The 110358-nt window shown below is 60.4% G+C and carries 119 protein-coding genes, 1 tRNA gene and 8 pseudogenes (2 of these 128 cut by a window edge); 48 read left to right on the top strand and 80 right to left on the bottom strand.

All coding sequences use genetic code 11. The features are described from left to right. The 15 genes from HJC00_RS13675 to HJC00_RS13605 all read right to left on the bottom strand — a co-directional run. A protein-coding gene (locus tag HJC00_RS13675) for a phosphoribosyltransferase (RefSeq protein WP_221164187.1) crosses the window boundary here: on the bottom strand, window positions 1–641 show its 5' portion. The gene continues 205 nt to the left of window position 1, outside the view; the window shows 641 of its 846 coding nt (coding positions 1–641); its start codon is at window positions 639–641; its stop codon lies off the left edge, out of view. A gap of 78 nt (window positions 642–719) precedes the next feature. Next, complete coding sequence (locus tag HJC00_RS13670) at window positions 720–3215, bottom strand: FAD-dependent oxidoreductase (protein ID WP_221164186.1); 2496 nt, start codon at window positions 3213–3215, stop codon at window positions 720–722. Between the two features lie 85 nt (window positions 3216–3300). After that, window positions 3301–3564 carry a hypothetical protein gene (locus HJC00_RS13665; RefSeq protein WP_221164185.1) on the bottom strand — a complete coding sequence of 88 codons (264 nt, stop codon included), beginning with the start codon at window positions 3562–3564 and terminating at the stop codon, window positions 3301–3303. A gap of 28 nt (window positions 3565–3592) precedes the next feature. Next, window positions 3593–3901: a hypothetical protein gene (locus HJC00_RS13660; RefSeq protein WP_221153240.1), complete on the bottom strand. Its 309-nt coding sequence runs from the start codon at window positions 3899–3901 to the stop codon at window positions 3593–3595. Then, window positions 3898–4113: an anaerobic dehydrogenase gene (locus HJC00_RS32525; protein ID WP_311044179.1), complete on the bottom strand. Its 216-nt coding sequence runs from the start codon at window positions 4111–4113 to the stop codon at window positions 3898–3900. Before HJC00_RS32525 ends, HJC00_RS13660 begins: the two co-directional genes overlap by 4 nt. A 7-nt stretch (window positions 4114–4120) precedes the next feature. Further along, window positions 4121–4492, bottom strand: a complete 372-nt coding sequence (locus tag HJC00_RS13650; protein WP_221164183.1) for a hypothetical protein — start codon at window positions 4490–4492, stop codon at window positions 4121–4123. After that, window positions 4489–5085 (bottom strand): lysozyme, encoded by a 597-nt coding sequence (locus HJC00_RS13645; RefSeq protein ID WP_221164182.1) that lies wholly within the window; start codon window positions 5083–5085, stop codon window positions 4489–4491. Before HJC00_RS13645 ends, HJC00_RS13650 begins: the two co-directional genes overlap by 4 nt. Continuing rightward, on the bottom strand, window positions 5072–5323 hold the full coding sequence (locus HJC00_RS13640; protein WP_221164181.1) for a hypothetical protein: 252 nt from the start codon (window positions 5321–5323) through the stop codon (window positions 5072–5074). The genes HJC00_RS13645 and HJC00_RS13640 overlap by 14 nt, the downstream gene beginning before the upstream one ends. A gap of 26 nt (window positions 5324–5349) precedes the next feature. Beyond that, window positions 5350–5853: a hypothetical protein gene (locus tag HJC00_RS13635; protein WP_221158304.1), complete on the bottom strand. Its 504-nt coding sequence runs from the start codon at window positions 5851–5853 to the stop codon at window positions 5350–5352. Continuing rightward, a complete protein-coding gene (locus HJC00_RS13630) occupies window positions 5850–6206 on the bottom strand; it encodes a hypothetical protein (protein ID WP_221164180.1) in 357 nt (118 codons plus the stop codon). Before HJC00_RS13630 ends, HJC00_RS13635 begins: the two co-directional genes overlap by 4 nt. Then, window positions 6206–7291 carry a hypothetical protein gene (locus HJC00_RS13625; RefSeq protein ID WP_311044178.1) on the bottom strand — a complete coding sequence of 362 codons (1086 nt, stop codon included), beginning with the start codon at window positions 7289–7291 and terminating at the stop codon, window positions 6206–6208. Before HJC00_RS13625 ends, HJC00_RS13630 begins: the two co-directional genes overlap by 1 nt. A gap of 53 nt (window positions 7292–7344) precedes the next feature. Next, on the bottom strand, window positions 7345–10608 hold the full coding sequence (locus HJC00_RS13620) for a host specificity factor TipJ family phage tail protein (protein ID WP_311044177.1): 3264 nt from the start codon (window positions 10606–10608) through the stop codon (window positions 7345–7347). A 390-nt stretch (window positions 10609–10998) separates the two neighbouring features. Beyond that, entirely contained in the window at window positions 10999–11388 is a 390-nt protein-coding gene (locus tag HJC00_RS13615) for a C40 family peptidase (RefSeq protein WP_221123878.1), read from the bottom strand. Next, complete coding sequence (locus HJC00_RS13610) at window positions 11388–11891, bottom strand: DUF1833 family protein (protein ID WP_221123877.1); 504 nt, start codon at window positions 11889–11891, stop codon at window positions 11388–11390. Before HJC00_RS13610 ends, HJC00_RS13615 begins: the two co-directional genes overlap by 1 nt. Window positions 11892–12256: 365 nt before the next feature. Beyond that, a complete protein-coding gene (locus HJC00_RS13605; RefSeq protein WP_221164178.1) occupies window positions 12257–15469 on the bottom strand; it encodes a phage tail length tape measure family protein in 3213 nt (1070 codons plus the stop codon). A 58-nt stretch (window positions 15470–15527) separates the two neighbouring features. Between HJC00_RS13605 and HJC00_RS13600 the strand changes: the two genes are divergently transcribed. Beyond that, window positions 15528–15767 carry a hypothetical protein gene (locus HJC00_RS13600; protein WP_207241985.1) on the top strand — a complete coding sequence of 80 codons (240 nt, stop codon included), beginning with the start codon at window positions 15528–15530 and terminating at the stop codon, window positions 15765–15767. Here HJC00_RS13600 and HJC00_RS13595 read toward each other — a convergent pair. From HJC00_RS13595 to HJC00_RS13485, 23 genes are all read right to left on the bottom strand, one after another. Further along, the gene (locus HJC00_RS13595; RefSeq protein WP_221102526.1) at window positions 15764–15970 is read right to left on the bottom strand and encodes a phage tail assembly chaperone; all 207 of its coding nucleotides are present in this window, start codon (window positions 15968–15970) and stop codon (window positions 15764–15766) included. The two genes, HJC00_RS13600 and HJC00_RS13595, sit on opposite strands and share 4 nt — an antisense overlap. A 20-nt stretch (window positions 15971–15990) precedes the next feature. After that, entirely contained in the window at window positions 15991–16341 is a 351-nt protein-coding gene (locus HJC00_RS13590; protein WP_221164177.1) for a hypothetical protein, read from the bottom strand. A gap of 23 nt (window positions 16342–16364) precedes the next feature. After that, entirely contained in the window at window positions 16365–16802 is a 438-nt protein-coding gene (locus HJC00_RS13585; protein WP_097541837.1) for a phage tail tube protein, read from the bottom strand. A gap of 59 nt (window positions 16803–16861) precedes the next feature. Then, window positions 16862–17272 carry a DUF3168 domain-containing protein gene (locus tag HJC00_RS13580; RefSeq protein WP_221102498.1) on the bottom strand — a complete coding sequence of 137 codons (411 nt, stop codon included), beginning with the start codon at window positions 17270–17272 and terminating at the stop codon, window positions 16862–16864. 19 nt (window positions 17273–17291) lie between these two features. Continuing rightward, window positions 17292–17744 (bottom strand): HK97 gp10 family phage protein, encoded by a 453-nt coding sequence (locus HJC00_RS13575; protein ID WP_259672254.1) that lies wholly within the window; start codon window positions 17742–17744, stop codon window positions 17292–17294. A gap of 38 nt (window positions 17745–17782) precedes the next feature. Next, complete coding sequence (locus HJC00_RS13570; RefSeq protein WP_221164175.1) at window positions 17783–18139, bottom strand: head-tail adaptor protein; 357 nt, start codon at window positions 18137–18139, stop codon at window positions 17783–17785. A gap of 172 nt (window positions 18140–18311) precedes the next feature. Beyond that, entirely contained in the window at window positions 18312–18716 is a 405-nt protein-coding gene (locus HJC00_RS13565) for a hypothetical protein (protein WP_097541833.1), read from the bottom strand. 21 nt (window positions 18717–18737) lie between these two features. After that, window positions 18738–19301, bottom strand: a complete 564-nt coding sequence (locus HJC00_RS13560) for a head-tail connector protein (RefSeq protein ID WP_221158297.1) — start codon at window positions 19299–19301, stop codon at window positions 18738–18740. Between the two features lies 1 nt (window position 19302). After that, window positions 19303–19515, bottom strand: a complete 213-nt coding sequence (locus HJC00_RS13555) for a hypothetical protein (protein ID WP_221158296.1) — start codon at window positions 19513–19515, stop codon at window positions 19303–19305. Beyond that, a complete protein-coding gene (locus HJC00_RS13550) occupies window positions 19515–19925 on the bottom strand; it encodes a hypothetical protein (RefSeq protein ID WP_221164174.1) in 411 nt (136 codons plus the stop codon). The genes HJC00_RS13555 and HJC00_RS13550 overlap by 1 nt, the downstream gene beginning before the upstream one ends. A 56-nt stretch (window positions 19926–19981) precedes the next feature. After that, window positions 19982–21271 carry a phage major capsid protein gene (locus tag HJC00_RS13545; protein WP_221164173.1) on the bottom strand — a complete coding sequence of 430 codons (1290 nt, stop codon included), beginning with the start codon at window positions 21269–21271 and terminating at the stop codon, window positions 19982–19984. A 46-nt stretch (window positions 21272–21317) separates the two neighbouring features. Beyond that, the gene (locus HJC00_RS13540) at window positions 21318–22058 is read right to left on the bottom strand and encodes an HK97 family phage prohead protease (RefSeq protein ID WP_221164172.1); all 741 of its coding nucleotides are present in this window, start codon (window positions 22056–22058) and stop codon (window positions 21318–21320) included. Beyond that, a complete protein-coding gene (locus HJC00_RS13535; RefSeq protein WP_221164171.1) occupies window positions 22055–23296 on the bottom strand; it encodes a phage portal protein in 1242 nt (413 codons plus the stop codon). The genes HJC00_RS13540 and HJC00_RS13535 overlap by 4 nt, the downstream gene beginning before the upstream one ends. 15 nt (window positions 23297–23311) lie before the next feature. Further along, on the bottom strand, window positions 23312–24880 hold the full coding sequence (locus HJC00_RS13530; protein ID WP_221164170.1) for a terminase TerL endonuclease subunit: 1569 nt from the start codon (window positions 24878–24880) through the stop codon (window positions 23312–23314). Between the two features lie 29 nt (window positions 24881–24909). Continuing rightward, window positions 24910–25380: a phage terminase small subunit P27 family gene (locus HJC00_RS13525; protein WP_221164169.1), complete on the bottom strand. Its 471-nt coding sequence runs from the start codon at window positions 25378–25380 to the stop codon at window positions 24910–24912. A 109-nt stretch (window positions 25381–25489) separates the two neighbouring features. Next, window positions 25490–25711 (bottom strand): HNH endonuclease, encoded by a 222-nt coding sequence (locus HJC00_RS13520; protein ID WP_259672253.1) that lies wholly within the window; start codon window positions 25709–25711, stop codon window positions 25490–25492. 65 nt (window positions 25712–25776) lie between these two features. Continuing rightward, window positions 25777–25853, bottom strand: a tRNA-Ile gene (locus tag HJC00_RS13515). Window positions 25854–26217: 364 nt separating this feature from the next. Further along, window positions 26218–27216, bottom strand: a complete 999-nt coding sequence (locus HJC00_RS13510) for a hypothetical protein (RefSeq protein WP_221164168.1) — start codon at window positions 27214–27216, stop codon at window positions 26218–26220. 11 nt (window positions 27217–27227) lie between these two features. Then, window positions 27228–27686 (bottom strand): hypothetical protein, encoded by a 459-nt coding sequence (locus HJC00_RS13505; RefSeq protein WP_221164167.1) that lies wholly within the window; start codon window positions 27684–27686, stop codon window positions 27228–27230. Between the two features lie 189 nt (window positions 27687–27875). Beyond that, window positions 27876–29990 (bottom strand): bifunctional DNA primase/polymerase, encoded by a 2115-nt coding sequence (locus tag HJC00_RS13500; RefSeq protein WP_221164166.1) that lies wholly within the window; start codon window positions 29988–29990, stop codon window positions 27876–27878. Beyond that, entirely contained in the window at window positions 29962–30228 is a 267-nt protein-coding gene (locus HJC00_RS13495) for a hypothetical protein (protein WP_221102484.1), read from the bottom strand. The genes HJC00_RS13500 and HJC00_RS13495 overlap by 29 nt, the downstream gene beginning before the upstream one ends. 17 nt (window positions 30229–30245) lie before the next feature. Then, complete coding sequence (locus tag HJC00_RS13490) at window positions 30246–30614, bottom strand: hypothetical protein (protein WP_221102483.1); 369 nt, start codon at window positions 30612–30614, stop codon at window positions 30246–30248. Between the two features lie 471 nt (window positions 30615–31085). Next, window positions 31086–32159 (bottom strand): site-specific integrase, encoded by a 1074-nt coding sequence (locus HJC00_RS13485; protein WP_221102482.1) that lies wholly within the window; start codon window positions 32157–32159, stop codon window positions 31086–31088. A 114-nt stretch (window positions 32160–32273) separates the two neighbouring features. Here HJC00_RS13485 and dusA point away from each other — a divergent pair, with 114 nt between their 5' ends. Continuing rightward, the gene (gene dusA, locus HJC00_RS13480) at window positions 32274–33296 is read left to right on the top strand and encodes a tRNA dihydrouridine(20/20a) synthase DusA (protein WP_221102481.1); all 1023 of its coding nucleotides are present in this window, start codon (window positions 32274–32276) and stop codon (window positions 33294–33296) included. Window positions 33297–33431: 135 nt separating this feature from the next. Here the strand turns inward: dusA and HJC00_RS13475 are convergent, their stop codons facing one another. After that, complete coding sequence (locus HJC00_RS13475; RefSeq protein WP_221145344.1) at window positions 33432–34388, bottom strand: S1C family serine protease; 957 nt, start codon at window positions 34386–34388, stop codon at window positions 33432–33434. A gap of 544 nt (window positions 34389–34932) precedes the next feature. Between HJC00_RS13475 and HJC00_RS13470 the strand changes: the two genes are divergently transcribed. The 3 genes from HJC00_RS13470 to HJC00_RS13465 all read left to right on the top strand — a co-directional run bounded on the left by HJC00_RS13470 (window position 34933) and on the right by HJC00_RS13465 (window position 36455). After that, on the top strand, window positions 34933–35769 hold the full coding sequence (locus HJC00_RS13470; protein WP_210630914.1) for an alpha/beta fold hydrolase: 837 nt from the start codon (window positions 34933–34935) through the stop codon (window positions 35767–35769). Window positions 35770–35816: 47 nt separating this feature from the next. Next, the gene (locus HJC00_RS33125; RefSeq protein WP_405047651.1) at window positions 35817–36050 is read left to right on the top strand and encodes a hypothetical protein; all 234 of its coding nucleotides are present in this window, start codon (window positions 35817–35819) and stop codon (window positions 36048–36050) included. A gap of 189 nt (window positions 36051–36239) precedes the next feature. Further along, window positions 36240–36455, top strand: a complete 216-nt coding sequence (locus tag HJC00_RS13465; protein WP_210630913.1) for a hypothetical protein — start codon at window positions 36240–36242, stop codon at window positions 36453–36455. Window positions 36456–36598: 143 nt separating this feature from the next. Here the strand turns inward: HJC00_RS13465 and HJC00_RS13460 are convergent, their stop codons facing one another. Continuing rightward, on the bottom strand, window positions 36599–37573 hold the full coding sequence (locus HJC00_RS13460; protein WP_221164165.1) for a hypothetical protein: 975 nt from the start codon (window positions 37571–37573) through the stop codon (window positions 36599–36601). 386 nt (window positions 37574–37959) lie between these two features. On the opposite strand from HJC00_RS13460, the gene HJC00_RS13455 reads away from it, so the two are divergent. Together HJC00_RS13455 and HJC00_RS13450 are read left to right on the top strand one after the other, a co-directional pair. Beyond that, window positions 37960–38448, top strand: a complete 489-nt coding sequence (locus tag HJC00_RS13455; protein WP_221164164.1) for a BA14K family protein — start codon at window positions 37960–37962, stop codon at window positions 38446–38448. A 139-nt stretch (window positions 38449–38587) separates the two neighbouring features. Beyond that, a pseudogene (locus HJC00_RS13450) lies at window positions 38588–38875 on the top strand (GNAT family N-acetyltransferase); the annotation flags it as partial. Window positions 38876–38888: 13 nt separating this feature from the next. Here HJC00_RS13450 and HJC00_RS13445 read toward each other — a convergent pair. After that, a complete protein-coding gene (locus HJC00_RS13445) occupies window positions 38889–39410 on the bottom strand; it encodes a helix-turn-helix domain-containing protein (RefSeq protein ID WP_210630910.1) in 522 nt (173 codons plus the stop codon). A gap of 89 nt (window positions 39411–39499) precedes the next feature. Here HJC00_RS13445 and HJC00_RS13440 point away from each other — a divergent pair, with 89 nt between their 5' ends. Further along, a complete protein-coding gene (locus tag HJC00_RS13440) occupies window positions 39500–40141 on the top strand; it encodes a dihydrofolate reductase family protein (RefSeq protein WP_221164162.1) in 642 nt (213 codons plus the stop codon). 116 nt (window positions 40142–40257) lie between these two features. Here HJC00_RS13440 and HJC00_RS13435 read toward each other — a convergent pair whose 3' ends face one another. The 3 genes from HJC00_RS13435 to HJC00_RS13425 form a co-directional block, all read right to left on the bottom strand. Further along, on the bottom strand, window positions 40258–40617 hold the full coding sequence (locus HJC00_RS13435; protein WP_259672252.1) for a hypothetical protein: 360 nt from the start codon (window positions 40615–40617) through the stop codon (window positions 40258–40260). Between the two features lie 17 nt (window positions 40618–40634). Further along, entirely contained in the window at window positions 40635–42080 is a 1446-nt protein-coding gene (locus tag HJC00_RS13430; protein WP_221164161.1) for an adenylate/guanylate cyclase domain-containing protein, read from the bottom strand. Window positions 42081–42595: 515 nt separating this feature from the next. Beyond that, window positions 42596–43234, bottom strand: coding sequence for a TetR family transcriptional regulator (locus HJC00_RS13425; protein WP_221145349.1), 639 nt, complete (start codon window positions 43232–43234; stop codon window positions 42596–42598). Between the two features lie 91 nt (window positions 43235–43325). Here HJC00_RS13425 and HJC00_RS13420 point away from each other — a divergent pair, with 91 nt between their 5' ends. Continuing rightward, window positions 43326–43979 carry an O-methyltransferase gene (locus HJC00_RS13420; RefSeq protein ID WP_210630907.1) on the top strand — a complete coding sequence of 218 codons (654 nt, stop codon included), beginning with the start codon at window positions 43326–43328 and terminating at the stop codon, window positions 43977–43979. 130 nt (window positions 43980–44109) lie between these two features. On the opposite strand, the gene HJC00_RS13415 is transcribed toward HJC00_RS13420, so the two are convergent. Continuing rightward, entirely contained in the window at window positions 44110–44985 is an 876-nt protein-coding gene (locus tag HJC00_RS13415) for a bifunctional helix-turn-helix transcriptional regulator/GNAT family N-acetyltransferase (protein WP_210630906.1), read from the bottom strand. 154 nt (window positions 44986–45139) lie between these two features. On the opposite strand from HJC00_RS13415, the gene HJC00_RS13410 reads away from it, so the two are divergent. From HJC00_RS13410 to HJC00_RS33015, 6 genes and pseudogenes are all read left to right on the top strand, one after another. Beyond that, on the top strand, window positions 45140–45952 hold the full coding sequence (locus tag HJC00_RS13410; RefSeq protein WP_210630905.1) for a hypothetical protein: 813 nt from the start codon (window positions 45140–45142) through the stop codon (window positions 45950–45952). Between the two features lie 171 nt (window positions 45953–46123). After that, the gene (locus tag HJC00_RS13405) at window positions 46124–47122 is read left to right on the top strand and encodes a DUF808 domain-containing protein (protein ID WP_210630904.1); all 999 of its coding nucleotides are present in this window, start codon (window positions 46124–46126) and stop codon (window positions 47120–47122) included. Window positions 47123–47636: 514 nt separating this feature from the next. After that, window positions 47637–47810, top strand: a complete 174-nt coding sequence (locus tag HJC00_RS13400; protein ID WP_210630903.1) for a hypothetical protein — start codon at window positions 47637–47639, stop codon at window positions 47808–47810. Between the two features lie 367 nt (window positions 47811–48177). Further along, window positions 48178–48398 (top strand): annotated as a pseudogene (locus HJC00_RS32520) (4-hydroxybenzoate octaprenyltransferase); the annotation flags it as partial. Between the two features lie 22 nt (window positions 48399–48420). Beyond that, a complete protein-coding gene (locus HJC00_RS13395; RefSeq protein WP_221122697.1) occupies window positions 48421–49197 on the top strand; it encodes a phosphodiester glycosidase family protein in 777 nt (258 codons plus the stop codon). A 6-nt stretch (window positions 49198–49203) separates the two neighbouring features. Continuing rightward, window positions 49204–49287 (top strand): annotated as a pseudogene (locus HJC00_RS33015) (GFA family protein); the annotation flags it as partial. 39 nt (window positions 49288–49326) lie between these two features. Here HJC00_RS33015 and HJC00_RS13390 read toward each other — a convergent pair. Further along, window positions 49327–49800: a VOC family protein gene (locus HJC00_RS13390; protein ID WP_210630901.1), complete on the bottom strand. Its 474-nt coding sequence runs from the start codon at window positions 49798–49800 to the stop codon at window positions 49327–49329. 306 nt (window positions 49801–50106) lie between these two features. On the opposite strand from HJC00_RS13390, the gene HJC00_RS13385 reads away from it, so the two are divergent. Continuing rightward, window positions 50107–50322, top strand: coding sequence for a hypothetical protein (locus HJC00_RS13385; RefSeq protein WP_210630900.1), 216 nt, complete (start codon window positions 50107–50109; stop codon window positions 50320–50322). A gap of 144 nt (window positions 50323–50466) precedes the next feature. Continuing rightward, the gene (dapB, locus tag HJC00_RS13380) at window positions 50467–51270 is read left to right on the top strand and encodes a 4-hydroxy-tetrahydrodipicolinate reductase (RefSeq protein ID WP_210630899.1); all 804 of its coding nucleotides are present in this window, start codon (window positions 50467–50469) and stop codon (window positions 51268–51270) included. A gap of 140 nt (window positions 51271–51410) precedes the next feature. Here dapB and HJC00_RS13375 read toward each other — a convergent pair whose 3' ends face one another. The 3 genes from HJC00_RS13375 to HJC00_RS13370 all read right to left on the bottom strand — a co-directional run bounded on the left by HJC00_RS13375 (window position 51411) and on the right by HJC00_RS13370 (window position 53562). Next, window positions 51411–51917, bottom strand: a complete 507-nt coding sequence (locus tag HJC00_RS13375) for a GNAT family N-acetyltransferase (RefSeq protein WP_221153483.1) — start codon at window positions 51915–51917, stop codon at window positions 51411–51413. Between the two features lie 309 nt (window positions 51918–52226). Beyond that, window positions 52227–52556, bottom strand: coding sequence for a hypothetical protein (locus HJC00_RS32515; protein ID WP_311043516.1), 330 nt, complete (start codon window positions 52554–52556; stop codon window positions 52227–52229). Between the two features lie 184 nt (window positions 52557–52740). After that, window positions 52741–53562 carry an AraC family transcriptional regulator gene (locus HJC00_RS13370; RefSeq protein ID WP_221122696.1) on the bottom strand — a complete coding sequence of 274 codons (822 nt, stop codon included), beginning with the start codon at window positions 53560–53562 and terminating at the stop codon, window positions 52741–52743. A gap of 93 nt (window positions 53563–53655) precedes the next feature. Between HJC00_RS13370 and HJC00_RS13365 the strand changes: the two genes are divergently transcribed. The 3 genes from HJC00_RS13365 (at window position 53656) to HJC00_RS13355 (ending at window position 56903) form a co-directional block, all read left to right on the top strand. Next, entirely contained in the window at window positions 53656–54570 is a 915-nt protein-coding gene (locus tag HJC00_RS13365) for a phytanoyl-CoA dioxygenase family protein (protein WP_221164160.1), read from the top strand. 165 nt (window positions 54571–54735) lie between these two features. Then, the gene (locus HJC00_RS13360; protein ID WP_221122695.1) at window positions 54736–56139 is read left to right on the top strand and encodes a pyridoxal-dependent decarboxylase; all 1404 of its coding nucleotides are present in this window, start codon (window positions 54736–54738) and stop codon (window positions 56137–56139) included. A 275-nt stretch (window positions 56140–56414) separates the two neighbouring features. Next, on the top strand, window positions 56415–56903 hold the full coding sequence (locus HJC00_RS13355) for a hypothetical protein (RefSeq protein ID WP_259672251.1): 489 nt from the start codon (window positions 56415–56417) through the stop codon (window positions 56901–56903). Window positions 56904–57139: 236 nt separating this feature from the next. On the opposite strand, the gene HJC00_RS13350 is transcribed toward HJC00_RS13355, so the two are convergent. Continuing rightward, window positions 57140–57562, bottom strand: a complete 423-nt coding sequence (locus HJC00_RS13350) for a TIGR02594 family protein (protein ID WP_210630895.1) — start codon at window positions 57560–57562, stop codon at window positions 57140–57142. 133 nt (window positions 57563–57695) lie between these two features. Between HJC00_RS13350 and HJC00_RS13345 the strand changes: the two genes are divergently transcribed. Next, window positions 57696–57869 carry a hypothetical protein gene (locus tag HJC00_RS13345; protein ID WP_221122693.1) on the top strand — a complete coding sequence of 58 codons (174 nt, stop codon included), beginning with the start codon at window positions 57696–57698 and terminating at the stop codon, window positions 57867–57869. A 326-nt stretch (window positions 57870–58195) separates the two neighbouring features. Here HJC00_RS13345 and HJC00_RS13340 read toward each other — a convergent pair whose 3' ends face one another. Continuing rightward, window positions 58196–59779 carry a Na+/H+ antiporter gene (locus HJC00_RS13340; RefSeq protein ID WP_221153481.1) on the bottom strand — a complete coding sequence of 528 codons (1584 nt, stop codon included), beginning with the start codon at window positions 59777–59779 and terminating at the stop codon, window positions 58196–58198. Window positions 59780–59992: 213 nt separating this feature from the next. Between HJC00_RS13340 and HJC00_RS13335 the strand changes: the two genes are divergently transcribed. The 3 genes and pseudogenes from HJC00_RS13335 to HJC00_RS32510 all read left to right on the top strand — a co-directional run bounded on the left by HJC00_RS13335 (window position 59993) and on the right by HJC00_RS32510 (window position 63186). Then, the gene (locus tag HJC00_RS13335) at window positions 59993–61894 is read left to right on the top strand and encodes a potassium transporter Kup (RefSeq protein WP_221164159.1); all 1902 of its coding nucleotides are present in this window, start codon (window positions 59993–59995) and stop codon (window positions 61892–61894) included. Between the two features lie 122 nt (window positions 61895–62016). Next, window positions 62017–62792 (top strand): annotated as a pseudogene (locus HJC00_RS13330) (protocatechuate 3,4-dioxygenase). Window positions 62793–62836: 44 nt separating this feature from the next. Beyond that, window positions 62837–63186: pseudogene (locus HJC00_RS32510) on the top strand (nodulation protein). Between the two features lie 51 nt (window positions 63187–63237). Here HJC00_RS32510 and HJC00_RS13325 read toward each other — a convergent pair. From HJC00_RS13325 to HJC00_RS13240, 18 genes and pseudogenes are all read right to left on the bottom strand, one after another. Further along, window positions 63238–64707 (bottom strand): right-handed parallel beta-helix repeat-containing protein, encoded by a 1470-nt coding sequence (locus HJC00_RS13325; RefSeq protein WP_210630891.1) that lies wholly within the window; start codon window positions 64705–64707, stop codon window positions 63238–63240. 386 nt (window positions 64708–65093) lie between these two features. Then, window positions 65094–66584, bottom strand: a complete 1491-nt coding sequence (locus HJC00_RS13320; RefSeq protein ID WP_221164158.1) for a right-handed parallel beta-helix repeat-containing protein — start codon at window positions 66582–66584, stop codon at window positions 65094–65096. Between the two features lie 385 nt (window positions 66585–66969). Then, a complete protein-coding gene (locus HJC00_RS13315; protein ID WP_221153479.1) occupies window positions 66970–68190 on the bottom strand; it encodes an ABC transporter permease in 1221 nt (406 codons plus the stop codon). 4 nt (window positions 68191–68194) lie between these two features. After that, a complete protein-coding gene (locus HJC00_RS13310; protein ID WP_221145371.1) occupies window positions 68195–69334 on the bottom strand; it encodes an ABC transporter permease in 1140 nt (379 codons plus the stop codon). Beyond that, complete coding sequence (locus HJC00_RS13305; protein ID WP_210630887.1) at window positions 69331–70035, bottom strand: ABC transporter ATP-binding protein; 705 nt, start codon at window positions 70033–70035, stop codon at window positions 69331–69333. The genes HJC00_RS13310 and HJC00_RS13305 overlap by 4 nt, the downstream gene beginning before the upstream one ends. A gap of 56 nt (window positions 70036–70091) precedes the next feature. After that, window positions 70092–71270, bottom strand: coding sequence for an efflux RND transporter periplasmic adaptor subunit (locus tag HJC00_RS13300; protein ID WP_259672249.1), 1179 nt, complete (start codon window positions 71268–71270; stop codon window positions 70092–70094). Between the two features lie 366 nt (window positions 71271–71636). Beyond that, window positions 71637–72644 (bottom strand): AraC family transcriptional regulator, encoded by a 1008-nt coding sequence (locus tag HJC00_RS13295; protein WP_221122688.1) that lies wholly within the window; start codon window positions 72642–72644, stop codon window positions 71637–71639. 143 nt (window positions 72645–72787) lie between these two features. Then, on the bottom strand, window positions 72788–73369 hold the full coding sequence (locus HJC00_RS13290) for a dienelactone hydrolase family protein (RefSeq protein WP_221164157.1): 582 nt from the start codon (window positions 73367–73369) through the stop codon (window positions 72788–72790). Window positions 73370–73479: 110 nt separating this feature from the next. Continuing rightward, window positions 73480–73845, bottom strand: a complete 366-nt coding sequence (locus HJC00_RS13285; RefSeq protein ID WP_210630884.1) for a cytochrome C oxidase subunit IV family protein — start codon at window positions 73843–73845, stop codon at window positions 73480–73482. A gap of 24 nt (window positions 73846–73869) precedes the next feature. Further along, window positions 73870–74589 carry a heme-copper oxidase subunit III family protein gene (locus tag HJC00_RS13280; RefSeq protein ID WP_210630883.1) on the bottom strand — a complete coding sequence of 240 codons (720 nt, stop codon included), beginning with the start codon at window positions 74587–74589 and terminating at the stop codon, window positions 73870–73872. A gap of 23 nt (window positions 74590–74612) precedes the next feature. Then, window positions 74613–75326, bottom strand: coding sequence for a cytochrome c oxidase subunit 3 (locus HJC00_RS13275; RefSeq protein WP_210630882.1), 714 nt, complete (start codon window positions 75324–75326; stop codon window positions 74613–74615). After that, window positions 75323–77101 carry a cytochrome c oxidase subunit I gene (gene ctaD, locus HJC00_RS13270; RefSeq protein WP_210630881.1) on the bottom strand — a complete coding sequence of 593 codons (1779 nt, stop codon included), beginning with the start codon at window positions 77099–77101 and terminating at the stop codon, window positions 75323–75325. The genes HJC00_RS13275 and ctaD overlap by 4 nt, the downstream gene beginning before the upstream one ends. 51 nt (window positions 77102–77152) lie before the next feature. Next, window positions 77153–77971, bottom strand: coding sequence for a cytochrome c oxidase subunit II (locus HJC00_RS13265; protein ID WP_221145375.1), 819 nt, complete (start codon window positions 77969–77971; stop codon window positions 77153–77155). Window positions 77972–78114: 143 nt separating this feature from the next. Then, entirely contained in the window at window positions 78115–78504 is a 390-nt protein-coding gene (locus HJC00_RS13260) for a cytochrome c family protein (protein WP_221153477.1), read from the bottom strand. A 232-nt stretch (window positions 78505–78736) separates the two neighbouring features. After that, window positions 78737–79660, bottom strand: a complete 924-nt coding sequence (locus HJC00_RS13255; RefSeq protein ID WP_221164156.1) for an MYG1 family protein — start codon at window positions 79658–79660, stop codon at window positions 78737–78739. A 155-nt stretch (window positions 79661–79815) separates the two neighbouring features. Further along, window positions 79816–80379 (bottom strand): hypothetical protein, encoded by a 564-nt coding sequence (locus HJC00_RS13250; RefSeq protein ID WP_221145381.1) that lies wholly within the window; start codon window positions 80377–80379, stop codon window positions 79816–79818. Between the two features lie 105 nt (window positions 80380–80484). Continuing rightward, window positions 80485–81765 (bottom strand): bifunctional sulfur transferase/dioxygenase Blh, encoded by a 1281-nt coding sequence (gene blh, locus HJC00_RS13245; RefSeq protein WP_210630876.1) that lies wholly within the window; start codon window positions 81763–81765, stop codon window positions 80485–80487. 114 nt (window positions 81766–81879) lie between these two features. Then, window positions 81880–81996: pseudogene (locus tag HJC00_RS13240) on the bottom strand (peroxiredoxin); the annotation flags it as partial. Window positions 81997–82029: 33 nt separating this feature from the next. Between HJC00_RS13240 and HJC00_RS32505 the strand changes: the two are divergent. After that, on the top strand, window positions 82030–82248 hold the full coding sequence (locus HJC00_RS32505) for a 2'-5' RNA ligase family protein (protein WP_259672248.1): 219 nt from the start codon (window positions 82030–82032) through the stop codon (window positions 82246–82248). A gap of 377 nt (window positions 82249–82625) precedes the next feature. On the opposite strand, the gene HJC00_RS32500 is transcribed toward HJC00_RS32505, so the two are convergent. Continuing rightward, window positions 82626–83021: a hypothetical protein gene (locus HJC00_RS32500; RefSeq protein ID WP_247241721.1), complete on the bottom strand. Its 396-nt coding sequence runs from the start codon at window positions 83019–83021 to the stop codon at window positions 82626–82628. A 318-nt stretch (window positions 83022–83339) separates the two neighbouring features. Here HJC00_RS32500 and ftsZ point away from each other — a divergent pair, with 318 nt between their 5' ends. After that, complete coding sequence (gene ftsZ / locus HJC00_RS13225) at window positions 83340–84362, top strand: cell division protein FtsZ (protein WP_210630874.1); 1023 nt, start codon at window positions 83340–83342, stop codon at window positions 84360–84362. A gap of 188 nt (window positions 84363–84550) precedes the next feature. Further along, complete coding sequence (locus HJC00_RS13220) at window positions 84551–84964, top strand: hypothetical protein (protein WP_259668814.1); 414 nt, start codon at window positions 84551–84553, stop codon at window positions 84962–84964. Between the two features lie 27 nt (window positions 84965–84991). Here the strand turns inward: HJC00_RS13220 and HJC00_RS13215 are convergent, their stop codons facing one another. Continuing rightward, window positions 84992–85816 (bottom strand): helix-turn-helix transcriptional regulator, encoded by an 825-nt coding sequence (locus tag HJC00_RS13215; RefSeq protein ID WP_210630873.1) that lies wholly within the window; start codon window positions 85814–85816, stop codon window positions 84992–84994. Between the two features lie 90 nt (window positions 85817–85906). Between HJC00_RS13215 and HJC00_RS13210 the strand changes: the two genes are divergently transcribed. Beyond that, a complete protein-coding gene (locus HJC00_RS13210; RefSeq protein ID WP_221122686.1) occupies window positions 85907–86797 on the top strand; it encodes an SDR family oxidoreductase in 891 nt (296 codons plus the stop codon). A 281-nt stretch (window positions 86798–87078) separates the two neighbouring features. Here the strand turns inward: HJC00_RS13210 and HJC00_RS13205 are convergent, their stop codons facing one another. Beyond that, entirely contained in the window at window positions 87079–87288 is a 210-nt protein-coding gene (locus HJC00_RS13205; RefSeq protein ID WP_210630871.1) for a hypothetical protein, read from the bottom strand. A 1-nt stretch (window position 87289) separates the two neighbouring features. Beyond that, window positions 87290–87490 carry a hypothetical protein gene (locus tag HJC00_RS13200; protein ID WP_064803441.1) on the bottom strand — a complete coding sequence of 67 codons (201 nt, stop codon included), beginning with the start codon at window positions 87488–87490 and terminating at the stop codon, window positions 87290–87292. Here HJC00_RS13200 and HJC00_RS13195 point away from each other — a divergent pair. The 3 genes and pseudogenes from HJC00_RS13195 to HJC00_RS13185 all read left to right on the top strand — a co-directional run. Next, the gene (locus HJC00_RS13195) at window positions 87483–87827 is read left to right on the top strand and encodes a hypothetical protein (RefSeq protein ID WP_221145387.1); all 345 of its coding nucleotides are present in this window, start codon (window positions 87483–87485) and stop codon (window positions 87825–87827) included. The genes HJC00_RS13200 and HJC00_RS13195 overlap by 8 nt on opposite strands. A 123-nt stretch (window positions 87828–87950) precedes the next feature. After that, a complete protein-coding gene (locus HJC00_RS13190; RefSeq protein WP_097593426.1) occupies window positions 87951–88124 on the top strand; it encodes a hypothetical protein in 174 nt (57 codons plus the stop codon). A gap of 30 nt (window positions 88125–88154) precedes the next feature. After that, window positions 88155–88751: pseudogene (locus HJC00_RS13185) on the top strand (hypothetical protein); the annotation flags it as partial. Here the strand turns inward: HJC00_RS13185 and HJC00_RS13180 are convergent. After that, the gene (locus tag HJC00_RS13180; RefSeq protein WP_221164155.1) at window positions 88748–89713 is read right to left on the bottom strand and encodes an IS481 family transposase; all 966 of its coding nucleotides are present in this window, start codon (window positions 89711–89713) and stop codon (window positions 88748–88750) included. The pseudogene HJC00_RS13185 and the gene HJC00_RS13180 overlap by 4 nt on opposite strands. Before the next feature lie 168 nt (window positions 89714–89881). Between HJC00_RS13180 and HJC00_RS13175 the strand changes: the two genes are divergently transcribed. Further along, window positions 89882–90205, top strand: a complete 324-nt coding sequence (locus HJC00_RS13175; RefSeq protein ID WP_210631601.1) for a hypothetical protein — start codon at window positions 89882–89884, stop codon at window positions 90203–90205. Window positions 90206–90349: 144 nt separating this feature from the next. On the opposite strand, the gene HJC00_RS13170 is transcribed toward HJC00_RS13175, so the two are convergent. The 3 genes from HJC00_RS13170 to HJC00_RS13160 form a co-directional block, all read right to left on the bottom strand. After that, a complete protein-coding gene (locus HJC00_RS13170) occupies window positions 90350–90793 on the bottom strand; it encodes an SRPBCC family protein (protein WP_210630868.1) in 444 nt (147 codons plus the stop codon). 112 nt (window positions 90794–90905) lie between these two features. Next, entirely contained in the window at window positions 90906–91319 is a 414-nt protein-coding gene (locus HJC00_RS13165) for a GFA family protein (RefSeq protein ID WP_210630867.1), read from the bottom strand. A 57-nt stretch (window positions 91320–91376) separates the two neighbouring features. After that, window positions 91377–92069 (bottom strand): type 1 glutamine amidotransferase domain-containing protein, encoded by a 693-nt coding sequence (locus HJC00_RS13160; RefSeq protein WP_210630866.1) that lies wholly within the window; start codon window positions 92067–92069, stop codon window positions 91377–91379. Between the two features lie 268 nt (window positions 92070–92337). Between HJC00_RS13160 and HJC00_RS13155 the strand changes: the two genes are divergently transcribed. From HJC00_RS13155 to HJC00_RS13095, 13 genes are all read left to right on the top strand, one after another. Further along, window positions 92338–93339, top strand: a complete 1002-nt coding sequence (locus HJC00_RS13155) for a LacI family DNA-binding transcriptional regulator (RefSeq protein ID WP_210630865.1) — start codon at window positions 92338–92340, stop codon at window positions 93337–93339. A gap of 169 nt (window positions 93340–93508) precedes the next feature. Continuing rightward, window positions 93509–94543: a sterol desaturase family protein gene (locus HJC00_RS13150; protein WP_210630864.1), complete on the top strand. Its 1035-nt coding sequence runs from the start codon at window positions 93509–93511 to the stop codon at window positions 94541–94543. Beyond that, a complete protein-coding gene (locus tag HJC00_RS13145; protein WP_210630863.1) occupies window positions 94540–94851 on the top strand; it encodes a MocE family 2Fe-2S type ferredoxin in 312 nt (103 codons plus the stop codon). The genes HJC00_RS13150 and HJC00_RS13145 overlap by 4 nt, the downstream gene beginning before the upstream one ends. A 101-nt stretch (window positions 94852–94952) precedes the next feature. After that, complete coding sequence (locus HJC00_RS13140; RefSeq protein ID WP_221122683.1) at window positions 94953–96158, top strand: NAD(P)/FAD-dependent oxidoreductase; 1206 nt, start codon at window positions 94953–94955, stop codon at window positions 96156–96158. Next, entirely contained in the window at window positions 96158–96988 is an 831-nt protein-coding gene (locus tag HJC00_RS13135; protein ID WP_259669828.1) for a sugar phosphate isomerase/epimerase, read from the top strand. Before HJC00_RS13140 ends, HJC00_RS13135 begins: the two co-directional genes overlap by 1 nt. A gap of 238 nt (window positions 96989–97226) precedes the next feature. Next, window positions 97227–98870 (top strand): bifunctional diguanylate cyclase/phosphodiesterase, encoded by a 1644-nt coding sequence (locus tag HJC00_RS13130; protein ID WP_221164154.1) that lies wholly within the window; start codon window positions 97227–97229, stop codon window positions 98868–98870. 72 nt (window positions 98871–98942) lie between these two features. Further along, window positions 98943–99452 (top strand): hypothetical protein, encoded by a 510-nt coding sequence (locus HJC00_RS13125; RefSeq protein WP_221164153.1) that lies wholly within the window; start codon window positions 98943–98945, stop codon window positions 99450–99452. Next, window positions 99449–100621 (top strand): class I SAM-dependent methyltransferase, encoded by a 1173-nt coding sequence (locus HJC00_RS13120; protein WP_210630858.1) that lies wholly within the window; start codon window positions 99449–99451, stop codon window positions 100619–100621. Before HJC00_RS13125 ends, HJC00_RS13120 begins: the two co-directional genes overlap by 4 nt. Further along, window positions 100618–102978, top strand: a complete 2361-nt coding sequence (locus HJC00_RS13115) for a SpoIIE family protein phosphatase (protein WP_221164152.1) — start codon at window positions 100618–100620, stop codon at window positions 102976–102978. The genes HJC00_RS13120 and HJC00_RS13115 overlap by 4 nt, the downstream gene beginning before the upstream one ends. Before the next feature lie 3 nt (window positions 102979–102981). Then, on the top strand, window positions 102982–103542 hold the full coding sequence (locus HJC00_RS13110; RefSeq protein ID WP_210630856.1) for a slr1658 superfamily regulator: 561 nt from the start codon (window positions 102982–102984) through the stop codon (window positions 103540–103542). A gap of 7 nt (window positions 103543–103549) precedes the next feature. Next, window positions 103550–103888 (top strand): slr1659 superfamily regulator, encoded by a 339-nt coding sequence (locus tag HJC00_RS13105; protein WP_210630855.1) that lies wholly within the window; start codon window positions 103550–103552, stop codon window positions 103886–103888. Between the two features lie 423 nt (window positions 103889–104311). Beyond that, window positions 104312–105250: a sialate O-acetylesterase gene (locus HJC00_RS13100; protein WP_221164151.1), complete on the top strand. Its 939-nt coding sequence runs from the start codon at window positions 104312–104314 to the stop codon at window positions 105248–105250. Between the two features lie 173 nt (window positions 105251–105423). Further along, window positions 105424–106068, top strand: coding sequence for a hypothetical protein (locus HJC00_RS13095; RefSeq protein WP_221164150.1), 645 nt, complete (start codon window positions 105424–105426; stop codon window positions 106066–106068). A gap of 330 nt (window positions 106069–106398) precedes the next feature. On the opposite strand, the gene HJC00_RS13090 is transcribed toward HJC00_RS13095, so the two are convergent. Continuing rightward, on the bottom strand, window positions 106399–107367 hold the full coding sequence (locus HJC00_RS13090; RefSeq protein ID WP_221164149.1) for a DMT family transporter: 969 nt from the start codon (window positions 107365–107367) through the stop codon (window positions 106399–106401). A 318-nt stretch (window positions 107368–107685) separates the two neighbouring features. Here HJC00_RS13090 and HJC00_RS13085 point away from each other — a divergent pair, with 318 nt between their 5' ends. After that, window positions 107686–108600: a LysR family transcriptional regulator gene (locus HJC00_RS13085; protein ID WP_221122679.1), complete on the top strand. Its 915-nt coding sequence runs from the start codon at window positions 107686–107688 to the stop codon at window positions 108598–108600. Between the two features lie 95 nt (window positions 108601–108695). On the opposite strand, the gene HJC00_RS13080 is transcribed toward HJC00_RS13085, so the two are convergent. Then, window positions 108696–108917 (bottom strand): DUF2798 domain-containing protein, encoded by a 222-nt coding sequence (locus HJC00_RS13080; protein WP_210630850.1) that lies wholly within the window; start codon window positions 108915–108917, stop codon window positions 108696–108698. A 405-nt stretch (window positions 108918–109322) separates the two neighbouring features. Between HJC00_RS13080 and HJC00_RS13075 the strand changes: the two genes are divergently transcribed. Further along, window positions 109323–109733: an organic hydroperoxide resistance protein gene (locus HJC00_RS13075; protein WP_221164148.1), complete on the top strand. Its 411-nt coding sequence runs from the start codon at window positions 109323–109325 to the stop codon at window positions 109731–109733. A 75-nt stretch (window positions 109734–109808) separates the two neighbouring features. Continuing rightward, a complete protein-coding gene (locus HJC00_RS13070) occupies window positions 109809–110258 on the top strand; it encodes a DUF6130 family protein (RefSeq protein WP_221164147.1) in 450 nt (149 codons plus the stop codon). On the opposite strand, the pseudogene HJC00_RS32495 reads toward HJC00_RS13070, so the two are convergent. Continuing rightward, a pseudogene (locus HJC00_RS32495) lies at window positions 110258–110358 on the bottom strand (dihydrofolate reductase); its annotated part runs 10 nt beyond the window's last position; the annotation flags it as partial. The gene HJC00_RS13070 and the pseudogene HJC00_RS32495 overlap by 1 nt on opposite strands.

Here is a 110358-nt window from a genome sequence, read left to right as displayed (position 1 = left end):
TCCTGATCGGCATTAAGTCGGATTTGAACATCATTTCCCTCCTTGGAGGCAATTGTGCTCATACCAATAACACGCCCACCTTTACCGAGGATGAACGACCTGAGGTCGGCCAATGTTCCACCCAGAGTAATCACGTCATCCACTATGACATAAGGGGTCTTCTTGTCAATTTCCCCGTAGAACGTACTCTGGTGCGCTATTCTGACCCACGCATCGAGTCTGTCTCTGGAGAAGTCTTTCATCTGATAAACGGATTCGTCAACTTCCCAATCCAACTGATGACCAAGCCAGTTGGCGTATCCGACTGCCAAAGCATTATTGGTTTCATCGATTTGGGCTGCGGGAGCAATCAGCTTTGGTTTCGCTCCTGCCTTCAACTCCAGTTCTCTGAGCTTTTTAAGGGTGCCCTCAACCACCAAATCATCCAAGAGATCGAGCGCGGCGTCCACGTCCCGCTGACCTTTTGCCGCGCTATATAAAGCGTGCTCTTTCAAGCAGACGCCCTGGGGGTCCGGTGACTTCCACTTGCAGTTTACAAATACGTCAGGGAAGTCAGCTTCCCACGCCACTCTTTCCATTGCACGAATCGCCGCAACCCAACTGAATCGATATATCACCCGCAGATTGAAATACTCAAGCACTGGTGAGCTTCTACCAATAGAAATCAGAGGACTGCGAAGCGGCCACCGCCTCTCCGGTTAAGGAGAGGCGGCTGGAGTTTAGGTCGTTTGCGCCAGAACAGGTACGGTTTCGTTGGTGAGTGCGAAGGCGTTGGCGAGCAATGCTGCCCGGGCGGCGGGGTAATTCGCCGGGTCCTGGAACGTGCGATTGTTCTTGATCGCCTCAGCGGCAACCTGGCCGAGGCTTTGCCCTGCCTGCCACGCGGTTGGTTCCATGCGGCATGCAGCAAAAGCGATGTGCTTGGTGGAGAAGCCGAAGCCCACAAAGAGGTTAGTGCATTCAGATGCTACAGGGGTAGCGATTTCCAGCGGCATTGGGAACATACCATCAGTACCGCCGAGTGATCCGTCAGGTTCGCCGAACCCGCCTTCACCTGCTACAATCCAATTGCCAGCTGTCTTTTCGTAGGCGATGTACTGGATAGCATGCGAGTCCATGAAGTACGAGATCATGGAGATGGTGTTGGTAGAGATAGTAGGTACACCACCGTCGCCGCGCTTCAGTTCGTCGCCGTCAAGAGTTGCAACGCCGATCAGTCGGCGAGCTTCGCGGACGTAAAGTTGCGGGTTCATGCCGACCGTGTCGTTCTCGTGCGGCGATGGGTAATGGTCGGCGCAGAGGCCCCAGTTCAAGCAGTTCGTCTTGAGGGCGGCGGGAATGCGAGGGTCGGTCCCGTACTGGAGCAGCCAAAGCATGCCCATGATCCAGTTCCAGTGCGCTTTCCACATGACTTCCCGGGTCGAGTAGGGGGCAACCGAATAACCCCAGTTCTTGCCGATGTAATCGGTCGAGGGCGCAGCGGGGCCGGCGCGGTTGTTCACGTCGAACTTGCTTTCACCGTTGACCGTGACAACGGCGTCCGCCTTGAAGTAGTCGGTGAAACTGGTCTTAGTCGGGTTGGCCGCCATGAACCTTAGCAGGATTTCATAATCCGCGATATCGAACCCGGCAGGCGGCGTGCTCGGCAAGGGCCTGCGCCACTTGGGCGAGTTCGTCATGGTCATGCGGAAGTTGTAGGCTTGTTCCTTATCATGCGCCGTACCCGCTGGCGGCAGGGTGTTGAGCGCCGGCGTAAAGGTCGATTTGACCGCCTGAATCATGTTGATCAGGCCGCTGCTCGTATTGCCCGGGGTTTTCCAGGGATCAACCCCTGTGTACTCGTTGTAGGTAGCGCGAATGCCGTTGTACTGCTCGGCGGCGCCCGCCGTGGCAGCTTCGCGTCCGATTCGGTAGGAGCATCCGGCAGCTGCTGTAAGATCCTTTTCATAGGATCCATCGTAGCCGCCCTTAATGTTAAATGTTCTACCATCGACAGTTGTAATAGATGTGACGGCGTTGGTTGTTGGGTTCTTGGTAACGGACAGGACGCCGTTGGTCTGATAGACCTTGATGTCATAGCCGCCGTTTTTCTCGGGCGTCAGCAGCTCGCGCAGAGCCCACTGTACCCACCGCGGCTCGAAATAATACTGCGGCGTCGGCTGGTTGCCGATTGTCTGGACGCGCTTGATTAGCCAGTTTACGAGCCCACCGAAAGCAGCAGTGTTAAGAACGTCACCGAAGCCAAGGCCACCGGAAGTCATACCGCCAAGGTTGAAGCGATCTCGCCAACCACCGACCATTGCCACACTAAGACCATTGCGAGCGGCCTGAAGGCAAGCGAAGACGGTCTGTGCTTCAAAGCCGTAGCCGATGTAATCTACAGTGATGTTGGACGTACCGACGCCGACCTCTTCCATGTAGAAATCACCGTAGCCGGTCGCCTCGATGTATTCTGCGCAGATGGCGTTTAGCTCGATTTCCTGGGCATTGGTCAGGGCGCGACCCACGTACCAGAATGCCAGACGACGGGGCGAGAAGCTCGAGACCGAACCGTTTGCGTTGTGCGCAAGCAGGTAGATCGGGATCGAGGGAAGGGCGACCGAGGCGGCGGCCACCGTGTTCTTGGTGACGCCCAGGTGCGACCCTGTCACGTTCGCCGCATCAATGCGGCTTGCGCCGGTCAAACCCGCGCCATCGGTGTCGCCATCCGCCGAGATGGTGGTAATTGCCGCCGAGGCGAGGCGAATGGTCTGGTTATCGTTAGTCGCACGGCGGGCGCAAATGTTGATGCCTTGAGACGAGGCGTTGATAGCGCCCATGTCGCTGTTGCTGCTGCCGGTAACCGCATTGGTGCAATAGACGTAAGCACCCAGGTCGGTCGGGGCGGTGCCGCCTGCGCCGTTCAAATCGCTGGCTAACAAGCCGGTATTTAGGGCCTGCCCGTTCGCCGTCGCCGTCCAGCCAAAGCCTGTGTTAAAGCCCGGAGTGCTGATCTTCGTACAGGTGCGAGAGGGGTCATTCCACCAGCGCAGGGCAGTCGCTTCATCCGTGCCGACAAGGAAGCCCATCCCCACGGCGTTAGACCAGATTCCCGCCGCCTTGAGACGCTTGATAGCGCGGTTCATCCACCGCTTGCGGTTCGCCGTTGGCGTCGTGATCGCCGCGGCGAGCGCATTGGTTTCGGCTTCGAATGTATATGGCGCTAGAGACGGCAAGCCGCCTCCGCCTCCGCCAGGAATTCGGCCAACAACGCTGTATCGCCCAAAGGGGGAGAGCGGTGAACTTAGAAACGTACTGCTATCAAGCACTGAAGGCACCGCACGTTTCGCCAGCGACGCGGCTGAAGCGGTAAGTGCCTGGCGCGGTGATCGCGATCGCGGGGCGGAAAGGCGTCAGTTCGCCAATATCGGTGTAGCCGCCCGCATCGTCCTTGAGGGTGATACGCACCCGCGCTTGTGAGGTCGTAGTGCCCTTGATGCCGACGAGCACGGTAGAGCCAGATGCTACTACGAGATCAGCGGAGTTGGCCGCGGTGGAGCCCACCGCGAGGAGTTCAGTAGCCATGATGATGTCCAGGAGATTGAGAGAGGAATTAGCCGCGCGTGGTGCGCCGCTGAGGTGGATTCTCGTAGAGGCGATCGAGGCGCTCGTGCACACCGTCTATCCGGTTGCCGACGCCTTCGATGGCGCGCAGTAATTGTGCGGTCTGCTCGGCCTGACTGGTCTTTGTGGCGAATATTTCGGCGCTGTGCAGCCGATGCGCCGCAAGGTCCGCGCCGACCTTGTCGGCCTTATCCTCGGCGATCTTCACCTTGGCCTCGACGCGAGCCCAGACGCGCCAACCTGCGCCGGCCAGCATGACAAAGAAGCCAACAACGGCCATGATTTCTGGTCCGGTCATGGCTTGCGCTCCAACCCTGCGTCGCGATCGGCATAGAAGTCGCGCAGCGCCAGGTGTTTGCGAATACAATACAGGAGCCGCTCGCGATCGGTGATCCAGAGCTTTTCCAGCTGGGCCTGCGTCAGCGCCTTGTCGCCAAGGTCGACCGGGCCGATGCACTTCGCCGTCAGCGCACTGTCCGGCCGCACCAGTTTCGGCGGCGCGGGCGGCACGACCAGTCTATCGGACCTTGTTAGTGCGGCGCACGCCGGGAGCACCGAGAGCAGTGCGGCCAGCATCAGGATCTTCGCCAGCTTCACGCTCGAGCTCCTTAATCTTCAATTCCAGGGATTCGTTTTCGGCTTGCATCTTGGCGATGCGTTCCGCCTCGCGCGCCTTGGCTGCGTTGTTCGCCGCGGCTTGCCGCTCGGTCTCTGCGTTGCGGGCCGTGACGGCCGCGGCATGTTCCGCAGCAATGATGCCCTTGTAATGCGCCTCGGCGCGGGCGTAGCCGCGGTGGTCGACGTAGGCATAGGCGGCCAATAGCAGCGCGAGCGCGGCCAGCGCGCCGCCTACGCGGCGACCGATGGGGCTCAAGAAGAACGCGATCATTGCGACAGCCCCGAAACGCAGATTTCAGCCTCGCCGGCGCGCTGGGCATCACCCATCTCCCGGCGCTTCACCAGGCCCTGCACGACGCGGCCGCCGGCCTTGTTCCACGCGGTCTGTGCCTCGCATGCCTCGCGATAGCGACCCTGCACCGCAAGGCGTGCCGCGGTCGAGTTGACCATGCCGGACACGCCGAAGTTATAAGCGCCAGAGATCATCGCAGCCTGCACGCCGATCGGGAACCGCGTGAAGCCCTTGATCTGCTTCGTCAGCGGCTGGTAGTAGTCGCGCTTGACGCGGGCCTCGAGGATGGCTTCGCACTCGGCGGCCGTGAAGCTCATGCCGGGCTTGACCGGCTTGCCGTCGATCTGCGTTTCGCCGTGACAGATGTCCCATATCTTCGCGAAAGGATCCCAGTGCGACTTGAGCACCAGGCCCTCCCATGGCTTGATCAGCGTTTCGGTGGCGAGGATGACGGCGGCCGGGCGCTCCGGCTCGGCGAAGTACGACTGGCCGCCAGCCAGAACGGCCGCGAAGATGGCAGCAGCGATGGCCGCCTTGCCGCGCTTCGTCGCGGCAATCTTATTGATTGGCAACTGGTGCCTCCTTGTTTTGGATAAGCAGGCGCGCAAACCATGCGCCAAAGAGCAGCGCGAGCGTCAGCCACCACGGCAGGTAATCGGAGACGACCGGCACGACGTTGAGGATGATGTCGGCAAGCGCCGCCAGCTCGATGAGACGAAGCGACCACGCGCGCTTGAGCGTGCCGGCCGCATCGGGAATGAGCACGCGCGCAACAGCGTCACGCGCGCCTGTGAAAAGCGTGCGAAGCAATGGTGGGCTCCGATTTTGGGAGTGGGTTAGGCCCTCTTCAGGCCGATCTGGAAACTGTAGTGGTGGTTCCGACCGTCATAGGCCCGGTTAACCCAGCCGAACCACAGCTTGACGTAGAGGCCGCCAACGAGCGGCTGGTCACGCTTGAAGCAGAAGAAGTGCACGCCGGCGGCTGTCTTCATCAGATAAAGCTGCTGGTTTGGATCCAGGCTGAGCCGCGCTTGCACAATGGTAGACCCGGCAGCGGGCATCCCGAGCAAGGTCGATTGCCAGCCGTGGGCCGGGTTTCGACAGATCCAACATGTGCGCTGCCACCAAAGGCGCCAGCCGTTGAGACCGGGTCTGTATCCACTCACCCGCTGCGTCACGCCGCCATCGAGATCAGCATCGAGCGTCGAGAACCACTGCAGCACGCCAGGCAGGCGTGGGCCGGTCAGAAGCGACAACCCAGCAAGTGCCGGCGCCAACAGATAGGACAGCAGTACGAACGCGAGATTGATCGGGAAATAGGCCAGGTAGCGAAGGATCATAGTTGGGCCGCCGCAACGAAGAAACCGTCGATCTGCTGCGGAGTGAATCCCATGGCAGAAAAGCCCGTTTCCATCATTGGTGAATTACGAACGAAAGTGCCGGAATACTCGTAGGCGATTTGGACGTCCCGCGATTGCTGCGCAACCCAAGCGTCCACAGAATCGAGCAGTCCGGCCGCCAGGAGTTGAAGCTTGAACTGGCGTGCCGACACCGATACCGCCGGCAGGGGCTTGTAGTGATGGGCAATCACCTCAGGATCATCGTTCGCCAGAAATTCCTCAGCGAAGCCTTCCTGAGGTTGCTCAAACAGTCCAGCGATCTCGCCATCGGCACTTCGTGTAACATAAGGCATTATGCGACCCTCTTGCATGGGAAATAGAACCCGTCATTCCAGACCCAAATGGTGCCGGAAGCGCCAGCGACATATCTGACCTGCTTGCTCGTGTTCGTGAAGACGTCTCCTCCCCCGACTGCAAAGCCGCTGGCAACCTGAATAGTGCCAACGCTACCGCCTGAGTCGTTGCCGCCGGCGACGAGGACGCCCTTGGCGGGGTCGTGGACAAGAGCCGAGTTGGTGGTCGCTGCGGAGGAAAACATAAGTCGGAGCTTGGCTTTGACCCTAGCGCCATTTGGCACCGTGATGGCCAAGAGCGCTGATGTAGTCGAGATAGCAATGTTCGTTGCTTCTCTGATGGGCGTCGTAAACGTATACTCGCCGCTGGGCTCCATCGTGAACTCTCGAATATTCGAGCTGGCGTCAGTCAGCGCAACGCCGATCGGCGCAAGGACGTCATAGCCGGTCAGCAGCGACAAGCTTACGCCGCCCACAGTGGCAGAAGTCGAAAGCACCACCTCACCCGTCCCGTCCGACTGCTTGCGCAGCGCGTAGACGAAATAAGTGGCATTGGCAGCTTTGGTGCCAGTGTCCAGGCCGCCACCATTGCCGGCCACCCAAGTGCCGTTGATATTTTTTGTCAGAGTGCCAGCCGAAATCGCCACCTTGCTCAGCGCCTTGACTTTGAAGGCGGCGATATCGAGATGCGTCAGCGGCGTCGAGCCGTTTGGCAAGACAATGCCGCCTTCGACAAAGTCCGGACCGAGCAGCGGCGCGAGAAAGGTGCTCAAGGCGGTGAGGGTCAGGCTCTTCGTGCCGCCCGCCGCGCTATCCCAAATGCCCAGTTTGTCGGCGCCGACGGGAGTTGTCTTTGCCGTCGCTGCATTGATCGATGCGCCGAGACCACTGAAGGTAACGACATTCGTTGCGGTATCGACAGCCAGCAGCAGAATGTCGTCAGCTCCATCGTAGAAATATAGCTGCAACTGCCCTGCTATGGCCGTGGAAACCCATGACGTCCCGGCGACCGCATAAGACGGCCGGGTAGCGCCGGAGTTGCCGCTGAGAAGGGCCTGAAGGCTATCATCCATGCGCGTCGCCATGAGTGTCGGCGAGGCTGGGCCGGTCGTCGGCACACTAAAATCTGTTGGCTGGCTCATTGAACGTATCCATATCCTTTCGCCACGTAGTCAAAGGTTCGCACAACCGGCGCCCCAGATGAATTGCGGAAGATGATCGTGAAACCAGCTGCGGTCTTGCTGGTGATTTGGTAGTAGTCGCCGGTCTGCATGTCTTGCGCGACGATCGCGATGCCGCTCAGCACGTAATAGGCGGGCGAGAAGTTTATCGTGCGCCCAGAGGCTGGCACCAACAAATCGTTTTCGGCGATGACGCGGTCAGGCATATCGACCGTCACACCCAACGAGTGGACAATCGGCGTGACGTCAAACTGGAATGACTGCAGCTTCGCCCTGAAGCGATAAGCTCGCGCAGACACATCGGACGTCACCAATTCAGCCCAGTCCGACCATGCCGGCGCCCCAGTCGGATCGTCATTGGTCAATGAGACCTCAACGCGAACGTTCCACAACGAATCCGATGCTAGGCCGAAGAATTCGGGCACATCAAACCAATCCGGCCGATCGAAGAGATTGAGACTGGAAACAACACCAGACGCGCCGACCGCAGCCGTTAGGCGAGATGTGTAAACCTCGCCGAGATCGATGATGTCGGCGAAATCGTAAATGCCATCCGCCTCATATCCTGTCGTAGACAGGAAGTAGTCGGTGACTGAAAACCAGTCGACGAGATCGAAGACGTTCGACGCGGTATCGAGCATCAACCCGCCGCCAGCGGCGATAACACCGGACTTGTTGCCCAGGAAATCAGGATCTTCCTGCAGCACCTCTGCCGCGTTGAAAGCGGTCAGCGGATTGACAGTGCTGACAACAATGGCCGCATTCAGTGACATCAGGCCGGCATAGTTGACGGCCTTGATCAGATAGGTGCCCACCATAGCGGGAACCTGCGTCTGCGATCCGATGACATTCGTGCGCAATTGCGCTGCCGTTTGCCAGGTGACACCGGTGACGGCCGGAGAGAACCGTATTTCACTATGCGAGAGCGCCTGATCTGCCTGCAGCGTCCACTGCAGCATTGCGATGTCGCCGTTGATGGCGACGCGGAAGTCTTCAATGTCCGCCGGGTTGTTGGCGAAGATCGCGCAAATGAACGACGAAGTGAGAAAGTCCGACAACTCGCCATTGGCAAAAACCGCCCTTATGCGGACGTCATAGACACCCGTCGCGAGATCGACGAGGCGGATTGCCGGCGCGCTAACGCTCGATGTCGTGATCCACTGCGTATCGCCGTTGGCTCGATATTGCACGATGTAAGATGCAGCAGCTCCCGCGTCCGGCGCCTGCCACGCCATATCGATCGCTGACGTAGCCGGCGCAGTCGTCCAGACCGTCTCGACATAAGAGAATCCGCTCGGCGCCGAGGCCCGATAATCCGGAACCGGGGCAATGCCCGTTTCGAACTCAGGGATGTCCCCTTTATCTGCGTCCATGATGGCCGGCGCGTCATCGACGAGTTCCAGACGCGCAGAAAGATCTTGCCTCGCCGTGATGCTCTTGACGCGCAGAACGACGCTTTCAAATCCATTCTCGCCAAACATCGCGAGATCGCCTGGCGCCGGCAAATCACCGGCATCTGAAAACTGGAACGAGTTGAACTCGCCGTCGACGCCTGTAATCGTTCTGATGATAGACGAGCCATCAGCGCCGCGAAAGCGCATCGAATAGGTTTTGCCGGCCTGCATCGTCAGCAGATCGTCAATCACAACGCCATCGGGCGAGGATGTGACTGACCGCACCCGCGCCGCACCCGCGCCCCAGAGCACGACATCATGGTTTACGCGGACACGGTCGCCCCTGGTGCAGACCAGATGTTCAAAGTCTGTGTCGAGCGAATACGTCTCCCGCTGCAACCGAAGCTGGGCCAGGTGATAGCGCCCGTGTTTCCAGATCAGATCCTTGTCCGTAACGCCGGAAAAATCGATCCCTTCAAACTTGGTGGCGTTGTCCTCGTCATATCCGTCGTCATAGACGACCCGCTCATCGTTCAGGTAGCTGTTGTCGCGGTTGATGAACTTGACGCGGAAGCCGTGCGGCAGATCCGTGAAGCCACGCACTGAAGAGAAGTTGGCGGAGTTCCGTGGCGTGAAATGCTGCACGATCGGCGAGTCGGCTATATCCCAGACAACTCCCCACCGCCCGTCGCGGAAAGTGACCGCAGCTCGGCCGGCGGCCGCGATTTCCGTCAGTCGTTCGTAGACAGATTTCTGATCGGTCGCCACAAGATCGAAGGTGAAGCCATTCGTCTCGCAGTATGCATGCCAGTCCTGCAGGCTGACGATGTCGATCGCGCTCCCGTCGACGGGTCGCGCGTTCGCATTGCCCTGCAACACCTGCCGGAAGTGATCGGCTGGGTTGCGAGTTACCTGCCCGGATGACCAGGTAACACCATTCCATGACCGGATTTTCGGGCTGGCGATGCAGTTCAGTGTGTTGACAGTGCCGTTGAGCTGACCGGTCGCCTTGATCCGCATCGCGATCAACGTCAGAGGCTTCGAGAAGCTGACCACCGGCTCGTTGCGCCGGCCCCGCACGGCAGTCCAATAGACGGTCTCGGAAACGGTGTCCTTGCCGCTGTAATCGGAAGACGATTTGCTCAGCCGGACATCATACCTGCCGCGGGTGACCGTCTTCTTCAGCGTCCGGCGCAATGCCTGGGGCGAGTTCGACGTCAGGTCAAAGGTGCCGAAGGAGAGCCATGTGCTACTGGTCGAAAGCTTGTATTGAACTTCGATGGTAACGGTATAGTTGACGCGATTGCCGTTGGATGACTTGTACCGATAGATGCCGCTCGGCGCGCTAACATCCACAGAGATCTCATCAATGTTGTCTGCTGTCGTGCGCTGCACCCAACCCGCCTCGGCATCCAGAACGACAGAGACGTCCTCCTGATAAACCGGCTTCGTGTAAAGCGTTGGCGGCGTAACCGTATGGTCCTCGAGGATCTGGTACTGGACATCCTCGAATTTCGAGATCGCGGTCTCGCCGATCTTCAGGTCTGACACGGCGATCGGACCATAGCCGACCACAAACAGCATACGCAGATACTGATCGTCTCCGACCAGTTCCGTATACGCGCCGGCAGCGTATGGCGGCGAGATCCGGTGCGTGCCGAAGATCTCCGGGATCGCGCCATATTGCGCCGCCTGGTTCTGCGCCCCGCCGATCGAATAAAGCGTGGTCGTGTTCGGCAGAGAGTCCGGCTTCGCGACCGGGAACAAGGCATTGATGATCAGGCTGCCGGCGAGCGAAATGCCCGCACCGATCAGGCCGGTGGCCACACTGGCTGCGGTTGTGCCGGCAGCAAGGCCAAGAACGCTCGTCGCGAGCCATGGTGCAACAACTGCGGCGAAGATGGCAACGACGAGCCCGGCAATCGCGCGGAGGGCGCCCTTCCCAGGAACCTTCACTATCGTAACCGAAGCGCCCGGCTTGACGCGGACGCGGCGCCAGTTCTTTTGCTCGATGGAGTTCCCATTGATCGCAACATAGAGCCTGCTCGGCTCAATATCACAGCGCTCGATGATCTCTTCAATCGAGAGGCCGGCCGGAAGGCTGATGTGCTCTCGTCCCGAGCGCAGCGGAGATCGACGCAGATAAACGTCTACGCTTTCGCCCGGCGCAATGATTTCAACAGGCGCCGTTGTCGGTACAAGCTGCATGGATCTGCCTTATTGGTTGAGGCGGTAGAATCCGGAGATCCGGTTTCGCCAGCGCATATCGCCGATGCGGTCTATGACTGATGGATGCGGCCCCTCGCTGTGGAGCATGAGGCCATGCCCAAGGAACACGCCGACGTGGCTGTCGTGGCGCCCTGCCCGCATCAGCACGCAATCGCCAATCTGCGGGACATCAACGGGATGCCAGTGTTTCTCACGCTCCTCGGCGACCAGTGGGCTGATGGCGCTGCGGTGAAACTCGCGAGCGTCCATTTCCGCCGAGTAGGACGGAACTGATGTCCCGAGCACGTCCCGATAATAAAGAAAAAGGACACCCCAGCAGTCCGCGCCGGTGTAGTCGCGCCCATGGGGCACGTAAGGAATTCCGATGAAGCGTTCCATCAGAACAGCCCCGGGAACGATCCTGGCGTAAATTGGCCGGCAGGATGCGGCTCGTTGACCAGCGCATCCGCCACCAACGTGACCGATATCGCGTGGTCATCCATCGTCGCGTCAGACATCTGCAGCACCGGCATCGTGATCTCGACCACGTCAGGATCTGACGCGAGGATGATCTCCAACTTGACTGCTGGCGGCGTGGTGAAGGTGCGAAGAATAGAGACCAGAGTGCGGTCGATGTTGTCCATCGTCAGTTGGACGCGCGGCGGAGCATCGCTGCGATCATCCGGCAGCGTGAAGTCGAAAGGCAAAAAGATGAACTGCTCGCCCCGGCTTTCCGTGCCATAGACCAGCGGGTCGTCTGACAGACGCGTCGTCGGGTCGCTGGAGATATAGATCGGTTCGTCGAGATCGTCGTGAGTCACGGTCAAGAGGCAGATCGGAACCTCGTCTGTCTCCTGTGAGAAAATCCCAGCAAGAAACCCAGGCGAAAGAATACGGCTCATCTGATATCCAGGCTATTAAGGCAAAACCTCAAGGGAGAATGAAACGACCCAGGAATTGCCGTCGAGTGTTGCCTTGTGGGGTTCTTTCAATCGGACCAGGAGATCCGACCCGCCGAGGCGGTCGGGGAACGTAAAGGCCTTCGCGCCGTCCGAAATGGAATCCCGCACGAATGTAAGGAAGTCTCCATACTCGGCATAAGACATGACCATCTGTCCGCTTTGGCCCCAGACATTCGCCGAGGTGCGCCGCCTAGTCTTCGCTGGACCGATAGATGTTTCGGAGCGCAGAACATTGTCTGCGCCCCCTTCGTCGTATGATGTTGCTGTGAAAAACTTCGGCAGAGTCACCGGCCAAGCTGGAGCAGTCATCGCCTTGCCAATCCTCCCCGCAGACCGAACTGCGATTGCATCGCGCCGCGCGACCTCGATCCAGGTGTCGAGACCTTGTCAGCCACCATTTCATCTACCAAGACGTCGATTTGCGTGCCGCTCGATGTCTGCCGCGATTTTTGCGTGACCTGCGCGTTCGCGTTGTTCGTGATGTTCACCACGACGCCAGAAGCGCCCGCCGACGCCCTGCCGGCAACACGAGAACCGCCGGCGGCACCGACCAATCCACCGCTCGCAAATCTTGCGATGGAGCCGGAATTGATCGCGTCCAGCAACCTTCTATGCCGGCGCGCCGATGCGGCATTCACGACAAACTCGCCGTTGGAAAGCATCGCGGGGATGCTGTCGCTGGTCGGGCCGCCAGGGCCGGACACATGGCCGCCATCAGCATAGGTGCGGGTGTTGAACGCCGAGGAGGCTGCTCCACCCGAACTCACGCCGCCGAACAGGCTAGCGAGCCACCCAAACAAGCCGCCGCCACCACCGGAAGAACCGCCGGCGGTTGCGCCAGATTGAAGGGTATTGCCTAGCTGGCCAAGACCGTTGCCGAACTGGCCGAGGTTCTGGGTCGCAGAGCCAACAGCTGGGTTGAAGTTCCGAAGTCCGCCGGTTGCGGAGTCGGTCGTGCCGGAAAGCCGCGTCAATGCACTATTGAATTTCTCGACATATTGCGTGCCGGTCGTGCCAAGCATATCGGCCGCATTGCCGCCGCCGCCCACCGATCCAGGGCCGCCGAACCAAGCCTGCGCAGCGCCCGAGGCACCGTAACGCCCGGCATAGCCGCCGAAGATCTTTTGAAAGACAGCATCCTGCGCCGACGAGGATGCAAGGTACTGGGACGGCGACAGCGAATAGCCAAGCGCCTGCCGCGTCCACGGGCCGACATTGGCCCCCATTACCTGGTAGGCGCCATATGCTCTGTCGCCAGAAGCAGTCACAGGCCCCATGGCCGAATAGTTGCCGCCGCTTTCGATGGACTTGATTGCGGCCGCGTAGGCCGCGATGTTGCCAAGCGGCGCCCGCGTGACCGGGATAACTGGCGCCCGGCCGAGATTGTCGTTGGCCCCGATCAGCTGGCCGAGTGTCGTGTTCGCCATGAAATTGGCATTGGCGGCGCCAGAGCGGGCTCCAACGCCACCGAGGATCCCGCCACCAGATCCAGCGCCGAGAATGCCATTGATCAACTGATCGATCAGCCTGTCGGCAATCTTCGAGATCTGGTTTAGCGCGGCGTTTTGGATGGCGTCAGCAAATGCCTTGCCGATGTCGCCCCCGTTATTCAGCAGAGCATTTTTGAAGTCGCCGAAGAACGACCTGAGATCGGATCGCGCGTCCTCGATATTCAGAAACTTGCGGATTTGGCCGGCTTCTGGACTGTTCAGATCCTCTGGCAAACCGTACTGGCGAAGAGTCGTGGTGATCTGCTGGTCTTGCTTGGACAGCGAGTTGTATCGCGCATCCATGAGCAAATCCTGCTGCAGCTTTGCCTTCGACAGCGTCTCAGAATACTGCTTGTAGAGCGCGACCTTCTTTTCGATTTCCTTGCGCTGCTGCTCACTTAGCGACCTGCCCTTATCCTCTGACCGCTGGAACAGATCCAGCGCAAAGCGGGCAGCATCAGCATCGACGCCGTATTTGCCGAGGAGGTCTATCTCCTGCTGCAGTTGGCCGATACGGTCATCCGCAATCTTCACCAAGTCGCGATATGCATTCGCCGCTTTGGTGGCGGCAGCCTCGGCCTGTTTGTTTGGCTCCTCGCCAAGTTGGATAGGCTTAGCCGTCGGCGTTGGGACTGGAACAGGCAGGCCGCGGCCAGTGTCGATCGTCGGGTTCCGGTTTTCCTCCTGCTGCTTCTTATAACGCTCGATCTCGTTTGGATCGGTCAGCAGCTTTCCATTGTCTGAGTATATCGGGCCAATGGTGCCAAGCGTCGGAAGCCGGCTCTTATCAACGTTCTCGTTGAACAGCGGCGCGCTTTTTAGCTTGTCCGCCTCGCTTCGTGCGCCAGCAATCGAAGTCGCGAGAACATCAAATGTCTTCGCGAAATCACCAACAGCCTTAATGCCCGTTTCTTGCATGAGAGCAAGAAGGGCGGCCTGCACTGCCTTGGCCTGCTCAGTTGTGGCTGTGCCGTTGGCGATTCCATCGCTGAGTTCTTTATATGCCTTTTGGAGCGCGCCGACCTTCGCAGTGTCGGCCGCTTGATCATTGAAGGTCTGGAGGAACTCGGCGTATTTCGCCTGTGTCAGGCCGATATTCTTGCGGAGTTCAGTCCATTGCTTGTCTGCCTCCGCAAGGGAAGCATCTTTTTGTTCTTTGACGTCGAGAAGTCTCTGACGCTCGTCCGCGTATTTCTTGAGCTCTGGAAGGACACTGCCCCATTTGTCGGCGACGCGCTGGATCAGCTCGTCTTCCTTTTTGAGGGCCTCTTCTGATTTTTTGCCGCCTTCGCCAACCGAGCTGAAATACTGATAAGCTGCGCCACCCGCAGCAATAAGGCCGATCGTCACCAGTGAGACAGGGCTTACCAGGCTTGCGAACGCGGCTCCAAGTCCAGCTATGATCTGTCTACCAGAGCCCATCGTCTGAAAGACTGATGCAAGCTGAGTGCCCTGCTGAAGTGCAATCGTCAGCGGCTTGCTGCCGCCCTGAAGCTGAACCGCAATGTCCTGGAACTGAGCGGCGATGTTTGCTGTCTGGAATGCGCCGGCGCCACCAGCAGCTCGCTGCGCAGGAGTCGCCTCAAGGGCGGCATTGCGACCTTTTATGGCTGCTGTAGATGCAAGCGCAGCCTGGCGCTCCTTGCTGATCGCGAGCGCCATTTCATTCGCGGAGATTGCACCGACGGCGTGCGCCTGCTTGATTTCGGCTACGGCCGCCTTGTATTGCGTGATCGTCGCAAACAGCGGATTGTACTTGGCGCGGAGCCGTTCCAATTCCTTGCCCTGGTCGGCGAGCGCACCGGTCCACTCCTTCGACGCCTTCGTTCCAATGCCGACCATGGCATTGATGCGGTTCTGCATTGTGGAAGAAATGGAGTTGTCGATCGACTTGCCGACAGCCGTGAACTGCTTCTGCACCGATCCCGACAAGCCCGCCAGATCGCGCTCGATGCGCTGGATGCTGCGGCGGAGCGTGGCCTGATCAGTGCTGATTGAAATAATCAGGTCATCGGTATTGTCAGCCATGCGTTGCGCATCCTAAAATGAAAAAGCCCGCGGTGGTTGTGGGCCTTTGGGGGAAATGATGGATGGGTGGCTGAAAGGACTGATTGCCTGCGCCTGCGTCGTCGTGATTGCCGGGGGCGCATACATGGCATACGACATCAATCAGCGGCGATTACAGCGCCTCGCCGCGGCCGAGGAAGAAACGATCCGTGGAGGATGCCGTCAAGCTCTGCTTGACAAAGGCATGCGAGAAATGCGTCTGGTTTGTCGCGACGAAGGCTATATCACCGATGACGAATTTTATCGCGCAGGTCTTTAGCCATACTTCGCCACGAGCGCTTCCAACTCGCGATCGCTTGGCGCATCGGTATTCTGCTCGTCAACGCCCTGCGCTTCATTGTGACCTTCGATCCCATCGAAGAATTCGGTGAGCGTGGCATCCCAAAAATCCGCAGGCCGCCATTTGAGGCCGCCGATGCCGATCCTCATCCATTGGCGCCAAGGAAACGGCCTGTCATCCAGGCCGTCATCCTTTTTTCCGTCTACGCCGCCTCGTCGACGGCTTCCACGTTTCCCTCGTCACCATCGAAGTGATGGGCCAAGATCGCAGAAAAGGCCACGGCGCAGGCCGGAAAGTGCTTAAGTTTCAGCTTAGTGATCGCCTCAATAGCGTTGCCCTTGACGGACAGAAGTTCGATGGCGGCGACAGTGGCGGCCGCCTCGACGCCAGACAACCGCAGGAACAGATCATTCAGCGACTTGCACTGCAGGCGGCTCGACAAGGCAGAAAGGCCGCCCATTGTTGCCGCAACTACGAGCTCGACGCCGTCAATGACGAGACGCGCTTCGCCGCGCGCCTCGTTGACAGGATGCTTGTATTCTTGATCAGCCACAGAATTCTCCTCTTTCTGATCGCTTAGACTTCAGGCGTGAAGGTGAGAGTGTCACCGGCGGTGAAGGTCGCGCTGAATTCCATGTTCGGCTCGACGTCACCAGACGCGGTGAAATCGGTCACAAACCACGAGCCCGAGAAGGTTCCGAGACCGGGCACGATCACCTTCGCGTTGAATGCGGTCGCGTTGATGACATGCGTCATGAATGCCGACATATTGGCGCCGGCGACGTAAGCCCCAGATCCAGTGAACGTGCGATTCGCAATTCCCGGGCGGCTCGTCTTCTGAACGACGTTGCCAGGGTTGGCGCAATCCGGAATGGTCGTGTCGACTTCGCCTGCCGAGAGGTTAAAGCTGCGGGTTTTGAGGCCGCAAAGGTTGGTGAATACTTCCGTCGGGGAGCCGCCGTCACCGATTTGAATGAGCAGGGTACGTCCAAGTACCTGACCGACTGATGCCATAATAGTCTCCTGATGTGGTGATTAGCGCGGTGGGCGCGATGGTTATTATGCCGCCCGCGCTACGCAGTCGGCTTTTCGACGTAGGCAACGAATTCGATGACTGCGTGCGAAGTGAGGCCGTCGGCGTCGCGGAAAACACGCGTCTGACGGTGATTGATCGAAATCAGATGATTGGTGGCCAGCGTAAGTGGTGCGAGGTGCAGGCTTTCGGTAACTGCATCAGCGATCCGCTTAACCTCTGGGAAGCCTACGGCACGCGACCACGCGTGCATCGTCAGATAGACTTGGCCGCCACTCACACACGTGGCGTCGTCACGAAGGAATTGCGCCTCGCCGATGGTGAAATAGGGGAAAGTCGCGCCTTCCGGCGGCTGGTCATAAACACGAGAGCCTATAAGCGCCGAAAGGGTGGCGTCAGCCTTCAATCGCGCCACTATAGAGCCCTGCAGTTCCAGATCTGGGCTTGCCATGAGATATCCTGCCTTCTGGCTATTTGCCCATGGCCTCGCGCACAGCTTTGTTGACGGCCGCGCGAATTCGTTTGCGGATTGCCGGCTTCATCGCGCGATATGTCGGAAAGATGTGAGGCTGCGCCGCGGTGCCTGGGTGCATACCGGCGCCAGATGCTGCGGCAAGCTTCTTACCGAGCACTGTGCCGCCGCCCTTTGCTGTGCTGTGCGGAGCCGTTCCAAACTCTAGGAAACGCCAAATGTATTCCGCGAAGATGCCGGCAGCCGACGGATCTTTGGTGGCGGTTGTGCCGACGGTTTCTTGCTGAGGCCGGCTCGACAGACGATCGCCTTCTATGCTTTCCGCATATTCCAGCGTATCGCCGCGAGGAGCCCTAGCCTGAATAGCATCAGCAACCTCTTTTGCTGCCTCGAGCTTTGCGGTGGCAGTATATTTCTCAACGTTCGGCGCCAGTTGGTTCAGGCGCCGCATGAGTGCCTCGCGCCCCTTTAGCTCCGCTGTGATAGCCACTACGTCGCCACTCCCTGCACCGCCATCATGTCTAGATAGGCGTTCTTCTCGTCGAAATTGGCCACAGATGTGATGTTGAAGATCCGCGATGTATTACGCGCGTCGACCGCACGCCACAATGTCGTGACGCTCCTCGCCTCGATGCAGCTACGAATCTGTATGACGAAAGGCTGCACGCCAGACAGACGAGAGGCTATGACTGGCTCGCTTCCCTTCAAAGGCCTCAGTTCGGCCGCAGTCGTGAAGACTATGATCCAATCACCGGCCTGCTCGTTGCCAAACCCGTCGTCGACGAGTTGGCGCCTTTGGAAGTGCAGCCTCTCTCGAAGCCTACCAGCGCCTTTGGTCTCTGTCATCGTCCACCCGCTTTTGGTGACTTCCGACCAGCTGGCCGGTCAACGACTTCGGCCCGCTCGCCAGCCTCTTCGGCGCAAGCCCTCGTCACAAATTCGATGGTGCCCGCTTTGTACGCGATGGTCACGGCGGGCGTCGCGCGCCAGTCGAAATCAGCGACAAAGCGAACCCACATTAGAGTGTAACCCCTGGATCGATCGGCGAGATTGCAAGGACGGCCGTCGTCTTTGCGATACCGACGAGAACCGGATCCATGCCGGTCGTCAGGTCTGCGCGAGGGCAGATGCCGCCAGGAGTGCCGCTAAGCCAATAGTCCTGGCCGGCAACAAGCGTCGCGCCGATGGTGATGTCGCCAGACTTCTGGATAGCAACCGGCTGACCGGCCGATGCAGCGTTGAGCGCGATGCCGTGAACCTGGCGGGTGCCAGTGCCGTTGTTGTCTGAAAGCATCCAGCGATTGGTTGTGGCGTTCAGATATATCGTCTTGCCGGCTGCGATGGCCTCGCCGGCGATGCCGGAATCGATGCCTGCATTGGTGCCCGGAAGCACGTTTGCTGGCGTAACCGTAATGTCTGCCATGGGAAAGTCTCCTGCGGCCCTTTAAGCGGGCCAGTTCCTGTAGGGCATTAGGAGCGCATCAACCGCCATGGGGATGTCGCTCAGCTTCGCCTCTGTCGCGGCCTCTCGGTTTTCGTACCAATGGCCGATCAAAAGGAGTGCCGCGTGTTTGATTGATGCCGGCAGAGTCGCATATCCGGCCGTGAATTCTATTCGAACCGATTCCGGTTCGCCGTCAGTTTCTGGCCACTCAGCGTTTTTGGCTGGGAGAATGTATCCATTGCCGCCCTCGCCTATCGTTCGGAAAACAGTAATTTCCTGCTCTGAACCTCCATCCGGAGGCGTATAGAAGACCCCACTCACCGACACGAGTGGAGGCTTAGGAATGTCCAGCTTTCCAGACGGGAACTCGCACAGCGTATACTCCCATTCTGATGATGTGGCAGACCTGCCAAGCCAACTGTTTTCACCAAAGAGCCAGTCGCCCGCCGCGGCGATTAGGCCGTCGATGTAAGCGTCATCATCGCTGTGCAGCACACGAAGGTGCGCCTTTGCGTCAGCCGTGCTGATAATCGGCGCGACCGCCGTAATAAGGCGCAAACCCATTTCACTTCACCCTGCGATTTCGAGGTTCTGGCTTTGTCGCAACAGGCTCGTCGGCTTTTCCGGCTTGGTAAGCGACGGCGACTACCTCAACCCATCCTTCGGCAACGAGGCCGTCGGCCATCAAGCCAAAATCACGCTCGTCGCCCACATTCAGGTCAACGAGCGTGAAGCCATTCTCAGAAAATGGGAACGACTTCACGACCCGATGAATCATTAAGCCACCGGCCTATTGCGAGCGTTGCCCTTGATGGCGGTGGCGCCGATGGTGCCGCCGGTCGTGACGCCGGTAGAAACGATGTTCAGGCGAATATAACGCTTGCCGCCTTTGTAGCCGATCTTCTTGGCGACGTTGTCGTCAGTGGCGGCGAAAGTGGCGTTGGCCGCCGTGCCGAGCAGGTCAGCTGCTGCGGTGGCCGAGCCGTCGGAGAGGTTTGCCTGGTCGCCCTCGGTGATTGTCGGCGCATACGAGCCGTCGGTGAGTGTGCCAGACTGAATAACGAACTCGACGGACTCAAAGCCCTGGGTGTCGATGATTGCGCCGTTCGTGGTGGTGTTGCTGGAAATCGCGCCAATGTTGAGCGCGACAGCTACGCCGAGATTATTGTGAAGATCTCTGGAAGCCATCAGGCTATCTCCTTCTTAGTTGGAAATGGGCGGCACTAAGGCCGCCCGCTGTTGGCTTAGACAGAGCAGGTCAGCTTGCGGATAGCTTCAGCCAGGACGACCTGACCACCCAGGCGGCGGCGGAAGATGAAGCGAACGTTGCCGCTCGTCGCCTGGGTGTAAGGATCGCGCAGCATTTCCATCTGGATCCGATCGACCAGCGTATAACCGCGGGCGAAGTCGCCGTAAGCAACCGGCGTCGTGCCGGCGCCTTCGTTCGGCATATCCGGAACTTCGACGTAGGGATCGCCGTCGATCGTGTTCGGGCGTCCAAGAGCGATACCAGGCATCCAGATGTAGTTTTTCTGCCCGTCCTTCAGGCGGCGCACAGAGCCCAGCGTGGTGCGGTTCAGAGCCCACGATGCATTGCGCGTGTAGGCGGTCTTGAGGCCGTACTTCAGCTTGAGCAGGCCGTCCGCCTGGCCGTCAGCATCGGCGATCGTGGTAGCCGAACCTGAGTTGCTGCCAGAAACGCCAGAAGCAACGAGGAGGCCCTCGGGCTTGCCGACGCCATTGCCGGAAACGAAAGCGGCACCTTCTGCGACGGCGAACTGTTCCGTCGCCTCGAAATTGATTTCCGCTTCCATGTTGAATGCGGAATCCTCCAAGTTCTGGTTGGAGATATCGATCAGAGCGTACATCTCATGGGTCGGAATTTCCCACATGCCGTAACGCAGGCCGTCGGTCTCAGACCTCGTGCCCTGCTCAGCAACCCACTGTGCGGCGAATTGGCCGGTGCGCTTCGGTATCTGAATCGCCTTGGACGCAGTTTGGCGAACGCGAGCGAGTGAGCGAACTGGCGAGACGTCGGTCACGCTTTTGATGATCTCGCGGATGTATTCAACCGGCGCAAGGTAGCCACCGGTCGTGTCATTCGAGATGCCGAGGGCCTTGTATTCTGCATCAACATCGGCAAGAGCCTTCTGCTGGTCAGTGTTGATGCTGTGCCGGCCAATGACAGATGCATCGAAGACAGCTCGAGCCCATGTATTCGCCTTGGACTTGATTTCGCCTCGGCGGAAATTGTCATTTGCACCGACCAGCGACAGGCGGTTGAGCTTTTCCTCGAGCTCGTCGACGTGCTTCTTTTCGTCGTCGAGGGCCTTCTTGGTCTCGAGCAGTTCGGCAGTCGCCTTCTTGTTGGCGTCTTCGAACTTGTCCATGGCCGCATTGATGCGGTCAACCTTCTCGGTCAGAACGACGTCGGCGACGCCCTTCTTCTCGATTTCCTTGATGCGATTGTCGTTGGCCGCTTTGAATTCCTCAAAGGCAGACATGACCTGCTCAATAGCAGACTTTTCAGCCATATTTGATCTCCTGATGATGTGGTGCTTGGTTAAGAGCGTGCCGCCGTCAGGCGATCAGCGCCTTGATGCGCTCCGCCAGCTCGGTAAGCTGGGCGTCGCTCTTGATTGCCGCTTCCTCTTCATCACGAAGATCCGTATCCGGCTCTGCTTCATCGCGAAGCAGCATGCTTTTGAAGACCGCAACAGCTTTCACGCTGTCAGCCCGCGACAGGCCTGCATCTCGCAGGCTGTCTTCGATTTCTCGCGGATTAAACTCGGATTTCACGCTCAGAACGCGCGCCTTGCCGTTCATTGGGAACGTCACAAGGCTACATTCCAGCAAATCAACCGCTTTCAGCGTCCGGCGCGGCTCGGTTGGCGTGCTGCGGAGCGTCCATTCCTTGGCTCGGTAGCCGATGGACAGGCCCGAGATAGCCGGCCTCGGCTTCATCTTCAGAAGCTCGTAGACCTCGCGGCCACGCTCGGTATTCGCCAATTTTCCCTCGACATAGAGGCCGATGTCGTCCTCTTTCATCTCGGTCCAGACCCCGATCGGGGTCATTTGGCTGCCGTAAACGCCGTGCTGAGACAGCATTGCTGGCCAAATTCCGGTTGATTTTGCCGATTTGATCGTTTCGGCGAAGGCGCCCTTCAAGATAAGGTCATCGCCAGCATCGACGTTGTTGAACACGGCGCCATAGCCGGAAAACGTCATTTCGCCGTCTGAAGCGGCAATGTCAGCGACTTTTAGCTCGCCAAGACCAAAACTGCGGTGCTCAATGGCACCGGCACCTTTGTTTGTCGTCATGTTTTGGGATCCTGCTTGCCGTCTTTCGGCTTTGGCGGCATTGCGCCAGCAACATTCGTGGGTTTTGGCAATTCGTCGCCGCCTGCGATCGGATTCATGTCCTCAAGCGCGCGAATTTCATTCGGCGTCATCCAGGCGGGCGACCCGCCCGAACCCAGCGCCTTTGAATAGAACTCGCTTCGGTCCTTAGCTGCTCCCTTGAGAAGGCCATTCGCGTTGAATTTCGCGCAAAAACCTTCATCTTCCTCGCCGTCTAGCAGGTTTGCGTCGATCGACTCCTCGATCCTGCGCCACCACGGACCCAAAGTGTGGACCACGTGCGCAAGAAACACCTGCTCTGCGCTGGCAAACGTCATTGCCTGGCCTGCGTGGCCAATCATCTGCGGAAACACGCCAAACGACTGACAAACTTGCTCAGTTTGGAATTTGCGCGTCTCAAGATGCTGGGCGTCGACGCCAGTCATCGTCTGCTGCGTCCATTTGAACCCAGAATCGATGACAAACGGCTTGTGCTTGTTGGCGCCGCCTATTTGTGCGGCGATCCACGCCTGAATTTTTTTGTAATCCTCCGGCGCGATCTTCTGCTCGGTGGAATACGTGCCAGCCGCCTGCAGCCCGTTGGAATGCATCTCGGCTTGCGTGTTTTCGGTGGCGATCGTCAGGCCGATTGCCTCACGAGCCTGCCGAACGGCGTCCAATCCGCGCCAAGTGTCCCATGATGGCCCCTTGACGTGCCAGATCAGGGACTGCGGAAAGTCCATCGTGCGACCATCGAGGCCACTGACGTGGTAGGTCAACGAATAATCGTTGTTGCGGGTGACGGTAACCGACCCTGGGTCAATCGGTATAAGTTCCTTGACCTTCCCGCGAACCATATTCTTGTAGAAGAACGCGTTGCCCGTAAGGGCAACGTGGAAAATCATAGTCTCAAGGAGCTCAAAGGCCGTCATCCACTTGTTTGGACGGCGATTTAGAACCTTGTAAAGTGGGTGATCCAGCGCCGGAGTTCCGCCCTTGCCGTCTGGCAGCTCCTTCATGACCTGCAACGGCACCTGCGCGACGCCATTGGCGATGACCCTGACGCAGGCGAATACGGTCGAAACGTCGAGAGCGCGCTCCCAACTGACCTCTACGCCGGATTTCGACTGACGAGAGCCGAACCAATTGAGCCAAACTGGATCAAACGACACACCCTTCTCCTCGACCTTGCGGCCGAGCAGCCTATCAATGATACCCATCCGGCATTCCTTGTTTCAATATTGCTGGTTGGGATCTAGGACGGCCCAAAAGGATGTAGCCTCGGCAGGCTTTTCGACTTCCCGGTACTTTAGGCCTAGCGCCTGACAGGTCGCGACCGCGCCGTCGATGCGAAAGCGCGTCTTAGTCTTGTCTAGCTTTCGATTGCCGGAAGGATCTGACACCACGATGGCGTTCGAGAAGCAAAAACCCAGCACAGGATTGCCATTGTGCTTGAATTTCCGGTTAATCACGGAAGCCTCAAGTGCATCAACGGCCGGCGCCATATCACGGAAGCCCTGCCCCCACGGAACAAGCCTGATTCCACCGCTCAGTTCATTGTCCTTGCCATCGATGTAAGCATCGACGCCGATGCGGACGAATTCGGCCAGCAGTTGCTCAATACGCCAACGGTCATAAGCGATGCCGACGATTTCGTAATCATCGCGGATCTGTGCGATTCGCTTCGCCACAAACCCGTAATCGACTATTCGGCCAGGCGGCGTCTCTAACCAACCCTCATCAGCCCTCGCCCAAACATCATACGGAGCGCGGTCGCGGTGAGCGTGGTCGTGAACCCATTCCTGTGGCTTCCAGTGCCATGCCCCGATGCGATCTTCAGCAAATTCGGCAGACACACCAACAAGAGCGGTCAAGTCTCCAACGGCCGACAGGTCGAGACCAAGATAGATCTTCTCGCCTGGCCGCAGCGTCTCGCCAGTCTGGCACGCCTTCCACTCTGATCGCGGGATCAGAGGCGAGTTCTGGTCTACACGCTGGTTTAGGTAAAGGTTGCGGAATGATGACTCCAATGTCTTCATTCGCGTGGCCTGAACGGCCAGCGCACGCAAGTCGTCGATAGATCGAAAGTCGCCAAGCGCTGGATTGGCTGCCCGCCATGCCGCCTCATCCATGATGTCGGCGTCATCATTGGCGCAATACAGATGCACCAGAACGGTGTTGTCGTCGGCTACAAGGGCGTCATCCACCAACTTAGAAAGCGGGTGCTCAGGATCTGGAGACTGCGTCGAGATGACAATCCCTAGGGGCTCCTTCCTGGCGCCCTGCGAGGTGTTCATGACCTCGTAAAGCTCCTGATCCTTTGCCTGCGCAAGCTCGTCATAGATCCAAACCGAAGGGTTTAGGCCGTGCTTCGTGCCGGCTTCCGCCGACAATGCGCGATAAAACGATCCGTTGCTCTTGCAGACGAGCGTCTTGGTCGATGGCACGACGGTTATTAGCCCGCCGCTTGCCGCGTCCAGCTCAGGATCCGCCTCAACAATCTGCCGGCAGAACTTGAAAACCTGGCCAGCCTGCTCTCGGTCAGTAGCCGCTGAATAAATCTCGCCGTTTACCTCAGATACCGGACCAACCAGATGAGCAAGCACGATGGCGGCAATTAGCGCGGTTTTTCCGTTTTTTCTGGCCACCGACAAGATAGCTCGACGTACTCGTCGACGGTTAGTTTCCGGGTGTTGTGGCGCGTAAAGGTCAACCACAAACTGCTTTTGCCATGGCCTAAGCCTGATGTATTCGCCCTGTCCTTCGCCGCTCGGCACTCGCAGTAGTTCGATGAAATCAATCACCTGTTGTGCGCGTGCCAGGCCGTCAGTCGTTACGCCGTCTCCGCGCTTCGCCCAATCAGGCCGCTGAACTTCGATGACTTCTTCTCCTCTGGAGGCGAAAGAGCTGCGCGTGACTTGGGGTCAAGTCCCAACCGATCGCCCATGGCCATCATTATGCGCGCCGCTTCATTCTTGATTTTGAACCATGGATTCGGCTGCTTGTTTCCTGTCGATCCATCAACGATGGCTGGTTCAACTGCCAGCGCGGAAACGGCCGACTTGTGATCCGCCCATGCCGCGGCATAGACCGCTATTGACCCGGTGTCAGTGGAAGCAAAATATCCTGGTGGCATGGCCGCCATAATCATTTTAAAGCAGGCCAGAGCGTCTCCTTGCAGATAGTTCGGAATGACTGTCTCGCCGGTCGGCTTGATCGATGGCGCGCGCTTCTTGCGCTTACCAGGATTGCCTTTCAGGGCCTGTATTTCTGGAGTTTCAGGCCGCGGTCCTCTCGCGCCCATTGCTCGCTCCTAGACTGCTCAAAAAATAATCTCAAAACTTGCGGCGTAACGCGTTCTTGTCCCCCGCCGGTCCCCGGAGCCGAAGGCCCTGAACATTGAATGGGGGGTGTCAGTCGACCGGCCATCCGTCCTCGCCGAATGTCTTCGTCGTCTGACCAAGCTCTTCACGTTGCTTCAATCGGCTGTGACATGAGGAGCATAATGGCTGCAGCGCGCCGTGCCAGAAGAGATCAGGATCCCCACGATGTGGAGTGATGTGGTCAGCAGTGTCAGCTACCACGATCTCTTCAACCTCTAGGCACTTAACGCAAAGAGGATGAGCCGCGAACAACTCCTGCCGTCTGCGCTCCCATCTAGCCAGCTTATACCAGCCACGCCATGGGCGCTGGTCGTCAGTGGTCGCAGGGGTCGGACTTGAACCGACGGCCTTCAGGTTATTAGCCTGATGAGCTACCATGCTGCTCTACCCTGCTGAAACGAAAGCGGCCGCTCAACACCGCGTATCGCAGTGGAGCAGCCGCATGATCGCCTATTGCTGCGAGAGGAGGCGCGCAACAGGCAATTGGAATTGATGGGGATGGCAACGAGCACCACGTGGGGCGTTAGCGCTGCCTTGATCCATCCCCGACTGATGCAGGAGTTTCAATTTCCTGCATCGCTGATTAGAGCCCGTTTACGCAGAAGCAGCCACGGTGCACGGCCAGATAGTTACGCCCACGTTCAGCGGCTGCACCCAACTGCAGCATGACGGAGCGGCGGACTTTGCCGCAAACGGTTTGGGGTGCAGCGATGCACCCTCTCAACCGTTGGCGACCTCAATGCGCGTGGCGCGACACCCTATGAGGCTTTGCGGACCGCGCGGTTATCGTTGGCTGCATTCCGGGACGCCAACCGCCTTGCGGCTTCTATCTCCAACAGCCGTTCACGAGCGTCTATTTCTTTCCATGTGACGGTGAGGGATGCGATAGCGGTACCAACCAAAGACTTCCCTACACCCACGGCATATCGCGCAGATGCACCACTGATGAGGCCCACCTCCTCGTAAGTCTTGCCGCCCAGGACAGCGTCCTCAAATGGGTCCACGAGAGGGCCGATTGATCTGCGAAGTTCGGCAAGGATTGGCTTGGCATCTATCTGCGCCACCAGAACTTCGTCAGTCACCTTGATGTGGAGGCTTTCCGATCTGATGCGGCTACCTTCCGCCGCATTATCGTTCGAGGCGACGACGACACGCTTCGAGGGTTCAGCGTGGGCGCCCTTGCTCTTCCTTATCTTCGATGAATATCTGATCTCACCATCAGCGATTACGGACCAGCCGCTAGCCCCCGCCTTATCAACGTCGGCTTCCGGCGTGAGCCGTTTACTGACGCGTACAACCTCGCCGCCATCCGCCCTGCTATAGTCCAGCCCTTTCAGCGGCTCGGCTTCACAGAGCGCGACCAGCAACCGGTATCGTCTAACAAGTTTGATGCCTTCTTCGTTCTTGTCTCGACGCAACGTCTCCAGGAGCGGGAAGTCCTCTGCTCGGCTTTGCACGGTGGCGGGGTCGCCCTTTGACTGCCGTTTAACGATCTTGCTTATTAACTTCGCCATGCGGCGTCTCTCCCCGTTTGCTCTCGCCTGGGCCGCAGCCCTGTTGGCGTTGCGCTCCCGAACCTGCTCTTCCGGTGAGCGCGTTATCAAAGTGGTCGCGGCTGGCTTCTTTGTTAATATTGGCTCCCATTGGCCGTTGACCTTGGCGAAGCGCGTGTTGGTTCGGTACGGGTGAGGCTCTTTGCCCGTGAACACGGTCCGGCCCGTAGCATCCAAAATCTCGTCGGTCTCTTCTGTCGCCATGTCTCCACCTCCTATTTTGTCCACTTAGGTTTCGGATCTTTGATCTTTTCCCGGATTGCCTCACTCCAAGGCGTGGGCTGGCCATCGGGACCTTCCATGAGCTTCGCCGCCTTCTCGCGCGCCAGCTTGAACGCGCCTAGCCTGGCCTCCTCCGCTTCGCGTATTGAGATTGACGTCGGCATGGTGGACTTGAGCCGCGCGTGCTGCGCCCCCAACGCGTCATACTTGGCGGTGAGATCCGCAAGTCGTGCTTCCAGGTGACGACGATCAGCAGCGGCTCGGTCTTGCTCTTCCTGCTGAACGTGCTCGACTATCCTAGCCCGGTAAAACTGGAGCGCCTCACCGATCATTTCTTCACGAGCCCCGGGAAGGTCGGAATCGCAGTTCTCGGTGATCACACGGATAACGAACCTCCGAAGATCCTCGCCTTTACGGATTGGATTGCGCATCATGAATGCTGTTGGGTTCACGGGTGTGGGCTCCTGTTCTCATCTTTGAGATGCGGCATGTCTTTTCCTTTCAGAGCGTGGGAGCGCTGCGGTGGTTTCCACCACCGCGAGGTGCTTCCACCTCGCCGGGGGTTGTAGGGGGAGAGGTGGAAGGGTCGGTGGAACGCGGTGGAAGGGTGGTGGAAGGCCGGTGGAAGGGTCGGTGGAAATTCACTCTTCGTCCCTTTTTCGTGAAAAATAATCATCCGCGGTGACGATTAGCCTCTGTCTTTGTTTCGAGGCCGGGCCTTCCCAAACCAGTTTGATTGCCCCATCCTCCAGGAGCCGCTGCATTGCAGCTTCGAGTGATTTCTTTGAAACGCCGCCGGCGCTTGGATGCTTCGCCATTTTCGCCGGTGCGAAGTTTGTCCCTGGCGACGCGCCGACATGCTGGCCGGTTCTCGAGAAGGTGCGAAGAAGATCGATGAAGGTCCTCTCTGCCTGCCGGTTAAGCAATCCGAGTGCTGGTGAGGACCCGGCCGCCTCGGGGACGAAACATCCGCTTTCCCATCGGAGCCGGATTTCGTTACCGACACTTGCGTAGTTGAGCTTTTTGTTCGTCAGAAACCGAAGATCGGTGTCGGCCTCCTTGTCATCGGACCGACTGAAATAGAGCATGCTGCGCGAGCTGTTTTTCCAGCCAGTGCTACCCGACGACCCTGTGCCCGATCGAATACCTTCTTGCGATGGATGCGCCAGAAGCATGATCGAGCAGTCCAACTCGATGGCCAACTTTCGAAGCATGCCGATAAATTGACGTGCTTGGCCGCGCTTGATCTCGTCGCCACCGAAAAGATCCGCGACAGTGTCGAGAACAATGAACCTGGGCTTGAAGCCGCGAGCGAGATCGGAAAACTGTGACCAGACCTTCGTTGGCTGCAAAACCCCCTTGCCGTCAGGGACGGCCAGCAGGGCATCCAAATCCGCCATTGGCACCAGCCGGAAATCGCTTAGGTCGGAGAGATGTCGCCCGTGTCCGCGGACGATATCGGCAAGCCGTCGATGGAACTCATCCTCTTCGTCCTCAGCGCCGAGATACAGAACCTTGCCAGGCTTGGGCGAAAGGCCTGCGGTATCTACCGCGAGCGCCGACGCGGCGCCGAACTGAAGCGCAAGCAGAGATTTACCCACGCCTCCGTCGCCGGATAGGATTGTCACCTGTCGGTGAGGTATCCAATCGGCGATAAACCATTCGCGAGGCGGCACTTCCTTGTCTTGCCAATCAGCCGGATTGACCACAGGCAATTCGGAAATGGTCGATGCGGGCGGGACGTTGTCATTAGCCGCTTCTAGCTTTTGAGCAGCTGATTTCTCTCTCGCTCGCTCGACCATCCGCGAGTGATCCATCGGGGGTGTGTTGTCAGCAACTTCTCGTTCCGGGATGTGCTTCGGTTTCAGTATGCCCGCGTCTAGCCCGCGCCGGATCTTGGCCCACGTCTCGCGCTCTCCATCCTTCTCAAGGACACCGTTGGCTTGCGCAGCGGCGTAGAGACCGGCCTCGGCTTCGGAGCGGTTCAAGAGATTGGCGCCGACAAACCGGCCAAGATTATAAGCCGAGGCGTTGACCTGGTGGCCACGACCGCCTGGCGCTGTCGACGCGAGGATGCGTAGCTCGTCGTCGACGCCTGCTTCCACGTAGCGATCGGTGGCGCGGGTACGATAGTCGAAGGTGTGACCCGGCGTCGGCGCCGACTGCTGCGGTGTCGCCAGCTTTATCAGCCACTCTGGCGCCTCAGCGATGTCGAAGTCGTTGTCCCAGGCATAGCGTCGGCCGTCGGCCATGACGCTGCCGGCAGCAATGACGTAGCCGCCCTCGCCTCGCAGATCGGCGCCAGGACCGATCGACGCTCGGTTCTTTACGTCGGAGCTATATTTCCAAAAATAGTGCCGGCCGCCGCTGGCCGTTGTGGCCGTGCGCGTGGGAGGAAGCTTACCGTGCATTGCCTCCATCTCGGCGAGCCAAAGGCGGCCGTCGGCATGCCCGGGCGGCACGTCGATGTCGAGAACCCACGCGCCGATCTTCTTTCCTGTGGGGATGCCTATCATGGCATCGGGGAAACGCGCCCACCACCTTCCGATAAGTGGCGCATTGAGGGAAGCGCCGTTTAGCCCGTTGGATATAAGAGGCGTCTTGGCGCCGCGAGTCTCGATCTCACCGGTCAGCGGGTCTGCGACATCTTCGGGAGCGTGGCGGCAGGGAAATACGGGCCACTGGAGACGGTTATATCCGAGCGCGATTTCGAGAGGGGATGGTACTTCAGGCTGCTGCAGTGCTGCTGCGGTCATCGGCTGTTACGAGCTCCAAGTAACTGTTGCGGGCGGCGTCGGTAATTGCTGCAGTCGTTTCCGGCGAGAATGTCACCGACCGGCGACCTCCCAGCGCCGTGGGCGCATAGGTCAGGAGTCGACCATCGGGCGCCATCAGCAGGCGCATTCCGCAGATCCTGATGTCATCGGTGATTTGCAGGTCGAAATTTGCGACGTGCTTCATCGCCCCGCCGCCCGGATCGGCGGCAGGCTTCATGTTGGCGACTATCATGGTCAGCCGACCAGCGCGTTGGTCAGCGGTCCGAAGTCTCTGGCGCCTCGGCCGCGATTCTTGGTTGCGAAGAAGCGGCCCTTGATTTCTCGGGTGTCATCTATGCGCTCCGATACGCCGCAAGCCGCGAGAAAAGCATCGAGCCGCGCTGATCGACGCTTGCCATCGCGATCGGTCAGGAACGTAAACGTTACCTCTTCCCGGTATCCAGCGCCGACAGGTTGGGCGTAGATGGTCAGGCGCACCAGTTCGTCAGCGTCATCGACGACGTCGACGTCGACAATCTGCCAGCCATACCATCCGCGAATTGCCGCCATGCGATCCGAGGCTTGACGCTCGACGATCGCGACGTCTTCGGGCTTCTCGATCATGGTGAATGCGATGACTTCGGTTAGGGACGGACCTTGAATGTCAGAAACGCGCATGTCTCTCCTCCTCGCCGGCGCGCGGCCGGTCGGCAAATTGGTGGTGATGTGGTGGCGGAAGCTATGTCGGCAGAGCTGGCTGAATTGTCCAGAATTGGCCGGCGGCGCTCTCAGGCAACGCGAAGAGCTGCTCGGTTGTTATCGTTATTGAAGTCGTAAACGGCCGTTCGACGCTGCGACGCAAGGAAAGCGTCCAGATCTGATAGAAGATAAATGACAGATCCACCGACCTTCAAATATACGGGTCCCGATCCGTTAAGACGAGATTTGTTCAGCCAGGATGGAGACTTACGGATGTACTTCGCAGCCTCGGCCGTATTCATTTTCTCAGTTGACATGTATTCGACGCACTCCTTCATTGCTGATGCCGATGAAGAAAGCCTGATGTAAACATACAAAAATGTCAAACGCTGTCAGCTACGAGCAGATGCTGTCTAACCATTTCCAATTTTCGAATTTGTCACCCACCTCGCGGAGGTGGCTATACCGCTGCAGGCTGCTCCACGACTTGTGCCCGCTCACGCTGGCCGCCAGCGGAATTGTCCGCCCCGTCTCAAACAAACGCGACACGCCTTCATGGCGGAGATCATGGAATCGCAGGTCGTCGATCTGCAACGTGTGGCAAGCGCGCGTAAAGGCGGCGCTGATAGCATCTGTCCCGTAGGGAAAAATTCGGTCCTTCTTCTTCGGCATTGTTTCGATGATCCGCAAAGCCTCTGGCGGAAGCTCGACCCATACGTCATTTCCCTTTTTCTGTCCGGGATGCTTCATGTCGCGGACGAGGACGCGCCCGTGAGCTTTGTCGAGATCCGCCCAGGCAATACGCGTGATCTCCTCCTGCCGACGAGTTGAGAATATCGCGAATGCGATGATTTTGTGCATTGGTGCAGACTGTGGCGCCCTTGTCTGCCTTTCGACAAAGAACTCCATGAGGAGGTCGAGCTCGGCCAACGTCGGGCGCCTGTCTCGCTTGTCTGACTTCGAAGTCGTTCCCAGATCGCGCAGTACGACTTGAGCGTCGCGCATCGCGGATTGGTCCAACTGCATCCCCCAAGCCGGCTTTGCGATGCGGAAGATCGCGGCCAGGTGCGAAATGTAATTGCCGACCGTTTGTGGTTTGCGACCTCCGCTCAAGAGCTCTTGGGCGAACGCCACGATGTCGCCGCTACGGATGCTGCTGCAATCCATCCCGGCAATGGCGAAATCCTTGATGGTCTCCAGCACTTGGGCCTTCGTGCGCCCGATCTCGCTCTTTTCATTATTATATCGATCAATAGCGTCAGCGAGGGTTGACGTCTTGGCAGTGACCTTGTCCAGCCCACCTGGCCGGTCGAGCTCGGACTCGCGGAAGCGGATCCACGCCTTGGCTTCCCGCTCCCGGTCGAAAGTCTTGGCCTCTCGCCAGACAATCGCCCCGCCTTTCTTTCGCAGGATCTGCGCTGTATAAGCTGTGCTACCGTCTTTACGCTTGCGGGCGTTGATGGTTCCCATCGGGTACGACTTTCTGAGCTATAGGTACGATTTTGTTGTACCAAACACTGAAAAATCGTGCAAGAGATGGAAAACGACTGACAAAACTGGAAAGGTCAAAGCGGGGTTACTCGATTGAATTTCTATGAAAAATCCCGGAAAGTAGGGGCTCCAGTGTTTGCGGTCGCCCCGATGATCGACTGGACGGATCGGCATTGCCGTTATTTCCACCGCCAGATCAGCCGGCAGGCGCTGCTCTATACCGAGATGGTGGTGGCCGACGCCATCATCCATGGTCCGCGCGAGCGGTTGCTCGGCCATGACGCCGCCGAGCATCCGCTGGCGCTGCAGCTTGGCGGCTCGGATCCGCTCAAACTCGCCGAGGCGGTGAAAATCGCCGAACCCTATCGCTATGACGAGATCAACCTCAATGTCGGCTGCCCGTCCGACCGCGTGCAATCGGGCACCTTCGGCGCCTGCCTGATGCTGACGCCGGAGACGGTGGCCGAATGCGTCGCGGCGATGAAGGCGGTCGCCACCGCGCCGGTGACGGTGAAATGCCGGATCGGCGTCGACGAGCAGGCGCCGGAAGAGGCGCTGCCGGAACTCATCACGCGCGTTCTCGATGCCGGCGCCGACGCGATCTGGATCCATGCCCGCAAGGCCTGGCTGAAGGGCCTGAGTCCTAAGGAGAATCGCGAGATCCCGCCGCTCGACTACGAGATCGTCTACCGGATGAAACAGCGCTGGCCCGATGTGTTCATCGGCATCAACGGCGGCATCCGCACGCTCGACGAGGCCGCCGAGCATCTCGCCCATGTCGACGGCGTCATGCTCGGCCGGGCGGCCTACCAGAACGCGACGATCCTCGCCGACGTCGACCGGCGCTTCTTCGGCGCGCCGGCGGCCGAGCCCGACTGGCAGGCGCTGTGCGACCGGATGATGGCTTATGCCGAGCGCCATATCGCCGGCGGCGGCCGGCTGCAGCAGGTGGCCCGCCACATGGTCGGCCTCTTCACCGGCCTGCCCGGGGCACGGCGCTACCGCCAGATCCTCTCTACCGACGCGGCAAAAAGCGGTGCCGGACCGGAGGTCTTGGCGGCGGCTTTCGCGGCAGTGGACTTTTCCGGCATGGAGACGGAGGCGGTCAGCGCCTGACGTGACGGAACGGTGTCTCTCTTTCACCGGCAAGTCATGGCTGGCGCCTGGAGCGCGCCTTCTCAACGAGCCAGTCGCGGTCGCGCGCTCATTTGGTAAGCTGCGGCTGCCGGCAACGTTCCGTGGCAACAGTCATCATGACCGCGGCATTGGCAGCAATGTCTTCTTCTCAATCCGGCCGGCTACCGAGAAAACCAAAATCTCCGTCTCCCTGCCGATCCTGCTGCCATCCATCAACCTGACGATATCGTCGACGCCGCCGACCGGGCTGCTGTCGATGGCGAGGATGTAATCGCCCTCTTGCAGCCCGCCCTTTGCCGCCGGCCCCTCCGGTTCGACCCTGCGGACGCGGACGGATGTCGTTTGAACCATACCCGCCGCGAGTGCGACCCGTCGCGGCAGCACGATCGTGTCGCCTGCTATGCCGATAAAGGCGCGCCTGACCTGGCCATAGCGAAGAAGCTCCGACACCACGAAATTGGCCGTGTTCGATGCGACGGCAAAGGCGATGCTCTGTGCACCCTGGATGACGGCGGTATTGACGCCGATAACCTCGCCGCCGGAAGACACCAGCGGCCCGCCGGAATTGCCGGGATTGAGCGCGGCATCGGTCTGAATGACATCCTCCATCAGCCGGCCGCTGGCCGCCCGCATCGACCGACCGAGCGCCGAGACGATACCGGCAGTGACGGTCCATTCGAAGCCCAGCGGATTGCCGATCGCGATCGCGATATGGCCCCTGCGCAGACGCTGGGAATCGCCGAGTCTCGCCCAGGCGCCGGTGCTGGCATTGGCCCGAATAAGCGCGATATCGGTATCGATATCCCGACCGAGCACCCGGCCTTCGGTGACGAATCCGTCAGGCGTCGTGATGCGAACCACCTTGGCGTCGTCGACGACATGGCTGTTGGTAATGATCAGTCCGTCGGGCGATACGGCAAAGCCCGACCCATGTCCCTGCCGGCCTCCCACCCGCTCGATCCGGCTGACCGCCGGGCCGACCACGTCGACTGCTCCTGCGATCGACTGCGAATAGGCATCGATCAGCGCCCCGTCTTTCTGGGGCACTATATCCTTATCCATGTAACCCATGTGTTGATCCTCAGGCGGCAGACTTCCCGCCGCCGGCAAAGCAATCGCGGATGCGATCGTCGCCATGACGTTGTTGTGAGGGATTAGATGGTTGGGCGTCGATCCCTGTTCAAGTGAGCGTCAGCGCGCTTCATCCGGCACAAGGTAATGGTGGGCGGAACACACCTACCCGAACGTATAGATTGAACGAACCGGAATAACGTGGCTCATTGCGGACATTGCCCGTTAGCTCGGCCGCCTATACTGCGCTGCCGAGCTACCGTGATCAAAGAATGTCGCGGCGCGAAAGCAGTCGGGTAAGGACCGCCCTATTGCGTCGCCGTCACCGGTTAACAGGGCTCTGAGGGTTCTGGCAACTGATCATGCAAACTTCTGTCATATCAATAGAGTAAAACGAGGCATTCAATAAGAACATCATCATATTGTCGCTTCCATCCCCCAGCGCGACTTTCTTATCCTGTCATTGGCGTCACGGCGCTCGTGGCGCTGCCAATCCCGCCTGCAGCAGCCTGTTTAGTCAGATCCAACCACAAGGAGCCATGAGATGAGCACAGTTACAACGAAGGACGGCGTCGAGATTTTCTACAAGGATTGGGGGCCGAAGAGCGCCCAGCCGATCATGTTCCATCACGGCTGGCCGCTGTGCTCCGACGACTGGGACGCGCAGATGCTCTTCTTCCTCGACAAGGGTTACCGCGTCATCGCCCATGATCGGCGTGGCCACGGCCGCTCCACCCAGGTGGCCGACGGCCACGATATGGATCATTACGCTGCCGATGCCGCAGCCGTCGTCGATCATCTCGATCTCAGGAATACCGTCCATGTCGGCCATTCCACCGGCGGCGGCGAAGCGACCCACTATGTCGCCCGCCACGGCCAGCCACAGGGCCGAGTCGCCAAGCTCGTCATTATCGGCGCCGTTCCGCCGATCATGGTAAAAACCGATGCCAATCCCGGCGGCCTGCCGATCGAAGTCTTCGACGACCTGCGCAGACAGCTCGCTGCTAACCGCGCCCAATTCTATCATGACCTTCCCGCCGGCCCGTTCTACAGCTTCAATCGGCCGGGGGCGAAAGTGTCGGAACCGGTCATCAACAATTGGTGGCGCCAGGGCATGATCGGCGGCGCCAAGGCGCATTACGACGGTATCAAGGCCTTCTCGGAAACCGACTTCACCGAAGACCTGAAGATCATCACGGTTCCGACCCTCGTCATGCATGGCGACGACGACCAGATCGTGCCGATCGCCGACTCCGCGTTGCTTTCGTCGAAACTTCTGCAGAATGCGACGCTGAAGGTCTACGAGAAATTCCCGCACGGCATGTGCACGACCCATGCCGATATCATTAATCCCGACATCCTCGCCTTCATCAAAGGCTGATCCGACGTGTCGCCGGGCGCTGGGAAGGCGTCCGCCGGCCGCGCTGCATTTCGGCAAAACGGTTTTATCATGAAACCGTTTTCGTCGATTTGCGTTTAGCCGCCATGACAAGAGAACGTGAACCCTCATCAAAGGCTTACCGTCAGGATCGTTTCGAAAATACCGAGCGAGCCGCAAAGGAAACCATCGAGGCGGAGCAGCGGGCTCGCCGGGAAAAGACCAAACGCCTGAAAGAGTTGCGCCTGTCGCAGCAGGGCGGTAAGGATCCCGCGGCCAAATAGAGATCTTCTCCCCGCCTATTCCATCAGGTCGAGGCGCCGATTGATTTCAACTTGATCCCTTGGCGTCGCGCCTGCCGTGGCTGCCATATTGTTCTGATTTCGGACGTTCGCCCATCTTGCAGAGCAAAGGCTGCGAAATTATCTTTTTGCACAATAGCGATTCACGGCATCCCAAAAGGGCTGATTGCGATGTCAGACAAGCTTTTCAGCACGCGTGACGAACCACTCGCCTCCGCAGATCTGGATATTTGCAGGCGTGTGCATGAAGCCCTGTGTAGCGGGCTCGATATTGACAGATCAGGCGGGGACGCCGATCGTCTCGGAGCTCTGATCATCGAGCTTTATCGGCAGGGTGTGCATGATGAAGACCAGCTTCGACTGCTTGCTGGTGGGAAGCGCGTCTGACCGCGCGCGTCAGTTTCCTCGCGAAACCTCTGCCCATGATCCCCGCTTCAGACGCACAAAGGGCGCGCTAACACTCTGAATCTATGTATCGGCTCGAAAATCTATTCCGATTTCGAGCCGATACGCTAGCCATTTCCGGTGATTTAGAGGCCGGTCGCCTCGGTACTCGTTGCTGTGGCCGAGGTTTCGGTTGAATCGACAGCCGGCGCCGACTCGGTCGTTCCCGATAATTCTTCCGTGCTGCCCGTCTCGGCTTCCGGCGTTTCTGCGGTCGCGCTAGGATCTGTCGTCTCGCTCCCCTCGGCGGTTTCGCCAGTCGGAGTCTCGGTTGCCGGAGTCTCCGTCGTCGGGGTCTCCGCCACCGGTTCTTCCGCGACCGGCGCCGCAGCCGCCAACGCGTCTCTCATCTGATCGATCGTGCCGACAGCCGTGCCGATGCCGAGCGTATCCTTGGCCCAGGCCAAAGCTTCGGGGCTGAGCGTGCCCGTCTTGGTCGCCGAAGCCAGTGCTGCCGTCAGAGCGGCGTCGCCGAGAACAGGATCGTCCGCGGGCGGCTCAACGCCATTAGCCAATTCATATTGCGCATAGGCGGTAGCATAGGCCGAAATCGCTGCCATCTTGGGGTCTGCGGTATTCATCAGCGCGTGGTAATTGCGCTTCAGCGAATTCAGTCCCGCGAGTTCCGCCGTGGGCTTCTTCGCGGGCCGAGTCGCAGGCGCTGCGGCGATAGTCGTCTTCTTGGCCGCGCCTTTCGTGCTGACGGTCTGCTTGGTCGTTTTCGTCTTGCCGGCTTGGACCGACTTGCCCGAAGTTTTCGCACTGCGGCTGCCGGTCGTCTTACCGCTGGAGCTGGCGCTATCCTTTCCGCCGCCGCTCTTGCTGCTGCCGCCACTGTGGCTGCCGCTGCTTCCACCGCCGCCGCCATGGCTGCCGCCGCCACCACCGCTGCCGCCGTTACCACCACCGCCACCACCCCCGCCGTGACCACCACCGCCGTTGCCGCCACCGCCACCACCTTTTGCGAAGGCGGGCGATGTATCGGTAAAGACGATGTTGAGAGGCGCAAGCGCAAGGCTGGTGGATAGACAGAGAAGGCCGATGATTCTGGAAAGCTGCATGGTAGTCTTTCTGACATTAAGGTGACGCGTTACATGTCAGGTATTGAAGCAGCAGCTCCATAAGAACCAGTTTAAGATCTCCTTGCAATTTGAACTTCCTGCGAATTCCGGTCGTCCTGGCCGAGAGTGGGAGGCTTATCCCTTAGCAGATCCCATTTCCCCGCCCACGCCTCGACCCCTGGAAGACCTGATGCGTCCGCTCAAATGAGATAATGTCCGTTGCGCGCTTTCAGAGAGGCGGCCCTACCACCGTAACGATCGCAATAGCACGGCCGCCCAGTCTCATTGCGTTAGCGGATACGCACATAGGTCGCTGTTCAGAATTCCCAAATGAAACTTATTTTCTCAATCCGCGTTGTCCTTCCATGTGTGTCCTGGTGAGTGAGATGAAAAGATTGGCCATCATTGCTCTGTCGATAGGGACGGCATTCTCCGGAATGCCGGCATCCGCAGGCCCAAACTTCGTGCCGAGTCCGGTACAACAGGCGGCGCAGCCGGCACAGGCAACTACCGATGCTCGAATTATGACTGTCGGTTGCAGCAGGTTCTCGATCGTCTGTTCACACTACGGCGACCGCCCCAGATATTATGGCGACCGACGTTACTACCGTGGTCGTCACGACTATCGTGACGACCGCTACGGCTGGGACCACCGTTATCACCGCCACTGGCACCACCACGACAACACCGGCGCCATCATCGGCGGCCTGGCGGCAGGCGCCCTCATCGGCGGCATAATCGCCTCGCAGTCCGGCGCCTACAGTTCACGTGGTTACAGCTCGCATGCTGAATATTGCTACGCCCGCTATCGGTCGTACCGCGCCTCGGACAACACCTACCAGCCTAACTACGGCCCACGCCGCCAGTGCCAGTAAATTCAGTCAGCCGGTACTGAGAGAAGGCCCCGCCCGTTGATGCGGTGCTTTCTGCTGCCACGGAAACGCTTCCCATCAGCGCTCTGTCGTGCTTGTTTCCCCAAGATCTTTCCGAACGGCTGCATCTGCAAGGTGATCTATGACATCAGCAGACGCCATGACGCCGCCCGCCAGCCGCGTCGTCCTGCTTGCGCCCGAACTGGATAACCTCACGGGCTTCGAAGCCGCGCTCGCCGCCGGCTGGTCTTCAGATCCCCGTCGTGCCAGCGATCAAGCCTATATCCGCTGCGAACTCCAGCGGCTGCGCCAGGACCGACCAAAATTCCTCGACGATCTCAATGTCGGCGGCAAACCGCGCATTGTGTCGGGACCGCTGCTGACAGTCCTTCTCTTCTGGATCTGGGACGGCGAATTCTACGGCAACATGCCCTTCGCCTAAATCACGCCACCTCAGCCGCCATCTTCTCCCGCACCTCCAGAAACGCCGCCGTCAATCGCGTCAGCACCGGCGAGGTCACTGTCCCGTTCGCCCCGCCGATCGGATCAACGATGTGGATCTGCCGGAGATCCTCCATGAATTCGTCCCAGAGCGGCTGACCGCCCTCTTCCAGCAACTCGGCGCGGATGCTGAGATCCTCGCTCACCGGCAGGTGACGCCTGCCCCAGGCGCCGATCATGGCGAAGAGGGGAACGAGCTGGATCGCCGGCTCCGTCAGGCTGTAGATTGCTTTCTGGCTGTGGCTCGGATCGTCCCGCTTGCTGATGAAGCCGAGCGAGAGCAGCCGCTTCAGCCGCGCCGCCAGGATATTGGAGGCGATCCCCTCCTCCGAATGATTGAGCAGATCGCGGAAATGCCGGCGGTTGCCGAACATGATGTCGCGGATGATAATCAGACTCCATCGGTCGCCCAGCACCTCCATCGTCAGGTTGATCGGACAGCCGGACCGCAATTCTATATCCACCAAGCATCTCCTGCAGAAACCAGTTGCATTATAGGATTACTTATGCGAGATAACAACTAGTTTCAATTCGCAATCAGATGGAGGAAAGCATGTCCAAGGTGCGCGTCGCGGGTTTTTCCGTTTCCGTGGATGGCTTCGGCGCCGGGCCGGAGCAGGGCCTGAATGATCCGCTCGGAAAGCGCGGATCGGAAATGTTTCAGTGGTTCTTCCACACGCGCACCTTCCGCGCGATGATGGGTAAGGACGACGGTTCCACAGGCATCGACGAGGATTATGCGTCCCGCGCCATGGCCAATTTCGGCGCCTTCATTCTCGGGCGCAACATGTTCGGCCCGATCCGCGGCGAATGGCCCCACGATGCCTGGAAAGGCTGGTGGGGGCCGAACCCGCCCTATCACGCGCCGACCTATATCCTCACCCATTATGCACGCGAACCGCTCGTCATGGAGGGCGGCACCACCTTCCACTTCGTCACCGGCGGCATTCATGAGGCGCTCGATCAGGCGAAGGCGGCGGCCGGCGATAAAGATGTGAAGATCGGCGGCGGAGTGGCGACCGTCCGCCAATATCTGCAGGCGGGTCTGATCGACGAGCTGCATTTCGCTGTGTCGCCCGTCGTGCTCGGCAAGGGCGAAGCAATGTTTGCAGGCATCGATCTTCCTGCGCTGGGCTTCCGCGTCACCGAGCATGTCGCCAGCGAAAAAGCCACGCATCTCGTGCTGGCGAAATAACCGAGCCGCCGGTTCAGTCCGGCGATCTCTCCGGCGCGAGCGCCGCCGGAAACACATTCATCCCGGCGCCTGGACGAGGCGGCTGTGCAAGGCCGTCTCGCCCGGTGTCAACGGCGTCACATTTTGCCCATGCTTTTCAGGGCGTTTTCCATGTGCATCTTGCAGTCGTCCATCTTGTTGGCCGTCATGGAATCCTTGGCCATCATCATCTCCTTGGAGGCCATTTCCTTCTTTTCCTTCATGGCTGGATCGGTCATGGCGTCCATGTCGGACTGCATTTTCATTATCGACGCCTCGTCGCATTTCATCATCGCGTCCTGTGCAAGGACGGGCAGTGCGGATGCGGCGGCGACAACGATGGCTGCAGCTGTGCGTTTCAACATCGTATTCTCCTCCTTCTGGGCAGCATTGCCCGTTGCAAATGGTGAAATGCATGTGCCCAAGAAGGTGCCGCGGCGCGGGATGAAGTCATGCATAAATCAAGGACGTGAGATTAGCCCGGCATCACCCGGTAGACGCATGCCATCCCCTCCACGCCCCGAAGCGGAGCCTCGAAGGCGACCAGCCTGTGGCCGGAGAGCAGCCGGCTGACGTCAGGCGCCGAAAACAGGGCTTCGGATAGACAGATCTCGCCGGCCTCGGCCAATGACTGCACTCGTGCCGCGACATTGACGGTCTGCCCGAAATAATCGAGGTTGTCGTTCAAGGTCACGGCGATCGACGGGCCGCAATGGGCGCCGATCTTCAGGATGATGCTGGGATCGCCATGCTCGCCGTTGAAGCGCTCGATTTCTTCAAGCATATGCAGAGCAGCCGAGATGGCGTCGCTCGGGCGGGAGAAGGCCGCCATCACCGCGTCGCCGATCGTCTTGACGATTGCGCCCGAATGCTCCTGCACCGTGGCGCCGAGCAGGGCGAAATGTTCACGCACCAGTGCATAGGCATTAAGATCGCCGAGCCGCTGGTACATCGCGGTCGAACCCTTGAGATCGGTGAACAGAAGCGTCACCTGGCGGATGCCGAGGCCCTCCCTTTCATCAACGCATTCGGAGCGAAACAGCCGCCGAAATGTCTGGCGCGCAAGCAGCATTCCGCCCGACATGTAAGGATCGAAATCGAGAACAGGCTTGATGGCCTGCGCCAGAATCTCGGGGGGCCAGTTGATGAGAAGCAGCGAGCCACGCACGGCAGCCGAGTTCTCGACTTCGACGATGACCGGACCGGGCCGAACCGCTGAGGACGAGCGGCAAAAATGCCGACCGTCGTACCCGATCCTGAGGAGTGCCGGCGCCGTAACGGGCTCGCCTGCCACCGGTAGCGCAAAGCTCGCCTGGGTCTCTACATTGAGGCCGGCAAGCGCACCTGGGCCGAGTTCAGCCCTGATCGTCGTGACTGAACCCGGCGCCAGGAAGGAAAGGCCGCGTACCAGCCCTTTCAACACGTCGAGAAAGCGGACCTGCTGACCGGGCAGTCGCGCATCGCTGAGAAACCGTGCCTTCCAGTGAAAATCCTCGACCGAGAGCGAGCCGGGATCGTGAAAAGACAGCCGGCGCAGTTGCGGCGACACTGTGAAGGTGACCTCGATGAAATCGTCGAGGTCGGTTTCGCCGGAGACGTCGCACAGGCCGCAGACATAGTGCGTCTTCAGCGTTCTCAAGGCGCCGAAACTGTCGAGCACCATTCCGGATTGGGGACACACGACGTCCCAGCGCATCTCGAACAAACCGCTGCGCGTCGCATGGAGAAAGAGATCGATGCTTTCCGCCTCCGAAATGGCGCCGTCGTGCGCGAAAGCCAGCGGGTTGATGCGGTAGAGGGACAGATCGTCACCGCTGCGGATCAGGCTTTCGAATTTGGCGATGCCCCGCGGACTCCAGGACCGGGCCTGCCGGATCTCGGTCATCTTGCTCTCGAGGAGCCGTTCCTGAACGTCAGTCATCTGACGCCTCGCAAAGTTCGGCCGGTCCATGCGACCGGGATCGCCGCGATTATAACAGACGCTCGTCCGGGCGGATCAAACGGAGCCTGGCCAAGCAGAAGTCTTACGGATTAGCCCGGTAAGGCGACGCCAGGGTTTCAGAAGCTTTTCCCGCTCGACATCGCCCAATCTCGGCATTCGCTGTCTGCGACATCCTACCTGCGTCAGCGGACCAGAACGCTCGGCAGTCCTGTTCTCGACTTGTCGTCAACCAAGCGTGTCCAAATAGCTGTGGCATTGCTGCAGAATGAGCGTAGAGAAAGGACGCCGCGCCATCACCGTTGCCATCGATCTCGTTCAGATGGACATCGCCCAGGACGGGCTTTTTGTCGAACTGTCGAAGCAGTTGGACCATCAGTAGAAAGCAGAAATCGGTCCATCAGGGCTGCCCCCTGCGCCGTGATAGGGTTGCGATAATCCGTGGGCGGCTCGCAGAAAGCCTCTCATTTGCCGTGATGCGGTCCTTTGTTAGGAGTTCACAGTGTCCCGGATTCGAGCTTTTCGAGGTAGGCTGCGAACATCTCGGCCATGGCTTCGGCGTAGGTTTCGATCTCGCTCAAGCTTCGGGGAGCCTCCGAGAACTGCTTGCCCACCGTGGCGAGCGTCGTGACGATCAGGTCACCGGCAAGTGCCCGGCTTGCCTCCGAGACCGATGGCAGCACCTCCTCCATGAACAGCCCGATGATGCGGTCTCCCGACGCCCTCGCCGCCTGCGCCTCCGGCGCATCGCGATAGAGCGGCGCTGCGTCGTGAAGCGCCACTCGCATCGCCGCCTCCTCACACTCGGAGCGAAGAAAGGCGTGAACGAGGCTGCGCAGCCGTTCGAACGGCGGTCGTTGTGCATCGGCAAGAATATCGGCGAGCATGCCGTTCGTCTGCCGCCATTCGTCGCTCTGCAGCCGGAAGAGGATTGCCGCCTTGTTGGGGAAATATTGGTAGAGCGAACCGATACTGACGCCCGCCCTCTCCGCTACCCTCGCCGTGGTGAAGCGATGGGCTCCCTCACGCGCCAAAACCTGAGCAGCAGCATCGAGGATCGCCGCCACGAGCTCCGTCGAGCGGGCCTGCTTAGGCTGCTTTCGTGAAGAAATCCGGGTACTTGGCCGGTCGCTCATGGCGGCGCTCCGCAATGCGATTGGAAAACGCGAGGGAATATTCGTATTTTTCACCCAGCGCAAGAACCTCATCATTCCAAGGAGCCCTCCAATGACGACACTCACCACCGCGCCGCTCGCGCCTCTCCTCCACCGCCTGTTCGAAGAAGCCGCTGCGGCGACGAGCCCCGCCATATCCGAGCTTTCCAGCGAGGAGAGGATGCGCCTGATCAGCAGCAAGACGGAATATCTCGACCTTTACGGGCGCCTGAGGGATCTCTGGCTTCCTGTCTCGCGCGAGGCCGGCACGCTGCTCTACATGCTGGCGCGCAGCTGCCGTGCTCAAACGATCATCGAGTTCGGCACATCCTTCGGCATCTCGACCCTCCACCTTGCTGCAGCACTGCGCGACAATGGCGGCGGCCGGCTGATCACCAGCGAGTTCGAACCGTCGAAACTGAGGCGGGCGCGCGAAAACTTGACGGCTGGCGGCCTCATCGACCTTGTCGAAACCCGTGAGGGAGATGCCCTCCACACCCTCGGCACCGATCTTCCTGATACCATCGACCTCCTGTTTCTCGACGGCGCCAAGGGCCTTTATCGTGACATCCTGGAGCTGGTAGAAGACCGACTTCGACCGGGTGCCCTCATCGTCGCTGACAATGCCGACCTCAGTCCCGAATATCTCGCCCGCGTTCGCTCCGCCGCCGCTGGCTATCTGTCCGTCCCGTTCGAAGAGGACATCGAGCTGTCGATGCGCGTCTGAGGATATTCGCAACTGGCTCCGCGCCCTCACCCTTGGATGTCCCGCAACGCCATCAACGGTGAGGCCGCGCCGCCGCGCACAAGCGTCGCACAGCACCAACGCAGCCATCTCAGGACAAAGCTGGTCCCGCTCAAAGACTTTTTTCGAAGAACGTATCCGGATATGGATCGTCATTGAACCGCTCGATCTCGGTCCAGCCGGTACCGCGATAGAGCTGCTGTGCCTCGGCAAGAACGCTGTTGGTATCCAGACGCAGGAGCCGGATGGACAACTCGCGGGCGATCGTCTCGGCAGCCGACATAAGCCGTTTTGCCATCCCGAGGCCACGCGCGGAAGGGGCGACCCAGAGCCTCTTGATCTCCGCCACCTTGCCGCCATTGCCCTTCAACCCGACACAACCGATCGGCAGGCCGTCGGACATCGCGACCAGGAACGCGCCGCGCGGGCGGATCATGTCCTTGGCGTCAGGATCGCGGGAAAGCGAGACGTCGAAACCCTTGTCGAAACGGCGTGCGAGTTCGCCGTAATATTCGTTCAGGCAATAGCGGGCATCGTCGTGCCGAGGATCTTTCTCCTCCAGCACGATCTGGTCGCGTCCAAGCGAGCAGGCGACCATATCCATGGCGCGCAGGAGTTCGTCCGGGCGGCGATGACGCGCCAGAAACGCTTCGGCCTGGGCATTGGAAAGTGCTTCATAAGCCTGAAACTCGCACTCGCCGGTGCTGGTCAACCTGGTGATGCGGCGACGGGCATCGCGATCGTTCGGGATGGTCTCGATCAGCCCCTCCTCCTCCAGCCCGCGCAGCAGACGGCTCATCAGGCCCGAGTCAAGACCGAGATAATCGCGGATTGCCGCAACATCCGATTGGCCACGACCGATCGAATTGAGGACGCGAGCAGCACCGAGCGGACGACCGCGTCCAAGGAAAGACGTATCCAGAGCGCCGACTTCGGAGGTGACGGCGCGGTTGAAGCGACGGACGCGGGCGACAGGATCGCAAGCCATATTATCTGACTTAAGTCAGATAAATTCCGCTGTCAATTCCGGCTGCCAAAATGGACCCGAAGTGCTCGAAGTGTCAGCCGGGTGCGCCGACCGTCTTGCGCATCCTCACTCCCTCACCTATGGCAATGCAACTTCCCCTCCACAGGGCTGCCCCGTGCTCCGCTTTATCCTCCACGCTCTGATCGTCATCATTCTGACGCTGCTCACCCAGATCGGCGGCCTCGCCTATTTGATAACGCTTGCCGTCGCACGCGCCTTGCGCCTGCGCCGATTTGCGGCCAGCCTCGCGCTCTTTCTGCTTCTCTACGCCGGCGCCACCTTCGTCGCGCACCTCACCGCACCCACATTCGGCCGGGTTCCGCTTTCCTGCTTCGCCGGCACTGCCGATCCGCTGGTCATCCGCTCGCCAATCTACTGCGCGCTCAACCGCAACTACGTGACGCCTGAACTGCGCGATCTGGCAGGGGCACTCGCCGCCCACATGGATAAGCAGTTTCCCGGTACCGTTACCGTCGCGCTGGATGCAAACTTTCCCTTCGTCAACGGTTTTCCGCTGCTGCCGCATCTCTCTCATGCCGACGGCAAGAAGCTCGATTTCGCCTATTATTACAAAGATGCCGACGGCGCCTTCCTGAACGGCGCCACACGCTCCCCGATCGGCTATTTTGCCTTCGAGGAGCCTGCCCCGGGCGACGAACTACCCTGCGCGGGTCGCCACGATTGGCTCACCACGCGTTGGGATTTTGATACCCTGCAGCCTCTCTTCCCTGTCTATGGGATCGAGGAGCAGCACACCGCGGCAGCGATCGCCTGGCTGACGACGGTAGGCGTCGCACGCTTTGACCTGCAGAAGATCTTCATCGAGCCGCATCTGAAGAATGCGCTTGGCATCACCGATGCCCATGTCCGCTTCCAGGGCTGCCGAGCCGCGCGTCATGATGACCATATGCATATCCAGATTGAATGAGCGGCTCGCTTGCACACGGCAGGAAATCCCCTACGCCATGTACTCCGTCCCGCCGGGGTGATGCCTGACCTTTTGATCAGGCACCACCAACCATCGGAAGAGGCGCCCTTCCCGGCTGTCGCCCGATTGGATATTCTTGCCAGCCATTGTCCCTGAATGAGAGGTTTGCTTGTGAGTGTCGGCCTGATTGCCCTCCTTGACGATGTCGCAGTGCTTGCAAAGGCGGCCGCCGCTTCTCTGGACGACGTAGTCGCCCAGGCGGGCAGAGCCGGCGCCAAAGCCGCCGGCGTCGTGATCGACGACGCAGCCGTCACGCCGCGTTACGTGACCGGCCTCTCGGCGGCACGCGAACTGCCGATCATCGCAAAAATCGCCATTGGTTCTCTCAAGAACAAACTGGTGTTCCTCCTGCCGGCCGCACTCGTCCTCAGCCTTCTCATGCCGCAGGCAGTGACGCCGCTGCTCATGCTCGGTGGGCTCTACCTTTGCTACGAAGGCGCCGAAAAGGTCTACGAACTCGTCGTGCCGCACGCGGCCCATGCCCACGAGAACGCCCTCGAGACGATCAGCGTCGACCCCAGAACCTTCGAGGACGAAAGGGTCGCGAGCGCCATCAGAACCGATTTCATCCTCTCGGCCGAGATCATGGCGATCACCCTCGGCTCGCTGTCGGAGTCGGGTCTGGCGATGCAGGCGCTGGTCCTCGCGCTGGTCGGCTCTCTGATCACGGCCGCTGTCTACGGCGTCGTCGCCTTGATCGTGAAGGCGGACGACTTCGGCCTCTGGCTTGCCCAGCGCTCTTCCCGCTCGCGGACAGGCGCGTTCCCGCGCTTGCTCGGGCGCGGCCTTGTGCGGGGCATGCCCTATCTTCTCAAGGTACTGGGTCTCATCGGGACGGCGGCGATGATCTGGGTCGGCGGCGGCATCATTGTGCACGGCGCCGAAGGCTTTGGCTTTGCCTGGCTGAGCCATCTGCTCCACGATGCCGGAGAAGGCGCCGCGCATGCAATGCCGGCCGTTGGCGGCGTGGTTTCCTGGCTGGTCCAAGCTGTCGGCTCAGGTCTCGTCGGCATCCTCCTCGGCCTTGCAGCCATCCCGGCCGTCGGCTACGTCGTTGCGCCTGCATGGCGGTGGTGCGCAGCACGCCTGCGCAGGATGAGGACCGCGTAAGCGAGTGACAGCAGATGTTGCTTGCGACATCACGCGTTGTGCAGAAGGCGCCATGATGGCTCGCAAATCTTCCTTGGCGCGAACCAGCCCTGCGGCGCGGCGCAACCAGATGCTTCGAAGTGCCGGCACCATCAACCAGTGTCCCTTTCATCGTAAGCATGCTGCGCCGCAAAGATTGCGTCCATGTTCTGCTCCGCCCAGTGAGCGGGTGCCGAAACCGCCGCCATCCTCTCCGAAGCGATCAGCAAGCCTGTCGCCTTGCTGCGCCCCGTCAGTTCCATCATTTCAGCGTTTCGGCTCTGCTTCCGGGGGGGGAGCCGTACTCCGGGATTCTCGCTCACGCCCAGGACAGCTAAGGTTCCCATGGAAAGGCTATGCCATTTCAAACGATTTTAAAAATCGCCGACGCAGGGCTAATCGATTTTAATTTTGTGATTAAAACTTTCTTGTTGCGACGCAAAAGAATCTAACCATTACTTCTGCCGATGCTCGGTCTGTTCGTTGGAGAACTCGCATGACGATGACATTTCCGCTAACCGAAAAGCGCAATGCCGATGCGTTGCTGAAACACTTGACGTTGCACAAACTCAGCTATCCCGGAAACTGCGTCGTGTCGCTCAAGACGTACGTCGCATACGTCACGTCGTCTCACACGACAGCACTCGGGACCGCCCGCACCGCCTGGTAGGAATGTCTCGGAATTTCGGGATGTCTGTGCCCTTCGCTTATGCTCAAGGCGCCCGTCGAATACTCTTCACCCTTATCTGCCCGATAGGCGCCTCTCCCCGCCGGAGAGAAAAGGAGTAAGCCGCGCAGCTTTCGTTCTCGCAACGGAGGTCTCACGGAGGGGCGAGACGTTGCCGTACTTGCAAAAATTCCTATTCTGGTCGCCGCCGATGCGATGAAAAGCTGAGGCATTCCAGAGTTTGCGATAGGAATTTCAGGCCACAACATGACGACTCTCGGCCGCCCGGATCTCGGCGACATCCCACCATGGCGACTGGGGGGATCGCCGGTTACCGGCCGCGTGGCGGCCATACACGCGGCTGGCGCAGATTGGCCTGTTCTATGCTCTGGCGGTTGGGGCGTGGTCGCTCGGGGGCTGGCTGTTGGAGATGCCGCCGCCATCTGCGGTCGGGATGCTGGTGATCGCCCATTTTTTCTGGCAGACGCGGCGGTTAGACCTTGCCCGCCCGGATCTGAATTTCGCCTGTTCCTCGCCAATATCCTGACCGGCGTGCTGCTCGCCGGCACCGCGTTGGCGGGCACATGGTGAGCGGTTCGAGGACGAAATACGAATGATCGATCTCAAACAAGGCGTGCTCGCCGCGGCCATGATGCTGGCAGCAACGATGGCGTCCGGACATCAGGCGCATGCCGAGCCATGCGAACCGGAAACCTTCGAAGCGGCAAAATATGTCGTCTGCACGCTGGAAGGAGGAAAGGCCGACCTGCGCCTGTTCTGGAAGGGCGCCGATGGCGCGCCATACCGCACTTTTTCGAGCCTTGCCGAAGCCCTTCGCACCGAGGGGAAAACGCTGGTACTGGCCGTCAATGCCGGAATGTACCGAGCCGATTTTTCGCCGATGGGGCTGTACGTCGAAAACGCCACGGAATTGAAACCCGCCAATACCACAGAGACGGGAGGCGCCCCCGGTCAGGTCCCGAATTTCTACAAGAAACCGAGCGGCGTGTTCTTTCTCGGTGAAGCAGGCGCCGGCATACTTCCGACCGATGAATTTCTGACGCGTGCCCTAAAAGTGCGGTTCGCCACGCAGTCCGGCCCGATGCTCGTCATCGCGGGAAAGCTGAATCCGATCTTCATCTTCGCATCGACAGATCGAACCCGCCGGAGCGGGGTCGGCGTTTGCGCAGACGGCGTGGTTCGCTTCGCAATCAGTGAAGACAGGGTCAATTTCCACGATTTCGCACGGCTCTTCCGGGACCGGCTGCAATGCGCCGACGCCTTGTTCCTCGATGGCGGACGAGGTGTTGGGCTTTACTATCCGGCATTGGGCCGCAACGACTGGTCCTGGCACGGCGGCTACGGCCCCATTTTCGGACTTGTGGAATAAGCTGATCTCCCCATCGATCATTTCGACGGGCTGGACACATTCAAAGACCTTCCCTCCGACGGGCGCTGCGTACGCGATCTCTGGTTCTGACAGGCTGGCACCTGTCGGCCTCGGGCAGGCAATGGCGCCTCAACCGCGCCGAGCCGCCTCGATCGCCGCGACATCGATCTTTCTCATCGTCATCATCGCGTCAAAAGCACGCTTTGCCTGATCACCACCCGCCGAGAGCGCTTCTGAGAGGACGCGGGGGGTGATCTGCCAGGACAGACCCCATTTGTCCTTGCACCAGCCACACTCGCTTTCCTGGCCGCCATTACCGACGATGGCGTTCCAGTAGCGATCGGTTTCTTCCTGATCCTCCGTGGCGATTTGAAACGAGAAGGCTTCACTGTGTTTGAATGCAGGGCCGCCGTTCAGACCGATGCAAGGAATACCCGCGACGGTGAATTCAACAACCAAAACGTCTCCCTGTTTGCCGTCAGGATAATCTCCCGGCGCCCGAGTGACAGCACCCACCGCGCTGTCGGGAAAAGTCGCAGCATAAAAGCGGGCGGCATCCTCGGCGTCTTTGTTGTACCATAGGCAGATCGTGTTTTTTGCCATTATGCGGTCCTTCCCTCTTGGTTTGCAATTCCTGTTCAAATAAGAGGGAAACCGCCTTTCTCCAGCCCATACAGCTTATTTCGGCGAGGGCCTTGTTCGGCTTGATCCACGCACCCGGCGAAGGCGATCGCCGCGCAGGCGATACGCGCAGATCGCGGATGCGTATCGATGCCTGGCTTGACGGCGGCTCCGGCGCCACGACATCCATAAAGATCTGGAACCATCGCTTGCTGTGTCCGGCCGCAAAGCGTGTCAGACTGTGCAGGCTGCGCATCGTCTGCGCGCCGATTGAAAGGTACGAAGCCAATGCACAAGTTCACCGTTACCCTCACCCGCGAGATCGACGCCGATACCGCCGAGGAGGCAGCCTTGCTCCTGTATCAGGAACTTTCGAAGGGACCGGTCCCTGACCGCTACTCGGTCACCGACGAGAAGAAGGCGACCACGGAGATAAATCTCGACCGGAACAAGGCTGATGAATTCGCCAGCATCGATCACACCGCCGATCCCGGCAACTGGTAAGGCCAGGCGTTCACAGGGACGGTGGCAACAAATCCCCTGCTTTGCGCCGGGAGCGCAAGTGCGGTAGGTGCAGAATGCCGTTCCGGCGCGAATGCCGGATGCAAGCGGCCGCTCCATCGGAAATATGCCAGTCAAGGAAAACAAGTGAGCTCACCTGTCAAAATAGCCGTCGCCGGCGCGAACGGCCGCATGGGTCGCACCATACTGCCGCTGCTCGCGGCCGATCCGGCTTTTGCGGTCATCGGCGGTATCGGCCGTCCCGGCTCCGCCGGTGAAGGGCTGATCGACCGTGCGGCCGCAATCGCAGCCGCCGACGTGATCCTGGATTTCACGACGGGAAATGCCGCCGCCGAACTCGCCGGCCTCTGCGCCTCGTCAGGCGGGCCGGCCCTGGTGATCGGAGCGACAGGTTTCGAGCCGAATGAGATCCAACGGATCGCAGCCGCCGCCCGAACGATTCCGATCCTGCGCTCCGGCAACTTCTCCATTGGCGTCAACATGCTGGTCGGCCTCGTCGCCCAGGCTGCGCGCGCTCTTCCCGCGCATGGCTGGGACATCGAAATCCTCGAAGCCCACCACAACAGAAAGATCGATGCACCATCCGGTACGGCGCTGATGCTCGGCGAAGCAGCCGCTGAGGGCCGCGGCGTTTCCCTCGCATCCGTCGAGCGGCGTGGGCGTGACGGCGTCACCGGCCAGCGACCGCCCGGCGAGATCGGCTTTGCCGTCGTGCGCGCCGGCGGGCTCGTCGGAGAACACAGCGTCCTGTTCGCCGCCGCCGATGAAGTCGTGACGCTGTCGCATTCGGCTCTCGATCGCGGCATGTTCGCCCGCGGCGCGCTTGCCGCCGCCCGCTGGATCGCAGGGCGCGCACCCGGCGAATATGGCATGCGGGATGTGCTGGGCCTGACGGCAGAAGGCGCGAATAGACCGAGTGAAGAGGCTTGAGCACCTTCTTGAATCAAAATCTACACCGACACACTCTCCATGAGGATTTTCATCACGGCAACCTCCGATTCAGGCGGCATCCTGCAACCCCAATCCTGCTGGAGGTCAAGAGGCCGGATGGCCCGCCGCGCGGCCCCGGCCTAACCCACCAGCCGCCGCGCCATCATCACGTCGTCGATCTCTCTGCCATCCTCCAGCACGCCGCCGGGGATACGGCCGATCTCGGCAAAACCTTGCCGCTGGTAGAACCGCATCGCCGCCGAGTTTTCGGCGCTGACGAAGAGTTCCAATTGACGGATGCCGATATCGCGCGCGTGATCGGAAATCGTCTCCAGCAGTTTGACGGCAAGGCCCGTTCCGCGAAGCTTGGCGCAGACATAGACCATGACGATCGTGGCGCGGTGGGCCATCTTGCTCGGCCGCTGCCGAAACAGGCCCATGATGCCGACGGGTTCGCCTTCCTGAAAGGCGATGAAAACCGGTTCGCTCAGCCGATCGCGCCACTCCTGCAGAGACAGGATTTCCCAGTCTTCGTAGCGGCTGGCAAAGGAAGACGGATCGGCGCGAAGCGCTTCCAGGCGGATACGCCGAAAAGCCTCCACCTCGTCTCCACCTATGAGCCTGATCGTCACGCCGCCTGCATCCATCGCCACCTCCCGGAATATCGGAGATATGTCATCGCAGCCGGCTGCATTGGATGCAATCGGGAAAGCGGCGGGTTCGGCTTCTGTTGTCCCGTCGCGGCACGCCAAGGCTCGAGAGAACCTCGTCATGAGGGAGGTTGGAGGGCACCGCACCAACGAGGCTGGGAGAACCGGGCGCGAACGCTGCTCCCAATTCCCTCATCCCTGTCCTCGGGTCAGGCCCGGGGACAGGGATGAGGGAGGGGAAGTGGCGTCCGTCAAAGGTGCCCAAAGGACAAGCGTCCCCATGCAACAAACCTAACGACAGCACCATCACTGCGCCGGAGTTCCCACCCTGCCACCCTTGCGAACAGTCGGCTCGCCGGTTGGGCGGAGATCCCATTGATCGGTGCGGACCGATGGTCCTTGGGTTGGTTGCTGGCCGCTCGCCCCCGGTGCCGGTTCGCGGGTCGACCGCACGACCAGATCATCCGGTTCGAAGGCCGTCTGATCCCCAGGCCTCTCCATCTGAAACGATGCAATCTGATGGATGACGACGAGAAGAACTATCCCGACCGCCGAGCACACGAGCGCATAGAGAATGAAATATTTCAGTGCACATCCCTCGCTGATCGACAGAGCGGCCTTGACAGCAGCGCGAATGATATTTCGCACATCATTGATGGATACTTAGAGAGAAGGCAATAGATTTTAGCAATTCCTGGAAAATTTCAAAAATAGACAGCATGAAATAGAACTTTATTGGAGAAAATCGCGCAATGCCTCACGCATTGCTTGATTTCTTCAGCATCCCGGCCAAAGGCGAGGAACCTATGGCTGCAACAGCTCAACCCCGCTTGAACCGCATCCGGAATTCACGGGGGCTGCAGCCCTCGCGCTCTCGAAAGACGCGAGAAAAATAGAACGGGTCTTCGATGCCGACCATGGCTGCGACGGTTTCGATCTTCTCGTCTGACGTGGCGAGCAGTTGCTTGGCCTGGTCCATACGCGCCCGAAGCTGGAAGTCCTTGGGCGGCATGCCCGTTTCGGCGATAAATTTCCGCCGCAGCGTCGCGGGAGATATGCCATGCTCGGCGGCAAACGAGGCAAGGTCGAGCGGCTGCAGCGCCCTGCCCCGCAACGTCTCGACGAGATCGCCAGTCGCGCCCTCGCCTTTGCGACCTGCCGCAGCGCTCGCCTGCCGCGCAGCGGTGATGACGATGCGATGGAGCGCCAATGCCGCCGAGGCCTGTCCGAGATGGCTGTCGTCGATGAGATCAGCATGCAACTGCGCGAAGAGCCGCACCACCTCCTCGATATGGCGCAGAGTCACGAGGGGATGGCGCTCGTCAACCAGCCGCATCCGCACGAAATCGCGCGTGAACGAACCTTCAAACAGCGCCCAGCGCTCATCCCATCCGCCTTCGTCAGGCCCATAGGAGTGCGGGCGGTTCGGAAACAGCCAGAAGAGCGCCGGCCCCTCCACGGGCTGGCGCCCGCCTGCAGCGGTTTCGAGAAACCCCTGCCCGCGCTCCACCAGCACGGCTGCAAAACTCGGCAGCTTCCTGTCCTTGACGGCATGGCGCGCATGTTGCCTGCCGCTGCCGGCCACGGCAAGCCCGCCGGCGGCGGCAAGGGGAGATCGATAGATGGCCTCGGCTTGTGTCATGAGCGAAAAATCCAGCTGCAGCTTTCCTCCATGGCGGCCAGCCCACGCAGCCCGCAGGCTGAAGGCAGGTAAGTCAAAGCGGGGGTGAATGAAATGTCAATTGTCGCGAATGCCGCCGAGATGCAAACGCCCCTCGCCGCCCATGGTAAAACGATCCCCGCTGCAAGGCTCGGCGCACTCGCGCCGACCGATCCCGGAATTGGCACCGAGGCTATCCGCCACGGCTATGAGGAGCATGGTTATGTCTGGCTGAAAGGCCTCCTGCCGCGCGCCGAAGTGATTGATTTCCGTCGTTGGGTCTTCACCCACCTCGCCGAAGCCGGCCTGTTGGCGCCGGGCTATGATCTTGCCCTCGGCGTCGCTGCCGTCGGGGACGTCGACTGGAACCTTGCCAACCGCCGCCTGATGTCGATCGTCCGCTCGGCTGCCTATGAAGGCTTCTGCGCCCAGCCGCGGCTCGTGCACTTCATGGACATCTTTCTCCAGGGCATCTCCTATCTCCATAAACGCAAGCTGATGCGCTATGTCCAACCCGGCACGGCGGTGGCCACGCCCGCCCATTACGACCTCGTCTACCTCCGCGGCGGCACCAGCCGGCTCGTCACCGCCTGGATCCCGATCGGCGACACTCCCGCCGAAATGGGCGGCCTCGTCTACCTCGAAGGCTCGCATGCGCTCGGCCGTAGGATGGAGGCCGAATTCCAGGCAAAGAGCGGTGATCTCTCGCCGGAAGAGCGGATCAGCGCCTATAACAGCCACATGGCCGAGGGCGGCTGGATCTCCAAGGATCTGCCCGACATGGCCCATCGGTTTAACACCCGCTGGCTCGCCGCCGATTACGAGGCTGGCGACGTCGTGCTGCACTCCCCCTACATGATTCACGCCGCCACCACCAACGAGGGCCGCGCCCGGCGGCTCCGCCTCTCTACCGATATCCGCTACCAGAATGTCGACGACGAAATCGACGTCCGCTGGGACAACCATTGGAGCCTGGGGGATATGCTGTAAGGCTTTGCTCCGCGCCGCAATGCTTCAGCCGAACCCAAACCCGCCTGGGATCGATCCTTTGCGAACCAAGACAGCCACGGCGATATCGGCTAGACTTGCCGGCACCGACAGCTTGCTTGGAGGCGGTCCCCAGGAGCGGCGGGCGTCGGCGCAGGGGGAACCCGCATGTCGGCAATCGCATCTTTGTTTCAGGAAGCCGCCCGGCTTGCAGCCGGCTTTCGTGAGCGCGCGCCGGCACGCCATGTGCCCCGGCACGATTACGCCGCCTCGCTCGCCGCCTTCGACGAGCCGCTGCCGGCCGCTGGCGCCGAGATGGGCGATGTCATCAGACAGCTCGCAGCGGACGCCGAGCCCGGCCTGCATTTCACCACCGGCCCGCGCTTCTTTGGCTGGGTCATCGGCGGCTCTCATCCGGTCGGCGTCGCGGCCGATTTCCTCACCAGCGCCTGGGGCCAGAATGCCGGAAACCACGTCGCCGCCCCGGCCGCGGCCGCCGTCGAAACCATCGCGGCGAGATGGCTTCTCGACATCCTGAAGCTGCCGGCCGAAAGCTCCGTCGGCTTCGTCACGGGAGCCACGGTCGCCAACTTCACCTGCCTTGCCGCCGCCCGCGGCGAGGTGCTGCGCAAGGCCGGCTGGGATGCGGATGCCAAAGGCCTGTTCGGCGCGCCCGAGATCACCGTGCTGATCGGCGACGACGCCCACACGACGGTCTTCTCGGCGCTTCAATTCCTCGGTCTCGGCCATGACCGCGTGCTGCGTCTGCCGACCGACCCGATGGGACGGATCGATCCGGCCGCACTCGGCGACGCGCTTGCCCCGGTCAGCGGCCCCTGCATCGCCATTCTCCAGGCCGGGCAGATCAATACAGGCGGCTTCGACGAGTTCATCCGCTTGATCCCGGCCCTTCGGGAAAAAGGCGCCTGGGTGCATGTCGACGGCGCCTTCGGCCTGTGGGCGCAGGCTTCGGAGAAATTCAGCCGTCTCAGCCGTGGCGTCGAGGCGGCCGACAGCTGGGCAACCGACGGCCACAAATGGCTGCAGACGCCCTATGACTGCGGCTATGCCATCGTGCGCCACGAGCTCGCCCACCGCCGCGCCATGACGATCGCCGCAAGCTACCTGCCGCTCGCCGCCGAGGGCGAGCGCGATCCTTCCCATTACGTGCCGGAGCTTTCCCGGCGCGCCCGCGGCTTCGCCACCTGGGCGATGCTGAAACATCTCGGCCGCGATGGCATCGCCGCCCTCATCGACCAATGTTGCGCGTCCGCCCGCCTGCTGGCCGAGCACCTCCAGCGCGAACCAGGCATTACCATCTTGAACGAGATCACGCTGAACCAGCTCATCCTCCGCTTCGCCGCCGACCGCCCGGACGATGAAAGCGACGCCATCACCCGCAAGACCATCGCAAAGATCCGCGACGACGCCACCCTCTTTGCCGGCGGCGCCAAATGGCGCCGCCGCGACGTCCTGCGCCTCTCCGTCACCAATTTCCAGACGACCGCGGACGAAGCCCGGCTGGCCGCCGACAGCATCATCGCTGCCTTCCGGAGCGTCAGCTGCGGCTGACGCCAGTGCTAATTAACATTGCGTCAGAGTCGCCATTGCATATTGCGTGCGCTGCCAAGTGCCCAGCCACCCGCCCCCTCCTTCGAGGTTCCGGCCTCTGGCCTGCGCACCGCAACAACACGGGACGAGGGCGTCCACGCGCCGGCGCTGCCGAAGTTCCGCACACCGTAGCGGATCGGCTATTGACTCATCTCCGAGCAAAGCTACCGTCCTCTGTGCAGGACTAAGGATTCAGCCAGCACCCCTCCCTCGCCACATGTTCTCAACGGCCTCCCATGTCTCAATATCTCCCTGCGATTGCCGCTCTTCTCGCTCTGGTGCCGGCCGCCTCCCATGCCAGCGAGGCACGTGGCAAATCCACGCCTCCTCCGGCGAAGGACTGCGTGGAGGTCAGCGGAACTGCTCTGTCGGGAACAGCCGAGGGTTCGGCCTATGCGGCAGCCGAGCTCAAATGCGGCGCAAAGCTGTCGCTGGTGCTTCAACGCCAGACCGGCAGGAATGGAACCCTTCCCGTCTGGACCGTGATCGACCAGGTGACGATCTCAAAGCCGTCGCCCCGCCACGAGCTTCTGCAGCCGGCCTATTGCTCATCCAGCCGGTTTCCCGACGTCGCCGTCTTTGCGCTCGGCAGGATGGTGGAGCAACCGGATGGCTCCTATCGATCCGAGAATGTGGTCAGAGCCTGGTGGTTCGACGTCAAGCGCGAAAGGCTGGCGGCCATTCCCGCCGACGACGTGATATGTGTGTTGGACGGGGTTGATTGACGGTCTGTGTGGTGAGTCCGATGATAAGCCGCCCCTCATCGTTTGAGGCTCAAGCCTCCGCACCTCAGGACGGGGGCTGACCGTCGGGCCAAGCGCCGCCGAGGCTGACAACGAACCAAGGCCGCCCTCTCTCCGCCCTCCTCCTGAGGCGCCCCCGCAGGGGCCTCGAAGGACGAGGCCCGCCACCACGAAGCTATTGGATTTACTGGAACTAGCAGAAAGGCATAATTCCGGCTTCATCGCCGAACGGCGACGACCGAGCTGGCGCGGTAGCGCGACAGCTGGACCCGGTTGGATTGATTGCCTCCAAAGAGGTAGACGTATTGGCGTCGCTGATCGAAATGATCGAACAGGCTGACATGGAACCGCCTGCCGCTTCGGATGACAACGACGTCTCCCCGCTTCGCCGAGCGGAAGAAGACCGGCTTGCCAAAGCTTTTCCAGGATACCGCCATGTTGGGATTGGCCGGAGGCTGGCGAGACGATCGTTTGGCGACGAAGGCGAGGAAAGCTCCGCACCACGATGTTCTCCGGGGATTGATGCCGAGAAAAGAAATGGAGCGTTCATGCATGCGATCGTATTTCGAAGCCGTGACCAGCATGTCGGCCTCACACGGTACGGCAAAAACCGTGAGGGCTATGACGAGAATAATTCTCATTGCTACTCACCATTGTCTGGATAATTTGGAACATCCGAAATGTGGCGAAGAAAAAATCGCAGGCGGAAACGTATGTTCAAATAATGGCAGCAATTAGAATCAATTTAGCCGCGTATTTCCACGAAAATACCCAATGATCAACGAGGAAGAGGGCGAACGACATGGCTTGAAAGCAGACAGTCCGACGATCGGAAATGCGCTGATTGCACACCAGAAGAAGGAGAGCGTCGCGATGAAAGCCGCCTTCGCCCCTAATGAGCCGGCCAGCCCCCACCAAGGCCCGATCATCATACCCACCGCAGCCTAACACCATTGCATAGCTCGGCTTGGCCACTCAACGAGATATATTCCCAGCGGCGCGACGAATACTTGGACCCAAAGGGCAATACATTCTCCTCGCGCTAAGCTCCCACCTGACTGCGCCAACCGGATCGGACTGCCTCGGCCCCTTGCTGACGAACAACCGATCCGGCGGGCAATGACGGTCGCGCGAGCTCCGTGCGACGTGCCGAGCAGCGTTGAACCGCGAGTACCAAGCAGCCTTGTTTGAGGATATCGACGCGGAAAGAGGGCTGTGAGAGCTTGCCGACGAGGTTTGAAAGATGGATTGTCGATTCCGGTTGGGCTGCGAAATCAGGCCTTGGCCGAGATCGCACTCAGTTCCTCGAGATCGAGATCCCGCTCCAGCTCGCGTAACGTTTCGTCATCGATATCGCCGGCGCGGTGGAGTCGGATGAGTTCCCGGCGTCCCGTTGCAACAGCCTCGAGAACGACATCGAAGTGAGCGTGGAGAACCGGCACGTAGTGCTCCGTTCTCGCGGCGTAGTCGACGATCGCTGTGGCCCTTCGCTGGTATCGCTCCAGCAATTGAGGATGGATGAGAGTCCCCTCTGCATCATACGCCAGGTTTTGTACCGTCCCGAGCTGCGCCTGCGCCATGGCGGCTTCGGCCTCACTCATGGTAAGGCGCGCCCGTTCCAACTCGGGGCCCGCCAGCCGCGCCCAAGCAATCACCCGCCCCAACGTCGTGCCCTGCACAAGTACGGTTCCGAGAATAACGGCGAACGACGTTACGAGGATGAGGTCGCGGCCCGGGAAATCTTCGGGCAGGCTGAGTGCCAAGGCGAGCGTCACCACCCCGCGTATGCCCGCCCAACTGAGGACGGCGGCGCCGCCGGCGCCCAGCGGTCGGGCGCGTTCGAAGCCGAGGACAGCACAGAACCGGATGACGAAATCGGAGGCGAAAACCCAGGCAAAACGCGCGATCACCAGCGCAAAGAGGATCGCGAGCATCGGCAGACCCATGGTCGCGAGCACGGTGGCGAAGCCGCCGCCGCGTTCGACCACGTCCCGAAGAGACAGCCCGATCAATGTGAAAACAGAAGCTTCCATCAGGAAGATCATCACGGTCCAGAAGGACGTGCCGCGCATCCGCGTTGCGGCTGAAAAGACGGTGTGCTGGTGCCAGGATGCGATCAACCCTGTGGTCACGGTGGCGATGACGCCGGAAACATGCAGCAACTCGCCGAGCAGATAGGAAATCCAGGCGAGCAGCACGGTGGCGGCGATGATGAGATACTCGTCGCCGAGACGCCGGACAAGTTTGACCCATGTCGTTCCGATAACGGAACCGACGACGGCGCCGCCAAGCGCCAGCACAAAGAAGTTGCCGGCCGCTTCCATCACGCTGAAAGTTCCTGTTGCGGCGGCGGCAACGGCAAAACGGAAGAGAACCAGACCGCTCGCGTCGTTGAGCAAACTCTCGCCTTCCAACAGAATTTGAAGTCGCCGCGGCAGCCTGACATGCTCCAGCACCGCGCGGGCTGACACTGCGTCCGGCGGCGAAACGATCGCGCCGAAGGCCGCGCAGGCAGCCCAGGGAAGTGCTGGAAAAAGAAGATGCGCAGTCACGGCCACGACCGCGCAGGTGAACAACACGGCACCGACGGCTAGGGAGGCGATGCCGATCATGTGGCGCCGTAGGCGCGCCAGGGGGATCGACCAGGCGCCGTCCATCAGGAGCGGCGGCAGAAAGATGACGAGCACCAACTCGGGATCGACGGTGATTGCCGGCAGCCCCGGCACGAAGGCAAGCAATGCACCACCGGCCAGCAGTGCGACGGATGGCGGCAGTGCGAGCCTATGGGCGGCATATTGCAGCGCGATGATCGCAAGGAACATCCCGATGACAAGCTCGAACAATTGAGTTGGTTCCATCTGCCCTGCCCCCGGCTTGGAAACTGACGTCGAATGCCTACAACATAATCTCTCGGATCGAAATCTACCCATCCCGCGCTTGTCACGGTTTTCCATATCAGCCAACAATTGCGCTTGGCCGTCACGAAAAGTTTGCACCGGTACGAATTTACTTGCCCTTCTTCAATGCGGCATATGTTTCTGCATGCAGGCAAGCGGCGTGAGCGGGGAAACATGACTTCAACACATGCAGACAAAACCGGTGATGCCGTCAGCCGAACCGGCTTTGTCGGATTGGTCGTTGGCGCCGTCGGCGTCGTCTATGGTGATATCGGCACCAGCCCGCTTTACGCCTTTCGCGAGGCGCTCAGACCGTTCACGGCCGATGGCGTTCACGAGTTCGAGGTAATTGGTCTCATTTCGCTGATGGTCTGGACGCTAACCGTGATCGTGACCTTCAAATATGTTCTGTTCCTTCTCAGGGCGGACAATGACGGCGAAGGTGGCACCCTCTCGCTTCTTGCCCTCCTGATGAAAAAGATGGGACGAAACGTGCCCGTGCTGTTCTTCGCGGGCCTGATCGGAGCAGCCCTCTTCATCGGCGATGCGATGATCACGCCTGCCCTCTCGGTCATGTCAGCGCTCGAAGGCCTGAAGCTGGTCACGCCGACCTTTGCCGAGTATGTTCCGCCAATGTCGGCAGCAATCATGATCGCTCTGTTTGCCGCGCAGTCGCGCGGAACCGCCGCTGTTTCAATGTTTTTCGGGCCGATAACGGTATTGTGGTTCCTTACCATGGCGGCAGGCGGCGTCATCCATATCGGCGACGACTGGAGAATTCTCGCCGCGATCAATCCCATCAACGCAGTCTCGTTCCTCGCCCATGCCGGCACCGTCGGCCTCATTGTGCTCGGCGCCGTTTTTCTGACGGTGACGGGTGCCGAAGCGCTGTATGCCGATCTCGGGCATTTCGGGCGGCGGCCGATTAACACGGCGTGGTTCGTGCTCGTCTTTCCGGCATTACTGCTGAATTATCTCGGCCAGGGCGCTCTCGTCCTCAGCCAACCTGCTGCGATCGCCGATCCGTTCTTTCTGATGTATCCCGACTGGGCCTTGCTGCCGGTGGTTCTCCTGGCGACACTGGCTACAATCATCGCGAGCCAGGCCGTGATCACCGGCGCATTTTCGTTGGCCCGCCAGGCGGTTCACCTCGGCTTTCTGCCAAGGCTGCGGATCAAGTTCACCTCGGAGACCAACACCGGCCAGATTTACGTGCCGAGCGTCAATCTTCTCCTGCTGATCGGCGTGCTGATGCTGATTTTTTCCTTCGGCGACTCGGAATCCCTGGCGACGGCCTACGGCATCTCGGTGACTGGGGCCATGGTGATCACAACCATGCTGGCCTTCCAGTTTCTCCGCGCCGTCTGGGGTTATTCTCTCGTGCTCGCCGCTGGCGTGCTGCTGCCGCTCTTGGTCATCGAAGTCGTTTTCCTGGCGGCCAATCTGCTGAAGATCTACGATGGTGGTTGGGTTCCTGTCGCCCTGGCACTGGTGATTATGATGCTGATGTGGACATGGACACGCGGGCAGGCCTATCTGAAGCGGCTGCGCGCGAACAACGAGATCCCGCTCGATTCCTTCATCCGCTCGATCGAGCGAAAGTCCGATCATTCGCCGGTTACGGTTCCGGGAACGGCGGTCTTCCTGACGAGCCTCCCCGACAGGACGCCGAATGTCCTGCTCCACAATCTCAAGCATAACCACGTGCTTCACGAGCAGAACGTCATCCTGACGGTCTGGACCGAGGATGAACCTTACGTTCCCGACAGCAGGCGCACCAAAATCAGCCAGCTGTCGCCGCGTTTCGTGCGTCTCGATATCACCTTCGGCTTCATGGACGAGCCCGATGTCACTAGGGCGCTGGCTCTCTGCCGGGAGGGAGGCTTCAAGTTCGAGATCATGAAAACGTCCTTCTATCTCGGTCGCCGCAACCTCGTCAGGACGCCGAACACCGGCCTGCCCGGCTGGCAGGAACGCATATTCATGGCTCTGGAAGGCTTTGCCATCGACCCCTCCGACTATTTCAACCTGCCGTCCAACCGCGTCGTCGAGCTTGGCGAACAGGTTGCCATATAAAGTCTGATGGCCTCGCCCTGCTTCGCGGCGGCAGCCTCGTCACCGTCGATCATTGCCGGGATTTAATTGGAAGTCCCGGCCTATCCCCCTTACACGCCAAGTCCCGAGACAAAGGAGAGCATATGAAGAGGCGGACTCTTGTACTTGGCGGCGCCGCGATTGCCGCATCGTCGGTCGTTGCTGCGGCAATCTGGCCGCGGCGACATGTCGTGGCGGCAGCCAGGACATTCGCCTGGAAGGGCACCGATTTCCTGAGTGGCGGCACCAAGTCTGTCGCCTTGGAAAAGCTGCCCGCGCCGCTCTTCCGCACTCGCCCGATTGCCTCGTGACCATCGCCCAGACCCTTGGTCCCTGCCATGTCAACGACGTCCCGGCCCGCCAGGACATCTCGGAAGGAGAAGCCGGACTACCGTTGCGGCTGGCCCTCCGCATCGTCCATGCAGCCGATTGCCTGCCGGTCGAAAACGCCGATATCGAAATCTGGCATACCGATCACCGTGGTATCTATTCCGGCCGAGAGGCTGCGAAGATGTGTACGCTTGGTGATGCCGAGGCGATAAGCGGGCTCGCCTTTCGCGGTCGCCAGCTGACTGACATGACCGGCCAGGCAAGTTTTCTGACCGCCTATCCGGGATGGTATAGTGGCCGCACGCCGCATGTTCATTGCCGCATCCTCGTGGATGGCAAGGAGCTTCTCGTCAGCCAGGTCTATTTCGACGATGCCTTGAGCGACATCATCTATGGTGAGCATCCCGATTATCGTGGACGCCCCCGCCGCGATACGCGCAACGACGACGACGGCCTCGTTCCGCAGGATGCCACCGATCACATCTTCGATTTTGAAAAGCTGGGTGGCGGCGTGCTTTCCGCCACGATTACGATCGGCCTCTCTTCCTGAGCCGATAGCAGCGGAGCGACGGGTGAGCCCTTTCCACACGCATCATGAAACCAACGGCAGCATTTCTGCGTATTTCCCCTCGACGGCAGAACACAGACCGCGAGGGATGGTGGCATCGTCAGAGAAGGAAGCATCGCCCATATAGCCAAGCATACCACCGGGAGGGGCTGGCGAGATTGATGCTGAGGCTGCCTGCCACGCGGGCGACGATCAGAGCCGCCGCAGCGGGCCAACCCCATCTCTATGAGCTGTGCGGCGCCTATGGCGAAGCCTGCTCCGTCCTCGACAGCATGCGCAAGGATTGTCGGCCGATTCTGCGATCGTCGCTGAATACGAGATCATCTGCGCGGAAATAGAAGCCGACGTCTTGCGAACGCTGCTCGGCGACCTCTGATGGTCCCTGCCGCCACGGCTTCTCGCCGTAGCGGCGTGCGTCCGGCTATCCTCAGTGCAGCACGCCGTGATGAAGGATAGAGGCGATCACCGGGTCCGCTTCTGAATGATGCAACGGCTGAGGCGTGATCTCATGGTGCGAAATTTCGCTGCCGTTTTCCGGGCCAGCAAGATCAGCGGCTTCGATGGTGACGCCGTGATCGCCGTTGCCGAGTGTCAACCCGTGCTTTTCGACAGCCGCCTTGCCGAAGTGACGAAGCAGCAGGGTTTCATCCGATACACCGTTTTCCCAGATGGGATTGTCGTGATGGGCGCCGACCTTATCCGCAGCAATCTTGTCGGCAGCAAGTTTCAGGTCATTGTGGGATGTGACCCCGGTGTCCGATACGAGGCTGACGCTCGCATCCGCGGCGGCGAGGCTGTCGGCGCTTGCAAGCGTGGTAGGACCTTCTTCGATGATCGTGTTATCGCTGACGGGAAACGTGCCTGCGGCGATGATCGAGGGGGAGATGCTATATGGCGTGACATCACTCGCGATGAAATTGTCATGGAAGGATCCGGATGCCGGCCGGTCGACCTTCAATGCTGCCTGGGTCAGGTCATCGAAGAGATTGCCGTAAATATCGATGCCCTCGCGAACATAGGTCGTCGTGCCGGCGGAGCTGACCGACACGCCCCAGACGCCGTCATGGATATAGTTGCCTGATATATCGTAGTTGCGCGTATCGCCCGTATCGCCAAGACCGATGGCGTAAGACCAGCTGTAGCCGCCATAGCCGGATATATCGTTGTCATGGATAGCAATATCCGTGCCGGCCTGCGCGCTGATCCCGAAGCTGCCGCCAAGGATGGTGTTCCCCTCGATCACCGCGTCCACAGGCCGGATGAGCGTCAGTACTCCCTTCGGCGTCACCGCACCGGTCTGATCGAGATAATTGCCGGTGATGACGATGTTGCTGCTGTCGTTTAGCTGGACGGCATCCGCCGCAGTGCCGTGGGCGTTCGTGACGGTGTTGTTGAGGAGAGTGACCCCGTTGATCTTCTCAATCCAAATGCCGTCGCCGTTGACGTCATTGATCGTACTGTTTTCGATGGTGATGTTGGAGCCGGTCCGGAAGGTGATGGACCCGGATTTCGACAATCCGGTGTGATCGACCTCGACATTACGAACGGTCCAATTTGAGACATAACCACCATAGATGGCTGCGCCGCCGGTGTCTGAGATCTTGATATTCTCGATGACGATGTTCGACGTATAGAGACTGTGAATGGCATCATTGGGGCTGTGAATGACAGGCGCGTCGCCGACCCCATAGCTGCCGATGGTGATCGGGGCATCGACGGTGCCGGAATATTTCAGGTCGAGCTGATCGTTATAGACGGTGCCGGCCGCAAGCAGCACGCTATCGCCCGGCTGCAGCTTCAGGTTTTCCACTGCCCAGAACGACGCAAAAGGCGCGTCTGCACTGGTTCCGGCATTGGCGTTGGAGCCCGTCGCTGAATTCACATAATAGATTGTCATATCGCCTTGTTCTCGCATTGTCGCGCAACCGTCTGGCTCAGCTGCAACGAGTGGATCGGATGCGGTAGGGACTGAAGGCCATATCAACACGGCCTTCGATTGCCGTTACGGCGTCGACAGGGACTGGCCTGCCTTGCTCCGGAGAGGCGCCTTGCGGAGGCTGCGCCTGGGAGAATACAACCTTCGAGAAAATAATCTAGAGAACAGCGACTAAAAGGTGAATGAACGGTAACCTGCCGTGCTGTCACGGAGGTAGGGGCGAGGTTACCGCGTGGATCAGCCCTCATTCGAACCGCCGCCCTCGTCCTTCGAGGCCTTAGGGCACCTTGAGATCAGGTGCGAAGCGTCGAAGGACGAGGAACGGGCGATCAGCCCGCCACCTTACATCAGCTCAGCAAACCATCCAGATGGACGAAGACGGTCAGCGTATCCCCGTCGCTGTGATGCGAGGTCCCGTCATTGATCCCGTAGCTGAAGGATTCGCTGACGTGTCCGCCGTGGTCGGAGAGCTTCGTCTCATCAAGCGTATAGGCATAATTGCCCTCCCGGTCCACGTGGATGACGCCGTATTCACCGGTCAGCGTCAGACCGTGCTTGCCGACGCTTTGGTCACCGAAGCGGCGGAGCGCCAGGGTCCCGTTGTCCGAGCTGTCGTTTTTGAGGAGATTACCGTGATGGGCATCGCCGGTATCGGTGATGATCTTCAAATTGTCATGGACGGCGACGACCGCCGGATCCACGTTCGCATCCGTCATTGCGGCGGACCTGGCATCAGAACTCGCCAGCACCGTCTCGACACTGGTGACCGTATGGTTGTTGCTGACGGAAAAGGTGTGCGCGTCGGCGATGGCCGGCGATATGCTGGTCGCCTCTACGCCGCTCTCGATCGTATTGTTGTAAAAGGAGCCGGACGCTGGCCTGTCGACCTTCAGCGCCGCCTGCGTGAGGTCGTCGAAGACATTGTCATGGACTTGGATATTCGTGCGGATATAGCTGGCGCTGTCGGCGGGATCGGTAATGACCACGCCCCATGCGCCGTCATGGATGTGATTTCCCGATATATCATAATCCCGCGTGTTGCCCTGATCACCGAGACCGATGGCGAAGGACCAGTCGTAACCGTGAAATCCCGATATATCATTGTCGTGGATGGCGACGTTCTTGCCCGCTTGCGCGCTGATGCCGAAGCCGCCGCCGCTCAGAGTATTGTCCTCAACCACCGCGTTCACCGGTCTGATGAGCACGATGACGCCTTTGGGGCTATCTGCATGCGTCTGGTCGAGATGATTGCCCCGGATCACGATGTTGCTGCTGTCGTTCACCTGGACGGCATCGGCCGTGGCACCGTGGCTGTTCGTCACGGTATTGTTGAGAAGCTTGACGCCCTCGACTTTTTCGATCCAGAAGCCGTCGCCCTTCCCGGCCGAGATCTTGCTGTTCTCGATCGTGATGTCCCTGCTATTGCGGAAATTCACGGAACCTACTTCGCGCGACAATCCCGCCTTGTCGACTTCGACATGGCGAACCGTCCAGTTCGAAACGCTGCCGCCAGAGATGGCCGAACCACCGCTATTTGTTATTTTAAGGTTCTCGATAACAATGTTCGACGCATAAAGGCTATGAATGCCGTCACCGCCGCTATGGATGACGGGTGCCGCCCCCGTTCCGTAACTGCCGATTTTGATCGGCGCGCTCTCGCTGCCTGAATATTTGATATCAAACTGTTCGTTGAATACGCTCCCTTTGGCAAGGAGCACGCTGTCGCCTGGTTTCAGCGCTAAGGATTCCACTTTGGACAAAGTCGCAAAAGCCGAGTTCTGGTTCGTCCCAGCGTTGCGGTCGGAGCCAGTTGCTGAGTTCACATAGTAGATTGTCATATCGCCAATGTTGCCCTGTTCGTCGGATCGCTATGTCGCCACTGAGACCGGCCGGGATCGGCCAATCGCCTGCGGCGGGGGCAACCGTCCACGGCAAGAAGGCGAGAAGATGTTGGCAATGCGGCAGCGGACCGGTTTACGGGCTTTACTCCACAGGCAATGGCGCCGGCTATGATAAGGCGCTGAAAAGCTGCAACTAGAGTCGAGAAAACAGCGACTTGAAGGGGAATAAATTAAGGAACGGGGGCGGGAGATATCTCTCCTTCAGGCTGCACCGTAGTGATTCTGCTCTCGCTTACGCTCAAGCCAAAGCGCCACGCATGCCGATTAGCCCAATGGTGAGAACGCCCGAGGGGCCGTCTCGAATCAGGTGTGGGTGATCATCTCAGCGCCATTCCCCCCTCGCCTGCAAAGCCGAAGTCAGCGGCAGCCGGGCGGCGGCAATCGCCGGCAGGGCGCCGCCGAGGATGCCGATGGCAAGGCCCAGCAGGCCGGCGGTGAAGACCGCGTCCAGCGTGACGTCGAGCTGAAAGGCCATCCTGGTATTGTTGGCGCCCATCGTGCTTGCCTGCCAACCGTCGAAACCGAGCTTGGAGGCGAAGACACCGAGGCCGGCGCCGGCCACCGACAGGAGCACCGCCTCCACCCAGGTAGCGGCGAAGGCCGGCAGGCGGGCAAAGCCGAGGAGGCGTAGCGTCGCGATTTCGACGCTGCGGTCGGAAACCGAACTCATCATCGTATTCAAGGCGCCCGCCGCCGCACCAATCGCCATCAGTAGCGCGATCGGCCAGCCGAATAGGCGGATCAGGCTTTCGGTGCGCTCGGCCTGGCCGGCGTAAAGATCAGCCTCGGAAACCGCCACGAGCGGCATGCCGGGCAAAGCCGGCAGGCGGTCACGCAACGCCGCCAGTGCTCTTGCGGGATCGCCTCCGCCGTCGAGCCGCACACGCAGGCTCTGCACCTGCCCCTGTCGGTCGAAAGCCGATTGCACCGCCTCCAGATCCGCCCAGATCTCCGATTCAAAGGCGCTGCCGCCCGAAGTGAAATGCCCGATGATCCTCCAATCGAGTGCGCCCAGCCGGATCGTCTCGCCGACCGCGAACCCGGGAAAGGCGTCGGCGACGCGGGCGCCGACGACGATCTCGCGCGCTCCTGGCGAAAACAGCCGCCCCTGCGAAAGCCGCGCGCGTTCACGCAGACCCGGGCCTGCCGGATCCATGCCTCTAAGCGACAGCGTCTGCTCGACGCCTTCGCCTTGTCTCACATCGACGGGAACGACGGTTTCACGCGACAATGCCAGCCCGCCTGCGCCGTCGCGGGCGATCCCGGTGTCGGCGCTCATGGCCGCAAGACTGCGGGTCGCCTCGGCCGGCACCTCGGAACCAGTCTCCTGGTTGGTGCCGCCGCCGAGAATAACGGCGATATCAGGCGAGCCGGCGCTGGCGAGGACGGCCTCGAAGCCACGCGCCATCGCCAGGAAACCTGAGAGCACCGCCACGACAAGGGCGACCGATAGCACCATCGACAACGAGATCCACAGCCGTCGCGGCAGGCTGCCAAGGTTGACTCTGATCATAAGAAAGGTCTGCTTGAGCGTTGATGGCATTGGATTATCTCGTTCTGAAGGCGTTGGCGATGGGCAGGCGCACGGCGGTCACGGCAGGCAACAGCCCGGTCAGCAGGCCGAGCCCCGCTATGATGGCGAGAGATTTCGCAAGCACGCTCGCGCCGAAGACGAGGCCGAACTCCGGTCCGATGGAAAGCGTCGCAAGCTTGGCGAGAACAAGTCCGCCCGCGCCGCCGACAAGAAAAATAAACAACGTCTCGCCAAGAATGAGCGCGAGGATCCGCGGACTGGAAAAGCCGAGCACCTTCAAGACGCCGATCTCGAAACGCCGCTCCCTCACCGCAAAGAGCATAGTGTTGACCGCGATCATCAGGATGGTGACGAAGGCCGCACCCACGACGAGGCTGACGATCAGGCCGATGTCAGCGAATTGCCGGAGAAACGCTTCAAGAAACTGCTTTTCCGACTGCGTCCTCGTCTGCGCCGCCGAATTGGCGAATAGAGCATCGATCCGCGCCGCCAGCACACTTGGCGACACCCCCGGGCGCGGACGTACCACGAAGGCGTCAACCGTATCCTTGTTGCGCGCACGAGCGGCATTGAGGGCGTCGTAGCGGGCGAGCATGAAATAGGTATCGGTTCTGGCATCCGCACCCTCAAAAATACCGGCGATCGTGAAGCTCCAATTGCGGTTGCCGTCAGCCCTGGCAAGCTGCCCGGTAAAGCCGATGCGCTGGCCGATCGACCAGCCCTCGGCTTCCGCCAGTGCCCTCCCGACCAGCACCCGATCACCGGCCTCTTCCAATGCCGCGATCAGCTCCGGCGTCAGTTTGAGCTCGTCGCCGTTGGCCGCGGCGATCGCCTGTGGATCGACGGCGCTGACGGCAACCACATTCTTTTCGACCTCGACGAAGCCCCGCATGCGTGCGGTATAGGCAACCGCGGCGACATCGACGTCAGCCGCGATCCGGTTGAGGTAAGCAAGCGGCAGCGGCAGCCCGCGGCTGGACTTGTTGAAGACACCGAGCAGATTATCGCTGGCGCCGGCCGCGCCTTGGCTGCCGCTGACGAAGCTCGCCGTAAGCCCGTAGATCAGGAAGGCGATGCCGACTGAAAACATCAGCAAAATGGAGCGCAGCCGCTTGCGCCAGGCATTGCGCCGCATGAGCTGGAGGAACGTCATCGGCCCGCCCTTTCCTCGCTGACGAATTCGCCCTTGTTGAGACGCAGCGTGCGCCGGGCAAAGGAAGCGGCCTCGGGATCATGCGTGACCATGATGATGGTCTTCTGAAGCTCGCGATTGAGAAAACTCAGCATCTCCAGGATATCATCGGCGGATTTGCGATCCAGATCGCCGGTCGGCTCATCGCAGAGAATGAGGTCGGGATCGGTGACGATGGCGCGGGCAATGCCAACGCGCTGCTGCTGCCCGCCCGACATGCTCGACGGAAACTGCCGCTGCCGGCCCGCAAGCCCGACGAGATCCATGGCCGTATCGACGCGAGCCCGCCGCTCCTTGCGGCCGAGCGGCTTCAACAGTAGCGGCAACTCGATATTCTCCGCCGCATTCAGCATTGGCAGCAGATTGTAAAACTGGAAGACGATGCCCATGGCATGTGCCCGCCAGACCGCCCTTGCCCCTTCGCCCATCTGCTCGAGATGGCTGCGGCCGACCCTGATTTCGCCGGCATCCGGGCTGTCGATACCACCGAGCATGTTGAGCAATGTCGATTTCCCGGAACCAGACGGTCCCATGACCGCGACGAAATCGCCGCGCGGAATGGAGAGATCGAGTCCCGAAAAAATCGAAATCGTCTCCGCACCGATTCGGAAGGACTTCCTGACGCCAGCAAGGGCGATATAAGGTTCTGTGGTGTAGGTCATGGTTCTGCTCCTTTGTGGTTGACTGCTTATGGGCTCGAATGTTCGCGGCCGACCGATCAGCCCTCATCCTGAGGACCCCCGTGAGGAGCCTCGAAGGACGAGGACGGGTGATGAGCCTCCTCGCCCACCACCAGCCGGACGCGCGCCGCCATTGCAGGCCGCATGCCCGGTGGCGGCGAAGAGGGCGACAGGCGCAAGTTCACTGTGCCCTTTTCCTTGGAAATGACCGGCGCAACTTTCGCCACTTCGACCGCGAACGGTTTATCGGGGAAGCCGTCGAGCACCGCCTCGCCTTTGAGACCCGGTCGCAGCAGCGCCATATTGGCCTCGGCCACATCGGCATCGATGACCAGGCTTGCCGTATTGGTGATGGCAAGCAGGCTTTCGTTCTCCCGCACGCTATCTTCGCGCGACAGCACCGTGTCGCCGGCATGCGCATCAAGCCGCGTCACGGTGCCGGAAATCGGCGCCCGCACGGTGAGCGCCTCCATCTGCTCGCGCGCCCTGTCGATATCGAGCTTCGCCTTGTCGAGATTCTGTCTTGCCTGTGCCACGGCATTCCCGGCCGTAGCGAAGGCGGTGCGCGCTGCCTCCAGCGCCTCGGCCGACATGGCGTCACGCTGAACCAACCGCTCTGCACGATCCAGCGAAGACCGCGCCTGGACGAGCGCAATATTCCTCGCGTCCAGCGCCAGTTCCGCCATCCGCCCTGCTATATAAGCGCCCCGGAGGGCGAAGCGTGCGCCCGCATCATCAAGCCGCACGAGCACCTGGCCGGCCGCTACCCGATAGCCCGCCTCGACCTCGACGGCGACGATTCGCCCCTCATATTTGGAAAAAACGGTGGCGATGTCGGGCGCCACGACATAACCGGAGCCTGTGATCTCACGGCTTGGCGCGCCCGCACCCCGGTTCGGTGCGGCGGTGCCCGGAGTTGGCGTGGCTTCGTCAACCGCCGCATTCTCAGCCGCGACTGGCAACGCCGCCCCACCAGCCGATACACCTGCGTCATCATCCATAAATCTTGCAAGCGCGGTCTCGATCCGCTCCAGCGCATTCGGCCGATAAAGAAGACACGCCGCCAGCGACACTGCCCCCGCAAGGGCCAGCCTCGTCGGGAACCCCCGCCGCCGGACTCGGCGCTCCGGCGGCTCCGTCTCGAAGGCCGCGCGCTCGATCGACAGCGATCTGATCCTGGCGGCAAGGTTTCGTTCATGTTCCGATGTTGTGTTCATGCCGACAGAATGGCTGCCGGCGAAAAGACCGCGACCTCGAACATGTTTCAGGCATGCCTCGATCGTGATTGTGTACGCGGTGTCGGGAAAGAGAGGCGACGTGGCCGCCCTCGTTCTTCGAAGCCCCTATGGGGCACCAGGATGAGGTTGGAGAGAGGGCGGCGCTTGGCTTGCCAGAGGCAGAGCGTGGCTTACAACCTCAGCAACACAGCACACTGGTCCGCCTCTCCCCATGCGGCATAAAGACCAGCCCTCATCTTAAGATGCGTCGACCATAGGCCGGAACCTCGAAGGACGGGCATGTGGCTGAGTGCACACGTTGCGCGAATTATTGATAGCACACTGGTGGCCGGGTGGCTCCGCACCTCACCCCCTCTGCTGCCGCCAAGCCACCGGCGTCATATTGGTCACGCGCCTGAACTCCCGATTGAAGTTCGACTTCGTCTGGAAGCCAACCTCGAACATCACCTCGGTCACCGATTTTTTGGTGGCGGACAGCAGGCGGCAGGCCTCGCCGATCCTGTAGTCGTTGACATATTGCGAGACGTTCTTGTCCATCGCCCGGTTGATCGCCGCCGAGATCTGGCGGGTCGGGATGCCGGCCTTGCGGGCGAGCCGGTCCAGGTTGAGATTGGCGTCGCGATAGAGCTTCTTCGCTTCCATCAGCGCGTCGACCGCTGCAATCGTCTCCTTGTCTTCGCTGGCATCGGGCCTGGGCGCGGCCTCCGCCGGCTCGGAGGGGACAGAGCTGCGGCTGGCGGCCGCCGCTGCAATGCCGAGGATGACGAGGCCGACGAGATTTCCGGTGCTGATCAGCGCCAGTGCCCGCTCACCATGCGCCGAGGTCAAATCGAGAAAGACGAGAGTATCGACGGCGGCCGAGAGACACAGTGCGCCGGCCGCGAAGATGATGGCCCGATAGGCCGGCGCGGCGCCTTCGAAGGGCGCGAGCCGCAGCGCGTCCGCCCCCGGGCGCATCAAAAGCAGGATCGCCAGGGCATAACCGATGAAGACGAGCACCAGCGCCATGTCGATCGCGTCCCGCCAGAAGGCCACCAGCAGCAGGATGAGGATAGCGGGCACGGCATGCAGCCCGATCCGCGCCGCAAGCGGCCGCCGGCTCGTCCTCACCAGCCGGGAAACCCCGGCATAGGCAAGCGGCGGCACCATCGCCGCCATCACCGGCGCAACCAGCCCCACCGCCTGCACGCCATAACCCCAACGCAGGCCGGAAAGCACCGATTGCAGCGCCGAGAGCAGGATCAGCGCCAGGAAGGGCAGGTTCGGCGCCGCCTCCTCGTCGCGCCTGAGGACGGCGACGAACAGGATGAGCAGCAGGAGGGCAGCGACGAAGGGAAGAGGAATGAAGATCATGGGGCTCTAAGATCGGAATGGCGAACGGCGCCATCATCGCCGAGTCCGCCGCCCGGCGCGACCTCCATCATGTTTTTGGACACGTTTATCTGGGATTTTTTGGATTGGCGGCCGCGGGTTAGAGCGAGCCGTGAACGACGGAATCAGACTCGCCCCAGAAACTCAAGCACACGGGCAGTGAGGAGCGCGGTCGCAGCGGCGTCATATGACGGAAGCGAGTTGTCGGCGAAGTAGTGCTGGTCGCCGGGATAGAGAAAAAGCTCCGCGTCCGCGACCTTCGCCACGATCTCGCGGGCGGCATCGATATCGCCCTCGCCGACGAAAATCGGATCTTTGTCCATGCCGTGGATCTGGACCGGGACCTCGTCTGGCCAGGGTCCGAAGGCCCACTCGCCGCTGATCGGCAGGCAGGAATGGAAAAGCAGTGCCCCGCGGGCGCCGGGCCGCGTTTGTGCCAGTTTCTGCGCTGGCAGCACGCCAAATGAGAAGCCGGCATAGACCAGTTCGGGAGGCAGTTCGGCGGCGAGCCGGACACCGTGTTCCCTGATGGTGTCGAATCCGATCTCGCCGATATGGGCGAGCCCCTCCTCGATGCTATGGAACGTGCGTCCATCGAAAAGATCAGGCGTGTGGACGATGTGGCCCGCCGCCCTGATGGCGTCCGCGAAGGCACGCACTCCAGGGGTCAGCCCTTGTACGTGATGAAACAGCAAGATCTCAGCCATAAGGCGCCTCCCGTCGCGGTGTTTGGCCCGCTCGATGACAAGGTTCAAAGGAGTTCAGACTGGCCCGCGGCAGTTATCTCCGGCGTCGCGCTCGGCCCCGATGACGGTATTTAAGGGGCTGCGCCGAAAAAGGCGAGCCGCGTAAAGATCGTGTATTGCGATTCCGATACCATCAGTGCCACGAAGACCAGCACCAGCACCGGCGGCATCAGGATGGCGTAGACGAGCGCCAGCCGCTCCCAGGCCATATGCATGAAGACCGCAACGATCAGCCCGGCCTTCAGCATCATGAACAGAAGGATCAGCGTCCATCGGAGATAGCCCTGAATGCCGAAATAATCGACCAGGTAGGAAAAGGCGCTGAGAACGAAGAGCAGGCCCCAGACGAAGAGATAGAGCCGGATCGGATGCTGCTGTCCCGTGTGTGCTTGTGCATGCACCGTTTGGCTTTGGGCATGCGCCGTTGTCTCGCTCATGACGACCTCACCATAGATAGAGCCCTACCACAGATAAAAAAACGCGAAGATGAAGACCCAGACCAGGTCGACGAAATGCCAATAGAGGCCCATGATTTCGACTGCTTCATAGCGCCCTCGCCGGCTGGTGAAAAAACCACGCCGCTCTATGTCAAAATCGCCCCGCCACACCTTCCGGGCGATTATGAGCAGGAAGATCACGCCGATCGTGACATGGGTGCCGTGAAAGCCCGTGATCATGAAGAAGGTCGATCCGAATTGCGCCGCTCCCCATGGGTTCTCCCAAGGGCGCACGCCTTCGGTGATCAGTTTCGTCCATTCGAAAGCCTGCATGCCGACGAAGGTTGCGCCAAGAAGTGCCGTCAGCAGCATCAGTATCGCCGTCACGCGGCGGTTGCGGCGATAGCCGAAATTGACCGCCATCGCCATGGTGCCGCTGCTGGAGATCAGCACGAAGGTCATGATCGCGATCAGGATCAGCGGCACATCCTGGCCGCCGATATGAAGCGCGAAGACCTCGCTCGGATTGGGCCAGGCGACGGGCGTCGACATGCGGGCGGTCATATAGGCGATCAGGAAACAGCCGAAGACGAAGGTGTCACTAAGCAGAAAGATCCACATCATCGCCTTGCCCCAGGAGGCGGTCTTGAAGGCGCGCTGATCCGAGCTGAAATCGGCCGCGACGCCGCGCAGGCCCGCCGGCCTGAGGCCTTGCTCGCCATGTGTCTGGATAATCTGCATCATGTCCAAACCTCCTGGTTCGGCTCCTAATTGATCAATGTGCGGCAGAGATCGACGAAATCGTTGGCCCAGCCGGCAAAGAGCGCGAAGAGCGCGAGCCAGACGGCCAGCATGAAATGCGAATAGATGGCCGAGAGATCGACGCTGAGCCGCAGCCTCTCCGGCTGCACTTCGGCTGAACATGCCCTGACCGTCGTGTGGGCGAGCACGGCAAGGCCGCCGAGAATATGCAGGCCGTGCAGGCCGGTCAGCATATAGAAGAAGCTATTGGCGGGATTGTCGGCCAGCACGTAGCCGGTCGCCGTCAGCTCCCGCCATGCCTGGATCTGCCCGGCGAGAAAGAAGACGGCAAGCGCAAATGCGGCGACGAGCGCCGGCCGCAGGCTTTCCATGCGGCCATGCTGCGCTTCGCGTTTGGCCCATTGCAGCGCCGCGCTGCTCAGCGCAAGGGCTGCGGTATTTACCCAGAGCAGGCGCGGAACCGGCATCCCCCACCAGTCGGCCGAGGCCGCACGCATGAAATAGGCGCTGACGGCAAGGCTGAAGAGCGCGCCGACGACGCCCAGGAACACGAAGAGGCCGATCTTGACTGCCGGTACCGGCGACCGTTCGGCGCCGTCATGCGCCGGCAGCTCCACCGACCCGGTTTCGAGCCAGGGCTTCGAGGCCAACCTCTGGCCGGAGAGCCACCAGATGATGATGGCGGCGACAGCGGCGAGGAAGATCAGCATGACGTTCATGCCGGAATCTCCCGCGTGGCGCCGCCCGTTGCAGGCACGTTCTGCGGAATGAAATCCTCGGCCGCGCCAGGCACGCTGTAATCATAGGCCCAACGGTAGACGACGGGCAGGTCTCTGCCCCAATTGCCGTGCGCGGGCGGCGTCTCAGGCGTCTGCCATTCGAGCGTCGTCGCCCGCCATGGATTGCCGCCCGCCTCCCTGCCCCGGAAAAGGCTCCAGGCGAGATTGAACAGGAAGACCATCTGTCCGGCGCCGACGACGAGCGCCATGACGGTGATGAAGATATTCAGCGTATGGGCCGAAGGTGGAACGAAGGCCGTTTCTCCCATCTCGAAATAACGGCGCGGCACGCCGAGCAGGCCGAGATAATGCATCGGAAAGAAGATCGCATAGGTGCCGAGGAAGGTGATCCAGAAGTGGATGTGGCCGAGTGTCTCGTCCAGCATGCGTCCCGTCACCTTCGGATACCAGTGATAGATCGCCCCGAAAATGACGAGGATAGGCGCGACCCCCATGACCATGTGGAAATGGGCAACGACGAACATGGTATCGGACAGCGGCACGTCGACGACGACGTTGCCCAGGAAGAGGCCGGTGAGCCCGCCATTGACGAAGGTGACGATGAAGGCCAGTGCGAAGAGCATCGGCAGCGTCAGGTGGATATCGCCGCGCCAGAGCGTCAGCACCCAGTTGTAGACCTTGATCGCCGTCGGGATGGCGATGATCAGCGTCGTGGTGGCGAAGAAGAAGCCGAAGGCCGGGTGCATGCCGCTGACATACATGTGATGCGCCCAGACGACGAAGCTCAAGCCCCCGATGATGACGATCGCCCAGACCATCATGCGGTAGCCGAAGATGTTCTTGCGCGCATGCGTGCTGATGAGATCCGAAACGATGCCGAAGGCCGGAAGTGCGACGATATAGACCTCTGGATGCCCGAAGAACCAGAAGAGGTGCTGGAACAGGATCGGGCTGCCGCCGCCATGTTTCAGCTGCTCGCCCATTTCGACGATGGCGGGCATGAAGAAGCTGGTGCCGAGAAGGCGATCGAACAGCATCATGACGCAGGCGACGAAGAGCGCGGGAAAGGCAAGCAGCGCCATCACCGTCGCGGTGAATATGCCCCAGACGGTGAGCGGCATCCGCATCAGCGTCATGCCTCGTGCGCGGCCCTGCAGCACGGTCACCACATAGTTCAGGCCGCCCATGGTGAAACCGATGATAAAGACGATCAGCGAGATGAGCATGAGCAGGATGCCCCAGTCCTTACCGCCCGGCGTGCCCGATAGAACGGATTGCGGCGGATAGAGCGTCCAGCCCGCGCCTGTCGGGCCGCCGGGGGCGAAAAAGCCGGCGGCCAGGATCAGCACCGCGATGAGATAGATCCAGTAGCTCAGCATGTTCGCGTAAGGAAACACCATGTCGCGCGCGCCGACCATCAGCGGGATGAGGTAGTTGCCGAAGCCGCCGAGAAAGAGCGCGGTGAGCAGATAGATCACCATGATCATGCCGTGCATGGTGATGAACTGGTAATAGTGATCGGCATCGATGAAGGCGAAATAGCCGGGAAAGGCGAGCTGGATCCGCATTAGCCAGGAGAGCACCAGTGCCACCAGGCCGATCGAGATGGCAGTCAGCGAATATTGCACGGCAATGATCTTGGCATCCTGGCTGAACACATATTTCGTCCACCAGCTGTGCGGATGATAAAGCTCGACATCCTCGACTTCCGCGGGCGGGATGACACCTGCGCTGCCGGACGGAATCTCGACCATGATATCTCCTCCTATACCCGGCTGGTTGATCAAACCGGCCGTCGTCCCGGTTCAGTTCGCCGGCGGCGGCTCTCCCGATGACGCCGTAAGCTGGGTGAATGTCTGCTGCTGCCCCAGCCAGGTCTGATAGTCTGCCTCGCTGTCGACGATGACGGTGCCGCGCATCTGTGGATGACCGACGCCGCAGAGTTCAGCGCAGAGAATCTCGAACGTGCCTGTGCGCGTCGGTGTCAGCCAGAAATAGGTGACCATACCGGGGATCATGTCCATCTTCGCGCGGAATTCCGGCACGTAGAAATCATGAAGCACATCGACGGAGCGCAGCAGGATATGCACCGGCTTACCGATCGGCAGATGAAGCTCGCCGCCTTCGACGATGATGTCGTCGAGGCCGTTCGCATCGTTCTTGTCGAGGCCGAGCGGATTGTCGGAAGTGACGTCACGCGTCTCGGCACGGCCGAGCTTTCCGTCCGCGCCCGGCAGGCGGAAGCTCCACAGCCACTGCTGGCTGACGACTTCGACCGATGCGGCATCGGCAGGCACTGTGATGAACTGGTTCCAGACGATCAGGCCGGGCGCCAGCATTGCCGCAACGCCAACCGCCGTTCCCGAGGCCAGAACCAATTCCAGCTTGCGATTTTCGGGCTCATAATGCGCCCGGTTGCCCGGTCTGTGGTGGAAGCGGAAGACGCAATAGGCCATGAAGGAAATCACCGCCACGAAGACGATGCCGGTGATCCAGAAGGTGATGACGAGCGTGTTGTCGATATAACTCCAGTTGGACGCAATCGGCGTCCACCACCACGGGCTCAGCACATGGAACAGCACGGAGCCAACAACAACCAGGACGAGAACCAGTACAACAGCCATTTCCGCCCCTCCTGGGCCGACCGACCGTGAAACCGCACTCCACAAATGTCGAGTTTATTATCGCACAAATAGAAAATGTCGGCAATTACGGCGATTTAGGCATGCGCCGCCGCCGGCAACCCGTCATTTGGAAGTATTCCCCATCATTGGGAATATTGTTTGAGATAGGCGATAAGATTGGTGATCTCCTGGTCATCCTTCACCCCTGCAAAGGCCATTTTGGTGCCCTTCACCTTGGCTTTCGGATTGTGCAGATAGTCACGCAACGTAGTCTCGTCCCAGACGAGACCACCTTCGCCGGCCGCCTTCATTCCCGCAGAATAAGCAAAATCAGGATGCGTTCCGGCCTTTCGGCCGAACAGCTTGTTCAGTGACGGACCCACCTTGTTCGTATCGGACTCGACGATATGACAGGTCGCGCATTTTTTGAAAACGGTGGCGCCGGCCGTCGCGTCCCCCTCCTGCGCTCCAGCGTTGGGAGGGGAAAGGGCAATGACGGATGCGGCGATCAGCAGAATAACACGGTAATCCACGGCAAACCTCATCCTCCTCAAGGTCGCCAGCCACTCTCACCCTCGGCCATCATTCGCGCGGGGGTGGTGGTTGCTAGGGGTTAAAGTTAGTCCATCGCGGATGCAAGTCAATCGCTTCCACGATTGCTGGCACTTGGGCACAATCCGATACCCTGTGGCCCGACGCGAATGCCGGTCCAAAATCCGGTCAGCACGCGATGATCTGCTGGAGAATGGCGCCGCGCCATCCGACTTATGCTCGGATCGAAAGCGCCTCTTGTACGGCCAATTCGGCCATGGCAAGCGCCGCCTCTCGGGTCTTGGCGGCAGCGATGAAGCGGCCGTTATGGCAGAAGCTCGCTCCCTCGATGCCGCAGACCGCCTCCAGCTCACCATTGGTAAGGCCGGCCCAGCTTGCCGGCAGATCGGCCCGGAGCTCGAACCCGTCGTCGGCGCGGCGAATGCCGGTCACGCACCAATCCTTTTCGCGCGGGTGGACGACGAACAGCAGCTGGTCGGCGCCGGCCTTGACGATGGCTGGGCGGAAGGGCATCCCTCTCGGCAATTCCAGAATGCGCCCCTGCGCCGAAGCCCCGATCGCCCGATACACGATCGCCTCGGCCCGCAGTTTTGCGGCCCTCTGGGCGATCCCGGCATCGATGAAACGGCGTGCAATGGCCAGCGCCGCATGGAAGGCACGATCGTCAGCCTCAGGTTCCACCTCATCGAACACCGGTTTCAGGGTCTCGAGCAGCGCCGGCAGCGTCAGGCCCGCCAAAGGACCCGAAGGGCTGAGCGCGCCATTGTCGGTCAGGTCGATCGGCAGCACGAAACCAATGTCGAAAGCGGCGTGGAGGGCTTCGACATAATGATCGGGAAGACCGGAGGCTGCGAGATATTCGCGGCCATAATGCTTCCAGATCAGGCCGAACGAGCTGTAGGGCTGGCCATCGTCGCGCAGCGGCGCGCCGCGCTGATGATGATCGAATATGCCCGCGGCAGGATCATAGGCTCCGCCGACATCATAGATGATCCGGTCCGGGGCTGGCGTAATCCATTCCGGCGCCCGGCTGCGGATCAGACGCGCCTGCGGGAAAAGCCGCGTCAGGATGACGCTCGACAGCAGTTCGTCGGCATGGAAACCACCGGAATGGGTAACGAGGAAATCGGGGCTCATGGAAGCTATGCGCCTTGTGGTTTGGCGGAGGATCCGCTTGCGGGTCTGAACGAGATAGCCGTTGGCGGCCGCTATCTCAACCCGCCTTCGCACATTCTGCGCAGCGTCGGAAGGCCACCGGGCAGCTTTGAAACGACATGCGTGAAGGCAAAGGCCTAAGGCAGCGCCGGTCCCGGCTGTGCTGCAACAAGCGCGCGGCCGGCCGCTGCACCGGCATGCAGGCAGATCAGTCCGATCACAGCGAGAGAATTGATCAAAAGAACCTCGGCGACGACCGCTGCCGAAAACGCGCCATCGCCGGCCGGAAGCACTACCGTCGCGGCAAAGAGCACAGCTTCATACGCGACGAACCCGGCGATAAAGGCGCCGGCCATGGTGGCGGCAGGGCCGGCCTTGAGGCGAAGCACGCCGAGTGATGCCGCGAGCGATGCAAATGCGGCGATACCGATCGTCAGCCCCCAAGCAAAACTGTCGAAGGTCTGGGGATAGCCGAGTATGAGATATCCGACCGTCTGGTTGGCAAGCCAGGCGAGCAGCACCGCCATTATCGCCATCTTCCGGGGAAGAACGACAGCCGAGACTGTCGCCAGGGCAACGAAAGGCGTGACGCAGGCGAAAAGCAGGCTGAGAGCGACACTGACGCCGGCAATGACCGTGACCCAGGCGACGGCGAAACCGGCAGCTGCCGGGCGCAAAGGAAGCTGATTTCGTTCGAGCATTTCGAAACTCCGTTCGACCAGGCGCATACATTCTGGGAAATCATAGGCCAGTCCGGGAAAAAGGCCAGCGAGTTCATGACGGCAGTCGGCACCTCGCCGCCTCCATCATAGGGCATCCAGCGGGATCTTCAGATACCGGCGGCCATTCTCCTCTGGTTCCGGCAGCCGACCGCCGCGAATGTTGACCTGCAGCGCATGCAGCATCAGCTTCGGCTTGGGCAGCGTACGGTCGCGCACCTGACGCAGCGCCACGAAACCGGCCTCGTCCATGCCTGCAATATGCGGATTGGCGCGCTTTTGGGCTGCGACCGTGCTTTCCCAGCGCGGGTGACGACCGCCCGGCTGGTAATCATGGCCGGAAAAGAGGCGGGTCTCCTCCGGCAGCGACAGGATCGCCTGGATCGAGTGCCAGAGAGCGGCCGCACTGCCGCCCGGAAAATCCGCGCGCGCAGTCCCTGAATCCGGCGTGAACATCGTATCGTGCACAAAGGCGGCGTCGCCGATCACATAGGTCACCGATGCCAGCGTATGGCCGGGCGAAAACATCACGCGGGCCGTAAGGCCGCCGATTTCAAACGTGTCGCCATCGGCAAACAGCCGGTCCCACTGCGAGCCGTTGGTCGCTAGCGCCGGCCAGTTATAGATCTCTTTCCAAAGCCTCTGCACATCGGTGATATGGACGCCGATCGCCGTCTGCGCGCCGGTCTTTTCCTTGAGATAATGGGCGGCGGAGAAGTGATCGGCATGCGGATGTGTGTCGAGTATCCACTCGACCGTCATCCCCTCGCTCTCGATATAGGCAAGGATGGCGTCGGCGCTCACCGTTCCCGTCGCGCCCGACATCTCGTCGAAGTCGAATACCGGATCGATGATCGCACAGCGTTTCGTCACCCGATCTGACGCGACATATTGCACGCTGCAGGTGCGGGGCTCGAAAAAGGCCTTCACCTGAAGCCGCTGGCTTGCCGCTTTTTCGAGCCAGCGGCGCGCGCCGGCAAGATCGAAACCGAGGCCTTCGCCGAAGGTCTGGACGTCCTCCGGCTTCATCCGCCCGTCGAGCACCTCGCCCAGCACATAGAGTGTCAATGCCCGCGTGCCGCTCTTGCAATGAGCGAAGACCGGTCCCTTCGCCTCAGTCATCGCCGCTTGAAAGGCGCGGATATCGCCCTCGGTAATCTCTTTGCCGTTCACCGGCACGAAACTGTAGGAAAGCCCGGCGGCGGCAGCGGAAATCTTTTCTGCTGCATTGCCTGGCTGGCCCGGCTCCTCGCCATCGGGTCTGGCGTTGATAATGGCGGCGAACCCCTCCTTGGCGAAATCGACAAAACCGGCTGGATCGGGCTGCCCCGCCACCGATATCCGCTCATTGACCCTCACGGGCATCATCGAAGCCTCCGCGCCGCCCTGACCACGCAGTATCGCACGTATAACCGTACAATCTCACAAGTATATTGCCGAGCGCAAGAATAGAGGCGCCTGTTCTCGCGCTCGCCCAGCTGGTCAAAACGACAGCGTCGCCGCCCCTTGCTTGATCTCCGCATGCATGGCGCTGGCGCCGACGATGACGACGCCGTCGAGGAGATCGTCCTGCGCGTAACCGCGCGAGGTGACGCAGGGGATGAGGCCGCGGCATTCGAAGAGACGGCTTCGATGCGGGCTTTGAACTATCCGCCTCATATCACCCTCGCCGTTTATCAGGAGATTGCAGTCGACCGAATGGCCGAGGCAGCCGAGCGTGTTTTCCGCATCCACCCTGCCGTTACGTTAAGTTTTTCAGAGATTAGTTACTTCGAAAACGAATTCCTCGTCTTATGGGCGCGGCCGAACGACGACGAACTGCTCATCCGGCTACATGCGGCCCTTCACTAGGAGGTCGATCCATTCCACTGTCGCGAGCACTATCGGCCCGGCAACTGGGTGCCGCATTGCACGATCGCCACCAAAATCCCGAAGGCAAAATCGCAGCCAGCGATCAACTGGGCAAATCGGAACCGGGTGCAATTGTCGGTGCCCTTCGATGCCGCGGACTGTGTGCGATTTCCGCCCGTGCAGGTCTTGAGCGAAGTTAGGCTGGCGTCGCGATGATCGCAGACATCGCCTGCCTGCCAGCAAAAAACCCCGCCAATCATTGACGGGGTTGCTCATGCTGAAAATCGGTCGGCATTAAGTCCTGGGAGGAATCAATGATTGCCTTCTGCCAATCGAAGCTGGCGCGAGCCTTGCGTGACAAGCGCGGCTGTGTGAAGTCAATCCTGACCCTGCAGGCGATCCATAACCTGGAGCAAGAGATCGGCGCATACCTTCGTCGGTTCGTCCTCGGCGCATTTCAGGTCGATCCGTGTATTTCCATCCTCGATCTGAAAACGGGCTGCCTTGGACGGCGGCGGCAGGCGATGACCGTGGTAACCACGGAAGCCCATGTCGCCTCTCGAACCATGCCACCGGTAGTCGGGGCGGTCTCGGGACTGCTCATCCGGCCCGCGACGCATCACCCTCTCATCATCAGGCGCAGGCGGGGGTGGCGATGCGGGCTCGTTCGCTGCGGGTGGCTCGCTGGCGGGTGGTGGGGCGGGCGGTTGTTGGGCAAACGCGGCGGCGGCCGACGCTGCAAGGGCAAGACCGGATAGTAAGAGTCTTTGCATGGTATGTTCCTTTCAGAGAAGACGCATGCCTGTAAACACCGCGGCGCGGCTTTAGTTCACGCCCCGTTGGCGCTTGTAATCGAAATCAGCAGCGCGGCCGGGACGTTTCACCTGCGAACACGCCCGGCTGCGAGAGGAAGCGTCATGCGCTTGCCCGCCGCTTCGGATTTGCCGATGCAGAGCTGCCGAGAACTTCGTGTCGCTCAAGTCGACACGGCTTCTTTCGCCTCGCCTCTGCCTTGTTGGGCGACTATGCTCAACGCCGATTCGCTGTCCGCGACGAGGGCGTGCGGAAACGAGATACCAAAGGAGAAGACGATGACGGACGCCAAGAGCGGCATTACCGGGCTGCGGCCGCAAATCACCGTGGTTGGCGTCGGCGGCGGCGGTGGCAATGCGATCAACAATATGATCGCGGAAAAGCTGGCGGGCGTCGAATTCGTCGCCGCAAACACCGATGCCCAGGTTCTCGCCACATCCAAGGCATCGCGCCGCATTCAGCTCGGCGCGAATGTGACGGAGGGCCTCGGCGCCGGTTCCCTGCCGGAAATCGGACATGCGGCGGCAGAAGAGTCGCTCGACGAGATCATGGATCACCTGGCAGGATCGCACATGTGTTTCGTCACCGCCGGCATGGGCGGAGGAACGGGCACTGGCGCAGCCCCGGTCATCGCGCGCGCCGCACGTGCGGCCGGCATCCTGACCGTTGGTGTCGTCACCAAGCCGTTTACCTTCGAGGGCAATCGCCGCATGCGGACGGCGGAAGCTGGCATCGAGGCGCTTCGTCAGGCGGCCGATACCGTGATCGTCATTCCCAATCAAAACCTCTTCCGCATCGCCGATGCGAAAACTACCTTCGCCGATGCCTTCATGACGGCCGACCGCGTGCTCTTTGCCGGCGTCGGCTGCATCACCGATCTCATCGTCAAGGAAGGTCTGATCAACCTCGATTTCGCCGACGTGAAGTCGGTCATGCAGGGCATGGGCCGTGCGATGATGGGCACCGGCGAAGCCGCCGGCGAAAGCCGGGCAATGAAGGCGGCGGAAGCGGCAATCGCCAACCCGCTTCTGGACGATATCTCGATGAAGGGCGCCAAGGGCGTGCTGATCTCGATCTCCGGCGGCTCGGATATGACCCTGTTCGAGGTGGATGAAGCGGCAAGCCGCATTCGCGACGAAGTGCAGGACGATGCCGATATCGTCGTCGGCGCGATTTTCGACCGCAGCCTCGACGGCAAATTCCGCGTCTCGGTGGTGGCGACTGGCCTGGAAGGAAACTCTCTGTCCGCGTCCCCTTCTCATGCGCCGGCCGAGCCCATTCAGACGCGCACGCTGCAGTAAGCGGTGACAGATATACCGGCCGGATTGTCAGACATCGGCCGGATAAACATCACTCCCCAAACGCAAGAATAATGCGGCGGCGCATGCTTCGAGGCTCCGCCCTTCAGGCTGCGCGCCTCAGCATGAGGGTGGTCGGGAATGCCGCATCGAAGCTCATCAGAGCCTCCGCAGAGATCGACGGAGAAAATTTGAAAAACCTATTTATATTCGCCGCATTATCCCTGATGACGGGTCTCCTTTCGAACTGCACGACAAGCTCGGAGGGCTTCCGACAGCAGTCCCTATCTTTCCCAGTGCGTAGCGGCGTCAGAACCCTGGTGGCCAAGAACTGGCATATCGACGACGACTGCCGCCATATTGACTATCCCGCCATGGATGTTGTCGAAAAACCCAAACACGGGCGCCTTGAAATCGTCCACGAACCCCTCTTCCCCAAGCTCGAGGGAAAAACCTCAAAGTGCCAGACGGTCAAGGTCAACGGCATCGTCGGGTATTATACCGCTAAAAAGGGCTACACCGGTAGCGACCGGCTCGTCATCCGCTCCCCACATGAAGAGAAGAAGACCGAAGAAAGTGTGCTGAGCGTGAAGGTAGTCAACTGAAGGGATCTGCCGCCAGCGCCGGCTGCCTCACCCGACCAATGCCCTGATCTTCGCAACATCCTGCGCCGTCGCCGGATTGTACACCACCATGCTGAGATCCGGCCGGCCATCCACCTGAAACGCCGAATATTCGAAGGAGAGCAGCCCGAGCACTGGGTGCTTGATGTGTTTGGCGCCCTCGCCGTGGGTGCGTACATCGTGGTCGCGCCACATGGCCCGGAATTCCGGGCTCTTGCGACAGAGCTCGTCGACGAGCGGCTCCACCTCGGCGGCAGCACCGGCGCGCGCCGCATCCACCCGAAAAGCGGCGACGACGAAGCGGGCGACACTTTCCCAGTCATATTGGGCCGCGCGCACCCGCGGATCGAGGAAGATGAAGCGCAGCACGTTGCGCTCTTCCGGCGCCAGCGCGCCATAATCGGTAAGCAGCACGGTCGCCGCGCGGTTCCAGGCGACGACATCCCAGATCGCGGTGCGGATCAGCGCTGGGCACGGGTCGAGCGCGTCGAGCACGCCCTGCAGCCGCGGCGTGACACCCTCTTGCCTGCGGTAGCGCACTTCTGGCGGGCGGCCGAGGCCGATCAGGAAGAGGTGCTCGCGCTCGACATCGGTTAGCATCAGCGCCCGTGAGATCCGGTCAAGCACGTCGGCGGACGGCGCGCCGCCGCGGCCCTGCTCCAACCAAGTGTACCAGGTCGGACTGATATTGGCGCGGCTCGCCACCTCCTCGCGGCGCAGGCCGGGCGTGCGGCGGCGCTCGCCGGCAAAGCCGAGGGCGGCGGGATCGAGCCTGGCGCGGCGATCTTTGAGGTAAGCGCCCAGCCGATTTTCGGAGCTGATGAATTCGTTCATCCAGTTAGCTCTTATACCATGATAATATCACTACTTTACCATGATAGCAGCCTACTCGATATCTGTCCCGTCACATCGGGAGATATCGACATGCGTGTATTCGTCACTGGAGCGACCGGCTGGGTCGGCTCGGCCGTCGTCAGCGAATTGATCGGCGCCGGCCACCACGTGCTTGGACTTGCCCGTTCGGACAAGGGGGCGGCGGAACTGGCAGCCGCCGGCGCCGACGTTCAGCGCGGCATGCTGGAGGATCTGGAAGGCCTCAGACGCGGCGCAGCCGAGGCCGACGGTGTCATCCACACCGGCTTCAACCACGATTTCTCCAAATTCGCTGAAAACTGCGCCGTCGACCGGCGCGCCATCGAGGCGCTCGGCGAAGCCCTCAGCGGCTCGGAGCGCCCGCTGCTCGTCACCGCCGGCCTCGGACATGCGCCGGGCCGCATCGGCACCGAGAAGGACCCGCCGATGCCGACGACGCAGACCTATCCCCGCGCCTCCGAAATCACCGCAGTATCGCTTGTCGCCCGGGGCGTGCGCGCCTCCACCGTCCGGCTGCCGCCGTCGGTACATGGTCACGGCGATCACGGCTTCGTGCCGATTCTCATAGAGACGGCCCGGCAGACGGGCGTCTCCGCCTACATAGGCGATGGGGGCAACCGCTGGCCAGCCGTCCACCGGCGCGATGCCGCCCGGGTCTACCGCCTGGCGCTGGAACGCGGCGCCGTGGGGGGCCCCTTTCTGGCAGTAGCAGAAGAGGGCATACCATTCCGGGAGATTGCCGAACTCATCGGCCGCCACCTCGGCGTGCCGGCCGTCTCGCTATCACGGGAAGAGGCGGCGGAGCATTTCGGCTGGTTCGCAATGTTCGCCGGCTTCGACGTGCCGACCTCCAGCGCTCACACCCGCGCCCTCCTCGGCTGGCAGCCGAGGGAGCCTGGCCTGCTTGCGGATATCGACCACCCGGCCTATTTCGGCAGGTAGCTTCAACCTGAGGGGGAGATACCGCGCCAACTGCCCACGAGAGCCATCCTGAGGTGACCCGGGTGCGCTGACAGAGAATGGATGCAAGAAACGATGTTGGAGCGCGTACTTCGAGGCTCCGGCCTTCGGCCTACGCACCTCAGGATAACGAGCATTGGGAACGCCGCGTCGGTAGGAGGCGCTGGGGGATGCACGTCAGGTGAGAGAGTGCGCCGCCCAAGAGAGCCTCATCCTGAGACGCCCCGCAGGGTTTCGAAGGACGAGGCGGGCGCACCACCATCTCAGCGCATCCGCCCCTCGTTCATGTCGGTGGGATCGTAATTGATGTCCCAGTCCTTCTCGGGCTTCTTCTTGCCGGGCGGGCGCTTATTCACCGTGGCGTCCTCGGAGCCGGTGATTACGGTCGGCTTGGCGCTCACCACACCGCTGGCTTTGCGGTCGGCCCGGGATTTGGCGAACTGGCCGGCTGCGTCTTTTTCGGGATTGGCCATGTCATTCGCCTTTCTGCTTCATCGCGTCGGAAATGTCGTTCATTTCCGGATCGCGATTGTTTTCGCCATTGGCGTCGCGATTTTTGTCCGGATCGTCCTTGGCTTTGAGATAGCCGCGCGGTCTATTGCCCTTCGGCCCTTCCCAGCGGGGGGACTGGTCGGTCGTGCCGGGGGCGCCGTCCTTGGGGGTCGTCATGCCCATCGTCGTTTCTCCTTGGTTGAGTAGGGAAAACCGGAAAGATCGCGAGGTGTTCCGGCAGCACCGTCCAGTTCTTCGTCGCCGCATTGGCCGGTCGGGTGAAGATCATAAAGATGACGATGTTGACCACGATCAGCACGGCGGCAGAGATCGACAGCGTCATGGCCGGTCCATCGGCTCTGAGGGCCGCGGCATTGCCGATATTCGCGAGAAAAGCGAGCGGCAGCATGAGGCCGACGATCCACCATCCGGCACAGGCCCGCTGAGCGACATAATAATCCGCCTTCCCCATCCCGATCTTGTTTGGGAGCGAGAGAAGGTGGGCGGCAGGCGCCAATGATGACGGCAAGGAATCTCATGTCTGAGGAACCAGCGGCCGGACGAAGGGTTCCCGGAAAATATGGAACTGTGTCGGCCCCCATCGGTTGGTGAAAGGTCGTGAACCTCGAAAAAGGAGCCGAACATGAGCAAGACCAACGTTCGTGAACTTCAGAAACGCGCCGAACAGCAAGTCAAGAACACCAGCGCCGGCGGCCACCTCGGCGGCACCTATTTCGGCCAGCAACCAGACGGAAAAACAGCGTCGGACACCACCAACGACAGCGCCAAGGCAAGGCCGAACGATGGGAGCAATTGAGACGGGGCGCCTTTCCTTCGCGTTTGCAGTGGGCGCGGCGACCCGGCCTATGAGGCGGCCGCAACCGCGCGGCGCGTCTTCTGGCAGACCCGCGGCGGCATGCGGGAGGGCTTCGCTGCCGAACGCGAAACGGCCAACGTCCATAACCAGACGAAATGGTTCGGTCCGCACCGCCGCGTCCTCGCCGTCGATGCGCCGGAAAAGCTCATCCTCGCTACCGACGGCCTCTCCACTCCCTGGGCGGGCATTTCCGAGCCTGAGAATGGTGTCGAATGCGAGCTCTTCATGGAATTCGATCCTGCGACGCTGAATTGAACCGGAACGGCAAACTGGGCAAATCTCCTGATCAGTCTCGGCGATCTCGTCGCCGACGGCCACCGCGTTGCCCGGGACGTCGAAAAGCACGGCGCCATCCTCTTCTGCCGGCTGACGGAGGATTACGCGCCGCTGACCCGCATCATCCTGAGCTGCGACACCAGCCGCATCGACGGCTTGCCCTTCGGCTCCGTGCCGCTGATCCGCGCGACGCCGGTCGCCGAAGCTGAGATCGAAGGCCGCAACCCCGACGAGGACTGGGGAGCGACGGCGGCGCGCCAAGCGCTGGCGAAGCGCGGGATCAGGCTTTAGGTGTGGAGCCTCAACAGGTTGTCCTGAGTAAGAGCGAGTCTGCTGATTGGTGGTTTTGAATTTAGGCTTCCGTGAGGCCTGTGCCAATTGTAGCGATGGAGCCATCTCGGCAGTTCGGCGGCGCGCATGTCCGAGTTGGGATAGGCGACGGCGTAGGCCCACTCTCTGAGGGCGGTCTGGATGAAGCGTTCGGCCTTTCCGTTGGTTTTAGGCGTGTATGGTCTGGTGCGGACGTGCCTGAGGCCGTTGTCGCAACAGGCTTGGGCGAATGGCTTTGATGTGTAGCAGGGACCATTGTCGGTCATGACGCGCTCGACCGCGATGCCGAGGCTGGCATAATAGGCCAATGCCGCCTTCAGGAAAGCCACGGCGCGCTCTTTCGTCTCGTCCGGCAATATCTGCGAGAAAGCGATGCGAGAGGCATCGTCGATGGCCACATGAACGCATTCCCAACCGGCGCCCCAACCCTTGCCCCTGCGCGAACTCTGCCGAGTGCGATCGCCGGTGATGCGGTGGCCGACCTCATGAAACCGGCCAAGCTTCTTGATGTCGATATGAATCATCTCGCCGGGAGCCTGACGTTCGTAACGACGCACAGGCTCGGCCGGCTCGATATCCTTGAGGCGGGAGAGGCCTGCGCGCTTGAGAACCCGGCTCACCGTCGCTGCAGATACACCGGTTTCGATCGCGATGTGCTTGCCGGTCAGGCGCTGGCGAAGCGTAATGATGCGCTCCGCCAGCGCCTGACCGGTCTGCCGGGGCATGGTATGAGGTCGGGAGGAACGATCGAGCATCGCCTCTCGACCACCGGCCTTGAAACGCTCGACCCAGCGGACGACGATCTTGGCCGAGACACCATAAGCCTGTGCTGCCTGAGCCTGGCTCAGATGCCCCTCGATAACAGCAAGCGCCATTTCTTCCCGGCGCAATGGCGTCAGTCGGGCATTCTTATGAATGTTCATTCGCGGCGATCCTTCCGACTCGAGGTCTGGTAGCTCCAGTCTCCTCGATCCACTTCGAATGGACAACCTCCCGAAAGCTCACATTAGAGCCGATCATTTCATCGACATGTCATGAAACTTCTCGCTCCGGATCGGCTTTCTACAAGGAAGCCAAACAAGGAGCTCCAAATGTCCGGCAAAGCCAAAAATAATGGTAAGACCGCCATCGTTTCAGTTCAGAACCCGTTAGCAGGCGAACAAGCCGCCACTGCGTCCGTGCTCGAAGACATGCAGAAAGCAAGCCTGGAGACCCGTCAGCCGGAGCCGCGGGTGGCGTTGTTCTCCTGGGAGATCGATCCGCCGGAACTGGCCAAACTGATCTCCGAGGTGGTGACCCTGCCGATGGTCCTGTGGTCGACGGGTATATCCCTGACCTATTCCCTCTGGCTGTCTTCGCTGCTTCCCGCACGCGAGACGATCGGCTCAATCAAGCAAAGCGCGGATTACGGTTAGCAACTTCGGCCGATTGCGGCCGACCACCCCCACAGTCTCTGCAACTTCCACCTTCCGCCCCCGCTCCATAGAATATTTGCGGAATGACGGGCGGAGAGGCGGCAAGCGGCGGCGCGGCTCTTCAAGTCTCGAGCAGCAATTGCATTATTCGTTGATGTCAGGCTCGATGACCCGGGCAAGATTGCGTAACGACTCCTGCCAGCCGAGATAGCAGGCTTCGGGCGGGATGACGTCGGGCACGCCGGCCTGGGTGATGTCCACTTCGGTGCCGACCGAGACTTTCTTAAGCGTTACGGTGACCTCCATCTCGCCCGGCAGGTTCGGGTCGTCGAACTTGTCCGTATAACGAACGCGTTCGCCCGGGACGAGTTCAAGAAATTCACCGCCAAAGGCGTGGCTATTGCCGGTCGTGAAATTGCGGAACGACATTCTGAAGGTGCCGCCGACCGCCGGTTCCAGGTGATGCACGGTGCAGAGGAACCCGTTCGGCGGAAGCCATTTGGCGAGCGCATCGGCCTCGACGAAGGCGCGATAGACCTTCTCCGGGCTGGTGGCGAAAACGCGGTGCAGGCGTATGGTGCTTGGCATGGTCGTGATCCTTTGGGTGGACGGAATGAACGAGCTAAGGACGGATAAACCATCGCCCATCCGACACGGGTTCGATCTTTTCTTCAAAAAATCATGCCCGGTCGCGCGGCCATCAGCTCGGCATGCCTTCGAACTGCGGAAGGTGGAGGGGCGTTGCCCAAGCCAGCCGGCGTTTGGTGAACATCTCGACGCCGGGCTGTATCAGTTCGGGCCGATCTAGGCTGCCAAGGGTGACGAAGACGAGGCCGGGAAAACTTTCGAGATTGCTGCTGAACAACCGCGCGCCGCATTCGGGGCAGAAGTTACGGTCGAGGCCCCTGCCGGAATCGGCGACGTAATGAAACGCTTTCGGACTGCCGACGGTCAGGGCGAAATCGTCCTGCGGCACGGCAAAGAAAGTGGCGGCCTCGCCGCCTGAGGCTTTCTTGCAATCCAGGCAATGGCAGTCTGCAACGAAGGTCGGATCTGTATCGAAGCCGAACTGTATCGCGCCGCAGGCACATTTCCCCGTATATTTCCTGCTCATACCAGGCCCTTTCATCCGATGTTGCAGATGGGCGGGCGCGCCCCCGCCTCCCGCGTTTCAGGCTGCAGCCTGCTCGCCCAGCGCATTGAGCAGCAGCCGTGCGGCCTGCTTCGACGAGGCCGGGTTCTGTCCGGTGATCAGCAGCCCGTCCTGGACGACATGCACGGCCCAGTCCTCAGTCGCCGAAAACTTCGCCCCCTGCTCCCTCAGCACGTCTTCGAGCAGATAGGGCACGACCTCGACGAGGTGCACGGCGGCCTCCTCGGAATTGGTAAAGCCGGTCACCGTGCGCCCCTTCGCGATCGGCCCGCCGTCCGGCGCCGTTACATTGGTCAGGATTCCCGGTGCGTGACAGACGAGCGCCAGCGGCTTTCCCGCCGCAAGCATCTCCTCGATCAGCGTGTGCGCATTGCGGTCGTTCGTCAGGTCCCAAAGCGGGCCATGGCCCCCGGGGAAGAACACAGTGTCATAATCGGCCTGATCGATGTCGGACAGCCTCAACGTGTTGGCAAGCGCAGCCGTCGCGGTCGGGTCCTTTTCAAATCGCCTCGTGTCGTCCGTCTGAAACGCCGGCTCATTGCTCTTCGGATCGAGCGGAGGCTGGCCCCCTTTCGGCGACGCGAGCACGACCTCCGCCCCGGCGTCACGGAAGACGAAGTAAGGGGCCGCGAGCTCCTCAAGCCAGAAGCCCGTTTTCTTGCCGGTATTTCCCAGCTGATCATGTGATGTGAGAACCATGAGAATTTTCATTGCTCAGCTCCTTCGATCCGGCCGGCGGACAAAGCTCCCCGCGTCCGGTTTAACGGTGATGACTGCCTGCAATCTCATGCTGAATGAGAGAAAGCATAGATCGGCTGCACCCGCGACACAAGCCTTCCGCCATCGGCCAGCGCTGCCGGCGCTCGGATAGCGTGCCACGCAAAAGCGTGCCTGTGCGTTTCGGGGCCTGGGTGTATGAAGAAGGACAAATCGCCCATAGGATCGGCCGCACTGCATTGGCATCCGAAGGATCTGGAAAGTGATCAAGCCGAATTATCGGGATATTGCCCGCCACGCGGGCGTTGGAACGGCCACGGTCGAGCGGGTCCTGAACGGACGCGGGGGCGTTCGGCCGGAACTGGTCGAGAAGGTCATATCCGCCGCGCGGCACCTGGACTATCCGCGCAAGCTTCCCGACACCCATCGCGGCCTGCTCAGGATAGAAGTGCTGATGGTTCGCCCGGAAACGAGCTTCTATCGTCGCCTTTCCCACGCCTTCGAAAGGATTGCTGCGACCCTTGATCCGTTGGTGGTTGTGCACCGCAGTTTCACCGACGAGATGAATCCGGAGGCGATTGCGCGGCGCATCCTCTCCACCGACCTTTCACGTGCCGGCTTGATCCTTGCCGTGCCGAGCAGCCCCTTGATCAGCGCCGCGGTGGAAAAGGTAAATTCGCAAGGCCTGCCGGTAGTCCACGTCGTCACCCGCGCTTCCGAGCGCGTCGGCGAGTTCGTCGGCATCGACAATACTGCCGCGGGCCGGACGGCTGCGCTCTATATCAGCCGAATGGCCCTTCGAACCGGCCCTGTCGTTGCGATCTGCCATCCCATCTATCAGGTGCACCGCGACCGGATTCGCGGCTTTTCGGATTATTTTCGCGACCATCCCGGCGCCTCCAATTTCGAATGGCTGGGCTTCGGCGGCGATGAAGAGCGCGCCAGCGCCGATCTCTTGTGGTCGGCTCTGGAGATGTATCCCGGCCTTGCCGGCCTCTACAATGCCGGCGGCGCCAATTCCGCCCTGATCGAAGTGCTGCGCCGCCATCCGAGCGGCGGCAACGTGTTCTTCGTCGGACATGAATTGACGGACTATACCCGCGCGGCCCTGAAGGACGGCATCATGGATGTCGTGCTGGATCAGGCGCCGGAAGCCCAAGCGCGGCGGGCGCTCGACCACATCCTGCGCCGTATTGGCTTGACCGATATCGAGCCGGACCGGACCCCGATCCGCTTCATCACCATCACTAAGGAAGGACTTTGATCTAATTAGATCAAAGAAGGCTTCGGTGTTCGTAACGCCCCCTGCTACTTTCGCGTCAGGAGAAGATCCGGCGCGCAAGAAGCCGAAGCGGATCAAGGCGCACGGGGCGCTCTCCTTTACCAAAAAAGAGTGCGGGCACGGAGACATCAGGCGCCCGGAGGAGATGCCAATGGATGATCTGAACTTCGGCAAGCGTAACAAGCGCGGCGACTGGGCGCCGAACCACCCGGTCGAAACCGCGCCGCTTTTCGTCTTCCCCCCGCAACTGACGGCAATCCTGAAATGGCTGCCGCACTACTTCCTTCCCTGGAACCTGATTTTTGCGGTGTCTGCGCTCGCCTATTGGGCCTGGATCATTCCCCCGGTCGCCACGATGCAGACGCTGAGCTTCGGCTGGATAGCGTGGCTATTCGCCGTGAATGCGATCTGCGTATTCCTGTTCTATGGAGCCTTTGAACTGCATCTTTATGTTCTGAAGCGCCAGGAAAACCGCTTCAAGTACAATGGCAAGTTCCCCGCCGACCAGAAAAACAATGCTTTCTGGTTCCAAAGCCAGAACCTTGACAATATTCTGCGCACTTTCCTTTCGGGCGTCGTGATCTGGACCGCCATCGAGGTCGGCATGCTCTGGGCCTATGCCAACGGCTATGCGCCGTGGCTCGGCCTTGCCGAAAACCCCTGGACGCTGGCGCTCGTCGCGCTCGTCGTTCCGATCATTCACGAGTTCCACTTCTTCTGCATTCACCGGCTCATCCACACGCCCTTTCTCTATAAGTGGGTGCATTCGGTCCACCACAATTCCGTCAACCCCTCCCCCTGGTCGTCGCTGTCGATGCACCCAGTCGAGCATCTGCTCTATTTCGGAACGGCGTTTTACCACCTGATCCTGCCCTCCAACCCGGTCATCATGCTCTATCAACTGCACTATGCCGGCTTCGGGGCAATTCCCGGCCATGTCGGCTTTGACAAGGTCGAGGTCGGCAAGGACAGGCTGATCGATAGCCACGCCTATGCGCATTACCTCCACCACAAATATTTCGAGGTGAACTACGGCGATGCCCTGATCCCGCTCGATAAGTGGTTCGGCACCTGGCACGACGGCTCGCCCGAAGGCGAAGTGCAGATGCAGGAACGCTACCGCAGGCGCAAGGAAAGGCTCGCAGCCCGCAAGGCTCGCCTGGAAGCCGAAGGAGCCGCCGAATGACCTGGGTTTCAGCTGGCAGACTTGACGACATCGAACAGGAAGGCGCCATCCGTTTCGACCATGGCGGACGCACCTACGCGATCTACCGTGGCCCGGATGACAGCGTCTACTGCACCGCCGGGCTCTGCACCCACGAGGCGATTCACCTCGCCGACGGACTGGTCTTGGATTTCGAGGTGGAATGTCCGAAGCATTCCGGCGCCTTCGACTACCGCACGGGTGAAGCGCTGAGGCTGCCGGCTTGCGAGAATCTGAAGACCTATCCGGCGGAGGTGGTCGACGGAGAGGTGCGCGTGGCCCTCGGTTAAGTGGCCAAAGAACATGGCGGAATACGCCAAGAAGAACTGAACCTCGCCGGCCGGCGTCTCCTCGTCACGAGCGCCGGCTGCTCTTGCTGTCGGAGAATGCTATGAACGGTATGGTCATCATTGGTGCGGGCGAGTCCGGAACCCGGGCGGCCTTCGCCCTGCGCGAGGCGGGTTATTGCGGAGCAGTCACGCTGGTCGGAGCCGAGCCTCATCTGCCCTATGAACGGCCACCTCTGTCGAAAATCGTCGACGACACGGTGCAGATGAAGCTGATCTGCGCGAAAGAAGCGCTTGAGGCGGCCGGCATCACCTATCTCAAGGGCTGCTCGGTCTCCAAGCTGGATCCCGTCGCCGCAACCGTAAGCTTGAGCCATGGTCAGCTATTGGGTTACGAAAAACTGCTGCTGACCACCGGCGCACGGCCGAGGCGGCTTGCCTGTGCCGGCGCAGAACGCGCGCTCGACTTTCGCACCCACGCCGACGCCGAAGCGATCTTCTCCAAGGTTGCGCCCGGCCGGCGCGTCGCGATCATCGGCGCAGGTCTGATCGGGATGGAACTCGCATCGGTCCTTCGTGCAAAGGACGTTGCGGTCGATGTGATCGAGGCCGCGCCGAAACCTTTGGGCCGCGCCGTCCCTGCCCGTTTTGCCGACAAGCTGCATGCCCGGCATGCCGCCGAAGGCGTGCGCTTCCACTTTGATCGGAGCGTTGCGGAAATCGGTAACGATAGTGTCGTCTTGAGCGATGGCACCATCCTGTCCGCTGACCTCGTCGTCAGCGCCATCGGGGTCCAGCCTGAAATGACCTTGGCGGAAGCATCGGGACTGGCCACGGGCAACGGAATTCTGACGGACGCATGCCTTCGCACCAGCGCGCCGAACATATTTGCCGCGGGCGATTGCGCGGCGGTGGCTCAAGCTGGCGGAGGACACATCCGCTTTGAAAGCTGGCGGAATGCCAGAATGCAGGCCGAGACCGCAGCACGGAACATGGTCGGCGCCGCCGAGACTTTTGCCGCCATTCCCTGGTTTTGGTCCGACCAGTACGATCTCGGCCTCCAGGTGGCGGGGCAGCCGCTGCCCGGGCATCAGAGCGTCCGGCGATCGGCAGCGGAGGGAGAGCTCGAATTCTATCTCGATGACGGGCGATTGGTAGCCGCCGCGGGTCTCGGCATCGGCAACGGCCTGGCCAAGCATATCAAACTTGCCGAAATGCTGATCGCCGCTTGTATCAGTCCCGAACCTGCGGCATTGGCCGACCCGGGCGTGAACCTCAAGACCCTTCTGAAAAGCGCGCGGGCCGCGTGATGCAGAAGCTCCTGATCTTCCAGTCGCTCTGGGCCATGGAGCGCCGGCACACGGACGGGTTCGAGCCCAGCCTCGACGACAATATCGCTGCGATCTGCGAGGCGGGCTTCGACGGCATCAGTGCGCACTATACAAACCGCGGCGATGTCATCCGCCTCAACCAGGCCATCCGAGGCACCGGCTTGAAGATCGAGGCAGTCTGCTTCCCCCGCTGCGTCGAGGATTTGCGTCTGCCGCTGGAACTTGCCGCGGCCTTTCCGGTCAGCCACATCAATCTGCAGCCCGATATCCGCCCCCGCCGGATCGAGGATTGCCTGCCGATTCTCGATGGCTGGATGCGGCTCGCCGAAGATGCGGGTATCCCGGTATTCATCGAAACCCATCGCGACAGGATGACGACGGACCTGTTCTTCACGCTCGATCTGCTCGATCGACGCCCCGATCTGCCGTTGCTGGCCGATCTTTCGCATTTCCTGGTCGGGCGCGAATTCGCCTTTCCGGTCGATGAGGAAAATCACGCGCATGTCAGGCGCATCCTGCAGAATGCCCATGCATTTCACGGCCGCGTCGCTTCACGCGAACAGGTGCAGATCGAAATTTCCTTCCCGCATCACCGGCCGTGGGTTGATCTCTTCCTGCAGTGGTGGGACTACGGCTTTCGCCATTGGCGATCACGTGCAGCCGATGATGCCGAGCTGGTCTTTACCTGCGAATTAGGGCCCAAGCCCTATGCCATCACCGGCAGAGACGGCAACGACTCGACGGACAGATGGGCCGAATCACTGGCGCTGCGCCAGATGGTGCGCGAACTGTGGACTGCCATTGCCTGAACCGCCGGAACAATCGCGCGGCAAGTCGTTCTTTCGTCAGCCCCAGGCACCGCTTCCAAGGCGGCGGCAAACAACCGGTCAGAACACTGCAGATGCGTCCACAGCCCGTGAACGCGTTGGCGGAGGTTGGGGATTGTTAATCAGAATTGCCTAATGTATTTCTTAACGTGCACAAGTTGTGCGGTAGTTAAGTTGCTATAATATCTGGTAGGGCATTCAATCAGGGAGAGCCTCCGACATGCGGAAAATTCCTGCTGCCAGCTTGGCCCTCGAAAAACCGGAGACAATCGATTCGGGGGGCCTGGTCGACCGGCTTTTGTTCTTTGATCGCGATTTCAATCCCGTTGAAAATTTGCTTGGCAATGCGCTGCCCGCTTCCGTCAAACCAGCCGCCTCCTTCTGGGAGCATTTTCCGGAGCTGGACAAATCCGCAGTCATGCTCGCTTTCCGTTCACTGGGTGACAGCGCCCAGCCTTTGCGAATAACAGACGCACTCGGCGGATCACATGACCTGACGATCTATCGGATCGGTGATCTGTTTGCCGTGGTCCGATCCGAGGAGCAGGTTGACGACGAACGCGCAACCCTTTTGCATCTCGCCACCCACGATCCATTGACTGGACTGCCGAACCGGCGCCAATTCAGCGAGGACCTGACCGCGCTGTTGCAGGAGATCGCAGGCACGAGCGAAACTCTATCATTGATGCAACTCGACCTTGACGACTTCAAACCCGTCAACGACACGCTCGGGCATGCCGCGGGCGACAAGCTTCTTCAATCGGCTGCAAAGCGTATTCAAGCCTGCCTCTCCAGCGATGACAGAGCTTATCGACTGGCCGGCGACGAATTCACGGTGATTTCCGTCGGCGGGGGACATCCCGCCAAAGCCCATCGCCTGGCCGAAGATCTGGTTGCTGCGTTCAAAAAGCCCTTCGCGATAGACGGCATTGCGGTCTTTGTCGGCACCAGCATCGGCATATCCACCGCTCCGCCGGACGGCACGAGTCCGGAACAGCTGATGAAGGCTTCCGACCTCGCACTCTACGCCGCCAAGAAAGAAGGGCGTGGTCGGGCTAAAGCCTATGACCCAACAATGCTCGAATTGCTGGAGCAGCGGGAACTGCTGCGCCGCAGCCTGCGCACGGCGCTCGACCAACAGCAGTTCTATGTCGAATACCAGCCCATCGCCGAGCACGGCTGCATTGTCGGTTTCGAAGCATTGCTGCGGTGGCACCACCCTCTGCTTGGAAAAATACCACCGGCGGCATTCATTCCGATGGCCGAGGCGGATGGAATGATGCCAGAGATAGGCGCGTGGGTTTTGGGGCAGGCATGCCGCGAGGCGAAGAAGTGGCCTGATAACTACATAGTCGCTGTCAATTTGTCGGTGGCTGAATTCTTGACAAGCGGTCTCACCGACCGGATTTCCCAGACGCTGGACTTGGTCGGACTTCCGCCCGAGCGTCTGGAGCTCGAAATAACCGAAAGCGTGCTGCTCGAGCGGACCGTCAACAACATCGACACTCTGAATACCCTAAACGTGCTGGGCCTGCGGATTTCACTGGATGATTTCGGCACGGAATATTCTTCCCTGAGCTATCTCAAGACATTCCCTTTCGACACGATCAAAATCGACAAGTACTTTATTACCGATCTCGAAACCGATGTGAAAAGCCAGGCAATCGTCCGCTGTGTCGTGAACCTCGCACATGACCTCGACATGCAGGTGACGGCCGAGGGGGTTGAGACGCCCGGTCAGGCGGAATGGTTGCGCAGCGTGGGCTGCGACAGGCTTCAGGGCTATTTGGTGAGCAGGCCACTTCCGGTCGAGGCCATTGAGGAATTCATTACCCGGGCAGAAGGATCCAAAAAGCAAGCTTGACCACGCGCCGATTTTCGCCGTGCATTTAGACCACGCAGATCTGACGCTCCAGACGGACGATTGGAGGGTATATTGGAAGAGGAAGCATCCCGCTTCGACGATCCGGCATTTTCGCCGATGGTATCGCTTGAGATGAATATCGCGATGTTCAAATCTCAATGGCAATTTTGCGATGAGATAGCGGAATATATCTCCGACATTCTCGGCCAGGGCCACAGTGATCCCGCTCGCTACTCCAACTTTCTTTCGGTCGCGGCGAACGAGCTCATCGAATTTGCCTTCCGCGCGACGGACAAGCGGGGAAGGATAAGTTTCAGCATCTATCGCAGCGCGACATTCAATCGGCTGAGAATTACGTTTCCTTACGAGGAAGAAGTTACCCACAAGCACACAAAGCCAAGATCATCAGGGAAAACACAGCCCCTCGACAGCGGGTCCGGTCACTTGGTCGCAAAGTCTGACAGAACGGCTTTGCTCAACAGTTTGACAACAATATTCGGCGCCGCGATCCGCATCGAGAAAGATGATGTCGATGGGATCGAAATCGTTGCGGATTTCCCCTCGGCCGAGGACTTCCAATGAACCTTCTTCCCCTGCCCTTCACAGTACGGTCTGATCCGACAAATCAGGAGCTCGTGCTGTCTGGCAAAATGCGGCCGGAAAGCGCCGCCGAGATTGGCGAAGCTCTCGAGCTGGTGCGGCAGAGTTTGGAAAGATATAGCGGCATCGTTTATCTCAACGTCAAACGCCTCACCCACATCAACATGACAGCCTTCGCCGCTCTGGCCGATGTCCTGGCAGCAGGCTGCCGAGCTCGGCCGGAACGGGAGATCAAGATTATTACGTCGAGCGTGATGGCATGGTCTGCTTCGCTCTTCGAGATGCTGGCAGCATCGCAGCCAAACCTGTCGGTCGAGGTCTACGATTCGGCATTCTATCCGGGGCAAAGCTTCGTCGAGGACGAGAGCTTCATTCCCATTCTGCGCACGCAGACGAAGATGACATGGAGGCACGAACGCGAACTCTTGCCGCGCCACGGTCTGCGCAGCAGTCTCGCCATGGCCGATATCTGCTGCGGCATTGGTGATTTCGCAGCTCTGGTTCAACGGGAATTCAAGCCGACGCGCCTTGTCGCACTAGACCACTCGGTGCGCAGTCTCGATTATGCGCGCAAGGTCGCTGCCGAATTCGGCCTGGAAGGCATCGAGTACACCTATGGCGATGCGTCTCAGATGCTGCTTCGAGACAATCAATTCGATTTCGTAACCTGCCGGCACTCGCTGCAGATTTTCGACCGCCCCGAAATGCTCTTGCGTGAGCTTTATCGCATCTGCAAGCCCGGCGGCCGTGTCTACATCACCAACGAAAAGAACTCGCATTGTCTGGGTGAGCCGCATGCCGACTCGATCAGATGGACCTACGAGGAAGTGGCGAAATTGTTCAGGCACTTCGACATGGATGTCGAGATGGGGCCGAAAAGCCGCCACCTCCTGCTCAACGCCGGATTCGATAACATCCAGGTGGACTGCTTCATGGTCACGAACCTTGACGGCGATCCCCAGGACTTCGCAGACATCATCGAGGCCTGGGAAAATGTCTATGCCGGTGAGATGGCCGTCCGCCGCGGCGACTCGCCGGATTTCATTCGCAGATTCCGGCAAGGATTCAAGGATCACGTCTTTGCCGCTCTTCACCCCAAAGGTTATGCCGGCTGGCCGATCTGGGCAGCCTCTGGTCGAAAGCCGCTGTGATGGATGGAGGATTATCGAAAAGAACGGTAGGACTGGCCTCGTTTCGGGCGAAATTCATCCTGGTCGTCGGTGGAGCCGTTCTCTTCGACTTGCTGGTCAGCGGTGGCCTGGCGCTTTGGAATGTTCAGAGGCTGTCGCGTGACGCGACACTCGAAGTCGGCCAGGGTCTCGAAGCCGCCAGCCAGGAATATATACGCACCTATGCCGATTCGACCGCAGCCCAGGTGAACCTGCTCCTGCGCCAGGTTCACAACGACGTCGACACTTTGGCAGGCGTGCTGCAGGCGCAGATCGACAACCCCGCCCGCAATACCGATGTCGGCGCGGCAATCGCCCGCACATCGCCGGACAGCGTCAGTCTATCTTACGACGAGAAGGGGAAATGGTCGCAGAACGCGCCCGGCTCCGCTTCGGTCGTCAGCGTCTGGGGTTACCTGCTCGGACAGGACCATCAGCCGAAATCCGAAATCAGGCGCGATATAGAGACAAGCGCGGTTCTCGATCTCGTTGCGCCGAGCCTGCTGCAGCACGGCGCGTCAAAGCTGCAGATGTATTACATCGGACCGAGGGAACGACCGATCTTCAGGACAGCGCCCTACACCGACCAGGCTCAGACCTTCGACCGCCTTTATCCCGGGCACAACGAGGCTGATTTCTGGAACTTCTTTTTTCCCGGGCTTTACGAGTCCTGGCAAGGCTGGGCCAGGGACATGAAGACGCGACCGGTCGCGGACGACATCACGCAAACGGCTCCCTATACCGATGCCATTACCGGGAAGCTGATCGTCAGTTTCTTTCATCCGCTTTGGACCGCCGATCGGAAGGATGTCGCCGGGACGGCCGGCGCCGATATCACGCTCGACCAGCTCGCCCAGACGGTTGAAAACGTGAAGGTGGCCCAGTCCGGCTTCGGATTTCTGGCAATGTCCGACGGAAACGTGGTCGCGATCAACAGCACCGGCGAAGAGACGCTCGGTCTGCGTTCCGCGAGCGATGCGAGCGGAACCGGCGTGACCGGGCTGGAACGTTCCTTGAAAGGAAGCTCCCAGCCTGCGATAGCGAAACTGGCTCTCGACCGGGAACAGGGCATTCAACATCTGCTGCTGCAGCGGGACGGCAACGAGGTTCCCTATATTGTCATCGTCAAGAAACTGCCCGCGACCAACCTGTGGTCCAGCGGCCCGGTTCGGCAGGAGGCAATGCTGCTTGGGGTAGTTGTTCCGGAACGGGAAATCGACGCCTCCCTCTATGCCGCCCAGGCCAAGATTTCCGAGGCCACCAACCGCATCGTGATCTACCAGATCCTGGCGATCTTGATGTCGTTGCTCATCGTGACGATCGCGGTGTTTGCGGCTTCGAAACGCATAACGAGCGGGATCAGCGCACTTGCCGGCGCCGCCAAGCGGATTCAGGCGCAGGACTATTCAGTCAGAGTGGCAATAACAAGCAAGGACGAGGTCGGCGCGGCCGGTGAGGCTTTCAATCGGATGGCCGAGCAGATCAGCTATCACACCGAAAATCTCGAGCAACTCGTCGAAGAACGAACCGCCCAGATCGAAGATCAGAAGGAAGAGATTTCGACGCTGAATGCGCAGCTCGAGCGGGAAAATCGTCGTCTGGGAACGGAGCTCGCCGTCGCCGAGAGAATCCAGCTGATGGTTCTGCCGCTGCAACAGGAGCTTGAGGAATTTCAGGACATCGAGATCGCAGCCTATATGAGACCTGCGGAAGAAGTCGGCGGCGATTATTACGACGTCTTGAAGAACGGAAAACGGTTGAAGATCGGCATCGGCGACGTCACCGGCCACGGGCTCGAAAGCGGCGTGTTGATGCTGATGGTCCAGTCCGTCGCCCGCGCTCTTCAGGAAGCGGGGAACTCCGACGCCGTCAAATTTCTGGCGAATCTAAACAGTGCCCTATTCAAAAACATAGTCAGGACCAGAATAGACAAACATCTCACCCTGGCCTTTCTCGATTATGACGGCAAGGAGATGATCTTGTCGGGACAGCACGAGGAAGTCGTCATCGTGCGGGCGAACGGTGAGATCCAACGCATCGACACCATGGATCTCGGTATACCGATCGGATTGGAAGCCGATATTTCCACCTTTATCAAAACACGTGAAATAGCATTCGAGAAGGGCGACCTCATACTCCTGCACACCGACGGCGTGACAGAAGCCGCAAACGATGCGGGAGAGCTGTTCGGCATCGAACGTCTCTGCAGGGAAGCACTTCGCTTGAAAGGTCAGAGTGCTGAGAAAGTCGTTTCTGAAATTGTTGCAACGCTGATGCTCTTCATCGGATCGCAGAAAATCTACGACGACATCACGCTTCTCGCGGTACGGCATAGGTGAGACATGGCGCCCAAAATATATGGCATCGAATCTCTGGCGGACATCAGCCTGGGTTCTGGCGCTCGCCTGACATTGAGCGATGGGCCGCTTCAGCTTAGATGGAAGCATTCGGGAATGACTTCGGACTTCCTAGCGAAGATCATGGCGCTGCCCTATTCCCGGTCGAGGAAAGATTATCTGCAGGCGCATCATGATATTGGATACCTCAGCAACGAGCTGATCGAAAATGCAGTCAAATTCCGACAGCCTGGCGAGATCCTCATCGAAGCCGGCATAATCGAAGGAAGCTTTCTGCTCAGGGTGAAGAATGCCATCGACAGCGCGACGTCGTCGCGCTTCCAGCAGCTCCTGCATCGCCTTCAATCGAAGGAACCCGGCGTACTCCTTCTTGAGCAAATCGAAACCAACGCCATATCGCCGGAAAGCGGTTCCGGTTTGGGCCTGCTCACCCTTTTGAGCGATTACGATGCGAGAATGGCATGGACATTCGAAGAGAATAAGGACGAGCATATCATACTGACGACGACTGCAGCTGTGGCGATGCCGCCCTCCTCCAATCTGTGAGCGAAGAATGGAAATCAGCGACGAAAACTTCCGCGTATGGGCGGAAAAAAACGAGGTGTATTTCGACGGCGTCTTCCGCCTGGCAGGCCCGGACGCCTATGCGCCGATCTATTCAATGATAACAGGCCTTCTCCATGAAGGGCACAAACAGGTGACGTTCAACCTGACGGGCCTCGAATTTCTGAATTCCTCGGGCATCAACCTCCTGGCGAAGCTCACCATCGAAGCCAGAAAGATGGGCGACCTCCTGCTTATCGTCAAAGGCACCAATCAACATCCGTGGCAGGCAAAATCCCTCCCGAATCTGAAGAAGCTGCACCCGCTGCTCGACTTGCGCCTGGCGTGATCGACCTTGAGCCGAGGACGACGGAGATTGGGGTTGGCGTCTCGCCAAACTCGGCAGGCCCGCATGCCGCATCTCGGATGACGACCGGTGCTCCGCTCCACGTTTGACCTCACCGCGCCAATCTGTGACCACCCTTCCATGGCCGAGCAAAGGGAACTCGCTCCATGGAATTCATGCCGCATAGCACGATCTTTCACCCATCCGGATGATTGCAATCACTGGTCCGAACTATAGTCTAGGGCAGGTTTTCGGCAACTCCATCGAAATAGTCATCGATTGGGGCTCGATCTTCGCGACGAAGTCTTTTTGAAGAGCATGCCCGAGCAAGCAGATGCGGCTGGTGTAAAGGAACCGTCATGACTGGAGCAGCCTTGGTCGGTCCGTAGGCTCCATGTCGTCGGATGATCTTTAAAGGGTAACGACATGCGCAAAACAATGGCCATCGGCCTGGTTGCCGTGATCGCCATCTATGTTCTCGGCGGCATGAGCGCGAGACATGAGATCTTTCCCTGGCCACAACTTTCCGCGCTGAAGAAAACGATTGCCGGAGAGAAGGCGGCGGCTTCAAGCCGTTATACTTTCGACGACAAGGAACGACTCATCGCAGATGAATCAAAAACCGCTGTGGCCTGCCCCGCTCAAACCGATCGAACTGCTGTCTTGCTCATCCTAGGCCAATCCAACGCAGCCAACTACGGTGGCCAACGGCACCGGTCGGATTATGGCGCTCGCGTTGTAAACGCCTTTGACAAACGGTGCTTCATCGCTGCGTCGCCACTTCTTGGATCGACCAATACCAAGGGGGAGTACTGGACGCTTCTTGGGAACAAATTGATCGGGTCGGGACAAAATGACAGCGTCATTCTCGCACCACTCGCATATTCCGGATCGGAGGTCGCTCGATGGGCGACAGGCGGTGACCTCAATCCTGTGCTGATTGATACAATGAAACAGCTTCAGGATTCCGGTTATAGAATAACGAGCGTCCTCTGGGTGCAAGGAGAGGCGGACCTCGTTCTGGGCACCACTTCGGAGGCCTATCAGAAACATTTCATGTCGATGGTTGACACATTGCGTCAGCACGGCGTCGAAGCCCCCGTTTACATTTCGATCGCATCGAAATGCCTCGAACCGAGCAACGGCGGCTTCAAGGAACATATTCCAGACAATCCTATTGTACGGGCGCAACTAGCCTTGTCAAAAAGCGGCCACGGTATCCGAGAGGGCGCGAATTCTGACGCCTTGCTCGATGGAGACGACCGCTACGACGATTGCCATATCGGGGGCTCAGGCGCGGAGAAAGTGTCGCAGGCCTGGCTGAACCTTTTGCGTGGCGAGAGCCACCTGGAAAGCTCGCGATAGTCTTCCCTGAACCGTTTGCGCGCCTTCGCGAGCTTGGATGTTTCCTTAGGACCATAGCCGGGCCTTTCGCCGGACCTCAGTCCGATGTGCAGCGCGCGATAGCAATCTATCCTTCAAGTCAGATCTCGACGTGCAGTTGCACGCCATCTGGTGGTCTCCTTCGGAGGAAAACGATGCGGATAGCAACCTTAGCGTCCCTGGCCGTGCTTTCGCTGACGCTTGCAGCAAGCCCGGTAACGATTGCGGGGCTCGACATGAGCGCGCTGGCGAAGGACGGCGGAAACGGCGGCGGCAATGGTGGTGGCAATGGTGGTGGCAACGGCGGCGGTAATGGCGGCGGCCACGGAAACGGTGGCGGCCACGACAGCGGTTCAAACCATGGCAACTCCAACTCGTCAGCCGTGAGAGGCAAATCGTCAGAGGCATCGGGCAAGTCCAAATCGGGCAAGTCAGATACCGCAGCCACCAACAAGAAGGAGAAGAACCTTTCAGCACAGCTTGCGGGCCTGAATTCCTTGAAACGGAATTACAGGGCGCTGATGAACACATCGGACCCGCGCATGGCCGCCATCTCGGCCTACGCCGTGGCTTATGCCCAGTATGAAATCGACAACGGCCTCGAGCCCGCGGCCGACGATCCCCTGCTGGGCGATCAGGCGCTGGAGGACGCTTTGGCTTCCGCAACGAAAACCGGTCAGGTCAGCCCGGCGGTCCTGGATCAAGCCAAGACCATTCTCGGGGTTGGCGATGCCGACGGCAAGATTGATCAAATCCGCACCTCGCTGGAAAACGCCGCGTCGGCGGCGCCAGACGAATAGCCACATGGCGAGATGTGAGAGGTGCGAAGCCGACTCTGGTAAGCTTCGCACCGAACTACGAGAGCATTTCCGTTTCTGTTTGCGTCCGGAAATGCTCTATTTTTTTGCCAATTTTCCGGCGGCCCAAGCCTTCCTTATCAGTCATTCCGCGTCTGCCGCCAGATCTGCGAAGACATGGTTCGCATAGTCAGAGATGGACCCCACCCCTGCACTTCCGCCGATATGATCCTGCGCCACACAAGTTCAGCATCTTACTGTTCGCCAGCCCACCCGGATAGCGGGCCCGAGCGCCGGACGACCTAGACCATCACTTGTCTTGCGTGCGGCATGTCACTCTTGCGCAAGCAATGTCCTTCCTGATGTACACCGAAATTCATAGAAAATTCGCACGGATAGAACAACGCCCGCGATGAGGACGACAATCCCAGCGCTTTCGATCGGGGTCGGCCAACGAGCATGTACGACAAGTCCACCGATCACACCGAAGGCCGTTTCCGAGACGATCAATTGCGCAGCCAAGGCAACCGGCAGGCTCCGCGACGCAATGTTCCAGGCCCAGACGCCGCCTACGGTTGCCAGCAGCGCGAAAGAAGCGCCCCAAACATACAAGCTGCCGGCGGCACTCCAACCGAATCCCAGCGTTGGAAGCCGGAAGAGGTCCAGCGCGGCGCCGAAGGGGTAGAAGGCCAGCATCAGGATGCCACCTCCCACCAATATCAACGCAGCCCACACACCGGAGGGCATTTCCGGCCGGGCCGCCAGTGCAGCCTGATTGGCAAGAGCGAACCAGACCCAAAGTCCCACGGCGGCCAGCGCCAGTGGCACGCCAACCCAAAATGATCGCACCGAATTCAATCCTTCGGCCGTAAGTGCCGTGCCGTTGACGAGAGCAAGGCCGGCCAGCACCAGCGCCAGAGGCATCATGAGAGATCGCCATGGCAATGATCCCTGACGCTTGTTACCAACGACCATCAATACGATCGGCACCAGGCCGAGAAAGGCAGGAGCGATGACCGGACCGGCAAAGACGGCCGCGCCCGTCACAGTCAGGAAGTAGCCGACATATCCGATGAAAGCGAGCCAGATTGCATTCAGCCAGTTGCGAGGTGTCAGGTGGCGCAGGACACCCTTCTCGGAAAACAGGATGTAAAGTCCGACCAGCGCCGAGACACCATGACGGACGAGGGCGAAATCAAAGGTGGAATAGTCGCCGATGATCAAGGGCACGATGAAGTTGAGCGAAAAGGCAAAAGCCGCAAAGAGAGCGGCCGACACGCCAACATAGAAGATTCTGTCCATGACGATTACTCCTTCTGAAGTTGCGTCACCGAGCCGTTGATCTCCGTGACACCGACGGTGTCTATCGGCAGTCAGCGAAACCCTTGATCGGATGGGAGAAATGTACTGGCCGGGAGCCCTGGCCGGCAGCCGGTGAAATTGAGAACCACCTTCTCAATGCTCATCCACCGGATCGTGAAGCGGTTCCGCATCGGCGAGACCGTTTGAACGACAAGAGGCTACCCGGGTGATGATGAGGGGTGCGCCCGCGGCCATTGCTGTTCATCAGAACCGATTTCCCATATCCTCAAGATCGAGGCTTTCACTCGTCGGGGTGTTATGGATCGGCTTGATGCAATGCGGGTTCTGCTTGCAGTGGTTGACGCCGGCAGCTTGTCGGCGGGCAGCCGGAAGCTGAACGCGCCGCTGCCGAGCGTCAGCCGCAAGGTTGCCGATCTGGAGCGATATCTCGGCGCAAACCTCATCATCCGGACAAGCCGCAACCTGCAGCTCACCGATGCCGGTCGCGACTATGTCGATGCGGCGCGCAGGATCATTGCCGATCTCGAGGAGGTCGAACGCAGGGCCTCAGGCGAATATCAGACGCCGCGGGGACTGCTGACCATCACGATGCCGATCGAGTTTGGCCACCGCTACGTTCTGCCGATCGCGCTCGATTTCATGAACAAGCATCCCGAAGTGACCTTGAACCTTCTGTCCCTCGACCGCTCTGTTCATCTGGTCAACGAACAGGTCGACGTCGCGATCCGACTTGGCGAGTTGGCCGACAGTTCGCTCTATGCGGTCAAGGCCGGCGAGTTCCGCCTGTTGACCTGCGCAAGCCCGGCCTACCTGGAGCGGCATGGCACGCCCCAGCATCCGACCGAGCTCACCGATCACGACGGCATCATGTTCAACGACAGGTCCTTCTTCTGGAATTTCGAGATCGAGGGGAAGCCGGTCGAGGCGATGCCACGGAGCCGGATCGAGGTGAACACCGCGGCCAACTGCGTCGCCGCCGCGTGCAATGGAGCCGGGATCGCCCGCCTCTTCGACTATCAAGTTCCCGAGGAGCTGTCTTCGGGAATGCTCGTGCAGATCTTGAAGGACTATGACGGCGGGCCCAAGCCGATCCACATCGTTTATTCCCGTCAGGGCCTGCTTGCCCTCAAGCTGCGCGCCTTCATCGACTGGATTCTGCCGCGGCTTCGCGCGGCCTGCAGCAGATATGGCGATGCGCCGTCACCGGAATGAAGTGCGCACTTCCCCGACCGTCCGCGCCCGATCCTGGAGGTGCCGATAATCGCCAAGCATGGTCATTGTCATGGCGGTCGCTGAGACTCAATTCGTCAGCGAACGATGCGGTCCACCTGCGCCTGAAGGTGTGGGCCAATCAGCAGGATGGCGGGAATGACGATGAGATAGGCGATGCTCCACGAGCGCAGCCACGTCAGCACGAATTCCTCGGAAAAACCCAGATTGAGCGCGAGCAGTGTGAAAGAGATGATCCCTGTCGTTACGATGCCCATCGACAGGGCGAAGGCGACCTTGCGTTTGAAAAGCGTGTTCATGTCCGTCTCCTGGCTGCATGAGAGATCAAGACCGCCTCGGCAGGTCTCAATCCCGGTTAGCACTTCGAAGATCGCGCAATGCCGGCACCGGCGGTAGCGGGGAAACCTGAGAGGCAGCCTCTTGAGTTCGGCAAGTTCCGAACGACGGCGAACCCTCGGCGGTTGGAAGCGATATGCCCCCGCAACGCGCTGCTTTCGACATCCTCCACAGCGCTGCGGCTTCGCAACCTGGTGCAGGACTGAGCGAAAACGAGAGGCTTGCTCTCACGCCTGCTCGCTACCGGGCAAGTCTTGCCGAGCTCATATTCCCGTCATCGCCGCCCGGGACCCTGCTGGGCCGTGGCGGCGCCTGAGACACCAGCAGTGTGCTGTCCCACCGGCTGAAATCGAACAAGGAGCATCCAAATGTCGAAAGTCATCTACACCGGCACCGCCAACACCACCGGCGGACGCGACGGCGCATCCCGCACTTCCGACGGTCGCCTCGATGTGAAACTCTCCCCGCCCGGTTCCTCGGCTCCAGGCACCAATCCCGAACAGCTCTTCGCCGCCGCCTGGTCCGCCTGTTTCCTCGGTGCGATCGGAAGAGCGGCTGCCGAACGCCAGCTTCGCATCCCCGCCGATGCTGCCGTCAATGCCGAGATCGACCTCGTCTCGAACGATGACGGCGGCTATGTCCTGCAGGCGCGACTGAACGCGAAGTTGCCGGGCATCGAGACTGACATCGCCAAGTCCCTGGTCGAGCGCGCTCACCAGCTCTGCCCCTACTCCAAGGCCACACGCGGCAACATCGCCGTCGAACTCAACGCCGCCTGATCGGCCTCAACTCAGCGTCGCGCCGGTGTCCCGACGATGTCGGTCACGACAGGCGCGTCTACAAAGGATTATGTCATGACCACGGTCGCAAGAGCCCTCGCAACAGCAGCCTTCCTGCTCGCCGGCACATCCCTCCACGCACAGGCGCCGCATCAGGCGGCGACGCAGTTCCTTCCGATCAAGAACGAAGCCGCGCCCAAGCTCTTCGTGGATCAGCCCCTTGCAGAACCGCTGGCCACCAGAGGCGTGGCCATCATTCCCTATAGAACCGAGAACTTCCGCATCCTGCCCATTTTCGGCGCCAGCGCGACCGATGTCTCGCCTCGGGCCGGACACCTTCATGTCAGCATCGACGACCTGCCATGGCGGTGGGCCGATGCGGGCGGCACCGGCGCCATCGTCCTGACCGGCCTGCCGCCGGGCGAACACAAGGTGCTCATCGAACTTGCCACTCCAGTGCACGAAGTGCTGGGCGGAAAGCCTGTGAAATTTACCGTACCGCCGGTCGGCGGCGCGCAACGTTAGGGCTCGCCCTGCCCCACCACGGCCGGGTGCAAGTAGATCCGATACTCGTCGATCAGACCAAGTTCGGTCAGGATGTGGACGAACTCCGGGCCAGCGACGT

The sequence above is a fragment of the Rhizobium sp. NLR22b genome (assembly GCF_019685295.1).
GTDB lineage: Bacteria > Pseudomonadota > Alphaproteobacteria > Rhizobiales > Rhizobiaceae > Rhizobium.
Note: the sequence above shows the minus strand (reverse complement) of the source record. Positions and strands in the feature narration are given on the sequence as shown.

Excerpts from the sequence above, each read along its gene's own strand:
- HJC00_RS13665 (WP_221164185.1), bottom strand. The coding sequence starts at position 3,564 with ATGGCTACTGAACTCCTCGCGGTGGGCTCCACCGCGGCCAACTCCGCT.
- HJC00_RS13660 (WP_221153240.1), bottom strand. The coding sequence starts at position 3,901 with ATGACCGGACCAGAAATCATGGCCGTTGTTGGCTTCTTTGTCATGCTG.
- HJC00_RS13650 (WP_221164183.1), bottom strand. The coding sequence starts at position 4,492 with ATGATCGCGTTCTTCTTGAGCCCCATCGGTCGCCGCGTAGGCGGCGCG.
- HJC00_RS13635 (WP_221158304.1), bottom strand. The coding sequence starts at position 5,853 with ATGATCCTTCGCTACCTGGCCTATTTCCCGATCAATCTCGCGTTCGTA.
- HJC00_RS13630 (WP_221164180.1), bottom strand. The coding sequence starts at position 6,206 with ATGCCTTATGTTACACGAAGTGCCGATGGCGAGATCGCTGGACTGTTT.
- HJC00_RS13625 (WP_311044178.1), bottom strand. The coding sequence starts at position 7,291 with ATGGCGACGCGCATGGATGATAGCCTTCAGGCCCTTCTCAGCGGCAAC.
- HJC00_RS13615 (WP_221123878.1), bottom strand. The coding sequence starts at position 11,388 with ATGGAACGCTTCATCGGAATTCCTTACGTGCCCCATGGGCGCGACTAC.
- HJC00_RS13610 (WP_221123877.1), bottom strand. The coding sequence starts at position 11,891 with ATGAGCCGTATTCTTTCGCCTGGGTTTCTTGCTGGGATTTTCTCACAG.
- HJC00_RS13605 (WP_221164178.1), bottom strand. The coding sequence starts at position 15,469 with ATGGCTGACAATACCGATGACCTGATTATTTCAATCAGCACTGATCAG.
- HJC00_RS13600 (WP_207241985.1), top strand. The coding sequence starts at position 15,528 with ATGGATGGGTGGCTGAAAGGACTGATTGCCTGCGCCTGCGTCGTCGTG.
- HJC00_RS13585 (WP_097541837.1), bottom strand. The coding sequence starts at position 16,802 with ATGGCATCAGTCGGTCAGGTACTTGGACGTACCCTGCTCATTCAAATC.
- HJC00_RS13580 (WP_221102498.1), bottom strand. The coding sequence starts at position 17,272 with ATGGCAAGCCCAGATCTGGAACTGCAGGGCTCTATAGTGGCGCGATTG.
- HJC00_RS13575 (WP_259672254.1), bottom strand. The coding sequence starts at position 17,744 with ATGCGGCGCCTGAACCAACTGGCGCCGAACGTTGAGAAATATACTGCC.
- HJC00_RS13570 (WP_221164175.1), bottom strand. The coding sequence starts at position 18,139 with ATGACAGAGACCAAAGGCGCTGGTAGGCTTCGAGAGAGGCTGCACTTC.
- HJC00_RS13565 (WP_097541833.1), bottom strand. The coding sequence starts at position 18,716 with ATGGCAGACATTACGGTTACGCCAGCAAACGTGCTTCCGGGCACCAAT.
- HJC00_RS13560 (WP_221158297.1), bottom strand. The coding sequence starts at position 19,301 with ATGGGTTTGCGCCTTATTACGGCGGTCGCGCCGATTATCAGCACGGCT.
- HJC00_RS13555 (WP_221158296.1), bottom strand. The coding sequence starts at position 19,515 with ATGATTCATCGGGTCGTGAAGTCGTTCCCATTTTCTGAGAATGGCTTC.
- HJC00_RS13550 (WP_221164174.1), bottom strand. The coding sequence starts at position 19,925 with ATGGCTTCCAGAGATCTTCACAATAATCTCGGCGTAGCTGTCGCGCTC.
- HJC00_RS13545 (WP_221164173.1), bottom strand. The coding sequence starts at position 21,271 with ATGGCTGAAAAGTCTGCTATTGAGCAGGTCATGTCTGCCTTTGAGGAA.
- HJC00_RS13540 (WP_221164172.1), bottom strand. The coding sequence starts at position 22,058 with ATGACGACAAACAAAGGTGCCGGTGCCATTGAGCACCGCAGTTTTGGT.
- HJC00_RS13535 (WP_221164171.1), bottom strand. The coding sequence starts at position 23,296 with ATGGGTATCATTGATAGGCTGCTCGGCCGCAAGGTCGAGGAGAAGGGT.
- HJC00_RS13525 (WP_221164169.1), bottom strand. The coding sequence starts at position 25,380 with ATGGGCGCGAGAGGACCGCGGCCTGAAACTCCAGAAATACAGGCCCTG.
- HJC00_RS13510 (WP_221164168.1), bottom strand. The coding sequence starts at position 27,216 with ATGGCGACAGAAGAGACCGACGAGATTTTGGATGCTACGGGCCGGACC.
- HJC00_RS13500 (WP_221164166.1), bottom strand. The coding sequence starts at position 29,990 with ATGACCGCAGCAGCACTGCAGCAGCCTGAAGTACCATCCCCTCTCGAA.
- HJC00_RS13495 (WP_221102484.1), bottom strand. The coding sequence starts at position 30,228 with ATGAAGCCTGCCGCCGATCCGGGCGGCGGGGCGATGAAGCACGTCGCA.
- HJC00_RS13490 (WP_221102483.1), bottom strand. The coding sequence starts at position 30,614 with ATGATCGAGAAGCCCGAAGACGTCGCGATCGTCGAGCGTCAAGCCTCG.
- HJC00_RS13485 (WP_221102482.1), bottom strand. The coding sequence starts at position 32,159 with ATGGGAACCATCAACGCCCGCAAGCGTAAAGACGGTAGCACAGCTTAT.
- HJC00_RS13475 (WP_221145344.1), bottom strand. The coding sequence starts at position 34,388 with ATGGGTTACATGGATAAGGATATAGTGCCCCAGAAAGACGGGGCGCTG.
- HJC00_RS13470 (WP_210630914.1), top strand. The coding sequence starts at position 34,933 with ATGAGCACAGTTACAACGAAGGACGGCGTCGAGATTTTCTACAAGGAT.
- HJC00_RS13465 (WP_210630913.1), top strand. The coding sequence starts at position 36,240 with ATGTCAGACAAGCTTTTCAGCACGCGTGACGAACCACTCGCCTCCGCA.
- HJC00_RS13460 (WP_221164165.1), bottom strand. The coding sequence starts at position 37,573 with ATGCAGCTTTCCAGAATCATCGGCCTTCTCTGTCTATCCACCAGCCTT.
- HJC00_RS13455 (WP_221164164.1), top strand. The coding sequence starts at position 37,960 with ATGAAAAGATTGGCCATCATTGCTCTGTCGATAGGGACGGCATTCTCC.
- HJC00_RS13440 (WP_221164162.1), top strand. The coding sequence starts at position 39,500 with ATGTCCAAGGTGCGCGTCGCGGGTTTTTCCGTTTCCGTGGATGGCTTC.
- HJC00_RS13435 (WP_259672252.1), bottom strand. The coding sequence starts at position 40,617 with ATGCATGACTTCATCCCGCGCCGCGGCACCTTCTTGGGCACATGCATT.
- HJC00_RS13430 (WP_221164161.1), bottom strand. The coding sequence starts at position 42,080 with ATGACTGACGTTCAGGAACGGCTCCTCGAGAGCAAGATGACCGAGATC.
- HJC00_RS13425 (WP_221145349.1), bottom strand. The coding sequence starts at position 43,234 with ATGAGCGACCGGCCAAGTACCCGGATTTCTTCACGAAAGCAGCCTAAG.
- HJC00_RS13420 (WP_210630907.1), top strand. The coding sequence starts at position 43,326 with ATGACGACACTCACCACCGCGCCGCTCGCGCCTCTCCTCCACCGCCTG.
- HJC00_RS13415 (WP_210630906.1), bottom strand. The coding sequence starts at position 44,985 with ATGGCTTGCGATCCTGTCGCCCGCGTCCGTCGCTTCAACCGCGCCGTC.
- HJC00_RS13400 (WP_210630903.1), top strand. The coding sequence starts at position 47,637 with ATGACGATGACATTTCCGCTAACCGAAAAGCGCAATGCCGATGCGTTG.
- HJC00_RS13395 (WP_221122697.1), top strand. The coding sequence starts at position 48,421 with ATGATCGATCTCAAACAAGGCGTGCTCGCCGCGGCCATGATGCTGGCA.
- HJC00_RS13390 (WP_210630901.1), bottom strand. The coding sequence starts at position 49,800 with ATGGCAAAAAACACGATCTGCCTATGGTACAACAAAGACGCCGAGGAT.
- HJC00_RS13385 (WP_210630900.1), top strand. The coding sequence starts at position 50,107 with ATGCACAAGTTCACCGTTACCCTCACCCGCGAGATCGACGCCGATACC.
- HJC00_RS13375 (WP_221153483.1), bottom strand. The coding sequence starts at position 51,917 with ATGGATGCAGGCGGCGTGACGATCAGGCTCATAGGTGGAGACGAGGTG.
- HJC00_RS13370 (WP_221122696.1), bottom strand. The coding sequence starts at position 53,562 with ATGACACAAGCCGAGGCCATCTATCGATCTCCCCTTGCCGCCGCCGGC.
- HJC00_RS13365 (WP_221164160.1), top strand. The coding sequence starts at position 53,656 with ATGTCAATTGTCGCGAATGCCGCCGAGATGCAAACGCCCCTCGCCGCC.
- HJC00_RS13360 (WP_221122695.1), top strand. The coding sequence starts at position 54,736 with ATGTCGGCAATCGCATCTTTGTTTCAGGAAGCCGCCCGGCTTGCAGCC.
- HJC00_RS13355 (WP_259672251.1), top strand. The coding sequence starts at position 56,415 with ATGTCTCAATATCTCCCTGCGATTGCCGCTCTTCTCGCTCTGGTGCCG.
- HJC00_RS13350 (WP_210630895.1), bottom strand. The coding sequence starts at position 57,562 with ATGAGAATTATTCTCGTCATAGCCCTCACGGTTTTTGCCGTACCGTGT.
- HJC00_RS13345 (WP_221122693.1), top strand. The coding sequence starts at position 57,696 with ATGATCAACGAGGAAGAGGGCGAACGACATGGCTTGAAAGCAGACAGT.
- HJC00_RS13340 (WP_221153481.1), bottom strand. The coding sequence starts at position 59,779 with ATGGAACCAACTCAATTGTTCGAGCTTGTCATCGGGATGTTCCTTGCG.
- HJC00_RS13335 (WP_221164159.1), top strand. The coding sequence starts at position 59,993 with ATGACTTCAACACATGCAGACAAAACCGGTGATGCCGTCAGCCGAACC.
- HJC00_RS13325 (WP_210630891.1), bottom strand. The coding sequence starts at position 64,707 with ATGACAATCTATTATGTGAATTCAGCGACGGGCTCCAACGCCAATGCC.
- HJC00_RS13320 (WP_221164158.1), bottom strand. The coding sequence starts at position 66,584 with ATGACAATCTACTATGTGAACTCAGCAACTGGCTCCGACCGCAACGCT.
- HJC00_RS13315 (WP_221153479.1), bottom strand. The coding sequence starts at position 68,190 with ATGCCATCAACGCTCAAGCAGACCTTTCTTATGATCAGAGTCAACCTT.
- HJC00_RS13310 (WP_221145371.1), bottom strand. The coding sequence starts at position 69,334 with ATGACGTTCCTCCAGCTCATGCGGCGCAATGCCTGGCGCAAGCGGCTG.
- HJC00_RS13305 (WP_210630887.1), bottom strand. The coding sequence starts at position 70,035 with ATGACCTACACCACAGAACCTTATATCGCCCTTGCTGGCGTCAGGAAG.
- HJC00_RS13300 (WP_259672249.1), bottom strand. The coding sequence starts at position 71,270 with ATGAACACAACATCGGAACATGAACGAAACCTTGCCGCCAGGATCAGA.
- HJC00_RS13295 (WP_221122688.1), bottom strand. The coding sequence starts at position 72,644 with ATGATCTTCATTCCTCTTCCCTTCGTCGCTGCCCTCCTGCTGCTCATC.
- HJC00_RS13290 (WP_221164157.1), bottom strand. The coding sequence starts at position 73,369 with ATGGCTGAGATCTTGCTGTTTCATCACGTACAAGGGCTGACCCCTGGA.
- HJC00_RS13285 (WP_210630884.1), bottom strand. The coding sequence starts at position 73,845 with ATGAGCGAGACAACGGCGCATGCCCAAAGCCAAACGGTGCATGCACAA.
- HJC00_RS13280 (WP_210630883.1), bottom strand. The coding sequence starts at position 74,589 with ATGATGCAGATTATCCAGACACATGGCGAGCAAGGCCTCAGGCCGGCG.
- HJC00_RS13275 (WP_210630882.1), bottom strand. The coding sequence starts at position 75,326 with ATGAACGTCATGCTGATCTTCCTCGCCGCTGTCGCCGCCATCATCATC.
- ctaD (WP_210630881.1), bottom strand. The coding sequence starts at position 77,101 with ATGGTCGAGATTCCGTCCGGCAGCGCAGGTGTCATCCCGCCCGCGGAA.
- HJC00_RS13265 (WP_221145375.1), bottom strand. The coding sequence starts at position 77,971 with ATGGCTGTTGTACTGGTTCTCGTCCTGGTTGTTGTTGGCTCCGTGCTG.
- HJC00_RS13255 (WP_221164156.1), bottom strand. The coding sequence starts at position 79,660 with ATGAGCCCCGATTTCCTCGTTACCCATTCCGGTGGTTTCCATGCCGAC.
- HJC00_RS13250 (WP_221145381.1), bottom strand. The coding sequence starts at position 80,379 with ATGCTCGAACGAAATCAGCTTCCTTTGCGCCCGGCAGCTGCCGGTTTC.
- blh (WP_210630876.1), bottom strand. The coding sequence starts at position 81,765 with ATGATGCCCGTGAGGGTCAATGAGCGGATATCGGTGGCGGGGCAGCCC.
- HJC00_RS32505 (WP_259672248.1), top strand. The coding sequence starts at position 82,030 with ATGCGGGCTTTGAACTATCCGCCTCATATCACCCTCGCCGTTTATCAG.
- HJC00_RS32500 (WP_247241721.1), bottom strand. The coding sequence starts at position 83,021 with ATGCAAAGACTCTTACTATCCGGTCTTGCCCTTGCAGCGTCGGCCGCC.
- ftsZ (WP_210630874.1), top strand. The coding sequence starts at position 83,340 with ATGACGGACGCCAAGAGCGGCATTACCGGGCTGCGGCCGCAAATCACC.
- HJC00_RS13215 (WP_210630873.1), bottom strand. The coding sequence starts at position 85,816 with ATGAACGAATTCATCAGCTCCGAAAATCGGCTGGGCGCTTACCTCAAA.
- HJC00_RS13210 (WP_221122686.1), top strand. The coding sequence starts at position 85,907 with ATGCGTGTATTCGTCACTGGAGCGACCGGCTGGGTCGGCTCGGCCGTC.
- HJC00_RS13205 (WP_210630871.1), bottom strand. The coding sequence starts at position 87,288 with ATGGCCAATCCCGAAAAAGACGCAGCCGGCCAGTTCGCCAAATCCCGG.
- HJC00_RS13195 (WP_221145387.1), top strand. The coding sequence starts at position 87,483 with ATGCCCATCGTCGTTTCTCCTTGGTTGAGTAGGGAAAACCGGAAAGAT.
- HJC00_RS13200 (WP_064803441.1), bottom strand. The coding sequence starts at position 87,490 with ATGGGCATGACGACCCCCAAGGACGGCGCCCCCGGCACGACCGACCAG.
- HJC00_RS13190 (WP_097593426.1), top strand. The coding sequence starts at position 87,951 with ATGAGCAAGACCAACGTTCGTGAACTTCAGAAACGCGCCGAACAGCAA.
- HJC00_RS13180 (WP_221164155.1), bottom strand. The coding sequence starts at position 89,713 with ATGAACATTCATAAGAATGCCCGACTGACGCCATTGCGCCGGGAAGAA.
- HJC00_RS13175 (WP_210631601.1), top strand. The coding sequence starts at position 89,882 with ATGTCCGGCAAAGCCAAAAATAATGGTAAGACCGCCATCGTTTCAGTT.
- HJC00_RS13170 (WP_210630868.1), bottom strand. The coding sequence starts at position 90,793 with ATGCCAAGCACCATACGCCTGCACCGCGTTTTCGCCACCAGCCCGGAG.
- HJC00_RS13165 (WP_210630867.1), bottom strand. The coding sequence starts at position 91,319 with ATGAGCAGGAAATATACGGGGAAATGTGCCTGCGGCGCGATACAGTTC.
- HJC00_RS13160 (WP_210630866.1), bottom strand. The coding sequence starts at position 92,069 with ATGAAAATTCTCATGGTTCTCACATCACATGATCAGCTGGGAAATACC.
- HJC00_RS13150 (WP_210630864.1), top strand. The coding sequence starts at position 93,509 with ATGGATGATCTGAACTTCGGCAAGCGTAACAAGCGCGGCGACTGGGCG.
- HJC00_RS13145 (WP_210630863.1), top strand. The coding sequence starts at position 94,540 with ATGACCTGGGTTTCAGCTGGCAGACTTGACGACATCGAACAGGAAGGC.
- HJC00_RS13140 (WP_221122683.1), top strand. The coding sequence starts at position 94,953 with ATGAACGGTATGGTCATCATTGGTGCGGGCGAGTCCGGAACCCGGGCG.
- HJC00_RS13135 (WP_259669828.1), top strand. The coding sequence starts at position 96,158 with ATGCAGAAGCTCCTGATCTTCCAGTCGCTCTGGGCCATGGAGCGCCGG.
- HJC00_RS13130 (WP_221164154.1), top strand. The coding sequence starts at position 97,227 with ATGCGGAAAATTCCTGCTGCCAGCTTGGCCCTCGAAAAACCGGAGACA.
- HJC00_RS13120 (WP_210630858.1), top strand. The coding sequence starts at position 99,449 with ATGAACCTTCTTCCCCTGCCCTTCACAGTACGGTCTGATCCGACAAAT.
- HJC00_RS13110 (WP_210630856.1), top strand. The coding sequence starts at position 102,982 with ATGGCGCCCAAAATATATGGCATCGAATCTCTGGCGGACATCAGCCTG.
- HJC00_RS13105 (WP_210630855.1), top strand. The coding sequence starts at position 103,550 with ATGGAAATCAGCGACGAAAACTTCCGCGTATGGGCGGAAAAAAACGAG.
- HJC00_RS13100 (WP_221164151.1), top strand. The coding sequence starts at position 104,312 with ATGCGCAAAACAATGGCCATCGGCCTGGTTGCCGTGATCGCCATCTAT.
- HJC00_RS13095 (WP_221164150.1), top strand. The coding sequence starts at position 105,424 with ATGCGGATAGCAACCTTAGCGTCCCTGGCCGTGCTTTCGCTGACGCTT.
- HJC00_RS13090 (WP_221164149.1), bottom strand. The coding sequence starts at position 107,367 with ATGGACAGAATCTTCTATGTTGGCGTGTCGGCCGCTCTCTTTGCGGCT.
- HJC00_RS13085 (WP_221122679.1), top strand. The coding sequence starts at position 107,686 with ATGGATCGGCTTGATGCAATGCGGGTTCTGCTTGCAGTGGTTGACGCC.
- HJC00_RS13080 (WP_210630850.1), bottom strand. The coding sequence starts at position 108,917 with ATGAACACGCTTTTCAAACGCAAGGTCGCCTTCGCCCTGTCGATGGGC.
- HJC00_RS13075 (WP_221164148.1), top strand. The coding sequence starts at position 109,323 with ATGTCGAAAGTCATCTACACCGGCACCGCCAACACCACCGGCGGACGC.
- HJC00_RS13070 (WP_221164147.1), top strand. The coding sequence starts at position 109,809 with ATGACCACGGTCGCAAGAGCCCTCGCAACAGCAGCCTTCCTGCTCGCC.